Here is a 115,343-nt window from a genome sequence, read left to right on the forward strand (position 1 = left end):
ACTGCCGGTCGAATCGTAATCACTGATGTTTCGTCCCTTCCTGCTGTCTTTTTTGTCTTATCTTAGAAAAATGTCTATTTTAGTCACTTTCCGTCTTTTCGTATTCAGAAAGCAATGCTAAAAAGGCGTAGCCATACTTATCCAACTTGTTTTGGCCAACTCCTTTGATCTGTAAAAACTCGATCGGCGTTTTTGGCTGAACTTCCGCCAATTCTCGTAGTGTTTTATCAGAAAAAACCACATATGGCGGCAAATTTTGTTCTTGTGCGAGATTCAATCGTAAGGTGCGCAGTTGATCGAATAGCTCATCATCCACCACTAACTGTTTGACTTTGGTTTGTTTTCTATAAACTTTTGCTTTTCCAAGCAACACATCAATCCCCGCATTGGTCACACTTAACAAAGGGTATTGCCCTTCAGACGGCAAAAGATACCCTGATGCTGTTAAATAATCGATCAGCTGATTGACTTCCTTTTGGGACCAATCTTTCATTAATCCATAAGTTGGTAACTTTTCAAAGCCCCACTGTTTGACTTTTTGATCGCCAGAGCCAGTTAGCACTTTCCCCACCAAGGCTTTCCCAAAGCGTTCGCCCATTCGTTTCACACATGACAACACTTTTTGTGTATCCACTGTGATATCCACTTGTTCTCTTTCATCAAGGCAATTGCTGCAACGACCGCAATCGGGTCCATCTTCTCCGAAATAACGCAAAATATAGCGCTGCAAACACAGTTGGGTATGTCCGTATTGGCTCATCTCCCGCAACTTCAAGTATTCGTTTTGGCGATAAAGAATGTCTGATTCGGATTGATCGATAAAGAATTGCTGGATCTGCATGTCTTGCGGAGCATAGAGTAAGATCGCATCACTGGGTTCGCCGTCTCGTCCGGCACGCCCGGCTTCCTGATAATAAGACTCCAAGTTTCCAGGTATCTGGGCATGGATCACGAAACGGACATTGCTTTTGTTGATTCCCATCCCGAATGCATTAGTGGCTACCATCACTTGCAGGCGATCATAGAGAAATTCTTCTTGGAAAAAGGAGCGCTCTTCTTCTGAAAGCCCGCCATGGTAATACCCGACTGACACGTGTTCATGCTTCAACAGGTGATAGATTCGTTCCACTTCTTTGCGGGTGCTGGCGTAAATAATACCTGATTGTCCTTGGTTCATTTTCAAATATGTCGTTATGTAGGTATCTTTTTGATCCTTGACGACTTGAAAAGCCAAATTTTCCCGCGCAAAGCCGGTCTTGACTTGATTTTCAGCTGGAATCGAAAGTAAGTTTTCGATATCTTCGGCAACTTTGGGCGTAGCTGTCGCGGTAAGGGCTACGATCGTTGGCTTTTGTTCCCAATTGTCGATCGTTTCGGCGAGCCGCAGATAGCTGGGGCGAAAATCATGCCCCCATTGGGAAATGCAGTGGGCCTCATCAACGGCTAACAAAGCGATCGGCATCTGCCGTAGCGAATAGCGAAAAGCTTCTGAGTCCAGACGTTCTGGAGAAACGTACAGCAGCTTGATTCGTCCTTGACGAGCTTCTTGCAAGCGTTGATTGATCTGTGCTCCTGTCAAGGAAGAATTGATGTAGGCAGCTGGAATCCCCATATCAACGAGGCTGTCTACTTGATCTTTCATTAATGAAATCAAAGGGGAGATGACCAAGGTCACTCCATCCAGCAAAAGCGCTGGCAATTGATAACAAATGGATTTCCCTCCACCTGTGGGCATGATCCCCAAAACATTTTGTTGTGTTAAAATAGATTGAATAATCGTCTCTTGACCTTCACGAAACTGTGAATAGCCAAAATGTTCTTTTAAGACTGTTTGAATAGTTTGCATAATACCCTCTTTTCCATTTCCTTATTATACGCAATTAAGTACGCAAAGAAAACGGCATTAAGAGAACTTTCGCTTTTTATTCGCTTTTCATTGAAATCAACCAAAGGAGTCTTCTACTATGAAAAAAGTTGTGATTATCGGCGGTGGGATCATCGGTTTGACCCTCGCCAATTATCTTGATAAAACCAAATTTGACGTGACTGTCATTGATTCCCTTATCGGGCAAGCAACGTCTGCTAGCGCTGGCATCATTTCCCCTTGGCTCTCCAAACGCCGCAATAAAAAATGGTACCAGTTAGCACAAGACGGTGCCGCGTTTTTTCCACAATTGGTGCGGGATTTTGCTTTGGATGAATCCATCTATGCCCCCTGTGGCACTTTGGTGGTGCGACCAGAAAAGGCGCTTCAAGAACTGGCAGAATTAGCTGAAAATCGACGTAAAGCGGCACCAGAAATCGGTGAAATCGACTTACTGACGGGCCCACAAACCAAAGAGGTATTGCCATTACTTAAAGAAATGCCCTCTTTACGGATTTCAGGCGGTGGTCGCTTAGATGGCCAAGCTTATCTTGCCCACTTAAAAGCAACGGCTCAGCAGCAGCAAGTTGCTTTTATTGAAGAAAAAGCTGAGATCGTCAGAAACGACAACCATTGGCAAATCAAAACAAAGAATCAACTCCTTGAGGCGGAGATTCTTTGCCTGACAGCTGGACCGGGATTGCTAGACTTGTTATCACCTTTAGGGTATCAGGTTGATATCCGTCCGCAAAAAGGCCAGTTGCTCTCTTTTGCCACCAGCCTGCCGACAAACAGTTGGCCGGTCGCCATGCTAGAGGGCGAGGGTGACTTGATTCCCTTCTCTGATGGGCAAATTTTATTAGGAGCCACCCATGAAAACGATGCGGGTTGGGATTTAACACCAACGGAAGCAGCCCAGCAGCAATTAATGACAGGAATCGGTGCTTTTCTTAAAGACCCCGAAGCACTCTTTGCATCGCCTATGACCATGCGCGTTGGCACGCGTGCCTACACTTCTGATTTTGCCCCGTTCTTTGGGGAAGTGCCTGATGAAACGAATTTGTTCGCCGCCAGTGGACTTGGTTCTTCTGGGTTAACGACCGGGCCTTATATCGGTTATCTCCTAGCCAATCGGATCAATGATGGAGGGTCTCAACCCAAAAACTTCTCGAGCTACACAAAACCGATGACAGAATATATCAAGAAGCGTCTTTGACAGAAGACTAAAAAACCACCAGACCCTAGCGGTTCTGGTGGTTGTCATTGATAGTCTTGCAGAGTTACGATACAGTCTTCTAGCTGATCGCTAAACATATTCTCCTGTTTCCCAATAATCGAGTAACACTTCATTGATGATCTCGCGATCCAGTGGTTCTCGGAAATCGTCATCAAAGGCATCTTCAATTGGAACATCGCCAACAGCTTTGATACAAACTGGAACGACGGGATCTGGGTGATCTTCTGTGGTCAACACTTTTTCAATTTTGATCTTATGTGTCCAATCTGCCCCCATATCATAAATGTAGGTCATGGACTTGCAATACTGAAAATCTTGGTCAATACCGGAAGCATCCGTTGGTACGGAATTGCCTAAGCCGATCGATTTCGAACCGGCAATAAACAAGTACAAATGTTGATTCATCCACTCAAAGGCAATCTGAATCAACATATGCAGCTGCTCATAGGTCAGCCCTGCAGGAATGATCAAACGACGCCAAATTGGCGGACGGTATCCTTCTAAATCAATACGGATCTGATAGGCGACTGGTGTATTCGCCGTTTCATCAAAGGCCGTATGTTTCGTTGGAAATGGGACGATTTTTGGCGAGATTGCAGCAATACGCGGGTCATCAACAGGCAATAGTTCATGTTCTTCAGGATCGGTGTCTTGAATCATCGCTAACATCGCTTCTTTCTTTTCAGCTGACCAAAACTGGGGTTTGGACATCCGTGCGAAAAAGATAGGTTGTTTTTCAGCCAATACAAAGGCGATTTCTTGGTATTGTGATTTGGTGATATGCTTTTCTTTATACATGCAGTAATAAAAGTCTTCAATGGCTGTTTTGGCAAACGGAAGAAAATTTAAACTGTACGGTACTTCTTGAGGCAGCATTTCGGTGTACACCGATTCGACAAAGACTTTGTCTTTTAATTTAGTCATGCCACCATCTGTTTCCGCGCAAAAGATCAAGTAAAAAACAGGATCTAAGTAGTGTTCAAGATCGTCGTCACTAACCACACTTGGTCCGCCATACAAATCAACGTGATCCATCATGCGGTCAATCACTTTCGCTAATTTCTTCAATGTTTTTTCCAAAAAAATTCTCGCTCCTTCCTATCAAGTTTACTTTGACGAAAAGAGCGAGGATTGTCAATCTTTTTTTTTAATGGGAAAGCATTTCCTGTGCAATTTCTAATCCACTCATCCCAGTTGGGTAATAGGTAGGCCAATGATCCATTTCTTCTAATAAGGCTTCATGACTATCATTGCCGAAGTAGATATGGAAATGATGGGACGCACTTGGTGCGATCATATGGTCGCTGAATTGAATGTATTTGAATGCCGCATCTTCGTCAGTGCTTTCAAACAAGAAACGTACGCCACGATTACCAGCGGAATAGTTCAAAATCTCTTTGCCAGTATACACATAATTGGCTTCTTTCTCTGTGCCATCATCGAAGATAAACGTCATTGTATTGTCTGTGATCTTAATCTGAGCAACATCTGTTTGATAACCGGTCGTATAATACTCTTTGTATTCGTCAGCCGTCATTTTCTTGTCCATTTTTGCTTTATAATTAAACACTTGGTCTAATGTTCCGTCTTGTAAAAATGGATACACGGATTGCCATTCTCCTGCCCAATCAGATAATGGACGATCTTGTACATCTGCATCCTCGAAATAGCCGTTATAAACCGTTTTTTCTTTTTCGGCTTCCGCTATTTCTTTGTCATTTGCTACATCGGTCGTTTTTCTCAAGGCATCACGGTTTTGTTCCATAATCGAAATATAGTCTTCCCCATTATCCATTTGTTCTTGGGTCAAGCCTTCTAATGGGTTCAAAACAGCCAATTCGACTCCTGCTTCTGATGCTAACGTCCGGGCAATGCTGTCTTTGGCATTTTCTTCAAAGTAAATCGTTTGAATGCCTGTTTCTTGAACGAACTCTTTTAATTCTGCGATTCGTGAAGCGGAAGGTTCCTCGCTTGGTGAAAGACCAGAGATCGGTACTTGGGTCAACCCGTATTCCAACGCCAAGTAACCAAAAGCTGCGTGCTGGGTCACGAAGTGATTTTGCGCTGGATTGCTAAACGCTTCTTCATAAGATGCATGAAGCTCTTGTAATTTTGCTAAATAATTCGCAGCATTTTCAGCAAAGGCTGTCGCTTTCGCAGGATACGCCTCACTTAGTTGGTCACGGATCGCTTCTACTTGTTTCATGGCTAAGCTTGGTGCTAACCAAACATGGGGATCCAATTCATGGGAATGACCATCATCGCCATGATCGTGGTCATGATCATGATCCTCGTCTCCCGGAAGTAAGACCATTCCTTCTGTGGCTTTGACCACGGTCACATCTCCATCATTTAACGTAGCTTCAATCGAAGGAACCCACATTTCCATGTTTTCATTGTTGTAGACAAAGACATCCGCATCTTGGATCTTTGCCATGTCCTTTGCAGAAGGTTCGTAGTCGTGGGAATCAGTGCCTGCGGGCATCAATAATTCGACCTGCCCTTCCTCCCCTACGACTTGGCGTGTAAAATCATACATCGGATAAAACGTGGCCATGACCTGAATTTGTTCATTCTCAGAAGAGTCGTTTCCTGACTGCTCCGTAGCGTCAGATCCCCCTTGACCACAGGCAGCCAAAGCGAGGGCTACTGCTGATAACATCGTTATTTTAAAAAACTTCTTCATTTTCTAACTACACTCCTTTTATTTTTCCTCTTTTTCTTTCCCTTGGTAAAATACTGATAAATCAATTACGATTTATAAAAACAAAACGTAACGTTTACGTTTTACCATCGGTTTTATACTTTACACAACTATTTGCAACCTGTCAACCGCTTTTTCACTTGTTTTTTTATATGTAAAAACCTTCATATGTACCACCACAGATATCAGCGAAGAAATTTCCTTGAAAGACTTGCTCTGCTGATTTCTTTCAATCGTCGAACATCTCTTTTTATTGTCCTTTGCTGGGTCCTGTGCTACACTCGAGGGGTAATTGAATAGAAGATTATCCACTAGGGGCGCTTTATGCTGAGATAGACGTAAGTCTGGTCCCTTAGAACCTGATTTGGTTAGTACCAACGTAGGGAAGTGGCAGCGCATGATTTTTCGCGTTCCCATTTTTTCTGTCTACGTGTGGATAGAAAAAGGAGGAACGCTTTTTTTGTAGACAGAAAAACCATCGAGAGGAGAAGAGAAAATGACAAATGAACCAATCGCCTGTACCGCAGGCGGGATCGATATCACTGGGTGCCGAGTAAGTTTGTACCCCATGAAAGACCACTTTGCGCAACAAATCGTAACGAGCATTGAGCGGACGGATACAACAGCTGTTTGGCAGCAAACCGATCTGTTCAGCACCCTTTTCCGAGGGGAAGCCCCAAGTGTTGTCGATGCGGCAGCTGGGCTATTTATCAACGCTTACGAATCCAAGACACACCTCGTGGGTGAGTTTACTTTTTCCAAGGGCTGTCCTGGCGATTCTGCAGGTGACGCGTTTTTGAATGGAGAACAGGCACAACCCAATAAAGCAAGCAATCTTGTAAATGGTACGTTTGACGTGGATTGCAAATATTCGTTTTATGTATTTGGGGAAAACAATTATATGGAAGAAATCGCCACCATCGTCCAACTGGCAGAAACCTATGGTCTGGCGCCTCGCTCCGCCCATTATGTCACGATGCTGACGGGAACGGCCAACCAACTCTTTGGGTATTTTGAAGCGGCATTAGCGTATGCCCATGACCATCTTCCCCATTATGTGTTAGAAGCAACGGTCTCAGTCAACAGTCCTTCCAAAAAGAAGGCGGTGTCGCATGACTAAATGGGTCTTAAAAGATGTCATTATGGTGGGGATCGCTTCGTTGATTTTTGGCGTGATCTATTTGGGCGCTGTTCATTTTGGGCTGTTGTTAGGTACGCTTTTAACCCCCTTTGGTTTGTCTGTTTTAGCAAATGAGTTTATTTTCGGGGTTTGGTTCATGGCAGCGGCTTTTGCTGGCTATGTGCTGCGCAAACCGGGCGCAGCGACGATCACTGAGATGATCGCCGCACTTTTAGAAGTGTTTATGGGGAATTTTTATGGACCGATTATTTTTATCAGTGGGTTTGTACAAGGGATTGGAACAGAAGCTGGCTTTGCATTGGGTGGCTACCGTCGCTATGGCTGGTTCCCTTTGCTCACTGGTGCCATTGGCGCCACGATCACGAGTTTTCTTTGGGGGATCATTCGGTCAAATTTCGTTGACTTGCAATGGCAGTTGTTGGTGGTGATTTTTATTATTCGCTTGCTTTCTTCTTTATTCTTTTCCGCCTTTTTGGTGAAGATCGTCTGTGACCATCTGACACGCATGGGCGTTCTCAACAGTTACCCGATTGCTGAAGACCAAACCATTAGCGCCAAACGAGAAGCGGCATGAGTCTGCTCGTGAAAAACGGCTGCTTTTTCGTGGATCAAAAACGGCTTGATCTGACACTGTCTTTAGCCCCCGGAGAAACAAAAGGAATCTATGGTGCTTCAGGAACAGGAAAAAGCACTCTTTTCCACCTCTTAGCGGGGCTTAACGAGAAAGGGTTTGAGGAAGGAACCTATACGATCGATGACCGAACGCTAAACCAGCTTTCCATTCGAGAAAGAAGCACGTCGATCAGCTTACTGTTTCAAAATCCTGATATGCAATTTTGTATGGCTACTCCTCGAGAAGAACTACTGTTTTGTCTTGAAAATCAATGTACTCCCCAAGCCGACATGCCAATAAAAGTAGCGGAAGCCTTGACGTTTTGCGAGATCAGCCATCTTGCCGATCAGCCCTTTACGACTCTGTCTGGCGGTGAAAAACAGTTAGTAGCATTGGCTTGTTGTCTGATTTTAAAGAGTCGCTACTTGCTTTTGGATGAACCATTTGCCAATTTGGACGCCGACACAAGTCAAAAAGTCATTCGAAAACTGCGACAGCTCCAAAAGCAACATGCCATTGGCATCTTACTGATCGACCATCAAATCAAAGAAACTGCTGACTGGGTAGCTGAGTGGCTGCTGATTGAAGAAGGGTTCAGATCCGTCGATCAAGAAAAGATGCGCACACTCGATCAGGAGCTGCGCAGGTCACTACCGCCTGTTGAGATTAAGAAACTTTCTGCAAAAGAGCGGCTATCTTTTCAAGATTTTCGCCTGCCGATCCGTAACCAAGCGATTGTTTTTCCGAATCTTACCTTTGATAGTGGGGCAATGATTGGGCTTACCGGACGTAGCGGCAGCGGCAAATCTTCTTTTTTAAAAGCGATCTTGCAGCAGCAGGCGTACTCAGGAACCATTCGCCTGTGCGGGGATCCGATCAAGAAGCATCCCTCCCCTTTTCGGTCCATCAGCTGGATCATGCAAAATCCGCAGGATCAGTTTTTGGCTGCTACAGTGGCACAGGAGCTTAGCCAAGGACGTGCAGCGACCGAGAGTGACAAATTGCTGGAAAAATTGCGACTGCAAAACAAGAGCACTCAGTCCCCTTTTCTACTCAGCCAAGGCCAGCAAAGACGCTTGGCAGTAGCAGCTTTATTGCAGCGACCAGTCAAATTACTGTTGGTGGATGAACCGACCTATGGCCAAGATGTCAAGCAAGCTTGGCAGGTCATGCAGCTGTTAGCCGAAAAAGCCGCAAGTGGCACCTTAGTGTTGATCGTCAGTCACGATGTCTTATTATTGGAAGCATTTTGTTCACAAATCATTGATTTTAATCATTATGAAAAGGAGGACATAGATGCGCACCCTCAACCCGACAGTCAAGTTATTCGCCATTTTAGGACTCGCCTTACTGGTTTCTTTTCAAAATAATTTCAGATTGAATCTGCTACTCTGTGTCCTGTTCTTTGCTGTTTCTGTAAACGAACGCTCTTTGAAAAAAAGCCTTTTGCTTGTTTCTGCATTGACCTTGGCAGCTGTGGGGGTCTTTTTCACCGGACTCCTTTACTACCAGGACAACCAAGGTGGCTCCTCCTCAGCAGCAGCTATGCGCTATGGACTTGACATGGCGAGCCGTATCTATTGCTTTGGTATGTTGGGCAGTTCTTTCAGTGTATCGACCACGATCAATGAGCTGATTTATTCGCTTCAGCAACAGCTGCGACTCCCCGCCGTTTTTGCCTATGGTCTGCTCGCTGCGTTTCAAATTGCGCCCATCATTCCAGCCGAGTATCAGAATATCCGTAATAGCATGCGTTCTAGAGGAATCCCTGTCAATCCATTTTCATTCAAGATGCTGATCCCTTTACTGGTCAAATCGATTCGTTGGTCTGAGCTCTTGGCGACTGCGATGCTTTCAAGAGGATTTGACAGCGAGGCAAAGCGAACCTACGCCAAGTCATTTCGCATCACTTTCGCCGATATGCTCTTTCTATCTTTTTGTCTGATAATCGGCCTCGCTGGAACCCTGATCTTATGAAGGGGAAAAAGAGAAAAAGCCAAAGAAACACTGCCGTTTCTTTGGCTTTTTCCTTCTTATGGCTAAGAGATGATTGATTTTTTTATGGATCCAGATTTGATTTGATAGAGCGTTACAAACAAGGTGGTCACTAAAATATACATTGCGAAAAGGAAATACATGTTTTTAAAAAGCTGGATCGTCGTTTGATTGAACCAAGCCCCTACTTTAGGGATATAAAAAATGGGTTGCCCAATCAATTGGCTTTTTTGGATTTCTTTTGGTTCCATCTGGCTTTGGTTATCACCGATCGCATAAAGCACCGATTGGTTTTCTCCCACTGCAACGATTCGCCGTGTGCGCATCTGTCTGCCGTGATCGACATAATAGGTCACTTCATTGCCAACGACCAAATTGTCTTCTGAAGCCTTTTTAACAAAAAGTAATGTCCCTTCGGAATAGGTAGGTTCCATTGCATCGCTGTTAACGATGGCCATTGTGAAACCAAACGCATGAGGAATCACGACCGCTAAAACAGAAATCAGCATAAACAGCAGTACAAAAAGCGAGAGCATGATACTTTGTTTTGGCAAAAGTTTCATTTTTTTTTCTCCTTCTAAGCCTCAGTTTCTTTTTCGATTCTATAACATAATTAATTTTTTTTCAAATATTTAAAAACGATTCATTGAATTTTTATGCGTATTTTTTCTGATTATTATTTGACATTATTTTACTATTTATATTATGCTAAAGGCGATTAAAAAACATAGGAGAAAAAGTATGCTTTTTTTAAATAACAAGTTCTTTTTAAAACGTTGGATTCCTTTTATCCTACTCGTTCTATTTTTGCTAGGAAGCATCGGTTTTTTTCTTATACTCTTCTTATCTCCTACTTCTGATAACCATACCGTGGAGAAGAAGGAAGATTGGATTTTTTATGCGGAAGACAATCCTGATTCTACTTTTATTAGCCGTTATGTGAAATATTTACCTAGCGTAAAAGCCAATGATCGATTTGTCATGCAGCGAAAAATGACCAATGAATACAAATATCCAACGATGCTACTGATTGGCGATCATCAACACATGACCGTCTATTTGGATGATCAAGAAATTTATACCAATGAAGCTGCCGAACATTCATTGACCTTCAACCATCCCGGAAAAACCTTATCTTTTATCACATTGCCAGAGGATTACGTTGGAAAAACGTTGAAGATCTACGTGACTAGTCCTTTCGACACCTATTCTGGCTTTCCAGCCGAAGTCTTTTTCGGTCCTGCCAATGCATTGATCGGTTATGTTTTTAGTCTTTCAATTTTGAATATCTATATCCTCTTATTTACCGGATTTATTTGTATCCTTAATTTATTTTATCTCTTCGTTTCTTTTATCAACCAAAGAAAGCTGAAAGTATCTTCCATTTTATTCAGTGGCTTTGCCTTAAGTGCAGGTTTAGAAGCCGGCTTCGGGGATCTGCTAGGCGGACTGCTTTTTTCTCCCATCGTGAATTCATTTATGTTAAATTTTCTTTCGATTATTACGCCCATGTTTTTGATTGGGTTTTACTACACAAACATGCACTTCGTACGTAAGTATTATCAGAAATGGTTGTTTGTTCACTACTCCTTCGGGATCTTTGCCATGTTTCTGGCACTTTTTCAAAAACAAAGTTTGCCTGTCGTCATGAACTATCTGTTTTTATTAAATATCACCAGCACCTTTGTGACTTCGTTTGCGGCGATTTATGAGGCGTTAAAAAAGAATCAATTTTATGTCCTTTGTGCACCTTGGATCGTTGTCGCGGCAATCGGTCATGGGTTCTTGTATATCCAGGATATTTTAGTCCTCCCGCAATCTGACATCAATTGGCGCTCGATCATCTTTTTCTTACTGATACTTATTTTTACTTGTTATGGGTTCCTCGAACTCTTTTTTGCCAGTGAAGGCAAAAATAAGCAGATCGACACGGCAGACATCAAAGTGCGATTGTATGAAAATCAGCAAGCGATCGGTCCAGATCAAACGGCACAATGGCAGCAAGTTTTACAAACCATCTAAAAGAGAACCCATACCGTTAAGGACATGTTAGAAGATGAACAACTAGCGGCTGCGTATGAAGGTCTTTGCGAGATTGAAGAAGAAATCAAGCAGCAGCTAACGATCCCTGCGGTTGAAAAAGAATCGATCACGACGATGCTGCTTGCTGATTATCAACACACCGCCGCTCAAAAAAGGATCACGCTTACCTGCGATGACCTCACGGAACCACTGGAACGATTGGAAGAAAATGATCGTCTGTCCTTGATCGCCCATTGCTTAGAGTACGCCATCCGCTACACCTGTTCGGTCACAGATCCTCAAAATCGCAGGCTTTCGTTGAAAGTGACTGACACAAAAGAACAGCTGCATATCGACTGTCAAATGCCGCTTTTAACAGAGGATGAGGCAGAAAAACTGCAAACTGACGAAGCAAAACGACAGGCGATCCATACCGATGTGCAAATGCTGGAACAAATTTGTCTTGTCTATCAAGGAAGTCTGCGTATCGAGGATTCAGATGGTTTTCATTTTTTGCGTTTGACACTTGCCGCTAAAGCGGATCTGCTGTCTTTTGACTGACTGCCTTTTCTCCGATACGTTAAACGGTCTATTTTAAGAAAAAGCGAAAAAACTCTTGCTTTTTTCGCTTTTTCGCTTTAGCATGATAAAGAACAGCAACAAGCATTGGAATAGTAATTTTATGATGGTCTTAGAGAGTCGATGGTAGCTGAAAAATCGACACCCGCTGATAAAATGAACCTACCCAATGGCAATGACCGCAAAACGGTCGGTGGAAAGGCCTTATCCTTTACGAGTTGGATTATCCCTATTGATAATCAACAAAGGTGGTACCGCGAAATCCAAGCATTTCGTCCTTTTTTAGGACGAGATGCTTTTTTATTTTTTTAAGGAGGAAAAACAATGACACAAAAAAATGATTTTACAGAATGGTATATCCAAACGATCCAAAAAGCCGAATTAATGGCTTACTCCCCAGTGAAAGGTTCCATTATTTTCCGTCCTGACGGTTTCGAACTTTGGGAACATATTCAAGAGGAGTTCAATCGTTTCTTGAAAAAAGAAGGCATTCGCAATGCATACTTCCCAATGCTGATTCCGCAAAATTTCTTTATGAAGGAAGCGGATCATATCGAAGGCTTTGCCCCTGAATTACCTTGGGTCACAGAAGTCGGCAACGAAAAACTGGAAGAACCTTTGGCCTTGCGTCCAACCTCAGAAACCATGATCGGCTCTGCCTTTTCTGATTGGATCAACTCCTACCGTGACCTGCCTTATGAAATCAATCAATGGGCAAACGTCTTTCGTTGGGAAAAGAAAACACTGCCTTTCTTGCGTACCTCAGAGTTTTTATGGCAAGAAGGTCATACCGCTCACGAAAATGAAGAAGATGCTCGTCAACGCACCATGAAAGTCTTAGATGAATATGCCCGCCTTTGCGAAGAATTTCTAGCGATCCCTGTTTATCGTGGACAAAAAACCCCATCTGAGCGCTTTGCGGGGGCAGTAGATACGTATTCGATCGAAGCGATGATGAAAGACGGCAAAGCAGTCCAAGCAGGAACCAGCCACTACATGGGGACAAAATTTGCTGAAGCATTTGATATTACGTATTTAACGAAAGAAAACAAGCATACCCATGCCCACACAACCTCTTGGGGTGTCTCTACCCGCTTGTTAGGTGCCTTGATCATGACCCATGGCGATGAAAATGGTTTAGTTTTCCCACCAACCATTGCACCAACCCAAGTTGTGTTGTTACCAGTCGGTCCTTGGAAAAAGAATCCAGCCATCTTAGAAAAATTAGAAGAACTGTATGCCAACTTTAAAGCCAAGGGCATTCGTGTTCGTTTGGATGATTCTGATAACTCACCTGGCTATAAATTCAATGAATGGGAACTAAAAGGCGCTTGCTTGCGAATCGAATGTGGCCCAAGAGATTTAGAAGCTGGCAAAGTCATGGTCAAAGTCCGTGACCTACCTGACAAGCAAACGGTGGCGCTTGAGGAATTAGAAGCGTTTGTTGACCAAGAATTACAAGCAATGACTCCACGTTTATTAGCAGCTGCGAAGGAACGAAACAAAGAAAATGAGTATACCAACATCGATACATTGGATGAACTAAAAGCCCATATCGAAACGTGCAAACAAGAAGACAAAGTGACTGGTTTTGTTTTGATCGGTTGGGACGGCTCGGAAGAAACCGAAGCCAAAATCAAAGAAGAAACTGGCTTTACTACCCGAAACATTCCGTTTGAAGCGCCAATGGAAAAAACGGTCGATATCGTCAGCGGGAAACCTGCCAAACACACCGTTTGGATCGCCCGCGCATACTAATAAAAAACGAAGCAGCCAGATGGAAAAGGCTGCTTCGTTTTTTATTTAATAAATCAATGAAAGAAAATCTTCAGTCGTGATGTTGCCAAAATATTTTTTGACATCAATGTTGACAATGACTTGTGCCAAATCTTCTTTGGCATAACGAGTACCGATCAGTGCTTGTTCTACATCTGCAATGTCCCCTAGGCCGAAAAAGTCGCCAAAGATTTTGGCATCTGTGATTTTTCCTTCTGCCACATTTAAACGAACTTCGATGGAGCCGATCGGGAATCGATGACGACGTTCTATATCAAAGGCTGGTGATTTGCCGTAATTCCAATCCCAGTTACGATAATACTTATCGGAAATCTCATTGATCTTGACCCAATCCTCTTCTGTTAGTTCATAGGTTTTGACGTCTTCCACGGAATCGACACCAAAAATCTTCAATAAGATTTCTTGACGGAACTCTTCAGTCGTCATGTCTTGCTTCTCTTTTGGCAAGAATGGTTTGATGTTGGTCACTCTTGAACGGATCGATTTGATGCCTTTTGATTCGATTTTGTCTTTACGGACTTTCAAGGCGTTGACTACTTCATTGATGTCACTGTCAAACATGATCGTGCCATGAGCAAACATCCGACCATTTGTTGCGTACATCGCATTCCCAGAAAACTTCATGTCATTGATCACAAGGTCGTTGCGGCCTTTTAGTTGCGCCCCTTCAACCCCCATCTCATGTAAAGCTTGGACGATTGGTTTGGTCAGTTTTTCAAAATCTCTGAAAGAATTCCCATCGTCAGGCATAATAAAGCTGAAATTCAAGTTTCCGAAATCATGATAGACTGCACCGCCGCCGCTGAAACGACGAACGACATGGATCCCATGTTCATCCACATATTCCTTATTGATCTCTTCGATCGTATTTTGATTGCGTCCAATGATAATCGATGGTTCATTAATGTAAAAAAGTAAGATTGGTTCATCCACTTTCATTTCTTGAAGAAGAAAAATCTCGATGGCTAAATTGATGCGTGGGTCATTCAGTTCGTTCGGTACAAAAAGCATACTATTCGTTCCTCCTAATTAGATGATTTCAATTATTTTTTGAACAGCCGCCAATTCAACGGGGATCCCATTGGCAGCTAGTGCAGCCTCTTCTCGTAACTGTTCTAAATCACCGTGTTGCGGCAAATGCGTCAACATTAATTTTTTTACCTGCGCCGCATGGGCAATCTCCCCTGCTTCTTTTGACGTAAAATGAGCCTTGTGCCGCTCATTGCCTGCAAAAAGATAGGTATCTGCCAAAAACAGGTCAGCTCCTTGTGCAAACGGAACAAAAGATTCTAAGTAGCCAGAATCGCCTGTAAAAACAAAAACCTTGCCTGTGCTTTTCTCAACAAATCGCATGGCATAGCAAGTGACTGGATGGATCGTTTTCATAAAGGTAATGGTAAACGGGCCCAATTCCAATGACTCCGTTTGGAGGTAATCAATTCCTTGTGTCACTCCAGGCATCGTCAGGCTTTCAAAATGAACAGTGTCCTCCCCATGTCCGTAGATCGGCAAAACCTGGCGTTCTTCGTTTCCTGGATATAATTGCCAATAGTATTGCAATACGCCTAGATCCGCAATATGATCGTGATGGTAATGCGTCAGAATCACTGCATCTAAGTCTAAGGGATCAAGGATTTTTTCTAGTTGGACCAAGGTGGTGCTTCCCGCATCAAGCAGCAAATGAAAGCCTTCCGACTCAACTAAATAGCCAGTAGTCCCTTCACCATTATACGGATAGGCACCTAAACAACCTAAGACAGTTATTTTCACTTGTGTTTCCTCCTCTTTGGCTCAAGCTGGTTTTCTACTTCTTTTATGCTATCACATCTCAGCTGATTTGACTAAAATCCGACCATTTTTTTGCAAAAAAAGAGCGAGAAAACGAGAAAAAAACGACGTCTATTGGTAGAACCCTATGAATGAGTTTTTTACTCTATCTGCAGGGAGCCAGACCAATGGGCCATCGTCTTTTTTGTTTATCTGATCAGCGCTCGTTGTTCATTGATCAATTCCTCATAAAATACTGCATTAACTGCATAAGCGTAGGCGTTTGCCCATAGCATACCGATCATCAGTGCCAAAAAGCCGAGAATAAACCAACCAATCAATGATAGCTGTAGCCAAATGTATTGACCCAGATGTGGACGCAAGAGCGCAAAGGCCACTTTAATTGACTGAAGAACCCCTAATTCCGGTTGATCATAGCGCAGATAGATCGCTAATTGGATCACACCAGTAACGACTTGTGACAAAAAGAAGAACAAAATGATGGCGAGAAAAGTCCCGAGTACAAAAGCTAGGGAGCCATTAAACATCGCCAAATCAATAGAGATTCCCCGATTAAAATTGAATACCAAGTCCAAATATTGATTAAGGCCTGATAAGACAAATTGCGGCAAGAAAATCGCAAAGCTTAAAAGATAGTTTAAGAAGGTACTCACCAAATTTAATAGCAAAAACGGCACATAGAATCGTTTATCAAATACGAGAAAAATATCCGCCACCTTGATTCCTCTGCCACGAACCAGATAGAGTGCCATGATACTCAATGCTACTGAAAACGCAAAGAAGACAAAATTGTCCAAAATAAAATCAAGCCAATTTCCTGCGTTGGTTGTCCCTACGGAAGAGCCTAAACTACTGAACAGTGAATTGACGACCGCTTGTACAGCAACCGTCGCTAAAATACTTAAGACGAACGTTCCCCAGAATCCGCGCAAGGAGTTTTTAGCTGTCTCTCGAATCATTGTATTTGATCTCATAGACTCACCTTAATAGCTACGCAATGCTTTAACGGTCTTATCGTCTAAGCGGCGAACCACTTCCGTTACAAGCTTGACTGTATTGAAGTAATCATCCTCATGAATGACAGAAGTATGAGAATGCAGGTAACGAACTGGCACGGTAATAGCGATCGAAGGGACCCCATCACGAGTCAAATGCATTTGACCAGCATCGGTTCCTCCACCAGTGATTACGGTATATTGGAAAGGAATTTCCATCTCTTCTGCGACATCGATCACAAAATTCAATAATTTCTTGTGAGGAATCATGGAAGCATCGAAAATCAGGACTTGTGGGCCTTTGCCTAACACAGAATCCGCTTCTTTTGGTGTCATTCCAGGTGTGTCCCCAGCGGTACCAGTATCTAGTGCGATCGCGATATCGGGATTCACTAAGTGAGTGCTTGTTCGCGCCCCTCTTAGGCCAACTTCTTCCATCACGTCACTGCCAGCAAACAAGCAGTTGGGATGTCCTTCTGCTGCCAAGGTTTCTAATACCCGCAGTGATACCGCCGTACCGATGCGATTGTCCCATGCTTTGGCTAATAAAAATTTGCTGTCGTTCATCCGTTTGTATTGGATATAAGGGGTGATCATATCTCCCGGACGGATCCCCCAGCCTTTGGCTTCTTCTTCACTTGAAGCGCCGATATCAATGAACATATCTTTGATATCATACGGTTTATTTCGAGTCTCTGGACTCAAAACATGGGGTGGTTTTGAACCGACGACACCGTGGATCAATTTGCCTTCATTGGTTTTGATCTCGACTTGCTGTGCCAGCATCACTTGCCCCCACCAACCACCAAGGGTCTGGAATTCAATAAAGCCTTTTTCTGTGATTTTAGTTACCATAAAGCCGACTTCATCCATATGTCCCGATATAAAAATTTTCGGTCCACCGCCATCACCAACATGTTTGGCAATGACACTTCCTAAACCATCAAAAAAGATATCTTCAGCAAAGTCTTTGGCATATTCTTTAAAGACTTCACGCACTTCCTCCTCATTCCCAGGAACCCCACGTGCAGTCGTTAGGTCTATTAAAAGCTGTTCTTCTTTTTTCTCCATCTTGCTTCCTCCTTTGTCTCATTGATTATGATTATACCATTCTCTTAATCTGGTGCCAGAGGGAAATACAAAAAGATTGGTTAAATGAAAAAACGATCCTCGTTTTGTAGTGATCCTCAAGATTAGATTTTTTGGTCTAACTTGTAAGGTTCGCTTCAATTCTAAGGATCGTTTTATCAAGAATTCAATCAAGTTTCAATTATTCGCAGACACAGCTTGACGGTAATCAAATAGGCAAATAGATAGACGACTGCTGCAACTGCCGCAAACAAATGAGCGACCCAATACCCAGGACTGTCGATGATTTGGGTGAAGGTATTGATGGCAAAGACGGCATGCAAGATCGCCAGTAGCGTACCTGGCATAAAAATCCAGATGTTTTGCCAGTAAACGAGTTTGCGTACTTCTTTTCGGGTGTAACCTAGTTTGGTCAATAATCGGTAATTGTGTTTCTCCCGCTCGGTATTTGAAAATTGCCGAACGATCAAACTGCTGGATGTCGTGATCAAAACGATCACACCTACAAATAATGACACAAACAAAACGATTCCTGCTTGCCGCCGCACGCCGCGCATCGTTGTAAAACGATTCGCTAAGGTCAGTCGATATGCGGTCATCTGGTTATTCTCACTGGTGGAATCTCGGGCAGTCTCTGGATAAAAACGCACGCTTTTTTGGTCATCGCTAAACTCATAGGTCAAAGGATGCGTCCACTCAATCGGCAGCTCTTCATCTAGCAGCTGAGTCAAGCTCTCCGTTTGCACCTTGTCTGTTTGTAAATAAGCAACGCTATAGGTGAAGCCCTCAACTTGCTGGTACGCATCATCTTGGATGACAAGGACATTCGGCAAGGAATAGCGCAAGGCAGAATCCCCAAAATAATCCTGTTCTGCTTGAATGAGTTTGAACGTATGTTGACTGCCGATTTTGACCTCATCGCGATAGGTGATAAACGAACGAGTCACATCGTATTGACTGTCAAAAAGCACCGCTTGTTTATCGGTACTCAGTTGAATCTCCGGGGCATCGGGAACCAGTTTTCGCAGACGCTGATAATCAGAAAAAGCGACCAGATTCACCATGATATTTTCAATATTTTCGTCTTGCAACTCTCCAAGGTAACGGGTTTGAACCGTCATATTGGTCATTTTATAGGGAATCGATTGTTCGGCAATAATCGGTGTATCGGCTTTTTCTAAAAGGTCCCGCAAGGTATCTGCCTGCTCTTCTGACACTTGAAAGGACGTTGGATAAATGCGGTTCGTTGCTTGATAGTTTAATGAGATGACCCCCATCGTTCCCCCGATCAGGGAGATTGCGATCGCTGTGATGATCGTCAAAAGCGCATAGCTTTTCCACGTTCTTTGCAAGTAAGCCCGCACGTTATTGTAAGCAATCAGTTTCGCCCCTTTGATAAGACGTTTTTTCGGCTTGCTCAAAAAATATAACAGTGCCGGTAACGAGCAATCAAAAAAAAGATAGGTTGCCGTCACACAACAAAACAGAATCAATAAAGGAATCCATAAAATTGCTGAAAAATCTTGTGTGTACGTGATATAGTTGGTCCAAGTTTCCCGCAGGGTCAAAGACAAATAGTAGCCTACCCCCAGTAGAATCAGACCTAGAACCCCCATTAATGAACGAAACGGGGTCATTTTCATTTTCTTGATCGGTAAGCGGTATTCAGTCTTAATCAGCTCACTCATTGGGGTACGCCATACAAAAAGGATCACTTGAATACTCAAAATAATCATCGCCGCGATAAAGACAAAAACCGTTGAAAAAATCGATTGGGGCGAATTAAAGAAATGACTCGTTAAATTCAAGCCCATCGCTCGAATCAAAATCATAGAAAAAAATTTCGAAAAAATAATCCCCATAAAGATGCCGGTCACTAAAGAGAAAAAGTTCAATAGAAACGTTTCCCGCAGCAACAGCCAAGCCAGACGACCTTGCCGCAGCCCCAAAAGCTGGTAAACACTGATTTCTTTTTGCCGCTGACTAAGAAAAAAATGATTGGCACTCAGCATAAAAAACAAGACGACAAAGGCAACCACACTGCTGCCGAATCCTAAAACCCCTTCAATGCGGATATCTTGCTGGACCCGTTGATTCAGCAGACGATCATTCATCAGGGCGTTAAAGGAATAAAAAATCATCACAGCGGTCATCATACAAATAAAGTACACCATATAGTTGCGAAACTGCCGCAAAAAACTCCGCCAGCCGATTTTAAACAACATGGCGCGGACCGCCTCCAATCGTTGCCTGCATATCGATGATTTTTTCAAAAAATTCCTGACGCCCGCCTTTTTTGACGACTTCTGCAAAGAAGACACCGTCTCGGATGAATAAAATTCGGTTGCAGTAGCTGGCGGTGAAAGGATCATGCGTGACCATCAAGATCGTCGTTTTTTCTTGTTGATTGATTTGCGCTAGATACCGTAACAATTCTGTTGCCGCTTTTGAATCAAGGGCTCCCGTGGGTTCATCAGCAAAAAGGACCGCCGGACGACTGATGATCGCCCGAGCAGCAGCGACCCTTTGTTTTTGCCCTACAGACAATTCTTCTGGGTAGCGATCTAACAAGTGCTCGATTCCTAACAAATTGGCCGTTTGTTCAATGCGCTCTTGGGTTTCACTTACGGGCAAACGATCAATGGCAAGGGGAAGCAAGATATTGTCTCTGGCAGTCAACGTCTCTAAAAGATTAAAGTCTTGAAAGATAAAACCGATCTGCTGACGACGAAAATCACTGAGGGCTTTTTCCGACATTCGGGTAATGTCTTTGCCATCGATATAGATCGAGCCTAAGCTAGGTCGCATGATTGAAGACAACAGATTCATCAAGGTCGTTTTCCCAGCGCCGCTGGGCCCCATGACCCCGACAAATTCTCCTTGATCCACTGCAAAAGAAAGGTTATCTAATACTTTGGTTTGATTGAAACGAGTGCCGTAACTTTTGGTCAGATGTTTCACATCAATCATATTTTTCACATAGAACCCTCCTTTAATAAAATTCTCTCCTTATGGTAGCATACTTTTTCATTGAATACTTCTGCTTCAAAACAGAGAAAAAATAAATTTAAAAAAGTTTTTTATTCATTATGTGAAACATGGAACAACCAAATCCTTAATCTTATCAGTTTTCTCAGAAAACACCCCAATGAATATACACCATATATTGTGCATATCCAATTTACCAACCCTTATTCACCACTATATATAGTTGCTCATTTCTACAATTTGTTTTATTATATTGAGGAAGATAAGGAGTGGTAGAAATGATGAACATTAAGAGAAATCCTGAGCAAGGGTTGGAAAGACAGTCCGCTTTGCGTCAGTTAAAAATCGTAAAACGTGATGGACGGCTTGTCGATTTTGATGATCAAAAAATTTACGATGCGTTAGTGAAAGCCCTAAGAAAAATCAACGGCGAGCTTTCTCCCATCGACCACGAAAAAATCACCGAGATCGTTGACAGTGTCGATCACGAGATCGCGGAACGTTTTCGTACGAATGTAAAAATCTATGAGATCCAAAATATCGTCGAGCATATCTTATTAGCAAAAAACGAGTATGCCTTGGCTGAAGAATATATCAACTATCGGACCCGTCGTGATTTCGAGCGCAGCAAAGCCACAGACATCAACTTTACGATCAACAAATTGATGAATAAAGATCAATCGGTCGTCAATGAGAATGCCAATAAAGATAGCAATGTGTTCAATACACAACGTGATTTGACCGCTGGGATCGTAGGAAAATCGATCGGTTTGAAAATGCTCCCTCCTCACGTGGCAAATGCTCACCAAAAAGGCGACATTCATTACCATGACTTGGATTATCATCCTTACACCCCAATGACCAACTGCTGCTTGATCGATTTTAAAGGCATGCTGAATAATGGGTTTAAAATTGGGAACGCCGAAGTGGAATCGCCAAAATCGATCCAAACGGCCACCGCTCAAATCTCACAAATCATTGCAAACGTAGCATCGAGTCAATATGGCGGCTGTTCTGCTGATCGAACAGATGAATTATTGGCTCCTTTTGCTGAGTTGAATTATCAAAAGCATCTAAAAGATGCCGAAGAATGGATCGAGGCACCTGAACGTCGAGAAGCTTACGCGAAGAGCAAAACACGCAAAGATATCTACGACGCAATGCAAAGTCTAGAATACGAAATCAATACGTTATTCACCTCGAACGGGCAAACGCCGTTTACTTCCCTTGGCTTTGGTTTAGGAACCAACTGGTTCGAACGGGAGATCCAACGAGCGATTCTCCAAATTCGCATCAACGGGTTAGGCAGTGAAAAGCGTACCGCTATTTTTCCAAAATTGATCTTTAGTATTCGCCGTGGCGTCAACTTGGCCCCTACCGATCCGAACTATGATATTAAAGAACTGGCTTTAGAGTGTGCCACCAAACGGATGTATCCTGATATTTTGAATTATGATAAATTGGTTGAATTGACCGGCAGCTTTAAAGTGCCGATGGGCTGTCGTTCTTTCTTGCAAGGCTGGAAAAACGAACGTGGTGAAGAAATCAATGTCGGTCGGATGAATCTAGGTGTCGTGACATTAAATATTCCCCGGATCGCCTTAGAAGCAAATGGTGATCAAGAAAAATTCTGGACGCTGCTGGAAGATCGTCTGCAAATCGTCAAGGATGCTCTTGTCTATCGGGTGGAGCGCTGTAAAGAAGCCAGCCCTGCGAATGCGCCGATCCTCTACATGTACGGAGCCTTTGGTGAACGTTTAGATCGCAAAGACAATGTAAATGAACTATTCAAAAACAAACGTGCTACTGTTTCTCTTGGATATATCGGTTTGTATGAAGCTGCTTCGGCTTTTTATGGTGGAACATGGGAACAAGATCCAGAAGCAAAAGCCTTTACCCTAGCGATCGTGAAAGAATTGAAAGCTCATGCTGATGCCTGGGGCGATGAATACGGCTATCATTTCAGCGTGTACTCAACGCCTAGTGAAAGCCTGACTGATCGTTTCTGCCGCTTGGATACCGAAAAATTCGGTGAAGTTGAAAACATTACCGACAAAGAATACTACACCAATAGCTTCCACTATGATGTGCGGAAAAATCCGACACCATTTGAAAAACTTGATTTTGAAAAAGAGTATCCAAAATACTGTTCTGGCGGGTTTATTCATTACTGCGAATACCCAGTCTTGCAGCAAAATCCAAAAGCGTTAGAAGCGGTTTGGGATTACGCTTATGATCGGGTCGCCTATCTTGGAACAAATACCCCTATCGACCACTGTTACGAGTGTGGGTATGAAGGAGACTTCAACCCAACCGAACGGGGCTTTGAATGTCCACAATGTGGCAATCATGACCCAAAAAGTTGTGACGTCGTCAAAAGAACCTGTGGGTATCTTGGAAATCCTCAAGCTCGTCCAATGGTCAATGGACGGCACAAAGAAATTTCTGCCCGGGTCAAACATTTGCAAGAATAAACGAAAAAGGAGTGCTAGAATTCTTCTACACTCCTTTTCTTGAAGACCAATCCCTGTAATTCATGATAGAAAGAAGTTTTCCTATGAGAAATCCGAAACCTAAAGAATGGCAAGCCAAAGAATATAGCCAAAATTATATTGCTGATTACAAAGCCTTCAACTTTGTTGATGGTGAAGGCATTCGAAATAGTTTATACGTGAGCGGCTGTCTCTTTGCTTGCGAAGGCTGTTTCAACAAAGCAGTCCAAAACTTTCGCTATGGCACACCTTTTACGCAAGAACTAGAGGATCGAATCATCGAAGATCTGCGACATGAGTATGTCCAAGGACTGACCCTCCTAGGCGGCGAACCTTTCCTGAACACGACAGTCTGTCTGAAAGTCGTTGATCGGGTTCGTGCTGAATTTGGGCACAGCAAAGATATTTGGAGCTGGTCAGGCTACACCTATGAAGAATTGCTTTTGGAAACACCCGATAAATTGGAACTTTTATCCAAAATCGATATTTTAGTCGACGGTCGTTTTGAACTGAGCAAACGAAATTTAAACTTGCAGTTTCGCGGCAGCAGCAATCAACGAATCATTGATCTTGCTGCATCTCGGGAACAAGGAAAAGCGGTTATCTGGGCAAAGTGCAAAGATGCTGAAGCAAGCTACGAACAAATCAAAAAACAAATTTAAAAACTAAAAACACCGTGCATCTTGAGGTGACCCCAAAAGTTAGACCAAAAAATCGAACTTTTGGCGGTCACCTCCTCTTCCTTCAAAGATGATGCACGGTGTTTTTTTATGTTATCTCAACTCAGTGACCAAGCTTTTTACAGGTACTTACTTGCTTCACGAATCGTCAAAGGCGCCAGACTTGTTTGATAGCGAAGCAGAAAGTCTTGGACCCACTGAGGATTCGTCTTGCCATAATCTCGTAAGCTCCAGCCAATGGCTTTGTTGATAAAGAATTCAGAACTCCCCAAATTATTGACGAGGACCTCTTCAAGCAGTGGTCGATCCATCTGTTCTTTTTGCAGCAGTTGATGGAGTATTGCCACTCGCCGCAGCCAAAGATTTTCCTCAAGACTCCAGCGAAGCATTTCAGCTTTTAACGCTGGCAGTCGGCGAACTAGTTTTCTGACAACCTCACTTAGGGCGTCCACGCTATCCCACCAAGCTTTTGTTATGACTAGCTGTTCAATTTTTGCCAGATCGATGGCTGCTAGAAACGGCTCCATCACCACTAAATAATCAATCGCAAGGTATTGGTGTTCCCGATAGCTGCTTTGCCAACAATGATCGATAAAGTCCCAATCAACCGTTTTCGTTTGTTTTGCTGCTTTGAAGGTCGCTTTCTCCTGCTGGCGGCGCAACGGCGTAGGAATGCCTAAAAAATCAAACTGATGCCGCATGTAGGCGGCCATTTTTTCACTTCGCTCCTGATTAGCCAATCCTGTCATCGTGTCATATACTTGATAGAGTGTCATTTTGCTCCTCCTCTTCAGCCTACTGCTCGTCAGATAGTTGCCATAAGGGCAGTACGATATTTTCATAGGTCAGTGGATCAAGATTTGTGACGGTGATCCCCAAAAGACGGATGCCTTTTTCCAGACCTAAAATTTCTTCCCAAATCAGACTTGCTTCGGAAAATAACTGTTCTTTTTTATGAACATAGGTTGGCAAGGTCACTCGCTTGGTGATCGTAGAGTAATCACTGTAACGAACTTTCAACACGACCGTCTTGCCATGTTTTTGTGTGCGCTTCAGTGATCTTTCGACTTCTTCTGCGATAGCCCGTAACTGGCTCAATACTTGTTCTTCACTGGTTAATGGATTGCCGTATGTATGCTCTTTTCCAACTGATTTCCGTTCTCTCGTCACACTAACTGGGGAATCATGGATACCTCTAACTTTCCGATACAAGGAATACCCCATTTTGCCAAATTCACGAATCAGCGCCATCTCACTCCAGCCATACAGATCAGCTCCTGTAAAAATACCTAACTCATGCATCCGCGGAACAGTTTTCTTCCCGATCCCGTGAAATTTATCAATGGGTAATTGTTGCAAAAATGCCACTGCCTCATCTGGCATCACCACCGTCAATCCTCGTGGTTTATGATAATCCGAAGACAGTTTTGCCAAGAATTTGTTGTAACTGACTCCTGCCGAACAGGTCAGATGAGTCTCTTGCCAGATGTCTCGTTGAATCAAACGAGCGATCTTAATTGCTGAAGGACAATTGATCTTGTTGACTGTGACATCTAGATACGCTTCATCAATAGAAACTGGTTCGATGATGTCGGTGTACCGATGAAAAATTTCTCTGACTTGCTGGGACACTTCACGATACTTTTGATGATTTCCCGGTTTAAAAATCGCTTGCGGACAAAGCTCATAGGCTTTTTGCGCACTCATTGCCGAGTGGATGCCATATTGTCGTGCCAGATAATTGGCGGTCGTGACCACTCCTCGGCCGCCAGTATCACTTGGGTGACGGGCAATGACGAGGGGATGCTTGGCAAGCTCTGGATCATCCCGTTCTTCCACCGAAGCAAAAAAAGCATCCATATCAATATGAATAATTTTGCGGCTCGTATCATTTTTTAAGGGAAATTGCAGTTCCGACATCGTTGTTCACCTCACTTCTTATTATAAACGAACAGAGGTTCCCTATCAAGCAAGGAATCGAGGGAAGCACGCAAAAAGGACCAACCTTCATTGGTCCTTCCTTCTACATTCACTGCTTTTGCGGCCCTCTTCATGGTCCAAGAAGTTCTACTATAAGGCAGCTTCCCCTCGTTCATTAGTGCGAATCCGAATCGCTTCTTCCAACGGGTAGACGAATATTTTGCCGTCACCGACTTCATCTGTCCGACAGATCGATACAATCAGCTCAATCACCTCATCGACTTTTTCATCTGCTAAAACAAAACGGACATTTACTTTTGGTAAAAGAGTTGTGATCACTTCTTGGCCACGAATAAACTCTTTGAGCCCTTTTTGATTGCCGCAGCCCAGTACTTGACTGACTGTCATGCCGCTGATTAAATCAGACTGGTCCAAAGCGGCCTTTAGTTCTTCTAATTTTTCTTGGCGAATAATCGCTTCAACTTTTTTCATGACTGCTCCTCCACTCTTAAGAGTCTAACCCCATAAAGGTAGGATAGGCCGTTTCGTCATGTTCGATCCGATCCATCCCCACTGCTTCTTCTTGTTGCGATACGCGAATCGGCATTACCCATTTGATCAAAGTGATAATGACAAAGGATAAGATACCTGCAAATAGAATCGTAAATACGATACTTTCGGCTTGTGCGAGAAAAAGATCAACGCCGCCATAGAGCAATCCTGACCGTCCACCCACTGCTGGATCCGCAAAGATCCCCGTCATCAAACCACCGAAGATCCCGCCTACCCCATGGCAGCCAAAGGCATCCAGCGCATCATCTAAGCCTAATCGATGTTTGATGACAGAAATAAAGAAGTAGCAAAACGGACTGACTAAAGCGCCAATGATAAAGGAAGACCAAAGCGAGACAAATCCCGCACCTGGTGTGATGGCAACTAAGCCCACGACGGCTCCAGTACACGCACCAACGACCGTCGGTTTGCCCAACACGATTTTTTCGATCAGCATCCAAGAAAGCATCGCACTGGCTGCTGCCGTATTCGTGGTCATTAGGGCGTGGATCGCTAGACCATCAGCTGCTAACGCAGAGCCAGCATTAAAGCCAAACCAGCCAAACCATAAAAGGCCAGCACCTAGTACAACAAAGGGAATATTATGAGGACGATATTCGGTTTGATGAAATTCTCGCCGCTTACCGACAACGATCGCTAAGACTAACCCACTGATACCCGAACTGATATGAACGACATTGCCTCCTGCAAAATCGATCGAGCCGATCGCATCTAAAAAACCGCCGCCCCATACCATATGTGCCATTGGAAAATACACGAGAACTAGCCAGAAGCCGATAAATAGGAAAATAGCTGAGAAACGCATTCTGCCCACGACAGATCCAGTAATGATCGCCGTTGTGATCAAGGCAAACATCATTTGAAAGGCCGCAAATAACCCTTCAGGAATCCCTTCTCCTTCTGTCATCGAGACATGATTGAAAAAGACTTTATCTAAATTCCCAATAAATGAGCCTGTGCCGCTAAAAGATAAGGTATACCCTAAAGCGACCCATAGCACAGACGCCAAGCCCATCGTACAAATCACCATCATCATGGTATTGAGGATGTTTTTGCGACGTTCCAATCCTCCGTAAAAAAATGCCAATGCTGGAGTCATAAGAAAAACCATGCCGCTACAAATTAAAATAAATGCAATATTCCCTGTGTTCATTTTTGACGCCTCCTTTTCTTTATGTTAGCTATCCTAACATCATATTTTCAAATAATCTAGATTTTTCTGAGAAAATCGTGAATTTTCTGAAAATAGCTAACTGTCGATGTCAGATAATTTAACACAAGTCCGAAAAAAGACAAAAAAATACCGAGAGAATTCTCGGTATGATTACGTTTCTAATTGATGGTAGGCTTGATAAACAAGCTGTTTCTTCACTTGATTGCGTTTAGCCACTTCTTTGATGGCTTCTTTTGAGGACAAGTCTGCCTCTTTCATCAAGGCTGCCACCTGTTCAGCATAGCTTCCTTCATAAACGACTTCAGGGATTTCAGAAGCGCCTTCCACTAATAGACAGCATTCCCCTTTGATTGGTTGTTGGTCGAGGTATTCAATCAATTCTGAAAAGGTCCCTCGCAAGTATTCTTCGTGGATTTTCGTCAATTCACGGCAGATAACTGCTTGACGTTCTCCCAATACCTCTTTCATCGTTTCGATCGTCGCTGCGATTCGATACGGTGACTCATAAAAAATCATCGTAGCTTCTTGGCTTGCCAATTCACTTAACGCTTGCTTTTGTTCTTTTTTCTTACGAGGTAAAAAGCCATAAAAAAGATTCGGCTGCGGTGATAAGCCAGAAGCGATCAGCGCGGTCAAACCAGCCGTAGGTCCTGGGAGCGCAATCACTGCGATTCCTTCGACCAAGCACGCCTTGACTAATTCATGACCTGGATCACTAATGGAGGGCATACCAGCATCACTGCATTGGGCAATAGTCTTGCCCATTTGCAGCTGTTCTATCAGCTGTGGCACCCGTTCTTTATAATTGTGTTCATGTAAGCTTTTTTGCGGTGTCGCAATCTCAAAATGATTTAACAATTTCTGGGTATTTCGAGTATCTTCACTTGCGATCAGGTCCGCTTCTTTTAAAATTTTGACACATCGGAACGTCATATCTTCCAAGTTACCGATCGGTGTTGGAACAAGATACAGTTTTCCAGTGTCATGTTTATAACTTTGCTGCTTTTGCATGTACTGCTCCTTTCGAAAAAAAGACCAGCAGAAACTGATCTTTTTTCTAACGAACCGCTTCGTCTGTCAGCTATTTGCCGCTTTCACGATAGATCACTTCTAGACAAAACGCACAAGGTTCGTCATGTTCTCTGCGAGAACCGTATAAGTCATAACAAACATGAAATCCTTCTTCGTAAATCTTTTCTAAATTCATCCGTGATTTAGAAAGCTCTTGTTTGACCGATTCAGCGGGTGCATCTGCCACTTGGTTCAACTCACGAATGTGTTCACGTAAGCGTTGATTTTCCAATTCTAATGTCGTATTTTTTTCGACGATTTCTTGCAAAGACTGCTTCATTTCCGCTAGATTATTCAAGGAATTTTGCAACTCCACTTCTAACTGATTCAATCCGTCATATATTGATCGTTTGTCCATGCTCATTATGGTCACCTACTTATTTTGTCACTAGTTCTTCATAATCATACTCGATTGGTGTTTGCCGATCATGCAAACGGACTTTGATCACTCGGCTCAACAGATCCAGCCCAACCACACGTCCTTTGCCATCTGGCGTTTCAACTTCCTTGCCGCGATCCGGCAATTCTTTTTTTGCACGCTCATACTCTTCACTTTCGTACTTAAGACAACACATCAAACGACCACATAACCCTGAAATTTTTGCAGGATTTAAGGAGAGTCCTTGATCCTTAGCCATCTTGATGGACACTGGGATAAAATCGCCTAAAAACGTCGCACAGCATAGTTTGCGACCGCAGGGTCCAACTCCGCCTAGCGCCTTTGCTTCATCCCTGACACCAATTTGGCGCAGTTCGATCCGTGTATGAAATTCACTTGCCAAGTCTTTGACCAACTCACGAAAATCAACGCGGCTTTCTGCCGTGAACGAAAAAATCAGTTTTGTGCGCTCAAAGGTATATGCCACCCGAATCAGCTTCATTGGCAGCTGGTGTGCTCGGATTTTTTCTTTCCCAATTTTCAACGCTTCGTCTGCTGCTTTTTGATTGGCGGCAGCTTGCTCCAAATCTTTTTTCGTCGCTCGACGCAGGATCGGTTTGACTGCTTGAGGCAAATCGCTCTCATTCATTTTTCTGCTTTTGGTAACCACCGTGGCAAGACATTTGGCATCTTGTGATTCCACGATGACTTGTTCATTTATGGTATAGGTCTGTTTTTTTGGTGTGTAAAAATAAATCTGGCCTACGTCATGATAACGCACTCCGACAACTTCGATCATCTCTGGTCTCCTTTTCCGGCTGCTGCGTTTTATCCATAGATGATTTTCACGGAAAATTGTTCTGCCACTCCTTGGAAAGACACATTGGCTTGCAATTTTTTTTGTGCTTGCAATGCGGCTTCAATGGCACGATTGATCTCTTTTCCCCATAAACCTTGTGCCAACAATCGATCTCGTTCCTCTTGAAAGTAAAATAACAAGAGCAAAAAGATTTCTGATTGCTGATTTTTTTCTTTTGCTAGACCCAATAATTTTTTCTGAACAAAAATAAATGCTTGCGGGTCTTTCTTCAAAAGGTAATTCACCCAACGCTTAACAGCATCCTTAGTTTCATTAAACCATTCATCCTGCGAGATTTCAACTGCTTTATGATAACTATTAGTCAAGTGGCTCAGAAGTCGACTCGTCTCTTTGGAAAGTCCTTCTTCTTGCAGCTTCTCCTGTAGTTTTTCTTTTGACAGCGGCGAAAAATGAATGATCTGACAGCGAGACTGAATCGTCGGCAAAATACGTCCTAAACTCTCGGTTTCTAAAATCGCCAAAAAGTTTCCCACCGGTTCTTCTAAAAACTTTAATAGGCTGTTGGCAGCGCTGTTGTTCATTTTGTCTGCTTGAGACAAAATAAAGATTTTCAGACGACTTTCAAAGCCGCTTTTTGAGAACTCCTCTTGCAGCTGCCGAATCTGGTCGACTTTGATCATCTGCCCATCCGGCTCGATTTGGATGACGTCAGGATGCTCTCCTTGGGCGATCCGCAGACAATTGCTGCATGTGCCGCACGGGGCTTCTTCTTGCACATTGGTACAAAAAAGGCGTTTTGCGAGCCACAGACTTAATTCGTGCTTGCCAGTCCCCTTGTCCCCTTCAAAAAGATAAGCATGAGCAATGCGCCCATGCTTGATACTTTTTTTTAGTTGGGCAAAAACAAGAGGCTGATATTCTTGTAGAAATAACTCCTCCATGAAAAGCTCCTTTTTTAATATTGATGGAATCCGTCAACCGGTAGCACGAACACAGTTGCTCCGCCGACTTCGACTTCGACTGGATAAGGAACTTGACCGTCTAAGGAAATGTCTAAAGACATCGGTGTCGAGACATATTGTTTTCTTGATTGACAGGTTTTTTTGATCAATTCTAATGCATCTTGTACCCGATCGTCTTCAATACCAATGATAAACGTACTGTTGCCAGCCTTTAAAAACCCACCCGTTGAGGACAATTTTGTAGCACGGATATTGGCATCAATAAACTCATTTGCCAAACGATTACTGTCTTTGTCTTGTACGATTGCCATAATTAATTTCATGGGACCATCTCCTTTGTGTTATCCAACCTACTCTAGATTGACTTGAAGTAAGCAGGATACGATTCAACGATTGCTGAATAGCTGGATTCAACAACTTCTTGTAACCCCATTCTAGCATCAATCTTATGAATGCGTACAGGATTTTCTTCCGCCAGCTTAAGATACGCATGACGAACCCGTTGGTGAAACTCCAATCCTTCCGAATCTAAGCGGTCATATTGATGTGCGCGGTTTTCTTGGATGCGACGCAAGCCAGTATCAGAGTCAACATCTAGATACAAGGTAAAATCAGGCGTCGTTCCTTCCGTCGCAAACTCGTTGATCCGTGCGATCTCAGGAATCCCGATGCGGCGTCCAGCTCCTTGATAGGCAAGCGAACTGTCAACAAAGCGGTCACAAATCACGATGTGTCCAGCATTTAATGCCGGCAGGACAACCTCAATCAAGTGTTGGCGGCGGGCCGCTGCATAAAGTAAGGCTTCCGTCCGCTCATCCATTTCTTCATTTCGCGGATCTAAAATAATTTTACGAATCTTTTCAGCGATTTTAACTCCGCCAGGTTCTCTTGTTTTCACGATTTTTCTTGTTGCTTCAAGCTGTAACCGAGGATACAACTCTTCGATCACACTGGTTTTTCCAGCACCATCCGGTCCTTCGATGGTTATAAACAATCCATTCACCCTAATTGCCTCCAATATCTTTATAATTCTCGGCGACCTTCTACTGCTTTTAGCAAGGTCACTTCATCCGCGTATTCAATATCGCTGCCCACAGATAAGCCATGAGCCAAACGCGTGACTTTAATACCAGCAGGCTTGATCAAACGTGACATATACATCGCCGTTGCTTCACCTTCCGTGGTCGCATTGGTCGCAATAATCACTTCTTTGACCTGATCATCATGCAGCCGCTGTATCAGCGATGCAATGTTGATATCTTCTGGACCTGTCCCTTCCATCGGGGATAACACGCCATGCAGCACATGATAAAGTCCATGATACTCCCGGACTTTTTCTAGTGCCATGACATCTTTAGGCTCTTCAACCACTAAAATCGTTTCTTTGTCTCTTGTTGGATCACTACAGATCTCACAAGGATCTTCTTCAGTTATATTTCCGCAAATACTGCAAAAGTGCAAATCTCGTTTGACACTAAGCAACGATTTGGCAAACTCATTGACGACTTCTTCTTTCATATCGATCGTATAAAATGCCAAACGTGTCGCGGTTTTTTGTCCGATTCCCGGCAGTTTCATGTAACTGTCGATCAATCGGGCGATCGGTTCAGGATATTGCACCGTCATTTCTCCTTTTATAGACCCGGAATGTTTCTTGTGTATTTGCCCATCGTTTGTTCCGATTCTTTTTCAATTTTCTTCAATCCGTCATTGACAGCTAAAATGATCATATCTTGCAGCATTTCCACATCGTCAGCATCAACGATCGCTTCATTGATAGTAATGTCTTGTAACGTCTTATCGCCAGTAAAGGTCGCTTTGACATAGCCATTTGTCGATTCGCCGATAAATTGTTTGCTGTTCAGCGCTTCTTGTTCTTTCATCATTTCTTTTTGCATTTTTTGCATTTGTTTCATCATGCCTTGCATATTTCCCATGCCTCGCATCATTATCAATCACTCCATTTTCATTAATTTTCTTCAATGCTGGTTAATTCACCAAATAACTCTTGCGCTTTTGTTACTAAGTCGTCATTTTCAGGTTCGACAGGAGCGGCTTCGGTCTCTTCTTGGTCTACTTCAATTTCCGTATCTGCCGTTGCTTGACCGCCGGCCAAAAACTCTTGCCGTAGTGCTGGCCAACTTTCTTTTGTGATAAAGACAGCCTGGGGGGCGTAGTCTTTGATCATGCGAGACAATTGATTATGGATCATCAATTGAAACTCTTGGTCGTTACTTGCTCGCTGGCATAAGATCTCATAGTCAAAAGCGATCACGACGCCCGATTCGCTGGCAGCTTTTGCTTCACTGGAATGCAGCATCGCTCTTTGCGTCACGGAAAGAGACATCAAAAGATCGTCCCAAACATTGCGAACGTTTGCCAAGTCTTTCTTCGTTGCACTTTTCAGTACTTGGAACACGCGTTCCTTTGGTAAACGGAACGTAGTGGTCGCCTTGGCTTTCTTCACTGGCGCAGTGGTTTCCGCAACGGCACCTGCCGGTCGATTCTCCTGCAGTCGTTGCACCTCTGCCTGAAGTTTTTGCAATGCTTGCCGTAACTGCGCCACTTCTTGACTATTATCAGCTGAATTGCTAGCAACAGCAGCACTTTCTGGATCATTGGCTAATTTGACCACAGCCACTTCCAAATAAATCGTAGGATTGTTCGTAAATCGTACTTCATTTTGCGTATCGTTTAAGACCGTGATCCAGTGATAGATTTTTGCTGGCGGGGTATTTTTTGCCAGTGTTTGAAACGCTTCAGTCAACTGCAGCGACTTTTCAGATAGCAGCTGCGGCGCTTGTTGATACATCAGCAAGTCTCGACAATAAACCAACAAGTTTTCCAATAAACGTCGGGCTTCTTTACCAGAGTCTAATAACTCCCGCAAGGTCGCTAACGCATCGGCAACTTCTTTTTCCCCGCAAGCCTGCATCAGACGGTCCATCATTTCATAGGACAAGCTGCCCGTCACTTCAAGAGCATCTTGGGTCGTTACGGTTCCATCACTAAAAGCGATCGCCTGGTCGGTGATACTCAAGGCATCCCGCATACCGCCTTCTGCGGCTCGCGCAATGATCTGTAAAGCTTCTGCTTCATAATTGATCTCACTAGTAGTAAGGACCGTTTCTAAATGACCCACGATATCTTGCGTATTGATCCGTTTGAAATCAAAGCGTTGGGTTCGGGAAATGATCGTTGCTGGAATCTTATGGGGCTCTGTTGTTGCCAAAATAAAGACAACATTTTTCCGTGGTTCTTCCAATGTTTTTAGTAAAGCGTTGAATGCGCCTGTTGACAACATGTGCACTTCATCAATGATATAAACTTTGTATTCAGCTTGAGTCGGTGCATAGTTCGCACGATCACGAATAAAGCGAATTTCTTCTACACCGTTGTTGCTTGCCGCATCGATTTCGATCACGTCTTCTTGCGTCCCTGCTGTGATTGAGCGACACATGTCGCACTCATTGCAAGGCTCACCGTTGACCTGGTTCGGACAATTGATGGCTTTGGCAAAAATTTTCGCTGCACTTGTTTTCCCGGTTCCTCGAGGACCCGTAAATAAATAGGCATGCGAGATCTGGTTTTGATCGATTGCATTTTTTAAGGTTTGGGTAATTGCTTTTTGTCCGACAACATCATCAAAACGCTGAGAACGCCAAACACGATATAATGCTTGATAAGCCATAGTTTTCCACACTCATTTCAAAATTCGCTACCTTCTATTATACGTAATATCAGCCAAAAAAACCACCGTTTGCGTGGGGGAATCTCAAAAGAAATGGAAATTTAATCCGCAACCTCCAATTTGTCTCTTTTATTCAAATCCACCTGCGAACGAACCGTTTATTGATGGATTTTGCGAAAAACTCCTCTCCAACTTTAGACTGATAACGTAAATCTCACCTCCTATGGTATAATGAATCTATGTTCATCTATTGTGATGAAAACAATTTAAAGGAGGACTGAAAATGGGTATTATCAAAGCGGCAACAAGCGCAATTGGCGGCGGATTAGCAGATCAATGGCTAGAGGTGATCGAGCCTGACAATATGAGCGATTCGACAGTAATGACAAAAGGTGTCAAAGTGCGGCGTAATGACAAACGCGGTTCCAACAGAAAAGGCACGGAAGATGTCATCACTGATGGCTCAGTGATCCATGTCTATCCGAATATGATGATGTTATTGGTTGATGGCGGGCGAATCATCGATTATACCGCCGAAGAAGGCTACTATACAGTGAAAAACGAATTAGCGCCTTCAATGTTAAACGGTTCATTGAAAGATGCGATTTCTGAAACGTTTGACCGCTTTAAGTTTGGTGGCGTTACACCGCAAAAACAACAAGTTTTTTATATCAATCTACAAGAAATCAAAGGGATTCGCTTCGGTACTTCCTCGCCTTTGAATTATTTTGACAACTTTTACAACGCAGAACTTTTCTTGCGGGCGCACGGAAACTATTCCTTACGAATTACCGATCCAATTTTGTTCTATACGAATGCGATCCCAAAAAACAAAAGTCAAGTCGATATCAACGACATCAACGAGCAGTACTTAGCTGAATTTTTGACCGCCCTACAAACAGCGATCAACAAAATGTCCGCTGATGGCGAACGAATTTCTTACGTTCCATCTAAGAGCATGGAATTAAGCAAATATATGGGAACAGTTCTTGATGACAGCTGGCGAGAACTCCGAGGAATGGAAATCGTTTCGGTTGCCGTCGCAAGCATCTCTTATACGGATGATTCCGTAAAATTGATCAACATGCGGAACCAAGGGGCAATGTTAGGCGACCCTTCGATTCGTGAAGGCTATGTTCAAGGTTCGGTTGCTCGTGGTATGGAATCTGCCGGTAGCAATGCCGCTGGCGCTACGACTGGGTTTGTTGGCATGGGCATGGGGATGAATGCTGGTGGCGGTTATTTGAACCAAGCGTCACAAAACAACCAGCAGCAGATGCAGCAGCAACAGGCACCCGCACAAAACAACGCCGATCATTGGGACTGCCCACAATGCGGCACCTCCAATACTGGTAAATTCTGCAGCAATTGCGGCACGCCAAAACCAACGAGCGATGGACCAAGCCTGAAAATGAAATGCAGCGATTGTGGTGAAGTGATCGATTTAGCCAACGGCATTCCAAAATTCTGTCCGAATTGCGGCAAACCTTTCAAAGGTGTCCCAGTAGACTAATTGAGGAGGATTGCTGATGGATGTTATCACACATAAGTGCCCCAATTGCGGGGGCGCTTTAACTTTTGATCCTGGCGATCAAAAATTTCATTGTCCATTTTGTCTGAGTATTTTTACTGAAGACGAAGTCACTGCCTTTGAAGAAAAGCAAAAAGAAGCGCAAATGGCCGCTGATTCTTCTGTAGATGCCACGGCTGCCTCAGTGACGGAGCCGAGCCTTGAAGAAGAAGTGCAGCAACAAGCCAATGCACAAGCGGGACAGATGGACCTTTTCACCTGCCCCAGCTGCGGTGCTGAAATCGTGACGGATGCAACTACAGCTGCAACCTATTGCTACTTTTGCCATAACCCGGTCGTTTTATCTGGACGGCTTTCGGGAGAATTTTTGCCAAACAAAGTCCTTCCCTTTGCGATCGAAAAAGAAGAAGCAACGCAAAAGTTTTTAGAATGGGCGCAAAAGAAAAAATTCGTCCCACGGGATTTCTTCGACCAAGCACAAGTAGAGAAATTGACTGGCGTATACTTCCCTTATTGGGTCGTCGATGCCGAGATGAACGGCTCCCTTTCAGGAATGGGTACCTCCTTGCGAATTTGGCGAGTGGGTGACATTGAATATACCGAGCATAAACAATACGACGTCTTGCGACGAGGCAAAATCAAAATAAACGAATTACTCAAGCATGCGTTGTCAAAAAATGTTCAGCAAAAAATGGTGACTGGCGTTCAGCCGTTTCCCCTTGAAAAAGCTGTTAATTTTCGCAGTCAGTATTTAGCCGGCTTCCAAGCAGAAAAAAGAGACATTGAATACATTGATCTTTCCGACGAAGTCAAAAACGAATTATCGGGGTATGCTGAAAATCTGCTAGCAGGTACCGTCAATGGCTATACTAGTTTTAAACGCAACAATCGATCCATCAATCTAACAAAAGAAGAAAACAATTACGTTTTGCTTCCTGTATGGCTAGTGACCTATCGAGCCGATGATGAAAACAAGAGTGCCTTTTATTATGCGATGAATGGGCAAACAGGAAAAGTCAGCGGTGTTTTACCGATCAGTTACAAACGCTTGGGAATCGTCAGTGGCGCAATTTTCGCGGCAACGACCATCCTCGCATTGATTGGAGCGTATTTCTTATGAAAAAACTATCTTATTTGTTGCTTCTGCTGGTTGGCTTTTTCTTCACCACCCTGCCCGCCTTTGCAGCCGAAGAGACAGTCGCAGACCACGCTGGACTTTTTACCGAACAAGAGATCCAGAAGTTAAATGAAGAAGCAGAAGCGCTGAATGCGAAGATCAAAGGCGAAGTGTTTATTCAAACAACGAACAGCAACACGGGAGATATCGAGTTGTATACTGATCGGTATCTTTCACGACGGATCGGCAACGACAACAACGGATCCGCTTTGGTGATCGATATGTCGCAACGTAAATTTCACGTTTCGACTTCTGGAAACATGATCGATTACCTCACCGATTCACGTCTAGACAAGCTACTTGATGCGGTATTTGATCAGATGGCAGAGGGAAATTATTATCAAGCGGCATTGGTCTATCTGCAAAAAGCAGAAGGTTTTGTGGAAGCGGGTGTTCCTGCCGATCATTATCGTATCGATCGTGATACCGGAAAAATTACTTATTACAAAGTGATGACGCCACTAGAAATTGCTATTTGCTTAGCGATCGCGGCAGTGATCAGTATCGCCTTTTTCATCATTGTTAAATCCCGTTACCAATTAAAGATGGGTGGCTACAAATTTAACTATCTAGAAAAATCAAGTATTGATCTAACCCAAAAAGAAGATCGCTTAGTCAACTCCTTTGTCACAACCAGACGAATCCCCCGTCCTTCGAATAATGGTGGAGGCGGCGGTGGCGGCGGTTTTTCTGGCGGTGGCGGCGGCAGTACGACCCACTCTTCTGGCGGCGGTACTTTCGGCGGCGGCGGACGCAGTTTCTAATCGTTGAATAGTTGTTTTGAATGTAAAAAAGAGTTCCTTCAAACGGGAACTCTTTTTTTTTACTGCTATTCATACCATGAATCGACAAGATCCTTTAGCTATCGTCACAATGATTTTGACCCTATCGAAGGTAAAGATATAGAGATCCTTTTGATAATTTCAAATGCACCTCATCGATTTTACTTGAGTATGCTTTTTATTCAAATCATTTCCTTAAACACAGAGAAATCAATATTGCCGCCGGAGACCAAAGCCACAGTTTTCTTTCCTCGAAGTAAATGATCGATCTGTCCGCTTAAAATCGCCGCTGTACTTAATGCACCAGCACCTTCTGCAATGACTTTTTCCTTCAAAGCCAAGTAATGGATCGCTTGTTCGATGTCGGATTCTTCAACTAAGACCGTTTCATCGATACGGGTCTTTAAAACATCATAGGTCAGCTCCCCTGCTAAAGCAACATCACAGCCATCGGCAATCGTTCTACTGCGACGATTGGCTACCAGCTTTTGCTGCCAGATCGATGCGATCATACCATAAACGCCATAGGATTGAACGCCGATGATTTTGACTTCTGGACGAAGTTCTTTTAAGGCTAAAGCCATCCCAGCGATCAACCCACCACCGCCGATGGGAATAATGACATTATCAACATCTGGAAGATCCTCTAACAGTTCGATCGCAATCGTTCCTTGCCCCTCCATTACTGCACGATCATCAAAGGGAGAGACAAAAACTTCGCCACTGTCTTTCATGGCGTCTACTGTCAGTTGTTTGGTTTCATCAAACGTCTCTCCTGCTAAAACGACTTGTGCGCCATAGCTTCTTGTCGCCTCTATTTTTGTTTTAGCAGCCGTTAATGGCATAAAGATTCGGACATTGATCCCCAGTAACGATCCGGCCAGAGCAACACCTTGCGCATGATTCCCTGCAGAACAGGCGATGACACCGCGAAGTTTTTCTGCATCAGTCAATGAAGCGAGCTTGTTATACGCCCCCCGTGCTTTAAAGGAGCCGGTACGCTGTAGATTTTCTAATTTCAAAAATATCGCGCCCTCTTTTTCTTTGCCTAAAATATTACTTGGTGCAAGTGGTGTATGGATCATGATTGGTTTCAATCGTCGATACGCAGCAGCGATCCCCAGACTGTCCGTCAACACTTCCTCAATCACAAACGTTCCCCCTTTTTTGTTTTTTTATACTCTCATTGAAGCACAGAACTTATAGAAAAACAAACTGGGGAACTCGTACAAGCAAATAGCACTTCCCTATCCTTTACACGTCAATGTCACCAACTATTCTTACAGAAGAATTTTCAGAAAATAATGACATTTCTTTTCTGAAGTGCTATACTTAGAAAAATTAAAAAAGGGTGTGAACGAATGACAATCGATTGGTCAAATTTAGGGTTTTCTTATATCAAGACGCCATGGCGTTTTTTGGCAACATGGAAAGACGGTTCTTGGAATGAAGGCGAACTTACCGAGGATAATTATCTGCATATCCACGAGGGATCAACCGCTCTTCATTATGGACAGCAATGTTTTGAAGGACTAAAAGCCTACCGAAGAAAAGATGGCGGCATCAATTTGTTCCGTCCAGACGAAAATAGCAAACGGATGAATCGCAGTGCCTATCGCCTGCGCATGCCAGAGGTTCCTGAGGACTTTTTCTTAGATGCGGTAAAACAAGTAGTAAAAGCAAATCAGGAATATGTTCCGCCTTATGGCAGCGGCGCCACCTTGTATATTCGTCCTCTATTGATTGGGGTCGGAGAAAACATCGGTGTCAGTCCAGCACCAGAGTATATTTTTACGGTTTTTTGTATGCCTGTCGGTCCTTACTTTAAGGGCGGATTGACACCGACCAATTTCATTGTTTCTGATTATGATCGCGCTGCACCAAATGGTACTGGCGCAGCCAAAGTTGGTGGAAATTATGCTGCGAGTCTGTTGCCTGGATACGAAGCCCATCAGCGGAAATTTTCCGACTGCATCTATCTGGATCCAGAAACGCATACCAAAATCGAAGAAGTCGGTTCTGCTAACTTTTTCGGAATCACGGCTGACAATGAATTTGTGACACCAAAATCTCCTTCTATTTTGCCAAGTATCACAAAATATTCATTGCTGCATCTAGCGCAACACTCATTAGGATTGACCCCTGTTGAAGGCGATGTTTATCTTAATGAGCTGGATCGGTTTGTCGAAGCGGGTGCCTGCGGAACAGCTGCTGTTATCTCCCCAATCGGCGGGATCCAAAACGGTGAGGATTTTCATGTGTTCTATAGTGAAACGGAAGTTGGTCCACAAACAAAAGCATTGTATGATCAATTGACCGGCATTCAATTTGGAGATATTGCGGCCCCAACAGGTTGGATCTTTGATGTCCCATTGAAATAGCCACACCCATAGACCATCATAAAACGAACGGTCCACTGTGATCGTTCGTTTTATTCTCTTTCCGCCAACCAATTCCTTTCCATCAGGAGAGAATTGATTGCCACAACTCTTTCGACTTGTTACAATCATAGCAAAGGGAGGCGTAATGATGGGTAAACGACTCGGCTATTCTTTGCTTGCAACAGCATTGTATTTGGTGGTTTCCAATATCGGTAATCTCGTTTTTGGTATCAACCGCAGCTTTAGCTGGACCACAACATTGTGGGAAGCATTTTTCTTTTTTATTTTTGTGTTTCTATTCCAACAATTCCGAAAAAAATAAGCAGTGATCCTCGCTAGTAAGAAACGGGGATCGCTGCTTATTCCTTTTGCAGGAATTTCATGTACTAAAAAAAAAGCGCCAAATCCCTTCATACAAAAGGATTTGACACTAAGAAAAATTATTTAACTGTTACTGAAGCGCCAACTTCTTCTAAAGCTGCTTTCAATGCTTCAGCTTCGTCTTTAGAGATGCCTTCTTTAACTGCTGAAGGAGCTCCGTCAACGACTGCTTTCGCTTCTTTCAAGCCTAAGCCAGTTGCTTCACGAACTGCTTTGATAACTTTAACTTTTTGATCGCCAGCTGCAGTCAATTCTACAGTGAATTCAGTTTGTTCTTCAGCAGCACCAGCATCGCCAGCTCCACCAGCTACAGCTACAGGAGCTGCAGCAGATACGCCAAATTCTTCTTCGATAGCTTTAATTAAATCGTTTAATTCTAAGATTGTCGCGCCTTTTAGCTCTTCGACAATGTTTTCAATGTTCAATGCCATTTTGTTTTCCTCCATTTAAGTAAGTAGTTTAGTTTTTTAATACTGAAAAATCATGCGGCAATTATGCTGCATCTTCTTCTTTTTCTGCCACTGCTTTGACAGCGTAAGCCACGTTGCGGATAGGTGCTTGTAGCACAGATAGCAACATAGAAAGAAGTCCTTCGCGGTTTGGCAATTTCGCCAATGCAGTAATTTCTTCCAATGAAGAAACTTTGCCTTCGATGATACCACCTTTGATTTCTAAAGCTTTTGCGTCTTTTGCGAAATCGTTAATGATTTTTGCAGGTGCAACAACGTCTTCGTTACTGAATGCTACGGCAGTAGGACCAGTGAATACTTCACCTAAACCTTCTAGACCAGCTTTTTCAGCAGCACGAGAAAGAATTGAGTTTTTGATAACTTTCATCTCAACGTTTGCATCACGCAATTGTTTACGTAAGCGAGTTACTTCATCAACAGTTAGTCCACGGTAGTCAACAACGACTACAGATGCGGCTGCAGAGAATTTTTCACTCACTTCATCAACGATCGCGGATTTTTTAGCGATAGCTGCTTCACTCATTTATATTTCACCTCCTGATTTTGATGGAAGAGTTTCTTCGAAACGAACGGTTCCTATGTCTTAAAAAAAGACAATAAAAAACTCTATGCCACCGTAGACATAGAGGGACTATTGAAGGTTCTCAATAAACGTCCTCGGTAGGAAATTAAGGCAAATGCCACCTACTGTCTTCGGTACAGTTAAACTTTTAACCTTGACTACCTTACCATAGATAAGGCAGTCAAGTCAATAAAAGTTTTAAATTTTTGTATTAAATTAGAAAGAAGCTTGTTCTACATGGATCCCAGGTCCAAATGTTGTTGTAACTGAGATATTTTTCATGTATTGACCTTTTGCTGCTGAAGGTTTAGCTTTCAACAATGTTTCATGGATTGTTTTGAAGTTTTCGATTAATTTGTCATCTTCAAATGAAACTTTTCCGATTGGTACGTGGATGTTTCCAGCTTTGTCAACACGGTAAGTTACTTTACCAGCTTTAACTTCGTTAACTGCTTTTGTTACGTCCATTGTTACTGTACCAGTTTTAGGGTTAGGCATCAAACCTTTAGGGCCTAACACACGACCTAATTTACCAACAGTAGCCATCATGTCAGGCGTTGCAACAACAACGTCAAAATCGAACCAGCCACCTTGGATTTTTTGAACCATATCGTCGTCACCAACGAAATCAGCACCAGCTGCTTCTGCTTCTTTGGCTTTATCGCCTTTAGCAAAAACTAAAACTGTTTGTGTTTTACCAGTACCGTTTGGTAATACAACCGCGCCACGGATTTGTTGATCCGCTTTTTTAGGGTCTACGTTTAATTTGTAAGCAACTTCAACCGTTGCGTCGAATTTTGCAATATTTGTTTCTTTTGCCAAAGCTACTGCTTCTTCAACTGAATAAGCTTTTGTAGCATCAACTTTTTTCAATGCTTCTTGCATTTTTTTGCTTTTTTTAGCCATTTTGTTTCCTCCTTGATGTGGTTATAACGGTAGAACCTCCCACGTGTCCCATATTTTTCAATATGAAGCCGACTGAGAAGCTACTTCCTTAGGGCTGTAATTATTCTACAGTGATCCCCATGCTTCGTGCAGTTCCTTCAACCATGCGCATTGCTGCTTCAACGTCAGCTGCGTTTAGGTCTTCCATTTTCAATTCAGCGATTTCTTTTACTTGATCGCGTGAAACTTTTGCAACTTTTGTTTTGTTTGGTTCGCCTGAACCTTTTTCAACGTTTGCTGCTTTTTTCAACAATACTGCTGCTGGTGGTGTTTTTGTAACGAAAGTAAATGAGCGGTCTTCGTATACAGAGATCACTACTGGAATGATCAAACCTGCTTGATCAGCTGTACGAGCATTGAATTCTTTAGTGAATCCCATGATGTTGATACCCGCTTGACCTAGCGCAGGACCTACCGGTGGAGCTGGTGTTGCTTTACCTGCAGGAATTTGCAATTTAACGATTTTTTCTACTTTTTTTGCCACGAGACATACCTCCTTGAGTCCGTGATGTGGTTAATTGGAGATCCAAATTTCTCCTCCCACTTTGGTGATTCATGTGCACACACAAAAAACGTGTGACGAAAGCACACTGGAATATTATAGCATCTTTAAGGAATAATTCAAGGTTTTTCAGCTGATTTTTTTGAAAAAATACTCACCATCGCTTTTCGTCATTCCTTTGATAAAAAAATAAATAAAAATCCCTTGCTTTTGGTCTGCTTTTTTCATTCTCTCATTTTTTTATGCTACACTACTACTGGAATTCTTCCCTATTCGTTTACTACTATCGAGGTGAAAAAAATGGAACAATTAAAATACCGCAGTGTATTTGATATAATCGGTCCCATCATGGTGGGTCCCAGCAGTTCTCATACAGCCGGTGCGGCTCGGATCGGAAAAATCGTTCGCAGTATTTTTGGCGAACAGCCAGACAGTGTTGATATCCTTTTGTATGAATCGTTTGCCAAAACCTATCGCGGTCATGGAACCGATATTGCGTTAGTTGGCGGTCTTTTAGGCATGGAGCCAGATGATGCTCGCCTAGCAGACTCTTTAAAAATCGCTTATGAGAAAGGGATCGAAGTCCTATTCGTTCCTAAAAAAGAAAAAGCGGAACATCCAAATATGGTCAAGATGATTTTGACAAAAGGTAGCCACAAACTTTCTGTCACTGGTATCTCGATCGGTGGTGGTAATATTCAAATTTCAGAGCTTAACGGCTTCAAAATTTCTCTGACGCTGGGTACGCCAACTTATGTGATCGTTCATCAAGATGTTCCAGGAATGATTGCAAAAGTAACCAATTTACTATCAGAGGCTCAAATCAATATCGGTACGATGACCGTAACAAGAGAAGCTGTCGGTGATAAAGCAATCATGATCATCGAAGTCGATCAGCGCAATGATCAGCTGGCGCAACAAATCAAAGTTTTGCCACACGTTTACAGCGCTGCGTATTTTGATTAAAGGAGAAAAGGCACATGTTCTATACAATAGAAGAATTAGTAACAGAGAGTAAAAATTATCCTTCCGTTGCAGAGATGATGATTGCGATCGAAGCTGAAAATACTGGCCGTAGTCGCGAACAGATCCTTGCAATCATGGAAAAGAATTTAGTTGTTATGGAACAATCAGTCGCTGAAGGTGTCGCTGGTGTAAAATCGGTGACGGGATTGACCGGCGGCGATGCGACACGCATGAACGACTACCTTGCTGCCGGTGATTTTTTAAGCGGAGAAACCATTCTACAAGCGGTCCAAAATGCCATTGCAGTCAACGAAGTCAATGCGAAAATGGGCTTGATCTGTGCAACACCGACCGCCGGTAGTGCGGGTGTTGTTTCTGGTGTCTTGATGGCCGTACGTGAACGTTTGGCACTGACTCGAGCGCAACAAGTCGACTTTTTGTTTACAGCCGGCGCCTTTGGTCTAGTGATTGCCAACAATGCCTCGATTTCTGGAGCCGAAGGCGGTTGTCAAGCGGAGATCGGTTCTGCTAGCGCAATGGCAGCGGCAGCTTTGGTTTGTGCAAAAGGTGGCACCCCTCACCAAGCGGCTCAAGCGGTGGCGATCACCCTCAAAAATATGATGGGCTTGATTTGTGACCCTGTCGCGGGCTTAGTCGAAGTCCCATGCGTGAAGCGCAATGCCCTGGGATCTTCCCAAGCCTTTATCTCTGCCGACATGGCACTGGCAGGAATCGAAAGTGTTATCCCACCTGATGAAGTGGTCTTAGCGATGTATCAAGTCGGTCGCCAAATGCCTAGCATTTTCAAGGAAACGGCTGAAGGCGGTCTAGCCATGACACCGACTGCCCAACGCTTGCAGGCAGAAATCTTAGAAGCCAATCGTTGATTTTTTTAGAAACGAACACGAATAAAAACCAACCAAGAACAACCAATCGTTGCTTGTTCTTGGTTGGTTTTCATTTTCCCATGATTTCCAGCGACGAAAAGACAAGTAATCCACACTTGTTAAACAAGTAACAAACGACATTGGCGGTTTTTCTACTCCCACTCGCCTAACCTATAGTGTTTCTTTTGGGCAACGGGTTTTAATACCTTCACAGGCTCGGAAAATTTAGGTTTCCCTTCTGTTTGATCCAACGTGACCAATGGCTGCTCGCTTTCTTGTGCTTTCAAGTCCATTTGTGGTTTTTCTTCCTGGGTAGCTTGTGCCTGATCGGCTGATTTTTGCCAGAGCTGTTTGCTGAGATCCAATAAGGGAATGATCATCATGGCGACGAGCCCGCCAGAAAAACCATTGTTATACAGATTCAAACCTCCATGTAAGAAATCAATATTCAGTACCATTGAGGCGTGGACAAAACCGACCACCAAGCCGCCTTTCCAGCCATAGGCATTCGTTACTGCACAGAGCATCATCGCAAAAATCGCTGACGTGACTGTAACCGTCTCGTTGATGGTGTATACGCTCAATAGATTGGCGATCGTCACCCCTGCCAATAAAGGCAGCGAGTTAAACACATGAGAGCCACAAGCAGAAAAGCCGATGACACAAAAGATCGCACCGATAACTGGTCCATTTAAAACCGCTCCAATACTGACAACGTAAGCCACTAACAAGAATGTCATTAACCCCATATTGATCATCGTATTATAAACGCCAGTATCCCTTAAAATATCTCGCTCGATTTTGCCACTATGCGACCAAATCGCTCGCATATTCAATCGTTTTTTCTTGATCGCCATCAACAAGCCATAGCCGACGAATACCCCTCCTAAAACCAGCATCATAAAAATCAATCGAGGTTGCTGCTCTTGAGATACTAATGTTCTTAGCTCGATCGTCAAGCCAAACATTCGGCAGATGGCAGCGACCAGTGTACATAGCATCCCTGAAGTAAATCCCGCACTGTATAGACTGACGCTTTGAAACAGCGCTTGAAAGTATAAGGCCATAGGAACCATCAAAAAACCGGTGAAGATCCCAATGCCATACCCCATCACTAGACTAAAGTATGGTGGTAAGGAATCATTGAAAGCAAAATAGCTGACGATTGGGGAAACCGATGACCCATAGAGGGCGATCAACAGAAATTTTTTCAATGGTTCGTTCATAAAATACGAATACAGTCGAACGCCTAAAAATATTGGGATAAAATTAAGGAGATTTTTTCCAAAAAAACCATAGCCAGTCACCATGAAGATCGCAGAGACTGCACCGCCCGTGATCGGTACCCGATAGTGATAGCAAATCGAGATCGCTACAAAGGTCATCAGACTGCTATTTAACAAAGCCGTCCCTACCGAGGTCATGGCAATATAATCGGTGACTAAATGACTTTCCGAAAACAAAATCAACTTGAGCTCTTCGATTGCCACCATTGGATCAAAAAACAACATAGCAAAGAAAAATAGCAGCAAATTGAAAAGAAATAACAAGCTATATCCATTATGTACAGAGATCATCCCTTTACCATGGGGATGAAAATCATTGTGAAACTTTACTCTAAAAAAAGTGACTAGTTTTGACATAGGACCCCTTCCTCTTATAAAGCGCTTACTTATTTTGAGAAAAAAAGTGGGCCAACGAATTGGTCCACTTTATTCTCATTACTGTTATTTTACCGTAAAAGAGTCATTCTTGCTAGTGAATCCAGTAGTTAAATCTTATCTACTTGCTCAAAATCAAGTTCTGTACTCGTTTCACGACCGAACATATCGATGTTCACTTTTAGTTTTTGTTTTTCTTCATCGATTTCTGCTACTTGTCCTTCTAGACCAGAAAACGCACCTTCGATGATTTTGACGGTTTCGCCAATTTCTACTTCCAGTTCAACTGTCCGAGTGCTCATACCGATCGAACGTAAAATTGAATTGATTTCTTCTTGTAATAAAGGCGCTGGCTTGCTTCCTGCACCATGGGAACCAACGAAACCTGTTACCCCAGGAGTATTACGTACAACGTACCAAGATTCATCCGTCATGACCATTTCAACTAATACATAGCCAGGAAATGTTTTATGAACGATTTCTTTGGTTTTGCCGTTTTTTTCTTCTGTTTCTACTTCTTCGGGAACGACGACACGGAAAATATAATCACCCATACCCATGCTTTGTGCACGTGACTCTAGGTTCGCTTTTACTTTGTTTTCATAGCCAGAATACGTATGCAGTACATACCAATTTTTTTCAAAAGATTCCATTTTTTTCGGACTCCCCATCTTTTTGTAAAATAAAAAAACCTCAGCTGCACCGAAGTTTTTCCTCAAAGCGATTATAGCATGATTTGCGATAAATGACTAGCGCTATCAGTAAGAAGTCTTACTTTAGGATCCAATTGAAGACTGTTTGAATCAGTGTGTCCATCACAAAGAACATCAATGCAAAAATAATGGTTGTTTGAATCACCACAAAGGTATCTTTACGTAATTGCTTTTTCGATGGCCAAGAAACGTTTTTCATTTCTTCAACAACATTTTTCAAAAATTTCATTTGATTCCCTCCTTACTTCGTTTCACGATGCAACGTATATTGATTACAATACTTGCAAAATTTGTTGATTTCAAGGCGTTCGCCTTTTTTACCTTCACTGACTGATTTTGAATAGTTGCGGGATCCGCAGACAGAACAAGCCAAAGCAGCTTTTTTTGTTGCCATCTTAGTGTCCTCCCCCTTTTTATAAAGTTTTCCAACACTAAAAATACCATTTATTTAAGAATGTGTCAATTTTTGATTTTCTGTCGTAAAAATATAGTTTCTTCTAATTTTGTGGTATGATAATGGTGTTAAATGGGTATTTGGGAGGGAAAATTATGTTATTAAAAACAATGGTTTACAAAAAACGCGATTTAACAACGGTAAAAGAAACAGCTACTTTAGAAGAAGCGCTGGCAATTTTGGAAGAATCTGGTTATCGTTGTGTGCCTATCCTAGATGAATCAGGCAAGATTTTCAGAGGAAATATTTATAAAATGCACATTTATCGCCACAAAGCAAACGGCGGCGACATGACTTTGCCAGTCACTTATCTACTAAAAAATGCGACCAAATTTATTTATGTCAATTCTTCTTTCTTTAACGTTTTCTTCACGATCAAAGAATTGCCTTATATTGCTGTATTAGATGAAAACAATCAATTTTATGGCATCTTGACACACAGTTCTTTGTTGAACATGTTGTCACAGTCATGGAGTGTTGAGCAAGGAAGCTATGTGTTGACGATCGCATCAACTGGTCAACAAGGCGACTTAGCAGTCATCGCAAAAATAATCGCAAAATACAGCAGTATTGCCAGCTGTATCACACTGGATATCGGTAAAGATGAATTTATCCGTCGTACGATGATCACTTTACCAGCGAACACATCAAAAGAATTATGCGACAAGATCGTTTCTCAACTGGAAGCAAAAAATTTCAAAGTTGTGGAGATCGAAGACCTAAAAGCAGAATAAAATAAAAGATCATTCCTAAGAAAGAAAGGAATGATCTTTTTTCTTGTTTTTTGAGAACCATCAAAGCAAAAAACAAGATTTTTTTTAAACGCGCTTATCGAAACGAACGGCACGATTGATGATATACATCACAGGTGCAGTGATCGTCATCACGATAAATTCACTCAATGCCGTTGTTGCAAAGGTTGGCCAGAAAGGTAATGCTAAGGTGATGTTTAGCATAATCGCAATCAGGAACATGCTTAATGAAAAAACAATTGTATTAAATGCGAGTCTTAAGAAAACATTTGGAATCTTCTTATGTACCAAGGCAGTTGCTCCTAAGGCTAAAAAGCTTCCGAAACCGCCGAATACGACATCCAAGATCCCCATTCCAAAGAACAAGTTATACATAACGACCCCACCGACGACACCCCACATCAATTTTCTGTTGAAAACGACTAAGTGATTCAACCCTTCAGATATTCTGAATTGAATCGCTCCTGAGGCGACTGGTGCGACCAGAACCGTTACAGCAACATAAAGTGCCATAATGATCCCATTGGCTGCGACGACACGCAAACGTTGATTGGTTAGATTTGTTGATTTTTCCATTTGATCCCTACTTTCTCCGAGTTTTGATTACGCGGGATGGTTGATGAACCGCGGTGCGCTTCGCACAAGTACTTATTATACACATTAATAGCCATATATCAATGTTAAACCAGCCAAATCCTTTTCTAAATCACCTTAAAAGCTTTTTCTAAGTCAAGTTTCTCACCGATTGCCATTCATTCAGTGCTTCTTTATTCTACTTAAACAAGCTAGTCACGGCTCATGGGGTAGCTTTTCTTTTCGGCTTCCAATAAAAGCATACTTTTGGAAAGCAAACTCAATGAGAAATACTCTTGCAAAGCCTACGCTTACTAATAAAAAAGTACCGCTAGTCATGCTGATCTTTCAGATAGCAAAACTAAAAAAAGAAGGGAGAGAAGCACTTGTAATCGATGTCGCAAATCACGTGATGGATAATCATATTTTTTTACTTTAACGAGGTACGCAATAAATATGTTACAATATACTCAAATAAACAAAAATAAAAAGGTGAAAAGTTGTAATAATGAAAAAATAGCGATCAGCTTAATAACTCTCCTTCTGATGGTCATAGCTGTTGGTTGTGGAAATGGTAATGGTAATGAAAATATCACAAAAGAAGACTTACAAAAAAATGACTGGCTTATTGAGATAGATGATGATGATGGTGAGTATGCAGTGATGACAGCCACATTTAGTGAAACGAATCTTACTATTGGTACCGATAATAGCTCGCTACAATCAGAAGAAGATGATGAACTGGAAGAGCTTGGAGTAGCTTTTGATGGGGTAGTCTGGGAAGAATTCGAGTATACCTACAACTATACCCTTGAAGACAATCAGCTAGTGATGCAAGATCCAGAATATGAAACTGAGATGTCCTACTTCTTCCTTGAAAGAGATGGTAAAAATATTATTTTTACATTTATTGAAGGAATGAACGATGAAGATGGTAGCTTTGTGCTGAAACCTCGCTAAAAAAAGGATCAGCCTATAAAGCGGGCAGCCAGTAAACTTACTTTGTGAATCCTCATATCTAGCAAAAAATACTATGGAATAAAAAACTCCTTTCCCGCTGAGGTGAAGGAATTGTTTATAGTGATCGAACCAGTTTCAAGTGCCCGATTGTGTACACATTGACTGAGTCTTTCTCTATTTAGCTGGTCGAAAGCCCGCTTTGTAAGCTTCCACCTCTGTCTTGAACATACGAATCGGACTGGTCGTTTTCTTATAGTATTGACTGCCCGGCAGGTGATAAATCTTTTGTTTTGACCCTTTGATCAACCCTTTGCCCCGTTTATCTACATATTTTTTTCGTCCATCTCGAAAGCCATTATTCGTCGTTCCAGGTGCTTTCCCACCTTTTTTTACCAGCTTAATCTGAATTGCTTCCAATTGAAAGCCAAAGCCAGAAGTTCCTGAGGACTGCCCGTTTTTTGCCCAGCCCATCCAGCCAAATTGTTGTGCATTGACTCGATAATAGACATCATAATATTTAGCGATCTCACCGGTAAGTTTGATTTGGATCGCTTCCAAACGTTGCCCCTTACCGCTTGTACCAGATAGCGCACCATTTTTTCTAAAAGATTTTTCTCATCCTTGTTTCTGAATGGATGTTTTATATTCAATACTTCCTTTATATTTTTCGTTTGTAATTTTTATTTTGATTGCTTCAAGTCGCTTCCCTTTTCCTGTAGTCCCTGACGTCTGAGCGTTTGTTTTCCATGATTGCCACCCTTGAGACTGGACATTCGTTTGATAGCTCACGCTCGGTGAAGAAGCAGCGAAAACTGTCACTGGAAAAACAACAAAACCAAGTAAGAAAACAAGTAATACAGAAACTTTTTTCATTTTATCCCATCCTTATTTTTGATTATCTCAATATAATATCTAAAAAACAAACTTTTTATAAACAATAAGTAGTTTTTTATCAAAACAACTTATATAAATGATAACAGGACTGAAAAATCAAAAGAAGGATCACTCATGGAAATGGAAAGGAGCTTTAAACGAGGAATGCGAAAATCAATTCATTTTAAGTTAGGTTTACTTATTGTATTCCTTTCAATACTCAAAGTTGATAAGTGCATAGGATAAAACTAGCTTTTCGACTACTGGTAGAATTTACCTCTCAACGCACGATGAAAGAATCGTTGTTCATTTTTCTGAAAATCTAAAATATGAGTGCTTGCGATATGGTATAATCTATTTCGTTGAAATTGTTTTGAGAGGATGGCATGATTGAAATTATTTGGATTGACCTTTGGCTTAAGAAATGTAAAAACTGGCATTAGTGTATTTCTATGTATTTTGATTAGTTTTCTTTTGAATCGTGAAACGTATGTTGTATCGACGATCACAGCTGTTTTCACATTACGAGAAGACCATGAAAACACTGTCAAATACGGGAAACATCGGATTGCCGGCAACAGCTTTGGCGCAATCGCTTCCGTGTTTTGTATTGCGATATTTAACTTTTTCGGACATTCGTCCGTTATACAAATCATTGCGATCCCTTTAGTGATCATGTTGATGATCGCTTTATTGGTCAAATTTGATTACTCCGAGGGAACAGTTGGCGCCTGTGCCACACTATTGACGATTTTATTTATGATTCCTCAAACTGAATCATACTTGTATGCCTTTAATCGGATTATTGACAGCTTCATAGGCATGACGATCGCCATACTGGTGAATCGCTTTTTCCCATTTCCCAATAAACGCACTGCACAAACGAAGGCAACACCGAGTCAGAGCGATTCGGTTTGAAACAAAGCAGAAAAAGAACCCCATCTCAAAACGGCATTGAGATGGGGTTTTAAAAATGGATCAGTTACTGAAAAATACTTGTTGGTCTTCAACTAATGGATAAGAAATCGGTACATTGCCTCCCAAATCTTCTTTATTCATATCGACTGCAACGATTTGACTATTTTCATACGTACGATAGTAATAGATCCCTTTATCTGTATTGCAGCAAGAAGTATAAATCGTGTATTCATAGTTTTCATTTCCAATATCACATAGTCCTTTTTGCTGTTCGACAGAACCTAGAATATGGAAAAACTGACTAATGCTTTCGGATTCAGATTCTCCAGAAACGGAATTCAATCGGGTAAATGCCGCTTTGACAAAACGAGACATCGAAGAAAGATCTCCTGGAAGACCTAAGCCCCCCATTCCACGACTGTACTCATCAAAATCCAGCTTGTCAGAAAAATGCGTTTCTGGTGTTTTCGATGATAACACACGGTAGTTATTCAAATTGAATAACTGGTAGTCAAATGGCGGATTATTCGTTAAGACCCCGACCGAATTTTCATGAATATGAAGACCATCACTCATACTCTCAACAACGATGGCGCTCTTTTTATCAGCAATCATCCAATGCAATGGCGATAATGGTAGTTCTTCACTAAAATTGATCTTTACCAGATTAACCTTCGCCAACAGGGCTTTTGCCTCTTCCACGGTAGCGCATTGTCCTAGTATCCATGGGATGAATTCAAAAGGCGTGACATTTTCTTTCCCCTCTTGAAACTCATTGTATACAGCATTTTCTGGAAAATTCAAACCAGCGATACCTAAGCCTTTTTCGTTGACCGCATCATAATAGAGTGGGTATTCAGCGACTCCAGCAGCAATCCCGATCATCGCATAATGGTGATCTATTTCACTTACTTTGCGAAATTTCAATTGATAATTTCTCGGAGTAATGGTCACCACTTCTTTATAAGAAACATCGTAATCAAAATTTCTGCCAAAATAATGATCCTTCGTTACATACGTTAGCGCAGTACACATCCTAATTCCTCCTAAAATAAGTTTTTACACCTTTAATTTACTCCTATCGCATTTTTTTAACAAGTAAAACGGAAGAAATATTAATAAAAAGATAATTAGACATTTTATAATTATTTTAATATGAACTAAAATTCAAAAAAAAATTTCAGCTTAAATGCCTGCCTTCTCACAGCTTGCTCACTTCGGGAACACTTGGACGACAGCTTCCGAGTTTGGTGCGAAAAGAGGAAGTTGCTACTATTTTTACCTTTCCTTTAGAAAGTTTAAAATTCTCTAAAATGCACAAAGTAAACATTGTAAGCGATTGCTAAAATAGGAAAACCTGCTATACTGTAAGTGTAAGGAGCAAGGATTCCCAGTAAAGCAGACGAAGCAGGTTCTGCAAGAAAAGAATTGTTGTCAACTTAGAATAAAAGACAAAGGATGTGGGAATTTGAGTTACTCCTTACTAATTGAATAGGATTCGGCGATGGGCATCGTTACCTGAGGATCAAAGTGGACATAAGAACCTTTGAGAACCTAGAAAGCACAATCGTCGAATCTATTTTTTTGCTCTTTTTTTCAGGCATCGTCCCCCCTCCTTCTGTCGAAACATGCTATAATTAATCGCATTGAACGAAAAAACGATATGGAGCTATTCATAAAATGAACTATTATTATCACTTCCTCGTGAACCCTGTCTCAGGCAGTGGACGAGGAAAAAAAGCGGTGGAACGTGTGCAAAAAATCGTAAAAAAACATCGTTTCCCCCATCAAGTCTATTTAACAAAGTCTCCAGGTGATGAACGAACGATTACACGAAAACTCTTAAAAGAGCGCCTCATTCCTTGGGATGAGGTCTATTTAGAAAACGGCGAGATGCTTTATCCATTATTGGTGGTTATCGGCGGTGATGGAACGTTGCACCAAGTAGTTTCAGAGTTACAACTTGAACAACAACAAATCCCCGTTGCCTATATCCCTGCTGGTTCAGGAAATGATTTTGCTCGGAGTATCGAGTTGCCGCGGGAACCAGAAAAAGCATTTTGGAAAATTGCTGGTACTACTAAGCCTCAAGAATTGACCATTATCCGTTATGAGGAGCAGATCCAAGAAGAAAATGGCATTGCTCTTAATAATGTCGGAATTGGTCTTGATGCGGCAATCGTCTATACCACCAATCACTCTGTGGCAAAAAGCAATCTAAATAAGTTTAATCTTGGCTCCTTTTCCTATATCGCTGCGATTATTCGGGTTTTGTTTCGCCAAAAAGGCTTCCCGATCTTAGTTGAGTGCAATGGGCAGCAGTTCAGTTACAAAAAAGCTTTTTTATGTACCACGACCAATCATCCTTACTTTGGCGGCGGTGTGGCGATTGCTCCAACCGCTTCAGTCAAAGAGAAAAAGTTTGATTTCGTTCTTGTCGAACGTGTGTCGCTTTTTAAGATTTTTTGGCTGATCGGCTTACTGATGCGAAAGAAACACATGAATTCACGTTACTTTCACCATCTTTCCACTTCGAAGCTGAGAATCATCTCCCCCGTTCCTCAACATGGACAAGAAGATGGCGAGGAAATGGGGCAACGCCCCTTTGATATTACCTTTACCACGGCTTCACAATTATTCTGGTGCCCATAAAAAAACGATACAAATCGCTGCTGATTTGTATCGTTTTTCTATCCGTTCGATCATTAATTTTTCGCCGAATGGTATTGCCAACGACGGCTTCCTTCTCTTCCCAAAATAAATTGGAGCATTGAAAATACGGCAGCAAAAGCAACTAGTACGAAGCCATTGAACCAAAAAGATTCTGTGAACGCTTGATTATAAGTGAGGGTTTCACTGATCAATGTATTGTTTTGTACAAACCAATAGGTTGGCGTAAACGCTGCAATTTTATTGACGATATCTGGCAGGAAATTCGCGGATACAAAGACACCACCGACAAAACAACTTCCTGTTATGAAGATATTGCTGATCCCACCGATTGCTTCTGAGTTTTTCACCAGGGAAGTGACACAAGCTGAAAAGCTGATAACTGGCAATAAAAACAAGAACGTATTCAAAATGTGGTACCAGGCTGCTGTATCCCAAGACGTGCGAATCACTAATAACACCATCAGTAGTAGAAAGCCGAAGGTCAAGAGTAGCGAGTAGCTGATCAAACTTAGAAGGATTTTCCGCTGCAATACACGCTTCGGAAGTGGTGCACTCTGGTTTCGCTTGCTGATTTCTTTGCGATTGAATGCCAAGTTGATCACACCAAACCCGCTAAATACCGAGAGAAAGAGCCCATAAGACAATAAGTTAAAGGTCATGCCAGTCAACAGTTTTTTCATTCGCTGCCCATACTCTGCACTCAGCTTCACATCCCCTGTGACCGCTAGTGCAGATTGCGCTTGTTCTATCGCCGCTGCGACGGTTTTGCCTTCCTCCTGAAACAAAAGGACTGTTTGTAAAAAAGTGTTCACTTGCTGAGTGACGACTGTTTTAGAAAAGGCATCGGGTCGACTTTGAATCTCGATCGTCGGCATCTTGCCTGCCTCAACTTGATAAGTGAAATCTGCTGGCACATGCAAGACAATGTTTACACGATTAAAATAAAGCGCATCATCAATTTCTTTTTGCGAGGTGCCATCCAACGTGACCAAGGTTTGCTTTTCTTTTAAATAGGCTCGGAGACCATCCACGACAGGCGACTCCTCCTCACTGATCAAAGCAATTTTTGCCTCTTGCAAAGAGGTGTTTTCGACATCGATGCTTTGTGCATAAAAGAATGTGACAACAACAGTGATCAATACCCCAATCAGTAAGTTCGACTTATTTGCTTTAAGCAAAGTCCAAATCGTTTTATAAAGCGTCATAGCGCACCCCTCTTTCGATCCAAGCATTCCCGATGGCAAATAGGACGATAAAGCCAGTCAGCCATAGAAGATTGGTATAAAAGCTAGTCAAATCTGTATAGTAGTACAATTGATACAGGCTTTCACTGATCAAATTGACGAGATTCACTTGCCCCAACAGTGGCACATGCAGATCAAGCCAATACTTGATTTGTTCCGAGCCCATCATCCCGGCAAAAAAGCTCATTGCCATCGTCACGGAGACCAAAATTCCGTCCTTTTGCACCAAATTCATTTTTGGTGTCAGATTCCCAATCAATGTCCCTAGCAAAATCGCACACAATGATCCTAATGCGGCAACCAGCAGTAACCACTGCCAACGTTCGCCGAAGTCTACTTGATAGACAAAACGAAAGACGGCTAAGATAAGATAGATTTCGACTAACACAATCGTAAAACTTGCCGCTAAATTCGCACTTGAAACCAATGTCCGTTTCCTTGGTATCAAGGAAAGCCGAATACCATTCGCGGATTGATTGGCTTGCTGATCCTGGACATTGCGGACACCCCACATCGTCCCGTAGAGGATCGCCATCCCGATCAACGTAAAGAAATAGAAACTTTTGAAACTCATGTCACGATCAGCATTCACTTCTTGAAAAGTCGCTTCCTGCTCAAAAGCCGATAGAATTGGTGCCAGATCAAGGCTCTCAAGTTCTGCCGCTTTACTAGCAATGATTGCTGTGCGTTGTAAAAATTGATCCATTACATTTTTCATCAACGACTGGCTCATGCCCGCTTGGCCCACATGCAGAGAAATGGTTTCATCATCAATCAGATAATACCCAGCTAAATCACCGGCAGTCAGCTTCTCAGCTGCCTCTGCCTCTTGTAATTCCTCGAGTTCAAATAATGGTTTTTCATTGATTTTTACTTGTTCAAGGACGGTGGAAAAATTTTCCGAAAGCGCTGATTGATCTCCAGTCTTTACGATCCCCGTTGTGATCGTTTCTAGATTGCCCGCTTGATCGATCTCCCAGAAGGCAGCCATAAACATTAGACCTAAGAGGATAGGAAACGCCAACGTCCAAAACAGCATGGATTTATTTCGCAGCAACACTTTTGTGCGGTATTTATAAAAATGCCAAAACATTGTGATTCCCTCCTTTAGTCTCTCAATTCCTTGCCCGTGATCTCTAAAAAGACATCATTCAAGGTGGCTTCTTTGGTTGCAATTTTTCCATAAGTGATATGCTCTGCTTGTAAGAGCGTCAGAATCGGTAATAAAACTGTATTCAGCTCCGTCGTTGTTACTTCAAGCTGACCGTTTTTATAGGCGATCCCATCAGAAGCAATGGTTTGCTGAATCGTTGTCAATACAGGCTCAGGCAGTAAGGGGATATCGATGGTCAAACGATCCGCTGTCCGTACCATATCTTTTAGAGATTCTTTGGTTCCTTTAGCAATCACCTGTCCTTGATCCATAATCACGATCTGGTCACAAAGAATCTCCACCTCTTCCATGTAATGGGTCGTATAAACAATCGTCGCTCCTTGACGATTCAGTTCTTTGATACTTTCTAAAATTTTGTTCCGACTTTGAGGATCGACCGCTACCGTGGGTTCATCTAAAAAGATCAAGCGCGGCTTATGAGCGATCCCGCAGGCGATATTCAATCGTCGCTTCAACCCACCGCTGAGCTCGCCTGGGTGAAACGTCACAAAATTTTCCAATCCCACTAATTGAATCACTTCTTCGATCAAGGCTTGGCGTTTCTGTTTGTCAGCAACATATAAACCGCAAAAGTAATCGATATTTTCTTGCACACTAAGTTCTTCAAAGACGGCAACATCTTGAGGAACGACGCCAATCATTGCCTTGACGGCATAATTTTCCGGCGTCATGATTGATCCAAACAGTTTAATGATCCCTTTGTCATAATTTAACAAAGAGAGCATACAGTTGATGGCGGTGGATTTTCCGCTCCCGTTTGGTCCCAATAATCCTAAAACTTCTCCTTCTTGAACTTGCAGATCAAAATGGTTCAATGCCACAAAATCACCATAGCGTTTTACTAATTTATCAATTTCGATAATCATGATGAAAAACTCCTTCCAAATTTCTTGTTAATCTGACTATAATAAAGTTCAAGGAAAGAAACTAGTGACGATTGGCTAAACCAACCATGACATTTGTCACAATGAAGGAGTCTCCTATGACGAACTATCGACCACTCACCGAAGCGGGCTTTTTCCTCGCTATCTCATTGTTCTTATTGGTAAACCAAGGATTTGTTGCTGTGCAAGTCATCTATCTGCTGATCGCTGTTTTATTTACTGGCGTCAGTTATTTGCTGCCTAAGAAACCAAGCTGGTTTTTTCAAGTTATTCTGTTGCTGCTATGTGCCTTTTGGCCAGCGCTTGCCCTCTTTTTGCCCGCAATGATGCGGGTGATCGCTCCAAAAGAAAGACAAGATGATGGTTTATTCCTATTAGGTTTTTTGTTGATTTCGACGGTTGGCAACCATTCACCCACTGAGCTCGCCTTTATCATCCTGCTACTGCTTTTCGCTTTTTATTTACGAAAAAAAGAGCAGCGAATGATCGATCTTGAGAAAAAATATATTGCTTCAAAAGATACCCATTGGGAAAAGCAGCAGCAGTTATCGGAACAAAACAAAGCATTAGCCCTGTCACAAGAGACAAAATTAGCCTTACAAATCGCGGAAGAACGAAATCGAATCGCGCGAGATATCCATGACAATGTCGGCCATCTACTTTCGAGTGCCATTTTACAAATTGGTGCGCTTGAAATGATCAATCAAGAGCCGAAATTAAATGTGCCGTTAGCAAATTTGAGTGCAACGGTTCACACTGGGATGGATCGCATTCGGCAAAGCGTTCATGATCTCCATGAAACCTCGATTTCTTTTCCGCAGGCCATAGAGTTTCTGATTGCTGATTTCCCCTCTTCCGTAACGATTGAAGGAAACTTGTTTGAAGGATTGAGCGAAGCACAGCAAAACTGTTTCTTAATGGTCATCAAAGAAGCCTTGACCAACAGCATCAAACACAGTCATGCCAAAACCGTTGTCGTGCATTTTCGCACGTTGCCCGCCTTTTACCGTTTGCAGATCACCAACGAGGACGTCAATTCACCCCAAACTGCAAACAGCGGAATCGGTCTAAAAACGATGCGTCAACGGGTCCAGGAGCTACAAGGTCAAGTTCATATTTTGCAAGAAAACCAACGCTTTCAGTTGACGATCATTTTACCAAAGGAGGAACACCAATGATTACTGTAGTCATTATTGATGATGACCCGTTCGTGACGACCTCGTTACAAACCATTCTTGAAAGCACAGAAGAGATTCAGGTATTGGATATCGGTCATTGTGCCAAAGACGCCATTGCTCTTTACGAAGCCCATCGTCCTGACGTTTTGTTGACCGACATCCGTATGCCGGAACAAACTGGGATCGCTGCTGCCAAAGAAATACTGGCTAAATTTCCCCAAGCGATCCTCTTGCTTTTGACCACCTTCAAAGATCAAGAATACATTCGTGAAGCCTTTTCTATCGGTGTCAAAGGATATTTGATCAAACAGAACCTGCAAGCGATCATCCCTTCTGTCAAAGCCGCATACAATGGGCAAGTCGTGTTTGGGAATGAGATCGTCGAGACCTTCACGCAAATGATGAAGAACCAACCAGCGATAGATAATCAAGCATCTTTTAGCGAACGTGAACTTGCGATCATCAAAGAAGTAGCAGCGGGTAAAAATAATAAAGAAATCGCTGATGCCTTGTATTTGAGTGATGGAACCATTCGTAATTACATCAGTCAATTACTAGAAAAGCTGGAGTTGCGGGATCGCACGCAATTAGCGATCTATTATTATCAGCATTTAAAGTAAACCTCATCGATTGCAAAAAAGCCTGAAGAATGCGAAGCTGCATTCTTCAGGCTTTTTGTTTTCTACTCGATTATCCGACTGTCATAGTATTTTTGTGGACAAGCTATGGATTTCCAGGACTGCCAGGATTCGTTGGGTTATTCGGTGTGTTAGGCGGAAAAATCGGCGCCTTATCTAACGTTTTTTCTAACCCTGATTCTTCCCGATCGCCTCGTTCTGACTCAGGACTTTCATCCAATTTGAATTCTTTTTCCATCTCATCTAATTTTTTAAAGTCGTTGCCAGATTCTTTTGCTAATTTTGCTAATTTATCTTCGGTTTCTTTCGCCATAACGTAACGCCTCCTTTTGATTTTAGCTTAGCATAAGAAGCTAAAAAACCAAAAGAAAGCGCTCACTAACGACCCTTTTTTAGTATTTTCTCATCTTTGAATCAACCATTTTTTGCGGGCATAAAGTCGTATGGAGAACAATCCTTCATGCCAATCATTGGATCCACTAAATGCTTTTTGACCATCGTTAAGGTCAATACACCATCGTTTGGCGTTTCTTCGATGAGTGCTTCTTCCCCCGTAGTCCCTTCACTTAGAACCTTATCCCCTGAAAGAGGCTTTGCCATTTCTGTCTGATTTGATGCTGACGGTTCCGTCTCGGCAAAAGCAAACAAATCAAGCCCACTATCTGAGGTCTTTTCTACCGCTTGCTTGTTAGCACTAACTTCAGTGCTGGATTGCTCCTTTATCTTCGTCGAAGACGTTTTTACTTTCGTGTCAACAGAGGAATCCTCATAAAATGGATCATCCGCTTCTTCAAATTGGGCCAATTTTGCTCGTTGTAACGGCGTCATTTTTTCTGTGCCATTGATGCGTTCTTTCAGCGTCGTTAAACGAGTCGCAGATTCGTGGTTGACACAAGTTTGGTACGCTTGTGGTTCACCAAGTAAAATCAGCATCTCTTTGCTACGGGTCACAGCAGTATATAGCAAATTGCGCTGCAGCATGCGTTGGTATTGATGAACCATCGGCAAAATAACCATTTGAAATTCACTGCCTTGAGATTTATGGATCGAACAACAGTAGGATAACGTGATCTTGTTCCATTCATTCCGCTTATAGGTCACTTCGTTGGCATCAAATTGAATGACCAGCTCGTCGACCTTGTCTTCCGACTGTTTGGCTAGAGTGATCCCAACGATTTGGCCCATATCGCCATTAAACACGTTATCTTCAGGAGAGTTTACCAACTGCAAGACCTTATCTCCGATACGATACACCGTATCATTGAAGGTCACCTCTTTTTTGGTCCCATCATTGGGGTTAAAGATCTCTTGCATCATTTTATTAAGGGCATCGATCCCGGCTGCCCCACGATACATCGGTGCCAACACTTGAATATCTTGCGGCGTGTAGCCTTTGTCTTTTGCCCGTTTCACGATCTGAGCGATCAACGGTTCGATTTTGTAAGCATCACACGCAAAGAAAGAACGATCTTTTTGGTTTTGTGTAAAATCTGCAGGCAGCTGCCCGTTTTTTATGGCATGGGCGAGTGGAATAATACTTGACCCATCGCCTTGGCGGTAGATCTCCGTCAATTCTTGTTTCGGGATCGCATCGATCGCTAGCAAGTCATGAAGAACTTGTCCTGGCCCCACAGAAGGAAGCTGATCTTTATCCCCCACAAAAATCACTTGCATGTTCGTAGGAATCGACTTAAAGAGGGTATTCGCCAGCCATGTATCCACCATAGACATCTCATCGACGATCAGTAAGCCGCCTTCTAATTCTTTTGGACTGATCGATGGCGCTTTTTCACGTCCGTTCAAGCCTAACAAACGATGGATCGTACCACTTGGCAAGCCAGTCGTTTCGTTCATTCGTTTGGCGGCTCGACCAGTCGGTGCTGCCAAGAGAATCGGAAAGGTTTCGTCGCTGTATTTTGATGGCTCTAAGTCCAAATCGTTCAACTCAGCAAACAATTGTACGATCCCATTGATCACCGTCGTTTTCCCAGTACCAGGTCCTCCTGTCAAAATAAACAATGGCGAACGAATGGCTTCTTTGATTGCTTCTTCTTGCGAAGACCCATAGGTGATTCCTAAATGCTTCTCAATTTTTCGCAGCGTTTTGCTGATTGTTTTCTCAGGATACACGATCTCTTTTTTGCGAGAAAGCAAGCGTTCGATGGAACTAGCGATTCCCCACTCAGAAAAGTACAAACTGTTTTCATATAAACGAGTTTCTTCTTGCTGGATTTTTCCTTCTTCCACTAATTGAATGATCGTTGATGCCAGGTCGTCTGGCGCGATCTCAATAGGTCGACTCGTCTCTAATAAACGCAGTGTCTGCTCTAACAAGTCCTGGGCGTGGATAAAGGTATTACCCGTCTGCAAGGACTGGGCAAAGATCTGATGCAAGACCGCCGCTCGAAACCGTTGCGGTGACGATGCTTCGATCCCTAGTTGCTCAGCGATGCCATCTGCACGTTTAAAGCCAATGCCTTCAATGTCTTCCACCAGCTGATAAGGATTTTCTTCGATAATTGCTAATGCTTCATTTTTGTAGGCTTGGTAGATTGCAAAAGAAAGCTGACTACCAAAACCATAACGGCTCAAGCCAACGATCACTTGATCCATCCCATGGTTTTGCCGAACGGTATCTAAAATCATTTTTTGCTTACTTTCATTCAATCCTGGAATCTGCTCCAACAATGTTGGTTCTTCCAGCATCCGGTCGATCGCTTCTTCTCCTAAAAGATCAACGATTTTTTCAGCGGTCTTCTTGCCGATCCCAGGAAATTTTTCTCCAGAAAGATAGGCGATCAACCCTTGTTCAGAGGTTGGTTGTTCTTGTTGGTAGCTTTCGGCCTTCAACTGGACGCCATACTTGGGATGATTGACCAGCTCACCAAAAAACCGATACTTTTCCTCTTCTTGGATTTCGCCGAAACTACCAGTAACGACGATCTCCGAGTCTTTGTAGTCGGCATTATTCTCAGTGACTTTAACTAATAGTACTTTATAAAAATTGCTGGGATTCTGGAAAAAGATGGCGGCAACATGGCCGACAAAAAACGTTCTTTCTGGAATCATGGTGCCGCTCCTTTCATGGTTTACAATAAAGCGTCTAATCCTGCCTGATTGCTTAAAAAGCTTGCTTCATTCCAAAGTTTTAGTTTAAAAGGCAATACTTTTTGTTCATTCGTCTCTAATAAGCTAACGCTGTTATTGACTAATCCACCTTGCTCTCTTAATTCGGCTAATGGTTTGCCTGCAAGCCACTGTATAGCAGCCGTAAAGGATGCTCCATGACCGACGAACAATAATGGGCCTTCATGCTGCATCACCGCATCCATGACGACGGTCTCGATTCGGCTCAATGTTTCTTGGATCGGCTCACCTTTAAAGGCACTGGGATCGTATCTATCCAAGTGATTACGCAAATCATTCAGTTGTTGGGGATACTTCTCATGCATTTCATCGATGGACCGACCTTCCAATTCACCGAGTCCGATTTCTCGCAGGTTCTCATTATAAATGATTTCAACAGGGTGTTGGAGTCTTGCTTGGATCTCTTGGGCAGTCACTTTTGCTCGCAAAGATGTACTTGAGTAAATCTTCTCAAAAGGAATAGCTGCCAGATAATCACCGAGTAATTTGATCTCGTCATAACTTTCTGGCAATAACGGCGAATCCCCCAGCATTCCTTGAAAGCGGCGTGCTTGGTTCCACTCTGTTTTTCCGTGACGGGTAAAGTATAATTGCATCGAAAAAGCCTCGCTTCTTAGTCTAATTTGTCGTTCTCGTAATGATGCGTCAATTCCAACTCTGGGAAGCCTTGCTGCCGCAAAACTTCATAAATGATCAAGGCCGCCGTATTTGAAAGATTAAGGGAACGAACGTGCTCATCATTCATCGGAATCCGCAAGCATTTTTCGGCATGCTCTCGCATAAAGCTTTCTGGAAGCCCCGTCGTTTCTTTCCCAAAAATGAAGAACTGATCGTCATCTGCGGTGTAATCGACATCAGAATACACACGATTGGCAAATTTCGAGATCAGGTACAATGTACGCGCTCCTAAAAAGTCCATAAAAGCAGCTAAATCTTTATGATAGGTAATATTGACATCATGCCAATAATCAAGCCCAGCACGCTTCAATTGCTTGTCATCCGTTGAAAAGCCTAAAGGCTCGATTAAGTGTAAATGAGTATTTGTTGCTGCACACGTCCGTGCAATATTCCCCGTATTGGCTGGGATCTGAGGTTCAAAAAGAACGATGTGATTCATAGATAAAAACTCCTTTCGATCGGTTACTGCCGATCGGTTCTCGCATTGATTTGTGTCGTTAAACGTTACGTTTTCCATTGCATGCTCAGTAACTACTTCAATAACTTCTATAGTACCATATTTTGGCACGCTTGTTTTTCTAGAAGCAACATTTTTTGGGCGCTTTTTTGGGCATAAAAAAAACGTACCAACTCGGTGTCGATCACTGCGAGTCGTTACGTTAGTGAAGCTCTTTTCACTAACTTTTATCAGAACAGGAACCTGATAAAAACCAATGAAAAATGACTTGAGAACAATATATCACTCCCATGGCATGATTGCAAGAGTAAATAACAAAAAAGTTCAAAATATTTTCAGGAAATTTTCGCAATCAACACCTCAACATCAACCGTAATCTGTGTCAAAGGGGTTTGTCGCAGCTTTTCTTTGCGTTCCTCCGAAGCCCCCCACTCTAACGGGGACATGGCAAGTAAATCTTGACGATTTTCTTCAGGGATCGCAAAAACATGCGTCACTCTTTGACGGGATGCGTTGGGATAGTGTTCAAAAAATTTGCTAACGACCCGTTCATTCGAATACTGCTGTTTTGTTTCGTTATCAGGATAAAAAGCGGCTCGTAGCTCTTTTAAATAGTCCGCCGCAGGAACCACTTTGATCAGCTGTCCGCCTTTTCTTAGAATGCGGTTAAACTCCCCATAATTTGACGGCGAAAATAGATTGAAAATCGTATCAAAGCTCGCTTCAGCAAACGGCAGGTTGGTCAGATCCGCCACACACCAAAAAGCTGGTACGTTTTGATTGGTTGCTAGATAGACTCCGTCCTTGGCAATATCAAAGCCGACAGCCGCCTGAGTCTTTTCATTGACCAGCTGAGCCAGAAAACTGCCTTCCCCGCAGCCAACATCTAAAAGATGCTTAGCATCTCCCAAAGCTGCTTTGATGGTCTCAAGGACTGGTGCATACATGCCGCTAGCGATCATTCGTTGACGCGGCAAAAACAGTGCTTGATCATAATCTGCTTTGACTTGATGATCCAAAAAGAAAAGTGTGCCTTTCTTTGATAAGTCAAATCGATGACGATTTGGACAAACCAAGCCATTTTCGGTCGGGAAAAATGCTTGGCGGCACAATGGACATTCAAACAAGTGATAATGGGCGTTTAAAAATAGGCGCCCGCGATCGATTTTTTTTAACATTCAACTTCCCTCATCTCTGCTCTACTTTAGCATATTCTTGTGGTAGAATGCTAGTGGATAGAATAACAAATCAATTGAACACCCATCAAATGGAGGTAAATCATGTTAAAAGAATTTTGTGCAGAAAACTATACCAATATTCCCTTAGCAATCGCCCGAGGTGCAAAGCGCATCGAACTCTGTGATAATTTAGCAGTCGGCGGAACAACACCAAGTACCGGCGTGCAAGAAGAAGTTCTGCAATATGCTGGCGAAAAAGGAATACCCGTTATGACGATCATTCGACCTCGGGGCGGTGATTTTGTTTACAATGATACAGAATTGAAAATCATGCATACCGACTTGATCGAAGCAAAAAAATTAGGAACAGACGGCGTTGTTCTAGGTTGCTTAACTCCTAGCGGCTGGTTGGACGAAGAAGCATTGGAGCTACTGTTAGAAACCGCAGAAGGCTTGCAGGTTACTTTTCACATGGCATTCGACGCGATTCCTGTAGCGCGCCAATTCAAGGCGATCGATTGGTTAGCTGAGCATGGGGTACAGCGGATTTTGACCCATGGTGGTGCTGCAGGCACTCCAATCGAAGCAAATTTCGATCGTCTGAAAGAATTGATCGCCTATGCTGGTGAGCGTTTAACGATTTTACCTGGCGGTGGCATTTCCTTTGAAAATGCCCAAGAAGTTGCCGATACACTAGGTGTAAAAGAAGTTCATGGAACCAGAATCGTTGACCTTAACGATTGAGCTTGAAGGACACAAAGAAATCCCCACAAACGATGCGTTTCTATCGTTTGTGGGGATTCTTTTAGATCGCTTGCAATAAGTCGTATTGTGATTGATACAAATGGTGATACAAGCCTTTTTGTGCCATTAGCTGATCATGGTTACCCGATTCAGCGATTGTCCCCCCTGCCACGTAAAAGATTCGATCAGAATTTTTGATCGTGGACAGTCGGTGAGCGATGATAAATGAGGTTCTGCCTTCTAACAGCTTCAACAATCCTTCTTGCAGCAATTCTTCTGTCTTCGTATCGATACTTGAGGTCGCTTCATCTAAGATCAAAATTTTTGGATCAGCCAACAACGCTCGGGCAAAGGAAATCAGTTGGCGTTGCCCTGCAGATAAAGTACTTCCTCGTTCTTCGACGACGGTTTGATAGCCATCTTTCAACTCCGTGATAAAGTCGTGGGCACGGACGATCTTCGCTGCTTCGATGATCTCTTCTTCTGTCGCATCTAATTTTCCATAGCGAATATTCTCTATGATCGTTCCTGAGAAAATAAAGGTATCTTGCAGCATGACACCCATTTGTGAGCGCAGCGATTCCAGCGTCACGTCACGAACGTCCATCCCATCCACTTTAACACTGCCTTCATTGACATCATAAAAGCGGCTCAGCAAGTTGATGATCGTGGTCTTCCCTGCACCAGTAGGACCAACCAAAGCAATACTTTCCCCAGGTTCAATGTGGAAGTTAACATCAGAAAGAATGTTTTTGCCTTCTTCGTATCGGAAGGTCACGTGTTCAAAATCAACGGTCCCTTTCATCGTTGGCAATACGTTTGCATCTGGTTTGTCTTCGATATCTGGGACTTCATCCATCGTTTCAAAAATTCGTTCAAGATAGGCTGTTGCTGTAATCAAAGAATTATAAAAATTCCCGATATTGATGACTGGATTCCAGAAATTATTGATATAACTGATAAAAGCGATCAGAGTACCTGTGCTGACATCGACACCGATCTGACGAATGCCGACAAAATAAATCAAACAAGTCGTAATGACTGAAATGTTTTGCACCCCTGGCCACATCAGAAACTGAATTTTGACAGCTTTCATCCATGAAGTTCGGTAATCATTGCTGACTTCTTGGAAGATCTCAGCATTTTCTTCTTCTCGCGCAAAGGATTGAGTAATCTTGATACCAGCAATACTTTCATGAATGTAAGCATTTAGATTGGATTGTTTATTACTCAACACCTGATAGGCTTTGCGCTGGTTATTCTTGATCACCATCACCATGATGAACAAAATTGGCAGCAACGCAAGGGAATACAAGGTCAATTTGAAGTCGATCGCAAACATAAAGATCAAGGTGATGATGACGTTGAAAACATCCGAGATCAAATTGATCAGGCCGTTGCTCAATAGGTCACTCAGTGTATTGATATAGTTTACGATGCGAATCAAGATCTTGCCGTGGGGCCTTGTATCAAAATAAGAAAAAGGCAGTCGCTGCAGATGTTCAAAAATATCAAAGCGCATATCCTTCAATACGTCTTGACCAATATTCGTGATATGGTAGATACGGTAACGCATGCAGACGCCGATAACGATCAAGGTCACTAGAAAGGCAGCTCCTAGAAGCAGCAATTGGTTGACATTTTTCTCAGGAATCGATGAATCGATCGCGATCTTTGTGAACACGGGCGCCAGCATTCCTGCTAAGTTTGCCAGAATGATCGTAAATAGGACTTTCGCAATACTTCTTTTATAAGGAACGACATATTGTGACAAGCGTTTGAAATCCTTCCAACTAAATTCCTGGTCTAATTCCTCATCCACATCAAATTTATTTCTCGCCATCGTCTTCACCTCCTGACAAGCCTAATTGTTTTTGATACACTTCGTAGTATTTGCCCCGCAGACTGACAAGTTCTTCATGGGTCCCTTGTTCAACGACTCGTCCTTTTTCCATCATCAGAATCTGATCGGCTTCTCGAACAGAGGAGATCCGATGCGCAATGATAAACGTCGTTTTCTCTCCTGTTAATTTTGTCAGCTCCTGTTGGATCTTCGATTCTGTCTCCATATCGACGGCAGACGTCGTATCATCCAAAATCAAGATCGATGGATCTTTGGCTAAGGCCCGTGCTAGGGAGATCCGTTGTTTTTGTCCGCCAGAAAGCCCTACACCTCGCTCGCCCACGATCGTTTCATAGCCTTGAGGCATCCGAGAAATAAAGGTATCTGCATCAGCGACTACCGCCATTTGCCGAATAAAGCCTTCATCAGCTAAAGGATTTCCAAAAGCAATGTTGTCGGAGATGGTATTGGAAAACAAGAAGACATCTTGCATCACCATTGAAATGTTTTCCCGCATTTGACGCACGGGATACTCTTTGGCGTTTTTTCCATCAATCAATACTTCCCCTTCAGTCGGATCATAAAAGCGTCCAACTAAATTCACTAACGTCGTTTTCCCTGAACCGGTTTCCCCTAAGATCCCTAACGTTTGGCCAGGGCCAATTTTGAAGTTGATGTTTTCCAACACATTTTGATTCGGATCATCCGAAAAGTGGAAGGAAACATCTTTAAACTCTACAAATCCTTTGATTGGCTCTAATTTTTCTTGTTGATGAACAGGAATTTTCGATTCTTGCGCCAACATTTGCCGAATTTTGATACAGGCTGCAGAAAATCGCTGAACATCGTTGATCAACCAACCACTCATGCGCATAGGATTATTCAACATCCAAAGATAGCCATTAAACGCAACAAGATCTCCTAAGGTCATGTCCCCATTGATTACGAAAATTCCGCCTAAGACTAAGGCAATGACTGACAAGCTTCCTGCTAAGCCGTCAAGCCATGGCAGATAGGTACGGGAAACTTTGGCAGATGCCATGTTGCGGGTCTTAAAATCTTCGTTGTAGGAGCGAAATTTTTCAATCTCAAAATTTTCACGAGCGAAGGCTTTTACGACCCGATTGCCGCCGATATTTTCTTCCACCATTGAATTCAAGCGCGAAAAGCTCTCACGAATGTCAAAAAACAACGGGTGTGCTTTCTTAGACATGCGATTGGTCAACAGAAATATGATCGGTGTGACAGCCACCAGCGCCAACATCAATTTCCAATCAATAAAGCTCATAACCACCACCGCTGAAAAGAACCACAAGATACATTCAGCGATATTGTAGGTCACCCAAGAAACAAAGTGGCGAATGGCATCGGTATCACCAGTCATCCGTGCCATAATATCTCCCACACGAGTATGATTGAAAAAGTCGAAATCCAATTCTTGCAGCTTCTGATACAAATCTTCCCGTAAATCGTATAGCGTATTTTGCCCGACCCGTTCAAATAAAATTTGATAACTGTAGCGGACAATGGTACGAATGACGGTCGTTGCGATCATGATCAACAATAATGGAATCAATAAGTGCGTTTTTTGCTGATTGATGACATCATCGATCACCATTCCTCCCAAGTACGGATTAACAATGATCAGCGCTGCATTGATCACTAAAAACAGGACTGCCAATATGATTTTTCCCCGGTTCTTTTTGGCATAGCGCCAGATCCATTGTGTATTACTCATCTAATTCCCCCTCTCGTTGTTAAGCTTAGCGTTTTGAAAAGCGATTTGAATGGTTTTTCTTACTCATTTTGATGTAAAATATTAGTAAGAAGCACCATTCCCTTTTTTTACAGGAAATAAGCACCCAATTGGAGTGAATCAGCCATGAATTTAGTTAACCCTCGCACGTTTAATCCAGAAATCATCTATCTCTTTGACCCATGGACGCAATCAGAAAGTCATGGAGAAATGCACCATCATGACTTTTTAGAAATCAGCGTCTTATTAGAAGGAGAAAGTACCTATTATTTTGAAAAAGAACCAGCGAAAAAAATCCGTGCTGGCAGCGTCATGCTTTTCAATCCTGGCGTCGATCACTGCGAATTGCAGCCTAAGGGCACTCGCTCCCATCAGCTGCATATTGGTTTAAAAAATATTTCTTTGGAAGGGTTTAAACGGAATTTTTTCCCTAACAAACACCCCTTGTTGGAGCTAGGCAAATACCATCATCAAGTTTTGGAAAAAGCCTGGCAGTTGGTGAGAGAAAGCAGTGAAGAGCGGGATGAGTTTCAATTGATGCAAAAGGCTGTTTTGATGGAGATGCTCGTCTACATTTTACGTGGACTAAATGAAGACCATATCAATGTCGTGCCTTACCTTTCCAAAAGCCAACGACGACAACAACAGATCGTCAACTATACGGTCTATTACTTGGAAAATCATTACAAAGAAGAAATCACGTTAGAGAAGCTCGCACAGGATCAATTTCTCAGCCCGACGTACCTTTCAAAGATTTTTAAAGAGGCGACGGGTGTCAGTCCCATCAACTACTTGATTGAGATTCGCTTAAAGCGTGCCAAAGACATGTTAAAAAATGAAAACCTCACGATCAAAGAAGTCGCCTCTGCTGTGGGCTATCAGGATGCTTATCACTTTAGCAAGTCTTTTAAAAAACTTTATGGTGTCTCTCCTTCTGGGGTATTGCCAAAACCAAAAAATTAAAGAGCAAGCCGATGACCTTCCTTCGAATGAAGAATCATCGGCTTGCTCTTTTTTATTCATTGAATAAAATAGTTCATAAAAAGACTGGCAATGTTGAAGTAGATCAAAACACTAGTCAAATCGCTAAGGGTCGTGATAAACGGACCACTTGCCACTGCTGGATCAAAACCCAGCTTGTCCATCAGCATCGGGATCAAACTTCCCGCTAAGTTGGCTACTGTGATGGCACACATCATCGCCATCCCAATCACAAACCCTAGAATCGGATTTTGTTTCCAGACAGCTACGATAGCAAAAATCGTCAACCCCGTGATGGCACCTGTGAACAGTCCTGTCAGCACTTCACCGACCACCGTCTTCATAAAGCTGTTTTCTTTGTCGTCATTGATCGCCAGACGACGAACGGCTACGGCTAAGGATTGGGTACCAGCATTACCGGCAGTTCCGGTGATCAGTGAGATAAAGACGGCGAGAATACTTGCTTCGCTGACCAACTCTTCATAATGACTGATCAGACTGGCGGTTGCCATTCCGAGAAAGAGTAAGGTGATAAGCCAAGGCAAGCGTCTCGAAGATGCTTTGATTGGGTTCTCACTGACTTCTTCCACATTGACCCCTGCCAAACCAGAGTAGTCACTGGCTGCTTCATCATCGATAACGTCGATGATATCATCGACGGTCACGATCCCTAATAGGTGATCGTCATAATCGGTGACTGGCAATGCGAGAAAGTCATAATCTCGGAAGGTCTGAGCGACATCCTCTTGGTCATCTCCAACATGGACCGACATCACCCGCTCGTTCAAAATATCCGCGATCATGGTATCTTCATCATTGATGATCAAGTCTCTTAAAGAAATAACGCCCACAAGCTTATTATCAGTATCCACGACGTAAATATAGTAAATCGTCTCGGCAACATCTGCGGCATTTTTTAAGACATACATCGCTGAACGAACCGTTTGGTTGGCAACAATGGAAACAAACTCGGTAGTCATCAGCGATCCAGCAGTTTCATCTTCATAATGCAGCAGCTCTTTGATTTCGCTAGCAGCTTCAGCGGTCATCAAACTCAAATATTTTGCTGTTTGTTTTTTATCCAAAGTATTCAGCAGGTCAACCGCATTATCGGTATACATTTGCGCCAACATATCAGCCGCATAGGCGGGGCGCATCTCTGAAAGATAGTCTACCATGTGTTCATCATCTTCTTCAATGACGTCAAACATGTCTGCCAATTCTTTCGGGGAAAGATACGTATAGACGATTTGTCGATCGGCTGCTTCTAGAGATTGGTAGAACTGACCCTGCTCGTAGATATGCAGATCCAAGAACGCCTCACGAAATCCCTGGATATCATTGTCTTTTAATGCTTGATTCAGTTGATCAAACCGTTCAGTTAATTCTTGATTTTCATCCAATCTCTTCACCTCATTTGTTATTGCCTATCCATGGCTGAGCAAACAGCGGCCATGTCTGCTGGTAAGGGCAGCTTAAAAGCCAACGGTTCATTCGTAAAGGGATGCTGAAATTGCAGCTGACAGCAGTGTAATGCTTGTCGTTTGATCCCAAGAGCCATTGTACCGCCATACATCTCGTCTCCTAATAAGGGACAACCGATTGCAGAAAAATGGACCCTTATTTGATGTGTCCTGCCTGTGTGTAACTGAATATCAACTAAAGCGCAATCTGAATTGCGTTGTTTTAGCCAATACTCCGTCCGTGCTTCTTTTCCTTCGTCACTGACCTTGCGTTTCAATAGTGACGTCAGGTCCCTAGCAATCGGCAGCTCAATCTCACCATGGGCAGAAAGTGCGGGCAGTTCACCAGCAACGAGGGCTTGATATTTTTTTACGACCTGCTTCTTTCGCAACTGGCTATCCAGCTTCGCATGGGCAAACCCATGTTTTGCAAAAAGCATCAGTCCTGATGTGTCACGGTCTAACCGCGTGACTACATGAATCACTTGATCTTCATAGTGCTGCGCTTGATAGTAGGCCTTGACGCGATTGGCCATCGTGCCAGTCGGATGATATTGCGCAGGGATCGATGAGATGCCTGCTGGCTTATTCACGACTAACAGATGGGCATCTTCATACACGACCTCAATCGGTGTCGGGTCAGCCAGCATCGTCTCATGTTCCCCTTCAGGAGGAATTACAATAGTTACCCTATCATTTTGCGCCAAAGAAAACAAGACGTTTTGCTCGTGATCGTTGACAAATATCTTTCCGCCTTGAAATTTGATTTTTGCTAACAGTCCTTTGGACACCCCTTGTTCCTTCAAAAAGTATTTGACTTGCTGTCCTTGTCCAGTATAGTGATACGTAAATTCCATGGGTTTATTCTTCTCCAATAAAGGAATCTTTGACCCGATTCCAAAAATGCATATGCCGATAAGACGCAAAATGAATCCGTTCATCGGCAATACGGTAATAGATAGCATCGATTTCTTCTTGTTCGATGGTAAACTGATCGATCGTCACTAAATAGTCGGTGCTTTGCTGCAGTTGTACTTTGACCCATTCATGGTGACCCACGACGATCGGCGAACCAAGGGTCCGAAAGACACGATTGTTCAACGAAGCAATCTCTGCCAATTGAAAGGCATTGATACTTGGGTGCAAGACTGCCCCACCAACACTCTTGTTATAAGCAGTGGAGCCGGTGGGCGTTGAGATCGATAAGCCATCGCCGCGAAACTTTTCAAAGAGGTCTTCTTTAATAGAAATATCGGCAACCATCGTTCGATTGCCGCGCTTGATCGTTGATTCATTCAATGCTAGGAAATGCTTGTCTGATTTTCCATTCGCATACGTGATACGGACATCTAATAACGGATAGCTGACGCTTTTTTGATGGTCATTGCATAATGACTCGACTAGTTCTTCCAATTCATAATCTCGCCAGTCCGTGTAAAAGCCGAGATGACCCGTATGGACGCCTAAAAACTGTACTTGATCCAACTTATGATTGTACAAGTGAAAAGCAGAAAGGAGCGTGCCGTCTCCCCCAACAGAAATCACTAATTCAGGATTGTCTTGATCGATCTTATTTTCTGATTGTTCTAAAAGCGTAGTTAAACGCTTTGTCACTTCTACCGACTTGCTTTCTTGATTATGGACGATTGCCACGCGGATACCTTTCATTCCGTTTCCCCCTTTGGCAACGGGTTCTGATCATGTCCGCCTCGCTTGCCTTTCCCATGTGAAAATAACCGTTGTGCCTCTTGGATCTCTTCACGGATATTGGACATTTCTTCGTCTAGCTGATAGGCGGCTTCTGCCGACCGACGTAGCCGTTCACTGATTTCAGCGGGAAATTCCCCTTGGTATTTGTAGTTTAATGAATGTTCGATCGTTGCCCAAAAATTCATCGCTAGTGTCCGAATTTGAATCTCAGCCAAAATAATTTTTTCCCCGTCGATCAGTTGAACGGGATATTCGATCACTAGATGGTACGAACGGTAACCACTGGCTTTTTTATTGGTGATATAGTCCCGTTCAATGATCACTTTCATGTCTTTACGTGTACGCAACAGTTCAACGACTTGGTGAATGTCTTCCACAAATTGACACATGATTCGCAAGCCAGCGATATCAGACATCTCTTCTTCTAGCCGATCCAAAGCAATCCCACGTAATTTACTTTTCGTTAAAATGCTATCCACTGGCTTGACCCGCCCAGTGACAAATTCAATGGGAACATGCTTGTTTTGTTCCCGATATTGTTTTCGTATGCCTCTTAATTTTACTTTTAATTCTGAAACCGCCTGTTCATAAGGCGCTAAGAATTCTTCCCAATCTCGAATCATTCTTCTCCCTCGATTCTGTTCATAACATACCTCTTATTCTACCATACTCTTGGACTAAAACTGAATGAACAGAAGAGCAGAAACAAAAGATTTTTTGTCTCTCCCCCAACGTCTCAGCTTTTCTTTGTTTGGTTTCTTTGACGGAATAGCTGAAACAGCGTACACTATGGTTGCAATAGAAAGAGAGTGAGAAACGATGGTCGAACAAGTAGAGATTGAATATAAAACAATGTTGACGGAAAAAGAATACCACCAGCTGCTTGCTTATTACAATTTGTCAGAAGAAGCATTTAAGATACAAACCAACTACTATTTTGATACGGTAGATCATAAGCTGCAGGAAAAGCAGTTCGGCTTGCGTATTCGCACGACTGCTACCAATGCGGAATTAACGCTAAAAACCCCCATTGAGCACGGTCTGCTAGAAACGACTGATCCTTTGACAATCGAAACCGCAGCGTCATTGATCGCGTCAGAAAAAATTTTAAAAACAGGTGTGGTTGCTCAACGTTTAAAAGCAGCGGATATCGAACCTGATTCATTACACATGATCGCAGCATTAAAAACGAAACGGGCGGAATTTCCAATCAATGAAGGATTACTTGCTTTGGATGAAAGCTGGTATGGTCAACAGCATGATTATGAGTTGGAGTTAGAAGTCAACGAGCCGATTAAAGGAAAAGATGCCTTTCACTCCTTGTTACGTCTCTTTGGCGTTCCTTACCGACCAGCGAAAAACAAGATCATCCGAGCCGTTGAAGAAAAATCATAGTAAGCTGTCCTTTTGCTTACTTTTTTCGCGTTTTTTTGCTATATTTAATAAAACATACTTATTTTGTTTTTCAAGGTACAAAAGAATCTTAATTGGGGAGAGATTCAAATGATCGAACTGTTTTTATTTATTAATCCGATTGGGCCTATTTGTTATGATATCGAAAAAGAGATTCTCAATAAATTAAACACCAGCCGCAAAAAAATCCATTTGCAGATCCTACCTTTCGTTAACTTGTTTTCCGTAGGTGTCTCAATGGACTATTTGTCCATGAATAAGACGGATTTGGTCTTGCGAAATGAACAGACCAACCAAATCTATGCTGCATCACTGGACTATAAGGCCGCTCAGTTGCAAGGGAAAAAAATTGCGCGGGATTTCTTGTTGAAACTGCAACAACGGATAGGGATCGAAAGACAAGAATATAGCGATGCCTTAGTGAAAGAATTATTTTCTGAAACGAATGGTGATTTAGAGATGTTCCTAGAAGATCGATCCTCTGAGCTAGTGAAAAAGAACTTTGCCACCGATCAGCGTGTAGCCAAAGATATGGGCATCACGATCACACCCTCTGCTGTGGTGTATGATTTTTCAAGTGAAGAAGAATATGGGGTCCTTTTAGAAGGATCAGAGGAACTGAGAAGTCTTCCGCTCGTCTGTGGTACAGCAACAGAACTCGATACATTCTTGCAAAAAGCTCAGTCTTTGAAAGCACCAAAACTTTCCACTATTCATGAAATTGATCGCGGGTTGATTCTTTTATGAAACCCTATTCAATAGCGACGCTGCGCAGCGAGCCAAACGATGATCTTGTGTTTGGCTCGCTGCGCAGCGTTTTTTATTGTGGACAAACAAAAAAACAAACCAATCCTTTACGGATTGGTTCGCTTTTCAATTATGCTTCAATTTCTTTGACGAGTTCTTCCAATTCATTCAAGCGTTGCTCAAATACTTTCATCGCGTCTTCAATATAATCTGCTTTTGTCATATCGACGCCCGCTTTTTTCATGACTTCGATTGGATAATCACTGCGTCCAGCTTTCAAATAGTTCAAATAGTTGGTTAAGGCATCTGGTTCACCTGCTAAGATTTTCTTCGCTAAAGCAGAAGCTGCCGAAAATCCGGTTGAATACTGGTAAACATAGTAATTGTAATAGAAATGCGGAATGCGTGACCACTCAAGACGAATCTCAGGATCTTTTTCAACAGAAGGTCCGTAGTATTTTGCATTTAACTCGGCATAGTTCTCGCTTAAGAACTCACTGGTCAATGGCGTTCCTTTCGCATCTTCCACGTGCATGAAGTGTTCAAACTCGGCAAATTGCGTTTGACGGAAAATCGTTCCTTTGAAGCCATCGAGAAAATGATTCAAGACATAAGCTTTGACCCGTGGATCTGTTTCAGTCTGCAGCATATACTCTGTCAAAATATTTTCATTGGTGGTTGAAGCGATTTCCGCTAAAAAGATCGAATAATCCCCATAGGCGTAAGGCTGGTTATTACGTGTAAAGTAACTATGCACACTGTGTCCCATTTCATGAACAAGAGTAAAGAGTTGATCCAATCGATCATTCCAGTTCATCAGGATATATGGCAGCGTATCATAGGCACCAGAAGAATACGCGCCACTGCGTTTGCCTTTGTTTTCAACGACATCGATCCACCGATTGCTGAAGGCTTCTTCAACCACTGCAAGGTATTCTTCACCTAATGGTTTTAACGCTTCTTTCGCTTTTTCGACCGCTTCTTCATAGGTATAACGAATAGGCGCTTCCCCTAAAATTGGCGTATAAACATCATACATATGCAACGTATCGACAGCCAATAGGCGTTTTCTTAATGCCATATAACGATGCAACAATGGCAGGTGCTGATTGACGACGTCCACTAATGTATCGTAGACACTTTCAGGAATATGGTTGGCACTCAAAGCGGCTTGCCGTGCCGAATCAAATTTGCGGGCTTTTGCTTTAAAGTTATGAGCTTTGATATTGGTGCTTAATGTTTGGGCAAAGGTATTGCGGAATTGCTCATAGACACCATAAAGACCTTTAAAGGCTGCTTCACGGACAGATCGATCCGTGCTTTCCATCAACTCACCGTATACACCATGAGATAACTGTACTTTTTCCCCGTTTTCGTCTTCAACTACTGGAAAATCCAAATCAGCATTGTTTAAAACAGAAAAAATGTTGCCAGGTGCCCCAAAAATTTCGCCAGCACCAGCTAATAACGCTTCTTGCTCCGCTGGCAAGACATGTGGACGCTCGTTGATGGTTTTTTCGATCATATGACGATAAACAGCTAGTTTCGGCTCTTGATCGAAATAGCCCCAAATCGTTTCATCAGACATTGTCAATAGCTCAGGATCAAACCAAGCAACGGCTTCACTTACTTGCGCAACCAAGTTACTTGCTTTTGCATACAAGCCTTGATACGTCGTATTGGCAGTATCTTGGTCGTTTTTCAAATGACTGTATACATAGAGTTTCTCTAAACGACGAGAAAGCGCTAAAACAAATTCTAATGCGGATAAGAAGGCTTGCGGCCCATCGGCTAAAGTGCCTTGGTAACGACTTGCTTCTTTGACTTGTGCTTGGATCTCTTGAAATTCTATGTCAAAAGCCGCATCATCGGCATAGATTTTCGTTAAGTCCCACGTTTTTTCGACTGGAATCGATTCACGTGCTGGTAATTGTTTTGTTTCTGACATTCCCTTCACTCCTTGTTCATTGGTTAAAATTATCTTATCATACTTTTCAGTGAAACCAAATCATTGGCTTAAAAAGAAACCGAATTTTCTAAATATTGGCATTCTTGAAAGAGTCCGCGCAAAATTTCCCGTTGATCCAGTAACGGGAATTGCCATTGCCAATCCAGCTGCCGCAGCCGTGCCACCCATTGATCAAAACGAAGTGGACAGTCACTTAAATAAAGAAAGCGAAAAACCAATATTCGATGCTCAAATAAAATGCCAAAGCTGCTTGCACAATAGCACCACATAGGCAGCTGGGAGACATTGCCTTTTAACGGATACAATATTTCTTGGATCATACGGATTTTTGGCAGGTTCTTTCGCAGTTTTTGTATCAACCAGACCTGATAGTCTGCAGCAAGCCACTCAGGAGGACGGTGATGGTTTGATCTTTGTCCTTTGCACAAAGGGCGAAGTGTTTCTTTATGGTAAGGCGCCCCTTTTCGAGCATCGCTTTGTTGACTGCTGACTCCTTCTTGATAGTGCCAGTTGATTTGTTCTAACTTCATTAAGGATTGATTTTGCGTATCAATCAGCCACAAACAAAAACCAGTTGCCTGATAACTACAGCAGGCTCTTGTCAAAAGTGACCATTGGCGTTTCGGATGCAATTTCTCCCCTAAGATCCACCATGGTCGATAGCCGTTTGCTAAATACGTGCTGGTTCTTTCAAGAAATCGTGAAAACTTTAGGGAAGAACACTGTACTTCAATGGCGATATTCTTATAACAAAGGTCAGGACGCTGTTGGAGTTTAGGCAAAAAAGCTTCGATCTCAATCCCTGTATCTTGAAACCATTCAAACAATAGTTGTTTGGCTTCCAAGTGTTCCTTCGTCTCCCCTTCGCTGTAAGTCTGACAATCAGCAGTTGCTTGATGGGCAAAGTGGGGCTGTCGCTTGGTTCCTTGCCGCAAAGTCACTTCTTGGTGACACCCTGGGCAATAAAAAGGACCTGATGCTTTCTTTCTCCCTTTCGCTGCAATGACTTCTTTTCTTTGGTTCAATGCTTTCAGCATCTAACTCACCTCAATAAAAGATACGCCATTTTCATCAAACACAATTGAAAAAGCCAAGAACATTAGCAACATGTTCTTGGCTGGAAATGAATTTCATTCATTAATCATTCTTGAAGTAGAAACGAGTCAATTCAAGTGCATCGTTTTCCATGATCAACTGACCATATTCAGATAAAACCTCTGGCGTCACTGATGTCCGTTGGGCAAATTCCATCAAATAAGAAAGTGCGTTCTCCACTTCAATATCAGTAACCTCTGCATCCATGAATCGAATTTCAATATAATAATGGTTACCCATTTGGTAAAGATTGGTTGCAACGGAATCCAAATATACTTCGGATGCCAATTGAATCATATCTTCGAATCGCAACAACTCGAATACAAAACGATTGCCGATGTCTTCTGCTTGCTCCGACTCTTGTAATTGAGCCGCCACATGCTTTTTCAACATGTCGGTAATGTCTTCATTCGCTTCATCGTTCATCTCATCAAAATTTTCCATTCCTTCTGGTGGAAGATTTTTGCTAATAAACAATTCTAACCCATCGCCTTTAGGCAAGACTTGGAAAGTTACAGCTTCACTGCCCTTAAATTCTTCGTCAATATCAACTTCTTCAAGAATACTGTAAAAGAAGTTTTCAATTTCATTGTGATTTCCTAGAAGGTCAAGAAAAGTGATGCCTCTCGCAGCTAAGTCTTCACTTTTGATCAATACACGAATGGTGTTCTCATTGATATGTTCCATTTCCATATTAGCTACACCTCACTTTTGCTACTCACTATAGGTTCATTGTATCGAAACCTGATAAAAAGTAAAGAGAAAACGAATATCCTCTTAAGAAAAACGTAAAAACTCAAAAAAAGACTCACTTTCAAAGAGAAAGCGAGTCGATGAAGTCAAATTTATAATCCTGCCATTAATTGCGCTTGTCTTAGTTCCAGTTGGCGAACATCCCTAGGTAAGAACCGACGAATTTCATCTTCGTTGAACCCAACTTGCAATCGTTTTTCATCAATCATGATCGGACGACGCAATAATCCTGGGTTTTCTTGAACAAGTGTCAATAAATCTTTTAGGGGCAGGTCATCTAGATCCATATTCAACTTTTGGAATACTTTGGATCTGGTGGAAATAATTTCTTCTGTGCCATCTTCTGTCATTTGTAGAATTGCCTTAAGCTCAGAAATATTTAACGGTTCTGAAAAAATATTTCTTTCAACAAAAGGGATTTCGTGCTCTTGTAACCACGCACGAGCTTTGCGACAAGATGTGCAACTTGGGGAAGTGTATAGTGTCAACAACGTGCATCTCTCCTTTTTAATTTTCAATCAAGCAAGTCCTGTTCCCTCGCTTGATTTCAATTATACAGGTTTAACTAAAAAAAATCTAGTCTAAATCTCATATTTTTTAATAAAACTCGAAAGTTATATTAAAAGCGAAACCTTTAAGGCAAAAGGTTTCCTTCAAAAAGTTTATTTTTAAATGAGAAAACTCAAATTTTTTTTTAATATTACTCCTTTTATACAACAGTGTGTCAAAGGTGTATCAAAAAGATGTCAGAATATTAAAATATTCTTTTGACAGAAGGCAACGTTTTTTAATTTTCCTCCGAAAATTACAGATGTAATCAAAAACTGAGCGAAAAACCAAGGCAGTCGCTCAATCGTTTTCAAAAGAACTTTTTCACGATCCTTCCTTTGCCGAGAAACGATCGCGCTACAAGGAAAATGATTGTTATTTTTTTGTGCTAGTAATCGCAATCACTCTCTTTCTTCTTGGTTTTATTGTATCACATTCCTTTTTAATCAGAAAACCATAGAAGCATTTCTGTCATAATCTGCTATAAAACAGCAGCAGAAATGAACATCTGCTTATAAATGAAAAGGGTTTCTCACAAAAAACTCAGTAAAAAACGATCAATCCAAGAAGCCAGCCAATTTGTTACTTGGTCACTGACAAAGCATAATAGACTGTACTATTCTTGAACTGATCGTTTACCATGTCTTTCTTCTAAGCGAGTGTTGGTTCTCGGTCACGAGCGAATTGAGCATCATGCAATGCACGATAATGCCCTCTTCTCGCCATCAACTCTTCATGGGTTCCTTCTTCTAAGATGCCCTTCTCACTAACGACAATGATTCGTGTCGCATGTTTGATCGTTGCGAGGCGATGGGCAATGATCAAGGTTGTACGCCCATCTGCCAAAGAATTCAATGATTCTTGGATCACTTGTTCCGTTTCGGTATCTAACGCTGAAGTTGCTTCATCTAAAATCAGAATCGGCGGATTTTTCAAGAACATCCGAGCAATCGCTACTCGCTGCTTTTGGCCACCGGATAATTTGACGCCTCGTTCACCGATGACCGTATCCAAGCCATCCGTCATTTGATCAATGACTTTTTCTAAGTGTGCCAATTTGACTGCCTTTAAAATCTCCTCTTCTGTTGCATCAAGTTTGCCATAAGCAATATTTTCTCGAATCGTTCCTGGGAAAAGAAAAACATCTTGCTGCACCGTACCAATCTGCTGACGTAAAGATGCCAAGGTCATCTCCTGAATATTGATGCCATCAATCGTAATGGCGCCTTCCGTGACTTCATAAAACCGCGGCAACAAGTTGCATAACGTTGTTTTCCCTGAACCACTTTGCCCAACGAAGGCGATCGTCTCACCCGCTTTGATCGACAAGTCGATGTGATTCAAGACTTTCGTCGCATCCGCATAGGAAAAAGAAACATCATGGTACACGATGTCTCCCTTTAAGGAAGTTACTGCCCGTGCGCCTGGCTTGTCTTTGATCGTCGGTTCTTTATCCAACTCTTCGGTCAAGCGTTTGAAGCCAGCGATGCCTTTCGGATAGCTTTCGATCATCGTATTAACCTTCTCGATTGGTCTAACAAAGACATTTGACAATAAAATAAACCCTACGAACTGACCGTTCGTCAGTTCACCACGAATCACGTAGTAGGCACCAAAGATCAGAGCAAACAAGTTGATCAACCGAATCAAGAAATAATTGTACGCTGAACTGATTGCCATTACCTTATAAAAAAGGATTTTAGACTGCCGATAAATCTCACTTAACCCGTCAAAACGTTTATGTTCAAACGTTTCATTGGCAAATGATTGTGTCACTCGAATGCCACTGACAGATGCTTCCACTCCGGCGTTGAACTCACCGAGATTATCATAGATCTGTGTGTTGACTTTGGTCATTTTCTTATTGAAAAAAACCAAGGCGATCGTAATCAAGGGAATCAACGCAAATGTTGCCACAGCTAATTGAACATGCATATTTAACATCAATAGGAATGAACCGACCAAAGTCATAATGGTAATAAAAACATCCTCTGGACCATGGTGAGCGACTTCAGAAATCTCAAAGAGATCCGTAGTCAATCGACTGATCAGCTTGCCAGTCTTTTGATTATCATAATATTCAAAAGATTGCGTTTGCAGATGTCGAAATAACTCTTGACGCATATCAGTTTCAATATTGACCCCAAGTTTATGACCATAAAAAACCACGATATATTGCAACACAGTATTGATCACATAAAACAAGAACAAGCCTAAGCATGCCAACAGTATTAGGCGAAAGTTGTTCTGAGGCATGATCTTATCGATTACTTGGTTGACGGCAACTGGAAAGGCTAGTTCCAATAAACCAGCAAATACCGCACAAGTAAAGTCGAGTATAAATAGTGACCGATACGGTCGATAATAACGAAAAAACCTTTTTAACACATTTCCCCCTCCTCAATAGCTTTCATTATAAGCAACTCTCAGTAGAAATGCAAAATGAGAAACATGTGAAAATGGGTAAAATTCACTATAATTTTGAAAACCTATGAAGACGCGGATTTCTAAAAACAGTAAATAAAACCTTTATTTTGCAGGGATTTTCCTCTTTTTTTTACAGAAATAATGGCTTATGATTGATTCGAAAACAAACTGAAAATTTTCACTAACTCTGAAAGGCGTGTCTTTTTTGATCACTAGTATTCTTTTTGATGTCGATGATACCTTATATGACCAGCAACAACCATTTCGTAATGCCGTAACCTCATGTTTCCCACAAATAGCCCACAAAGATTTAACTGCTCTTTACTTACGGTTTCGGGTGCACAGTGATGAGCAGTTTGGACGGGTATTGGCAAATGAATGGACGCTAGATCATTTTCGTTATTTTCGACTGACCCATTCATTAACGGATTTAGGGTACTTACCTATTACAATAGAAGAAAGCTGTAAGTTTCAGCTGTGTTATGAACAAGAACTAGATGCCATCACACTGCATCCTGAAGTTGAGTCAACTTTGAACTATTTGTCCACATTGCCAGTCAAACTAGGAATTATTACCAATGGTCCCACTGACCACCAGCAAAAAAAATTGGATCAGTTGCAACTGACTCGATGGATCAAACCAGAGCATATGATCATTTCACAAGCAACTGGTTATCAAAAGCCGCAACTAGAAATTTTCCAATTGGCAGAAACCGCCTTTGCTCTTGATCCGGAAACCACACTGTACGTTGGTGATAATTTTGATAATGACGTGGTTGGCTGTAAGAAAGCCGGTTGGCAAGCTTTGTGGTTCAATCATCGTCTCCGTCAAGCGCCTAGTGGATTGGAAGACTTACCAGATGCATCGATCACTGCTTTTTCACAGCTGCAAGACAGTATTGACACACTGATGCAAGTGCCTGCATACATGTATAACTAAAAAAAGATGGACCTTCGCTCCTGCGGCAGGTCCATCTTTTTGATTGGCTAACTTTCTTCGCCGATACTCAATATCAAGCGAATATCTTCTTCTGTCATTTGTTGAAGCTGTGTTTCATTGCCTTGGATCACTTTTTGGAAAAGCTCACGTTTTTCTTGTTGCAACGCATCCATTCGTTCTTCAATGGTTCCTTCAGCAATCATTCGCCAGACTTCGACAACATTTTTTTGACCGATCCGATGGGCTCGTCCAGCGGCTTGTTCTTCCACCGCCGGGTTCCACCACAAATCGTATAAGATCACGGTGTCTGCGCCGGTCAGATTCAGTCCTGTTCCTCCTGCTTTTAACGAGATCAAGAAGACGTCCTTTTCTCCACTATTGAAGGCATCAACCATCGTCAAACGATCTTGCGGCGGTGTGCTGCCTCGCAAGTAAAAGGACTCAAACCCTTCTTGTGCTAGCTCTTCTTCAATGATCGAAAGCATGCTAGTAAACTGAGAAAATAACAGCACACGACGCCCATTTTCTTTGGCTGCTAAGAGTAAATCTTTGACCTGTTCAAGTTTCCCAGAAGACCCTTCATAATCCTCCACGAATAATCGTGGGTCACAACAGATTTGCCGCAGTCGAGTCAAACCAGCTAAGATACTGATTCGATTTTTACGAAAAGACGTAGAATCCATTTGCGCGATTTCTTCCCGCATTTGCCGCAAGTACGCCAAATAGATTTTCTTTTGTTCTTCTGTTAAAACACTGTAATAATTTGTTTCCAATTTTTGCGGCAAATCATGCAGCACGGATTTTTTGTCTCTTCGCAAAATAAAGGGTTTGATCATTTTCGCAATTTCTTGTGTAGACAGTTCTTTAAATTTCTGCTTGTTCGGGAAAAATCCTGGCATGATCATTTGGAACAAGGACCACAATTCTTCTAAATTATTCTCGATCGGTGTGCCGCTGAGGGCGAATCGCTGTGGAACTTCCAAGGAGCGCAAGGCCTGTGCCGTTTTGGTCGCACTGTTTTTGACCATTTGCGCTTCATCTAAAATCAAACAAGTCAGATCTAGTGCTTGATAAGCATCAATGTCTTGCCGCAAGCTTGCATAAGAAGTGATGCGGACGTCCGCTGGCTGCGCCATCTGCCCTTCGCGCTCTTCTTTCGTTCCGCTGATGACAGACGCAGAAATCGTTGGCGCAAACCGTTTGATTTCTTGTTGCCAGTTGAATGTTAGACTCGCCGGTGCCACGATCAATACATTCAATTTTTGTTTCTCTTGTTTTTCTGAAAGTAAGTAGCTGATCGTCTGAACGGTCTTCCCTAACCCCATTTCATCGGCAAGGATACCGCCAAATTGATAGTGGCTCAACATTTTTAGCCAACGGAACCCAACTTCTTGGTATTGCCGCAACTCAGCATGCAAGTTTTCTGGCAGCTGCGCCTCAAAGTTTTCTGGATGGATCAAGTCTTCCGTCATTTGTTGAAAACCGGCACTAAAGCTGGCTTGATCAGCAAACTGCTCTTGCAGGAGCAGCCCTTGATTCAAAGGAACTTGGATCGCCCCATCCTTCGCTTCTAGTGAAAGACGCAATTTTTTCAGGGCAGCACTTGCTTCTTGAAACTCTTCCGATTCCAATGAAAGGACTTGCCCATTTTCTGTGGTATAAAATTGTGCAGACTGTAACAGGCTGCGCAAGACCTCATTGATCTCTGACTCTTGAATGCCGCTGACATCAAACTTGATATCCAACCAAGAACCATTTTCTTCGATAACGATTTCTGGTCGATGGTGTTGGGCGTCAAGGTAAAGTTCCCGCAGCTTCTTGCCGATACGGACTTCACCTAATTGCCTTAAAACAGGGATCTCCCTTGTAAAAAAGGTATAAAGTTGTTCCCCCGCAGGTAAGCTTTTTTGCCAATTTTTAGTGCTCGCTTGATAGCCAAAGGTTTCAATAATCGCTTCAATTCGTGCTTCTTGTTGAAAATCACGTAAAATCTCGGGATGATTTTCTGGCATATAGTGATGTTTTTCATCACTTGAAAAAACGACTTCTCCATAAGTGAAGTCTACTTGTAAATCGACTTGTCCTTTGATTTTCCGTAACGAAAAGACAGCTTTCAATTCAGACTCTTCGATTTCATTTTGAACTTCAGGTGCTACTTGGACACGCCCGATTTTTCGCAAATAAGGCAATACTTTCATAAAAAGATTCGCTAGTTCTTCTTTCGGATAGTCGATGACTGGCTGTTCAAATCGTTTAAACAACTGTTGCATCGTGACATAGATTTCCTTTTGTTCGACAGTCAGTTCATAAAAGGTTCCATCCAGCAGACCCCAATTATAATAGCTAAGTAAATGGTCAAAATCTTTCACGAATTCCAGCGGAAAATGATCCTCTTGTTTTGTGACTGAAAACGACAAAGGTTCACCGATTTGAAAATCGGCTTCATTGACTTTTGTTTCACCAATGGTTATTTGCGTATAGACTTCGTTTAACTGTAACAACAATTCTTTGCCGAACTCAACTGGTAGCAGCAAATACTTTTTGTCAAGTTTACCACTGATCTGAATGCCTGCTTGCCCGATTAACTGTTGCGTTTGCGCGATTCCTGCCAATCGATTCAACAAGGCTCGATTTTTCTCATCAAAGGCATCCGCAGATAGAAAGAAGGTCTGCTGCTTATTCGCTGCGTACTGCTTGTTTTCTTGGTACATCTGCAAAAATTTATAAATGTTTTTAACGACATAGGTCCGTGCGGTGCCACGATGGCCGACTTTGAGGGAAATCCCTAAGATATCCATTTCTTGATGGTAAGGATTGGTGGCGATGGTATCTATCCGAAATTCAACCTGTAAGGGTTGGCTCGTTTCTTTTTCGCTCCCTAAGCGGGCAAAGCCGTTGGAAAACATCTCTGAAGCAGAAAAGGCTTTTTTGATGGGGGTTTGCTCATTGATTTTTCGTGTTTTCCCTTGTTTGCGTAGATAAAGTTCGACTGCCACCGTGTGTTTGCAATAATGATGCTCTTCCCAGTACGGACATTGGCAATAATCTACCTCTTTGGCTGTAGCATCTAAGGTCACTAAATACAATTCTGTCCCCAATACTTCTGCGTGCCACACATTTTTTTCTTTGTCTGGTGTGACAGATAAGACGCGATCTTCGTTGACATACGTTCTGCCACGCTCAATTACTTTTTCTGGAATACTCCACTTCATAAGAGCCCTCCTCTCCTTATTCTTTTATTCGGATCCGGCTTTGCCCGCTGCCGTTAGTTTCTACGAAAACTTGCTGCAGGATTCTTGCCCGCAGTTCTCGAACATGACTGATGATCCCAATCATGCGCCCTTCATTTTCGATCATTTCTAATGCTTCCATCGCCATTTCCAATGATTCTTCATCAAGCGATCCAAAGCCCTCATCAATAAAGAGGGCTTCGATCTCGATCCCACCAGCTCGTTGCTGGATCACATCCGCCAAAGAGATCGCCAACGCTAAGGCAGCAATAAAGCTTTCGCCGCCTGAAAGTGTATGAGCTCTTCTGACTTGTCCCGCATTATCGTCATATATGTCAATTTCTAAGCCTGTTGAGCTTCGATAGCTCCCGACTTTATCCGCTAATTCAAATTGATAGCGGCCACGAGTCAACCGAGCCAAGCGTTCATTGGCGACTTCTAAGATCTCTGTCAGAAATTGCTGCAGTACATACCGTTCCAAGCTGGTTTTTTTGACGTTTTCGCCGTTGATGGTTTCTGCCAACTGCTGAAGTTGGCCTAATTGGGCCAGTTCTTCGACATTTTGCTGATAAATGACCTGCAGCTCGTCAAACAACCGTTGATTGACGTTGACTTTCTCCTGTTTGCGAACTGTTTCTTGCTGTAGTTCCTCCATCACGGTCTGCAACTGAAGGTAGTCAGCTTCCAAATGGTTTAAATCTATCGCAGCTTGCTCTTTTAACTGTGCATCTAACAATGCTAGCCGTTGCTGAACAAACACCGTTTCTTGCTCATAGGTTTTGATTTCTTCTGAGAGAACGGTTGTTTGAGCGGCTTGGGCAATCAATTCCCGCATCGTTTCTTCCGTCATACCAGCTTCTTGGAGTCGCTGCGTCAGTCGTTGTTCTGCTTTTGTCTTAGCCGCTTGCTTTTCTGCAAAAAATTGCTGCAGATTTTTCAGCTTCTCTGAAAGAATCGCTTGCTGCTCGTTTAGCTGCGCTTCTTGTCGGGCATCAGCCTCAATTTGTTGCGTATATTCCCTCAGTAAACCATTGGTTTTTGTTAAATCGGCTTGTAATTGTTCATACGTTGCGCCTGCAAGTTGTTCCTGTAAAGAAGCCAATTTCCCCTCCGCAAGCTGACGCGCTTCTTGGGCTTTTTTCGCTTGCTCACTGACTTGCTGAAAGGACTCATTTAACGTTGCTAATTTCTCATTTACTGCCTGATGTTTCTTCTGTGCGTCTTCATAAGAAGCGGCTTTTTGTTGATTGAAAGATTGCCGTTTCTTTAGTTCCGCTACCGTCGTTTCCTCGGTAATCGTCTCTTGGTTTTCTATCGGCTGCAAGGCAGCAAATGCCTGTTGAACTGCAGTCCAAGCGAATGCCACTTGCTTCTGCGCAGCAACACTGGTGGCTTGCCATTCGCTGATTCGCAATGTGGCTTGCTCCTGCAGCGTTTGATTTGCCGATACTTGCTGCTGGATCTTCGTCAATTTTTCTTGTGTTTGCTCAAGTCTTTGTTCACTGGCAATGATGTCTTCGATGCGATAGGTCGTGTGCTCCTGTGTATTCGGATGATCCAATGATCCGCAAACCGGACAGGGTTCATTTTCTTCCAGTAATAGACGAAGCCGAGCAATTTGCATTCGAGCATTTTGACTGGTTTCTTGTTTTAACGTTTTTTGCAGCTCCAGCAAGGATGCTGCTAATTGCTGTTGTTCAAGAACTAACTCCGAATGAATTTGTTGCTGTTCCCCTGCTTTTTGCTCGGCTTCACGAAACTGCGCTTTTGCTTGCTGCCATTTTTCGACCAGAGCCTGCGTTTCTACCAATTTCACCGCTTCTGTTTGAAACCCTCGCAAGGTTTCGATTTCTTCTACCAGATGCTGCGCTTGCGCTTTGGCACTTGCTTGCGCTTGGTTTATCTTCGTTAATTCGGTGGTCTGTTGCTGTGCGGCTTTTTCAAGTTGCGCCACTTCTTCTTGCTGCGCTTGTGTACGCTGTGCTAGCGGGATCTGCTGCTGGATTCGTTGAACTTTTTGACTAGCAGCTTCCTGTTTTTTCTTGATGCCGTCAATCAACGCTCGTTGGTCTTGCCAGCTTACTTGTTGCTGCTGAATTTCTTGCAACTGCTGCTTTGTTTCGTTGATTTGCTGAGCAGCTTGCTGTGCTTCTTTCACTCGTTCTTCTTTTTGCTGCATGATTTCTTGATGTTCAAGCGCCCACACCAACTGGTTCAACTGTGCTTTTTTCTGAGCAATCTCGGTTTTTTTAGCATGCAGCTCTCGGGCTTTTTCTTGTAGACCTTGCCATTCGATCCGTGCATTTTCAATTTCTTTTGCACGGTAAAAAGCATCTTGCGCAGCTTTCATTTCTTGGATCGCTTGGTCTTTTTTGTGCAATAATTGCTGAAGCTGCGCTTGTTGTTTTTCTAAATCCTGCGCCCACAAAGTCAGACCTTCCGCAACCGTTAAAACCTCCTGCGCTTCTTCCCATTCAAAGCGCTCCATGATTTGCGAGGCGAGCAGCTGCTGATGCTCAAGCTTTTTACTTTGTGCTTTGACTTGCTCTTTCAACCATTCATTAAATTGTTGATACATTTCCGTGCCAAATAAATTCCGTAAAACGCGTTCTTTCTCATTGCTGCTGGCAATCAGAAAATTACGAAATTCTCCTTGCGGCAACATCATGATTTGAAAAAACTGTTTGGCATCCAGCTGCAGCAGATCCTTGATAAATGCATCAACTTCTGTGCGTTTACTGATCTGCTTTTTCTCTTTGCCTTCGGCGTCAAAAATCGTCAGCTGGACTTTTGCCGTTTGGTTGGTGACCCCGTCACCACGTTTTTTTGCTAAGGTCTGTTCCGGTTTCCGTTGGATCTGGTAGGTAAAACGCTGATGTTCAAAAGTAAAGGTGACGCTGGTCTCTTCGGTTGGTGAAGCAAACATCGAGCGCATTTCTTTGCCTGAGCGCAGATTCCCCGATGTTTCACCGAACAAGGCAAACGTCATGCCATCGAAAATCGTCGTTTTTCCTGCACCCGTTTTGCCGCTGATCAAAAACAAACCGCCAGCTTGCAGCTGACTAAAATCCAATTTTTCATCAATGAATGGACCAAAATTTTTCATTTGTAAAGACTTCGGTTGCATGACTATTCCCTCTTTTCCACGACAAATGCTTCATTTAATCCTTGTTCGATCCACTTGGTTTGTGCATCGAGCAATGAATCTCCCGTCATTTCTTGAAAAAAATGACTGATCAAGGTCTGCGGGTCGGTTTCTCGTGTGGTTAGCTGTCTTTTTTTCGTCTGTTCTCGTCCATTCAACCGTTCGACAGACAAAATAAATGGATAGATTTTTCGCAACTGATTCATCATATTTGGAATCACAGCACGATCCGTCAGCAGAAAATGCCAAAACGCCTCACGATTTAGATCACGGTAAAAAACCGGATCGATCAACTCCTCAAAGGAAGCCGTCAGTTGCTGGATATCCCTTTTTGGTGTGAGGGGAATAAATTCATTGGTGTCTTTTACAGTATCCACAAGATAGACCCCTTTTTGGTTCGTCCGTTCAGAAAGGGAAAATTTCAGCGGAGAGCCACTGTACCCGATTTTCGGATGTTTCAGGGCGGTATTGGCATGTAAATGCCCCAAAACGACTCGATCAAATGGCGCAAAAGCGGTGGTCGGTACGCTGTCCAATCCGCCAACTTGAATTTTTGTTTCTGAATCTGTTTGGCTAGAACCCGCCACAAAAAAATGGGTCACTAGCACTTGCTTTTTGGACGAGTCAAAGTTCTTGGTCATCTCCTCAATGACTCTTTGGACACTATCAGAAATCTTCATTAATGGTTCATCAAAAAACAAGCGCGCCTCGATCGGTTCAAAATAAGGCAGTAAAAAGAACTGTGTATCGTCAAACTCAACCGGGTGCAAACTTTGTTCGATGCTGGTGGACAGGTAAAAGCGTGTTTGTTGAAACCACTGACTACCGGTTTCTAGCCGCGTTGGGCTATCATGGTTTCCTGAGATAGCCAATAAAGGCAGTTCATTCGTTAGATTGATTTCTGCGATTTTTTCATTCAATAATTTGACTGCATCGACAGCGGGAACGGAACGATCATACAGATCACCTGCAATGACGATGGCAGCGACTTTTTCTTCTAAAGCGATCGCAATGATTTGATCGATAATTGCTCGCTGGTCCTCCAGCAAATCATAGCCATGTAGTTTTTTTCCGATGTGCCAATCAGCTGTATGTATAAAGCGCATTTCTTCACCTTCTTAAAAAATATCCTTCCAACCATTATACCACTTTCCCTGATCGTTAGACATCTCTCTGCCAGCGAAATTTCACTTACCACTCATTTTTGATAAAAAGAGCGAACACCTGACATCATTATGTTGAAATGTTTTTTCAATTATAAATTTATATCTTGAAATATAATTACACTTCATTTACAATGAGTGTGAAATCGAATTCAACAATCGCTTTCATCACTATTCTAAAAGAAAGGAGAAACGATATGCTTGCAATAGGACTCATGTCAGGAACCAGTTTGGATGGGATCGACGCTGCTTTAGTAAAAATCAATGGCAGCGGCACCGAAACTGACGTAAAGCTGATGGAAATGATCACGCTGCCCATTGGTGAAGAATTGAAGGAGCGAATAAAAACCGCTTGTGATCCGGTGGAATCAAATGTTCCCCTCATCTGCCAATTAAATACTGAATTAGGGTATGAATTTTTGAAAGCGTGTCAAATCCTCTGCCAAAAAGCTGGTATTGAAGAAAAAAGCATTGATTTTGTTGCCAGCCACGGACAAACGATCTGGCACTCCCCCGATGCTGAACCAGCGAAAAACAGCACCTTGCAAATTGGCGAACCTTCAATTATCGCTTATGGCTTACAAACGAAAGTCGTCGCCGATTTTCGAGTGATGGATATGGCTGCTGGCGGTCAAGGCGCCCCTCTTGTTCCTTATACAGACTATCTGCTCTATCAATCAGACACCAAAAATCGTTTGCTGCAAAATATTGGCGGCATCGGCAATGTTACTGTACTACCAAAAAGTGGCAGCTTAAACGAGCTGTATGCCTTTGATACAGGTCCAGGAAACATGGTCATCGATGAATTAATGGTTCAGCTATTCGGTCAGCCTTATGATGCGTTTGGTGAAACAGCCCGTGCGGGAGCAATTATACCAGCCTTGCAAAAGGAATTAAGAACTCATTTTTATTTGTCCCAGCAACCGCCGAAAAGCACCGGGCGTGAGCTTTTTGGAAAACAATTCGTGCAGCAGTTATTGACCCAGTATCCCGAAGCAGCACCTGAAGACTTGGTGAGGACTTTAACCGATTTTACCGCTTTTTCCATTGCTGACAGTTACCAACGGTTCATTTTTCCTCAGTTGGGAACAAACGATATGGAAGTGATTCTCTCGGGCGGCGGTGCCCACAATCATCTGCTGATTGAGATGATCCAAGGCTATTTACCAGAATCAGTAGCCGTTGGAACACAAGATGACATTGGCGGTTCCAACGATGCCAAAGAAGCGGTGGCTTTTGCCATCTTAGGAAATGAAACCCTTCACAGCCGTGTCAACAATGCCCCTGCAGCAACCGGGGCATCCCAAGGCGTGATCTTAGGGAAAATCATTCCGAATCCATGGGAAGCAAAAATGTAAAACACCTTAGGAGGATAAACCATGTTAGATAAATTCACTCAATTCATCGAGCGCCATTTGGCAGGACCGATGGAAAAACTTGGCAGCCAGCGTCACTTGCGGGCGGTTCGTGACGGGATCGTCTCAACCTTGCCATTGATCATCGTCAGTTCGTTCTTTATGATTTTAGCCTTTCCACCGCTGCCTCAAAGTTGGGGCATCTATCAATTCTTGTCTAGTAATGCCACAACGATCTTATTGCCTTATCGAATGACGATGTACATTATGAGCTTGTATGCGGCATTCGGGATTGGATACAGTCTTTCTCGCTCTTATAAGCTTGATGGTCTTTCTGGCGGGATCCTAGCTACGACCGCCTTTTTACTGACCTTCACCCCGGTCAATATCCCAGCAGAAGCCTTGGATGCTGCTGGAACGGTCGGCTTTGTCTTGCCAATGGCCAACTTAGGGAGTGCTGGTATGTTCGTGGCGATCATCACCTCGATTCTTGCCGTTGAAATCTATCGGTTAACGGACAAATCGAAATTTAAAATCACGATGCCAGAACAAGTCCCACCTGCAGTCGCTCGCTCTTTCGAAGCCTTGACCCCTACCTTAGTCATTATTTTAGGAATGGGCGCGATCACTTACTATATCGGCTTTGACTGGCACACGATCGTGGCAAAAGTCGTCGATCCTTTAGTCAGTGCCGCAGACACCTTGCCAAGTGTGCTATTGATCACCTTCTTGACGACCTTCTTCTGGTCATTCGGGATCCATGGTGCTTCTATCGTTGGATCATTGGCTCGACCATTATGGTTGCAGTTGTTAGAAGGGAATACAACTGCGCTTGCTTCAGGAGATATGATTCCCAATATCGCAGCCGAACCATTTTATCAATGGTTTATCTGGATTGGTGGGGCTGGTTCAACGATTGGTTTGGCGATTTTGCTAGCGTTTCGCACCAAATCAGAATTCGGTTCAAAACTAGGAAAAACAGCCTTAATTCCAGCAATTTTCAACATCAATGAACCACTGATTTTCGGTACACCGATCGTCTTGAATCCAATCTTGATCCCACCATTCATCATTGCGCCTTTAATCAATGGTGTCATTGCATGGGTCGCCACCTCAGCAGGTTTAGTCAATGCCGTCACGGTCAATGCCCCTTGGACATTGCCTGGACCAATTGGTGCTTTCTTAGCGACTGGCGGCGATTGGCGTGCCATCGTGCTGAATGTTCTTTTGATTCTTTTATCGATTCTGATCTATTACCCATTCGTAAAAATCTATGACAAAAACGAATTAGAAAAAGAAAATCAACCAGTCGCACAATAATGTGTAAATAATGGTCGTACGAAGTACCCATCAAGACAACAGAAGAAGCCTTCCTCAGCAGCTTTTTCAATGCCAAGAGGTGCTTCGTGCGGTTTTTTAGAAAGAAGGAAAACCATTGAAACGAGAAATTGGCCTTTCGATTTACCCCGACCATAGCGATCCTTTACTGGATCAAGACTATTTAAAAAAAGCTGCTGCCCTTGGTTATTCGCGCTTATTTATGAGTATGCTGGAAGTCAGTGAAGGCAAAGAGCCCGTCAGAAAAAAATTCTCTTCGATTATCGGGTTTGCCAAGAACCTTGGCTTTGAAACGATATTAGATATTTCGCCAGCTGTTTTTAGTGATTTGGCGATCTCTTATGACGATCTGAGCTTCTTTGCAGAATTAGGTGCGGACGGTATCCGCTTGGATCAAGGATTTGATGGCAATAAAGAAGCCCAGCTGACCTTTAATCCATTTGGCTTGGCGATTGAATTGAATATGAGTAATGATGTGAACTATTTAGAAAATATCCTTTCTTATCAAGCAAATGAACCTTTTTTATATGGCTGCCACAATTTTTACCCCCAACGAGGCACAGGCTTAACGGAGGCTTTTTTCCGCAGCTGCAGTCAACGTTTTAAAAAATATGGGTTGAAAACAGCCGCCTTTATCACTAGTCAATCAGCCAAAATTGGCCCTTGGGAAGTCAATGATGGCTTACCGACCTTAGAATCTTGTCGAGATTTACCATTGGCGCTGCAAGGGAAGCTGCTTTTTGCTTCTGGGTTGATCGATACGGTGATTATTGGCAATGCCTATGCGTCGGATGCAGAACTGAAAGCTCTGGCGGCGATCGATCGCTACAAACTGACATTTGGCGTTTCCGTAGAAGCAGAAGCCAGCGAAATCGAACGGAGGATATTAGCTGAAACCAATCATTTTCGTCGCGGTGATAGTAATGCGTTAGTTGCTCGTTCCACACAGTCACGGGTGAAGTACCGTCCCGTCGAAAACCTCCCTCATACAAACCAAGAACCGTTTGCTTACGGGGACATCGTTATCGGCAATGATACCTTTGGTCAGTACAAAAACGAATTGCAGATCGTTTTGACCCCTCACCAAGACGTGCGAAAAAACAAAGTCGGCACTATCCCCAAAGAGGAGTTGCCTTTGTTGGAATATTTGAAACCATGGACCAAATTTGCTTTCGAATTATTGGATTAACTCTTTAGAAAAAAGCCGCTGATCACAAAAGGATCAGCGGCTTTTCTTAGGTATTAATCTTCTCTTTTGGACTCATCGATTTGATAAACAAATGACGGATCAATCGCTTGATCCAGTGTGTCAAATGCACCCTGGATGCGCCGTTCGACTTCCGCCAAGCCCTCTTTGTCCATCTTTTTGATGTCACTGATATCGATTGGCTCCCCAAAGCGGACGGTTACTCGCTTGCGTTTAAATAAATCCTTTAATGTCAGCGGTCCTTGATAAACAGAGGGAACGATCTTGACCTTAGCCATTTTTGCGATCAACGCCATGCCGCCTTTTAAAGCCGTTGCGTGTCTCGTACCACTTGGAAACATGATCAAGCTAAGATCGGTTTCCTTCAAAATTTTGACTGGCGTCTTTACCGCACTCGGTCCTGGTTTGTCCCGTTTGACTGGAAAAGCATTGGCATGAATCAAAATGAACCGTAAAATCGGGTTTTTGAACAGCTCTTCTTTCGCCATAAAACTAAATTTCTTTGGCCGAGCAGCCACTGCTAGGTACAATGGATCCCACCAGGTTCGGTGAGGAGCCACTAAAATATAGTTTTCATTTTTAGGTAAAACCTCTTTGTTTTGATAACGAGCATTGCCGTTGATCAAAAATAATACTACGCGAACCACACCGCGCATAAAGCGAAAAAACATACTCATTTTCCTTTCTATTTCTCTCCTATTCAAGTATGCAAAAAAACGGTTTAAATGACAAGCATTTTTTAGCGTTTCCCATTATTCTTAATCGTAGTATAATACATTGAAATGAATTTAGAACAGGAGTATGCTTCATGTTGCAACCGAACGAACGCATCGACCAATTGTATGCCGATGACATCAAGATCATTCAAAGTTCCGAAGTTTTTTCTTTTTCATTAGATGCTGTCTTATTAGCCAATTACGCTAGAGTGCCAAAAAGAGGTGTGGTCGTTGACCTTTGTGCAGGGAATGGTGCAGTCGGTTTATTTATCAGCAGAAAAACGACCGCTCATATTTATCAGGTCGAATTGCAGGAACGTCTAGCGGATATGGCGCAACGCAGTATCGAATTAAACGACTTGCAAGACCAGCTGACGGTCTATCCTATGGACTTGAAGAACCTCTTTCAAAAAATCAAACCTGATTCCGTCGATCTTTTGGTCTGCAATCCGCCTTATTTTAAAAATGTACCGACGGCGATCAAAAACCCGAATCCCTATTTAGCGATCGCCCGTCACGAGATCACCACAAATTTAGATGAAGTGATCCAAACCGCCAGTAAAGCGTTAAAAATGAACGGACGGTTTGCGATGGTTCATCGACCGGATCGCTTTCTCGATATTTTGGACCATATGCGTGCCCATCGAATCGCCCCAAAACGCGTCCGCTTCGTCTATCCGAAAGTAGGCAAAGAGGCAAATATTTTATTGATTGAAGGAATCAAGGATGGTAAGGCGGATGGCTTTAAAATTGATTCCCCTCTCATTACCTATGATGAAACAGGTGCCTATAGTTCAGAAGTGAAGGCGATGCTCTATGGCTGCTGAGAATCATTATTTTTATGTCTTGCGTTGCAACGATCAGTCCTTCTACGGTGGTTATACCACTGATTTGAGTCGCCGCTTATTAGAGCACAACAAAGGGATTGGGGCAAAATATACCCGTCCTGCTAGTCGCAGACCTTTGCAAATGATTCATGCAGAAAGCTTTTCCACTCGCAGTGAAGCCACTCAAGCAGAAGCCGCCTTCAAAAAATTGTCTCGCAAAAAGAAAGAGGACTACCTAATCAGTCATAGGAAAAGCAATGTTATCTGACTAAGCATACAAAAAAACTACCTGCGCACGGAAGATTCCCTCTTGAGAGAACTTTCTTTCGTTACTTAGGTAGTTTTCTTTTATGGTTATTCATTCCTATTCGGTAACGCCCATTGGGTTTGACTTTTCCCAAATTCTTGCGGGATCACAGAATCGACGGATTGATATTCGAGGGTTTCTTGAGTATTTGGAATCGTAATTGCCGTCAAATAGTTGTTGGTTTCGGAATAGAAGCCGATCGTTTCAAAGGAAGGATCAGTCAAATGGTATTGAACCCCCTGCAGTTTAGCGGTTGTTTCCTCTTCCACAAATGTCGGTTGATAGCGAGCATAGTAAACCTGGGCGCCCATTTTAAAATATACGGAGTTATGAGCAGATCCAAGAAATTCAATCGCCCGTTCCACTGGTACTGCTTGATAGATCCCTAAAGTTTCAATCGCTTCATTGCTTTGGATGCGCTGATAAACTGCTGTAGTATCAGATTCGTAATATTTATAGCCTAAAAACATTTTTTCGCGGTCACGGATATTCGGTGTGATCAGCGCATTATACGTTTTGAATTCACCATACACTTGATCTCCAATAAAAAAGCCTAGCAGACACGCAACGACTATGCCGCCAAGCAATAGCGTCACTTTTGGGTTGCGGTTTTCTCGATAAAGCAAAACCATCAGGAACCCTAATAACGCAATTAGACCAACCACCATGAGAATTGGTAGGATCACGTAATAAAAACGCTCACTTTGCAGCCATTTTTCGATCGTCATAAATGCAACCATTCTTTCTTCCCCTTCGATTCCTCACTACCTACTGTTTTTCCCTTGGTCAACCAGTAGAAGGATCGTCCTTTCATCCCTTTTCTTGCCATTGACTCTTCCGACGCTCAATTCACATGTAAATTCTTATGAAATTAATTTTACCATAAGTATGTATAAAAGATAAGTATTAGATGGACTGCTTTTCGCGACCAGCATCCATTGACAAAACGAGGGTTTTATCAGATAATATTGATGCTAATAGGGAATGAATGTCTCCCTCAGTTCTTACTGAAACCGCAATTTTGCTAATGACTTCTACCACTTTTTTAGTGTGTAGTAGTCATTTTTTATTTTCACTCGTTCGTCATAGTTGCAAGAGCATTATTCCTATATTTTTTAAAGGATCGTGATAGAAATGAAGAAACAAAAAACAACGTATTTTGAACTGACTACATTAGGTTTGCTCAGTCTGGTGATTGGGGTGCTTGCTGGAGCCGTTGACACTTTCTTTGGTAAAATTTTGCTGTTCTTAAGTGCCTTTCGTGAAAGTCATTTTTTGCCATTGATTCTCTTCTTACCAATTATCGGTATTTGCTTTACTTACCTTTTCCAAAAGTATGGCGATCGGAGTCCTCAAGGAATGAACTTAGTGTTTTTAGTCGGGCAGGAAGAAGAAAAAGATATTCCGCTGCGTTTGATTCCTTTTGTAATGGTGGGAACCTGGCTGACGCATTTATTTGGAGGAAGCGCCGGCAGAGAAGGAGTTGCGGTTCAGTTAGGTGCCACCATCGCCAATCGTTTAGGAAAATGGCTGCGAATAGAAAAGTACGCCAGCACCCTGATCATGATTGGGATGGCTGCGGGATTTGCTGGTTTATTTGAAACCCCCATCGCTGCGACGTTCTTTGCATTGGAAGTGCTTGTCATCGGTAAATTCAGTCATCATGCCCTCTTACCTGCTTTGCTGGCTGCTTTCACTGCTAGTACGACTTCTCAATGGTTAGGCTTAGAAAAATTTAGTCTTATGTTGCCTCAATCCGTCGATTTGACGATACCTGTTTTTCTGAAATTACTTGTGATTGGGTTGATTTTTGGTATGGTTGGCGGTAGCTTTGCGGGCTGTTTAGAAACGATGAAACGCATCATGAAGCGGCGCTTCCCGAATCCACTGTGGCGTATTGGGATTGGCGCATTGGCGTTAGTCTTGCTTTTTGTTTTGTTGTATCAAGGGCGTTATTCAGGCTTAGGAACAAATTTGATCAGCGCGAGTTTCACGAATCAACCGATCTATTCTTATGATTGGCTGCTTAAGTTGGTGTTGACCGTATTGACCATCAGCATTGGTTTTTTGGGTGGAGAAGTCACCCCTTTGTTTGCGATTGGCTCTTCTTTGGGGGTCGTGTTGGCGCCACTGTTCGGACTGCCTATCGAACTGGTAGCAGCACTAGGCTATGCCAGTGTTTTTGGCAGCGCCACTAGCACCTTATTTGCACCGATCTTTATTGGTGGAGAAGTCTTTGGCTTTCAAAATCTACCCTTCTTTGTGATCGTCTGCTCCGTCGCCTACTTTATCAGTAAACCTTATAGTATCTATCCTTTACAAAAAACATCGGCAATGGGACAATGAGCCACTTCTGAACACAACAAGAGCAAAGAAAAAACCGCGAACAAGTCGCGGTTTTTTGCTATTTTGCACGTTTTAAATAGGTACCTTCAGCTGTATTGATTTCTAGCATTTCGCCTTCTTCAACAAAGTCAGGAACATTGACAACTAAGCCCGTTTCCATCGTTGCTGGCTTACCAGAACCAGTCACAGTTGCCCCTTTGATCGATGGCTGTGTTTCAACAACTTTCAAGATTACGCTTGAAGGTAATTGCACGCCAATCACTTCGCTGCCGAAGAATTGGATTTTTACTTCCATGTTTTCTAGAATGAACTTCATTTCTTCTTCAACCACTTCAACTGGAATTTCATATTGTTCATAGGTTTCCAGATCCATAAAGAATGCGGTATCGTCCATTGTATATAGGTATTGTACAGCTTTCGTATCGATATGCGCTTTTTCAAATTTTTCTTCTGGACGGAAGGTTGTATCGTAAGTCGAACCAGTCCGAACGTCACGTAATTTCATACGCATAACCGTATTTCCTTTACCTGGTTTGTGGTGGCTGGCATCTAATACTTTGATAAGTTTGCCGTCTTGAACAAACGTCATTCCAGCTCTTAAGTCACTTGCATTGATCATAATTTTGAAATCTCCTTCACTATGTGATAATCCTTGTCTATTGTATCAAAAAAAACAGCTTTATTCTAGCTAAATCAGTGGGAAGGTCGCACAAGTTTGCGCCGCTTCTCCATGTAGTGAGGATCGTACTCATCCGTTTCAATATAAATATAGACTTTTTTATCTGCCATTTGATGTCGGATCTCGGCTTCGATCTCATTAATGATCTCATAGCCGACCTCTTCTTGTTTTGCGGCAATATCGACTTTCGCTGCAATCAAAATTTCTGCTGGCCCTAAATGGACTGTTTTCACATCGATCAAGCGATCAACATCGGGACGTTCAAACGCTTGTTTGATCACCGCTAAATCACGTTTGGTAACACTTTCCCCAATCAGTAGACTGTAAAATTCGCGGGCTAAGAAGATCGCTGCTACCATCAATAAAAGACCAATCAATAAGCCGCTGAAGGCATCAAAAAATGCGTTCCCGGTAATCATTGTTAAAACCGTTCCGATCAGTGCGATCATCAGACCGATCACCGCACAAAAGTCTTCTGTGAAAATGATCAAAATCTCACTATGCCGACTTTCTTTCAAAAAACGATAGATTGGTTGACGTTCGACGTTTAGCTCGCGGATCTCCTTGATTGCGATCCACAACGAACTTCCTTCAACGATCATCCCGAAAATCAAGATAGCGATCACTAACCAGGTATTGCCGACTTCATGGGCGGGATGCAGCAGCTTTTCCACTGCTTCCATCACGCCTAGTGCGCCCCCACCAAAGAAGAGCATCATCGCAACGATCGTGCTGAAAAAATATTTCGCCCGACCTTCACCAAACTGATGCAGTTCACTTTGTCCCTTTGTTGCCCGTTTATCACCGATCAATAAAAAGATCTGATTGCTGCAATCTACGACACTATGAATGCTTTCATTCAGCATGGCCGCACTACCGCTCAAGGCATAACCGACAAACTTACTGATCGCCACCAAAATGTTTGAGATCAGTGCAGCGATGACCGCCATCATGCCATTTGCTTTCTTTTCCACACCTAACGCTTCCTCTCATCAATAAACTCCCTGCTTATTATGCAACTATTCTTCACGAATGAATCAAGCTGCCTCTAGTTCCTCAATCAACAGGTGCTTGCTTTTTCAACTTCGCCTCTCTACGACTGATTTTTTTGGTCCAAAAACCACCCGAGATATACTTGGGTTCATAGCTGATGATAAACGCTCGCTCTTCCACCGCTTTGATCGTTTGATAGAGCTTTTTCTCACTTTTTCTTTGGGAAAGAATCTCTAAAATCAGTCGCGGGCCTTCCAATCCTTCACCAAAGCTTTGTGTCACACCATAGCCCTCTTGTCGCAAAATCTTCGGCAAACTCTTTTCTTCATCTGTATTACTAGGTAGGATCACTGTGACCATTGTATAGCCCAGAGCCAGCTTATCTTCGATTTTGATCCCGATACTGACTCCTGCAGCATAACCTAATGCATAGAACAAGAGATTCAGTGGGTTATCCAAACGATCCAATACCATAGATAAGCCTAAAATATAGATCGTGATTTCGATCATACTCACTAATGGGGCAATCACGCGATACCCTTTCATTGTCAATAAAAATCGCAGTGTGTTCAATGTAACATAGGCGAGATTGATAAAGAAAATCATCGCCAGCATTTGTAGATCAACTTCCATCTTTGATTCCCCCTTGTTCTTAGCATATCAAAACGCAAGCGAAAATTAAAATATTTGAGCAGGATTTAATTACTAAAATAACTAAATTAAATTTATTCTGCAGAAGGCAAAGTGCTTAGGTGATTTCGTTGATGACTACCGTGTCATGATTTTGCTCATCGATCCATTGCCTGTGGTTTCACTCACTTCTATTGATTGAAAAGCGTATCCACCAAAGTGGGAAAAGTAGTGTAAACCACTACTCGTTTGTTTCAGACAAAAAAAGAAGCCCAATGGCTGAAGCGACCCCCAAAAGTTAGACCAAAAAATCTAACTTTTGGGGGTCGTTATTTGTATGGCAAAATATCCTTTTGAATTAAAACTAAAAATCGTTAAAGAATATCTTAGTGGCGTGGGCGGATATCGGTATCTTGCCAACAAATACGGTATTTCAAGCAAGTCTCAAGTAAGTAATTGGGTGAATGCCTATCGTGAATACGGAGAGGAAGGTCTATTGAGAAAGCATCAAAATCAGAAATATTCTGTTCAATTTAAGTTAAATGCGCTAGAGTTATATCAAACAAGTGAGATGTCCTATCGAGAAGTTGCTAGCACTTTAGAAATGAACAACCCTGCGCTTATTGCCAATTGGATGCGTAATTTCAGAGAAGCAGGTATTGAGGGGCTCTCAAAAGAGAAAGGGCGACCACTTACTTTGACTAGAAAAAAAGAAAACAAAAAAGAAAATACAACAACTGAAGAACGCGAGCGTATCAAGGCATTAGAAAAGCAAGTCCGATCCCTTCAAATTGAGAATGCCTTTTTAAAAGAGTTGAGGAAGCTGCGAAAACAGGAAGCCCAGCAAAGACGCAAGAATCAATCGCACGAATCATCGCCAGCCTCCGAGGATCATTCAAACTAGTTGAGCTTCTTGAAACATTGAAATTTCCTAAAGCAACCTATATGTATTGGCAGAAACGGTTTGACAGACCAAACCCAGACCAAGAAATTGAAGAAAAAATGCTTGAAATTCGCAAAGAGCATAAAGACTATGGCTGTCTGCGACTAAAAAAAGAATTAGAGAATCAAGGGATTCATGTCAATAAAAAGAAGATTCAACGTCTGATAAAAAAACTAGGTATCGAAGTAAAGTCTTACACTAGAAAATCTCGACGGTACAATTCTTATCGTGGGAAGGTTGGTACTGTCGCCAAAAATCGTATTCATCGTCGGTTTTATACAAATATCTGTCACCAAAAAATTACAACTGATACCACAGAGTTTAAGTATTATGAAGTAGACACCACAGGTGTCGTTCGTCAGAAAAAGCTGTATTTAGATCCTTTCATGGATTTCTACAATAGTGAAATTCTATCTTATCGGATTTCTGAAAAACCAAACGCACTAGCCATAATGGAAGGATTAGAAGAAGCAATCCAGATGACAAATGATTGTCCATTTCGTAGAACCTTCCATTCAGATCAAGGATGGGCCTATCAAATGAATGCTTATAAGAATAAATTGAAGCAACATAAAATCTTCCAGAGTATGTCTCGTAAAGGGAATTGTTTAGATAACTCACCTATGGAAAACTTCTTTGGTTTATTAAAGCAAGAGATTTTTCATGGAGAAGTCTATCGGAGTTTAGATGAATTGAAAACAAAAATTGACCAATATATCTATTATTACAACCATAAACGCATCAAAAAGAAATTAAATTGGCGAAGTCCGGTTCAGTTTCGAGAAGCTGTAAAAACAGCTGTCTAACAGTTAATCTTATCGTACAAAAAAGGAGTGAATTTCTCCACTCCATAAAAGTCTAACTTTTTGGGGTCACTACAGGCAAATGGACTTCTTTTTGTCTGATCAACTTTTACAGTGTTCGATCATATTCACGATTGCAGAACATATTTACTTGTTTTCCAAGGGGTTATTCGTCAGCACCAGGTACGAAACTCAGCTCCCAATGGATGGTTCCTTGATAACTTGTTGCTTGTGGCCTCGCGCCAATAGGTATTTCCAGCTCGACACTTTTTTGCATGGTATGCTCGTTTCCATAGCGTTGAATCCAAGTTCCCGCCCCTTGCTTTTCATTGGCACGTGCAATCACTTGGTTCTGCGGTCCCAGCTCAATTGCTTCAAAGTAGTCTGGTGCTTCAGAGGGATTTTCTCTAGAGGTAACCATTTCAATATTATTCAAATGCACACTCGCTCCTTTTAAGTTGTGCTTAAACGCATCCGTGCTAACGAACCCTTCCTCAGATAAACGGGCACTCAAGGTCCAGCCATTTGGGAGAAATCGACGATCGGAAACCTGAATATAGTTTGGTCGTTCGGTTGATTCATAATCATCCACTGAAGAAATTCGTTGCGAACGCGCCGGATAGCGGCTTGTCGACGAGCGAATCGGTACTGTACCAAAATCGAATTGTGAAACAAAGTCTATGCTGACAAACCCGCGATTTTCTGGTATCAATGGTGGATTTTCAGGAAGAATCGGTTGATCAGGATCAAGGGGATCTTTTGGGTCAACGTCACCAATGGGTTCCACAGTGGTTGATGCTTCTGCCCATTTACCATCAAGAAATGCCTGTGCGGTGACCACCTCACCTTGTGTAAAATACTGGAAAGGTTCTAAATCAGATAGATCAAGTAAATAGTGCCCGTTTTCATCCGCTTGTGTGTGAAAATACCCGCTATTGCCAGCACTATCGACTGTCGTTTCAAGCGTCGGTTCTGGCATCAGCCCCTCTCTTTGAAATCGAAGGTAGCTACCAGGATTGGCAGTTCCCGAAATCGTATAGGCATTAGGTAAGGTTCTATCTTCTGTCAAAGGATCGATGGTCACCGTGATGTCTGGTATTCTCTCAAATAATAGACGTTGTGAACGAGAAGCAAACTGCGCGGCAACCCCTCGACTTGTGTCCTCATTCAGTGAAGATACATTGGTCACATTGGTATTGGTTCCTGAAATCGCCGCAGTCATGGACAGAATCGGTTGCCACTGAAAATCAGATGGGTCTCCTGTATTTCCATGCCGCCACTGGCGAATCGCCTGGTTCTTTGCAGTGATTCCTCCCCCTTCAATTAGACCATTTGTTGTGGTCGTTATTGGGCGGGTTCTTTGCAAATTGACACGCTTGGCATCGTCGATCGTCAATCTTGCGGGATTGTTGGCACCACTAAAGAAAAGTAGGCGTTGGACAGGTTGAGGGCTGTCCGAACGAATATCTAAGGTAGCATCTTTGCCAACATTGAGATTGCCAGTCGTGCCAGAGAAGTGGAAGATATTTGCGGTTGTATTTTGATTTGTTGCTTCAACCTCTAAGGTGCTGCTGTCTTCTAAGGTTACATGAGTATTGGCACTCAACCAGAAAATATGACTATACAATGTTCGGTTTGCAGCAGTAACCGACAAGCGACTTTTTTCCATTAAGCGAATATCATGAGGCGTGCCTGATGTGATGACTGCCGGACTGTTGTTTTGTGTATTTAATGCCAATTCCGCACCTTTTCCTAACTCAATGCGTCCATTGCCAGCGACAAACCGAATATTGGCACCACCTGCTTCACCAGCTGAACCGTTGGCATTTAATGAGAGTCGGGCATTATCCCCTAGTACGAGACGCGCATTCGTATTATAAAAATCAAGATTTCCTGAGCTGATCGTCGACATTTCGACGTTTGCTCCCTCACGAAGTTCTATTTGGTTGATTTCAAAATTCGCTTGGATGTTCGAGTGAATCATCCAAGAAGCATTGAAGTCTGATGTATATCTAGGCGTTTGGTGTGAAACCGAATGTCCAGAAAAGCTTGCTCGAGAGTGCAAACCGTAAAACAACTGATTGCCAGTATGGTTGAGATTGTGGTACCGAATGATTGAACGCTGCTGATTTGTCATGTTCAAATCATGGTATTCAATTGCCCCCCAAAAGTTTCCATGGTAGAGTTCCAAATTTTGCAAGGTAATGTCCCATGGGGAATCAGGATTGACACTCGAATCGCGGAAACAGATCGCAACGGCTCTAAGATCCATCTGATAGGTGTCGAGACCATCAATGATTAACGTTCTTGAAACTCTCGAGGCATTGATATAAACATAGGCTAATCCGCCATTAGGATTGGCGCTGCTGCTCCAGCCGTCAATTCCCGTAATACCTAAACGAGGATTATCGTTCGTTTGAAAACTGGCTGTCAAATAAATATAATTGACCGTCGGATCGACCATTGCAGCCATAAATTCGATCCAGTTAGCAACCCCTCTCTTTTTTACGTCGTCGCCTAAAAGATACAGATTGCCAGGATCAGAATCTGATGCCTCAGGAAGCTGGCTTTCTATTTCCTTCTCTTCTGCTACTTGATCCTCTTGATCCAATTGATCAGTGGAGTCACTCGAATCAGTTTGGTCATCCTCTTGTGTATCCGTAGGGTTTGTCTCCCGTGCTTCTTTTATCTCAAGTATTATCATTGATTCTGCTACCTCAAATGGAAACGACCCTGCTGTATCAACTACCACTGGAACCAAGAAATCACTTCTAGGGGTATCGGTCGTTAGTTTCCACCCATTCTCTTCAGTGGTTGGTGTAATTTTGACTCCCTTTGGCAACTCCTCTTCAGCAATAACCGCAGATTGCGGCAATCGGATCGCTATTTCATTAATGGGACGGTCCGTATGAAATGCGACTAGCAACATGTCTCCTACAGTCCCAGCTTTCGTTGATTCATCAAAATAAATGGCAACTCTTTCCTCGGCTTCTTTCTCTCGTATCGGTTCAAATGCTTCACTCGCAACCGTGTCTTCCTCCAGCTGAGCAGCAAAGAAAATGTTTGAAGAAAACACACTCATGGTTGAAAAAAAGTAGAGTCCTCCAAGTAAGCCAATAATGATAGTGAAATATACCTTTCTCTTTTTCTTGTTCATTTGTTGATGCCCCACCTTTCAGCGTATCTTTCCCTTGAAATCGATCATGGATCAGTCCTTCCCAAAGAGCAGCTTTAGCCATCAGGACGCTTGCTTCCCTTTTTCAATTACAGCTGATTAGAAAACCACAATCCTGTTACCGTTTGACCTGCCATCGATTTTAAATGACAAAAGAAATCGCCAATTAAAATAACAAACATTATAAATAACGATGGTTTTGATCGTTTCACTTTATTCTATAGCCCACGCTATCGCTTAGTAAAATCAGAATATTCCTCAGCCGGTGAAAAATGTAATTCGACTAAGCATTTTGTGAAATCGGCAGTTTCGGCACACAAAAAAAACAGCTAGATGTTAGCCATCTAGCTGAAATCATTCATCGTTATGATCAAAGGACCACTTCTATTAAGAGTAACTGTCACTACTATTTAGAACGAAAATAGCCATTTGAAGATTCTTCTTGTTGATCGTCTTCAATCATTCCTTTTAATGATCGATCTAAAACGGAACGTTTTTTCTCACCATTTTTTTTGTTATTGGCGCGAAACTCACTGCGCGTCATCCCAACAGAGGGATGGCGATTGAATTTTTTGACGGTTGGATCATTTTCTTCTTTGACTTGATAAGCTGCTGGTTCCGTATCAAACAACAAATAACTTTCTTGTTTTTTTGCCATTGCATCCATCAAATCGTTCGGCGTAATTTCAGGTTTTTGCTCATCTGGAATAATTGATGCAGGAATATATTTAGGTACGAAGTAAGAGCGCCCCGAATATTCTTTTTTCGAAGAAACAGGAACCTCAGCTTTTTCCTTCTTACTGGTCACTTGATAAGAAGAATGGTTCGCCTCTTTGCCAAAAAAATTGGTTTTTCCTGTTGGCATCTGTTCTTTCACCGGACGTTTTCCGTACTGAGGCAAGTTGGCACGGTGATTGGCAAGCTCTTCTTTTTGACGAACATTGTGCCCCCGATCGCGTTGGCTGGACTGCACTTTACGCTGCAAAGATTGATTTTCTTCCTTGTGAGAATGACTCACGGAATCTTTGATTTCGGTTAAAATCCAATCATCTGCTTTACTGAATGCGGGGCGATGCTCGGATTGCAGCTTCACACCATCTGTATCATCATAAGCAGGAAAACGGAAGTGTTTTCGTTTCACATCTAAATAATTTGCCACTGTACTCATCCTCTTACATGCATTTTTTTCATCATACCATAAATTAAGGAGAATTTCACGAAAGACTACACCATTTCAGATGAGGACACTTCAGCTAAATTCGGCTGGAGGCACCGTCTCAGTCAAGCTTGCTGCATTCGGTTCTTTGACATGGGCAAATAATGGATCGATCTGCCAAATATCTGCAGCATAATTTCGCACCGTTTCATCTGCCGAAAATTTGCCTGCATTCGCAATATTCATTAGGCTGACTTTACGCCAGCGCTGCGTATCCTGATAGGCACTATCTACCCGATGCTGCGCGTCACAATAGGCATGAAAATCCTTTAATAAAAAGTATTCATCATTGTATTTCAAAAGGGAATCAAAGATTTCTCGACCTTCTACTTGAATATTGGGGATCGTCCCATCAATAAAGGCATTGACCACCCGTTGCAAGACTGGATCTGACTCATAGTAGGTGTAAGCAGAATAATTATGCTGGGCGTAATACTGATACACTTCTTCTTCCGTCAACCCAAAGATCGCAATGTTTTCATCACCGATCGCATCTCGAATCTCAATATTGGCACCATCTAAAGTCGCAATCGTTACTGCCCCATTTAGCATCAACTTCATATTGCTTGTCCCTGACGCTTCCTTAGAGGCCAATGAGATTTGTTCACTGACATCCGCTGCTGGAATGATTTTTTCTGCTAATGAAACGTTGTAATTTTCTAAAAATACAACCTTGATTTTATCATTGATGGTTTCATCATGATTGATCAGATTCGCCACTTCATTGATTACTTTAATGATCGATTTTGCGTAGTGATAGCTTGGTGCGGCTTTGGCACCAAAAATAAAGACTCTTGGATGAAACGCTGCAGTCGGATCTTCTTTAACCTCAAAGTAGAGCTTCAAGATATGCATTAGATTCAGCAGTTGTCGTTTGTACGCATGCAGGCGTTTGATCTGCACATCAAAAATTGCCGTTGGATCTACTGTAATGCCCGTTGCTTTTTGAATGTACTTTGCCAGTGCACGCTTGTTACTCATTTTTGCGTCGGCAATTTGTTGCAGAACGGTTTCGTCCTCATAATAATTTTTGAGCAACTGCAGATCCAAGGGGTCATTGCGCCAACTCGTGCCGATCGACTGATCCAGCACTTTGGCTAATGGTTGATTGGCTAGCTGAAGCCAGCGCCGTTGTGCGATACCGTTGGTCTTATTGTTGAAACGGGCAGGATAAATGAGATAGAAGTCATGGAGTACCACTGATTTTAGTAAATCAGAATGGAGCTTGGCTACCCCATTGACACTATGGCTGCCGATGATGGCGAGATGTGCCATATGGACTTGATCATCAATAATGATTCGCGTCCGATCCAGTAAGGCTTGCGGATGGACCCCTTGCATTCCTTCGACAAAGCGCCGATCAATTTCTTTAATGATCTGATCCATTCTCGGCAAAACTTCTTCAATCATGCGAACTGGCCATTTTTCTAAGGCTTCCGCCATGATCGTATGGTTCGTATAACTCATGACTTTCACGGTGATCGCCCACGCTTGTTCCCAAGCAAGGCCTTCTTCATCAACTAAAATACGCATCAGTTCTGGGACACAAAGTGCTGGGTGCGTGTCGTTGATATGGATTGCTACTCGTTCACTGAGCATTGCTAAAGGCAGATTCGATTTTTTATAATAGCGAATGATACTTTGAATGCCTGCAGAAACAAAAAAGTATTCTTGCATCAATCGTGTGCGTTTGCCGATCTCGTTTGAGTCATCTGGATATAAAACAGCAGTCAAATTTTCTAAAGCTTGCCGTGATTCCAATGTCGCATAATGCGCCTCATCTTCAGCAGGTACTTCGACACTCCACAAGCGCAGTGTGTTGATGTGTTGATTCTGATAGCCAACCATCGCGGTGTCATACGGAACTGCCCGCCAGGTAAAGCCACCTTCATAGACCGGTGCTAGTTTTCCGTCCTCTCCCGTAACGAGATAGACCTGCCCACCAAATCGAATAGGCACCGCTTTGCTTTCTTTGCGGACTTCCCAGACATTCCCAGAGCGTAACCAATCATCTGGTAATTCTACTTGATGGCCGTCAATAAATTTTTGTTTAAATAATCCATAGCGATAGCGAATCCCGTTCCCATTTCCCGGCAAGCTTAATGAAGCCAGGGAATCCATAAAACAAGATGCCAAACGACCGAGGCCCCCGTTGCCTAAAGCCATGTCTTTTTCTGTATCCGCAACGTCATCAAGGGAAACGCCTAACTCTTCAAAAACGGCTTTGGCCTGCTCCAACAGCTGCATATTCAACAAATTGCTTTTTAACATTTTGCCAGGCAAAAATTCGATTGAAAAATAGTACGCTTGTTTTTGATCCTCCAACAAGAGATTTTTTCTGGTTTGACGCCAGTCTTCTGAATACATTTGCTTCACCACATTGGCTAGTGCTTGAAACAATTCCTGCGGTGAAGCTTCATCCATTTCAATCGCAAAGAGTTCATGAACACTGATTTCTAGCAGTTCACGCAATCGTTCTTTTGTCATAGGGTTACACTCCTTTTTGCATTCAATTTATAAAAAAGAAGAATCCTTGCCGCCAAAATTGCTAGTCATACAACTAGCAGTTCTGTTGCAGACAAGGATTCTTCTGTCTTAAAACAATCAAACTTTGATAGTATTATACAACTGGATATAAAGATCTGAACTTTGATTCCAGCTGAAATCTTTTTCCATTGCTTGCTTGACCAATACGGTCCACGTTTCCTGATCGGATTGATACAATTCGATCCCTTGTTTCAAAGCATTCATCAAGTAGAATGGTGAAAACTCTTGAAAGCCAAAGCCGGTACCTTGTTTCGTGATCGGATTATAGGAATCTACCGTATCTTTCAAGCCACCGATTTCGTGAACGACCGGTAATGTACCATAACGCATCGCGATCATCTGTGACAGTCCGCATGGTTCGAAGGCGGAAGGCATCAAGAAAAGATCCGCTGCTGCGTATAACTTTTGCGCCAATGCAATATCAAAAGAAATCGCAGCAGCACATTTATCAGGATATTTCTGAGCAAAATAGCGAAAACCTTCTTCAAAATCATGTTCGCCAGTCCCTAGTAAGATGAACTGAACATCAAATTGCAAGAGATTTTCCATTTCTTCAAGGACCAAATGGAACCCTTTTTGAGTGGTCAAACGGCTAACAACAGAAATCAATGGGACATCTTTACGGGTAGGCAAACCAAACTGTTCTTGTAGCGCTCGCTTGTTTTGCGCTTTACCAGACAAGTCCTCTTGATTGAAAGAGTAGTCCAAATGAGGATCGGTTTCTGGATCGTTCATTTCATAATCAATTCCGTTTAAGATGCCACTGAGTTTGCCGCTTTCCATGCGTAAAATGACTTCAAGCCCACAGCCGAACTCAGAGGTTTTGATTTCTTCACTATAGGAAGGACTGACCGTCGTGATACGGTCAGCATACAAGATTCCAGCTTTCATAAAGTTCAAACAATCGTTTAAACGTAGCGTGCCATCATCGTATCTCTCAGTCCCCATCCCAAAAAGATCTGGTAAAATATCGCGACTATACCACCCTTGAAACCCAATGTTATGGATCGTCAAAACGGTGCGTATGTTTTGATACGCTTGAATCCAATGATATTTCTCTTTGATCAAGAAGGGAATCATCGCCGTATGGTAATCATTGACATGCACGATGTCTGGAATAAATTCAATGCGTTCCATCATTTCGATCACGGCTAATTGGAAGAAAGCAAAGCGTTCCCCATCATCATAAAAATCATAGAGCCGTTCGCGACCAAAATAATAGAGATTGTCTATGAAATAATAGGTCACAGAGCCTAGAACTAATTTTTTGATCCCACAATATTGCTTGCGCCAGCCGACCGCTACTTCAAAGGAAAAACAATCTTCCATTTGCTCTTGGTATTCAGCAGGCATTTTCGTGAAATAGGGTAAGACGACCACTGTCTCGACGCCTTTTTTGACCAACTCTTTTGGCAATGCCCCTGCAACATCCCCTAATCCGCCTGTTTTAAAAAATGGGGCGCATTCCGCTGCTGTAAACAGAACCTTCATGCGCTTGCCCCTCCAATAACGTCTTGGGTGACATGAGAATTTTTCTTAATGACGATTGGCGTTTCTTTGGTTCCTTGCACTTTGACACCTTCTGCGATGGTCACATTTTTATCTAGGATCGCATAAGAGACTTCGGCACCTGCTTTGATCTCATTATTTCCGAAGATGATCGCTCCTTTGACTTTTGCTTCGGGATGGATCTTCGTGCGGCGGGCAACCAGTGACTGTTCGACCGTTCCTTCCACGATGCAGCCAGAAGCAAAGTGGCTATTTTTCACGTCAGATGTTTCCGAATAATACGTTGGCACTTCGTTTTTCAGTTTGGTATAGATCTTTTGATTCGAATAAAGCAACGACGTAAATTTATGCACATCGAGCATGTCCATATTTGTTTGATAATAAGAAGAGATATCATAAATGTTACTTAAGTAACCAGTGTATTCATATAGACCGGTATTTTCAACAGCGATCATTTCTCGTAAAAATTGACCGAGGTCTGCCGTTGCGCCAACTTTTTGCCCCTCTTTAAGAGCCGTGATCAGGCGATCTGTTTGAATGATAAAAATATCCGTACATAAGTTGACAAGGTCACTGACCTCACCTTTTTTCGCTTGGATCGCTTCTTCTAAGTGACCTTCACTGTCTACATTGAACAACAGATCACTTTCGCAAATATTGTCACTGCTGATGCGTTTGTACACAACGGTCATTTCATTGCCTTGTAGCTGATGGATTTTCAGCAAGGCACGTAAATCAATGTTGCATAAGACTTTGCTGCCCATAAATACGGTATGATCCGATTTGGATTTTTCCAAATAGTCGATGACATTATAGTAATACTCTTGTCCTTCTGCTTGCTTTTTCAATGAGTCTTGGAACAGGTGAATAAAGAAACGGTTTTGTACGCCGTCCAAGTTCCACTCTTTTCCGCCACCGATATGATCGAAGACCGACTGCGTTTCTCCTTCATTGAAAATCATATAGACTTGTTTGATATTGGCATTTTCGATACTTGAAAGATTGAAATCTAACAAGCGATACTTGCAGTCAAACAATAAGGTCGACAGCGGACGGTTTTCTGTTAATGGCATCAAGTCTTGGTATCGTTGCAGATTCCCTAAAATCGCACACATTTTATTAGTTCTCATCAATCGTCACCCCTAAAATTTCAGAATAGCCGACTACGGCAATTTCGTCTGTTCCATCGATCTCTGCGTCGTCACCGATCACTGCATTTTCCCCAACGATCACTCGGTTTAATTTAACATTTCTACCGATCACCGCTCCAGGCATGATCACGCTGTCCTTGATCGTCGATCCTTCTTTCACCTGTACGTTTTCTGATAAAATACTGTGCTCGATTTCCCCTGCAACATAACAGCCATCCATCACGAGAGAGTTTCTCGCAGCCCCAGTCTCAGTCACAAAATGTGGTGGTGCGATTGGGTTTTTAGAAAATACTTGCCAACTTTTATCCCGAATATTCAACTCCATTGCTGGATCAATAAATTCCATATTGGCTTCCCACAATGAATCGATCGTTCCTACGTCTTTCCAATAGCCAGAGAAGCGATAGGCAAAAACGTTGTCGCCGCTTTCGAGATAAGAAGGAATGACATGTTTCCCAAAATCGACCATTTCGCCGTCTTTTGTATAGTTACTCAACAGCATACTGCGCAGACGACTCCAATCGAAAATATAGATCCCCATTGAAGCGAGATTGCTCTTTGGTTCGGCTGGTTTTTCATCAAATTCGATGATACGGTCATTTTTATCGGTGTTCATGATTCCGAAACGCGAGGCATCTTTCATCGGTACTTCGAGAACTGCAACCGTCAATGAAGCATCATTTTCTTTGTGTTTTTCCAGCATTTCTTCATAATCCATTTTGTAGATATGGTCGCCTGATAAAATCAAGACATATTGCGGGTCCATCTCATCGATATAAGCGATGTTTTGATAGATCGCATGGGCAGTTCCTTCAAACCATTTTTCGCCTTCTGAATTTGAATATGGTTGTAAGATCGTCACACCGGTACTGATTCCATCCAATCCCCAGCTCGCACCATTTCCGATATGGTTGTTTAGTGCTAATGGCTGGTACTGAGTGACAACACCCACATTTTTGATTCCTGAATTGACACAATTACTCAACGTGAAATCGATGATCCGATATCTACCACCAAATGGAACCGCTGGTTTAGCAATATTCTTTGTTAATTTTCCTAATCGAGTCCCTTGTCCCCCTGCGAGGATCATTGCTAACATCTCTGTTTTCATTTTGTTTGGTGATCTACTCACCGTTCCCCCTCTACTCTTTTTTTTGTACTTTCTTTACTGCTTTTTTTCGAGTCATTTTGATTTTTTCTGGTTTGATGATTAAAGCCCCAAGTGCAGGCAAAATTGTTTTGATTTGATAGTCGTATTGCTTAAAAGGGGTATTACTGGTCTGACAGTCTGGGTTATTCGCCACCCAAGTTCCGCCAAATACATCCCGTTCCGTGTTTAAAATCTCGCGATACGTTCCTTCGTATGGCACGCCGATCGCAAAATCGTGACGCTCCACTGGTGTCAGATTGACAACCACGATCAAGAAGTCTTTTTTCGTTTTTCCTTGTCGTAAGAAAGTCAATGTCGTTTCATCTAAGTTGTCTGCATCGATCACCATCAATGAATCTTCTTGATCATCCAATTCCCAAAGGGCTCGTTCTTCTTTGTATAATTCATTCAAGGTCTGGGTGAAGAACTGCATTTTTGCATTGAATGCGTCGTTTAAATCGACCCATTCAAGACCATGATCATATTTCCATTCTAAAAACTGTCCCCATTCACTACCCATGAATAACAGTTTTTTCCCTGGATGCATCATCATGTACGTATAGAGATTTCGTAGTTGTGAAAACTGTTTGTAGCGGTCTCCCCACATTTTGTGCATCAAACTTTTTTTGCCATGAACCACTTCGTCATGGGAGAGTGGCAAGATATAATTTTCTTGCATCCGATACATGAAAGAAAAAGATAAAAGGCTTAGATGATCTTTACGGAAAATCGGGTCCATTTCGTAAAAACGCAGGACATCATTCATCCAGCCCATATTCCATTTGTAGTCAAACCCGAGAGCGCCTCCTTCGACCATTCCTGTTATTTTGGTCTCGGAAGTACTTTCCTCTGCAATCATGACAACTGCAGGATGGGCTAACTTGATGACTGAATTGAGCTTTTGTAAGAAATAGTACCCTTCAAAATTCCGATTGCCCCCTTCGTGATTCGGTTCCCATGGACCTTCATCATAATCGCGATAGATCATGTTGGAAACGGCATCTACCCGAATACCATCAATGTGGTAAAATTCGATCCAGAACAATGCACTTGAGATCAGAAAGCTTTGGACTTGCGGTTTGCCTAGATCAAAGTTGATCGCACCCCAGCGAACATTTTTCGCACGGTTTTCATCCATGTATTCAAATGTCGGCGTGCCATCATAATAGGCAAGACTGTCATCATTGACACAAAAATGTCCTGGCACCCA

106 protein-coding genes, 3 pseudogenes, 2 riboswitches and 2 other annotated features (2 of these 113 cut by a window edge) are annotated in these 115,343 nt (G+C 42.5%); of the genes and pseudogenes, 36 read left to right on the plus strand and 73 right to left on the minus strand.

Annotation, left to right across the window (positions count from 1 at the left end):
* Both IGJ44_RS09930 and recQ read right to left on the minus strand, forming a co-directional pair.
* A protein-coding gene (locus IGJ44_RS09930) for a GNAT family N-acetyltransferase (protein WP_142968219.1) crosses the window boundary here: on the minus strand, positions 1-23 show its beginning. 397 nt of this gene lie to the left of the window's left edge; only the first 23 of its 420 coding nucleotides appear in the window; it begins with the start codon at positions 21-23; the stop codon falls past the left edge of the window.
* Between the two features lie 56 nt (positions 24-79).
* On the minus strand, positions 80-1,846 hold the full coding sequence (gene recQ, locus IGJ44_RS09935; protein ID WP_142968220.1) for a DNA helicase RecQ: 1,767 nt from the start codon (positions 1,844-1,846) through the stop codon (positions 80-82).
* A 118-nt stretch (positions 1,847-1,964) separates the two neighbouring features.
* Between recQ and IGJ44_RS09940 the strand changes: the two genes are divergently transcribed.
* A complete protein-coding gene (locus tag IGJ44_RS09940; protein WP_074535189.1) occupies positions 1,965-3,080 on the plus strand; it encodes an NAD(P)/FAD-dependent oxidoreductase in 1,116 nt (371 codons plus the stop codon).
* 90 nt (positions 3,081-3,170) lie between these two features.
* On the opposite strand, the gene IGJ44_RS09945 is transcribed toward IGJ44_RS09940, so the two are convergent.
* Both IGJ44_RS09945 and IGJ44_RS09950 read right to left on the minus strand, forming a co-directional pair.
* Complete coding sequence (locus IGJ44_RS09945) at positions 3,171-4,181, minus strand: plasmid pRiA4b ORF-3 family protein (RefSeq protein WP_074535188.1); 1,011 nt, start codon at positions 4,179-4,181, stop codon at positions 3,171-3,173.
* A 67-nt stretch (positions 4,182-4,248) separates the two neighbouring features.
* Positions 4,249-5,787 carry a metal ABC transporter solute-binding protein, Zn/Mn family gene (locus IGJ44_RS09950; protein WP_430605682.1) on the minus strand — a complete coding sequence of 513 codons (1,539 nt, stop codon included), beginning with the start codon at positions 5,785-5,787 and terminating at the stop codon, positions 4,249-4,251.
* A 321-nt stretch (positions 5,788-6,108) separates the two neighbouring features.
* A riboswitch (TPP riboswitch) is annotated at positions 6,109-6,208 on the plus strand.
* A gap of 93 nt (positions 6,209-6,301) precedes the next feature.
* Here IGJ44_RS09950 and IGJ44_RS09955 point away from each other — a divergent pair.
* From IGJ44_RS09955 to IGJ44_RS09970, 4 genes are read left to right on the plus strand one after another with little or no spacing between them, the layout of a single operon-like run.
* Positions 6,302-6,925, plus strand: a complete 624-nt coding sequence (locus IGJ44_RS09955) for a YkoF family thiamine/hydroxymethylpyrimidine-binding protein (RefSeq protein WP_081116616.1) — start codon at positions 6,302-6,304, stop codon at positions 6,923-6,925.
* A complete protein-coding gene (locus IGJ44_RS09960) occupies positions 6,918-7,520 on the plus strand; it encodes an ECF transporter S component (protein WP_081116615.1) in 603 nt (200 codons plus the stop codon). Before IGJ44_RS09955 ends, IGJ44_RS09960 begins: the two co-directional genes overlap by 8 nt.
* Positions 7,517-8,929 (plus strand): ABC transporter ATP-binding protein, encoded by a 1,413-nt coding sequence (locus IGJ44_RS09965; RefSeq protein WP_142968224.1) that lies wholly within the window; start codon positions 7,517-7,519, stop codon positions 8,927-8,929. Before IGJ44_RS09960 ends, IGJ44_RS09965 begins: the two co-directional genes overlap by 4 nt.
* Positions 8,856-9,536 (plus strand): energy-coupling factor transporter transmembrane component T, encoded by a 681-nt coding sequence (locus IGJ44_RS09970; protein WP_081116613.1) that lies wholly within the window; start codon positions 8,856-8,858, stop codon positions 9,534-9,536. The genes IGJ44_RS09965 and IGJ44_RS09970 overlap by 74 nt, the downstream gene beginning before the upstream one ends.
* A gap of 62 nt (positions 9,537-9,598) precedes the next feature.
* Here the strand turns inward: IGJ44_RS09970 and IGJ44_RS09975 are convergent, their stop codons facing one another.
* On the minus strand, positions 9,599-10,117 hold the full coding sequence (locus IGJ44_RS09975; RefSeq protein ID WP_167827059.1) for a S24/S26 family peptidase: 519 nt from the start codon (positions 10,115-10,117) through the stop codon (positions 9,599-9,601).
* Positions 10,118-10,424: 307 nt separating this feature from the next.
* Between IGJ44_RS09975 and IGJ44_RS09980 the strand changes: the two genes are divergently transcribed.
* From IGJ44_RS09980 to proS, 3 genes are all read left to right on the plus strand, one after another.
* Positions 10,425-11,576, plus strand: coding sequence for a hypothetical protein (locus IGJ44_RS09980; RefSeq protein ID WP_430605683.1), 1,152 nt, complete (start codon positions 10,425-10,427; stop codon positions 11,574-11,576).
* A 24-nt stretch (positions 11,577-11,600) separates the two neighbouring features.
* Positions 11,601-12,137: a hypothetical protein gene (locus tag IGJ44_RS09985; protein ID WP_430605684.1), complete on the plus strand. Its 537-nt coding sequence runs from the start codon at positions 11,601-11,603 to the stop codon at positions 12,135-12,137.
* A gap of 96 nt (positions 12,138-12,233) precedes the next feature.
* Positions 12,234-12,438: a binding site (T-box leader), on the plus strand.
* A 41-nt stretch (positions 12,439-12,479) separates the two neighbouring features.
* Positions 12,480-13,913 carry a proline--tRNA ligase gene (gene proS, locus IGJ44_RS09990; protein WP_142968228.1) on the plus strand — a complete coding sequence of 478 codons (1,434 nt, stop codon included), beginning with the start codon at positions 12,480-12,482 and terminating at the stop codon, positions 13,911-13,913.
* Positions 13,914-13,958: 45 nt separating this feature from the next.
* On the opposite strand, the gene IGJ44_RS09995 is transcribed toward proS, so the two are convergent.
* The 6 genes from IGJ44_RS09995 to IGJ44_RS10020 form a co-directional block, all read right to left on the minus strand.
* Entirely contained in the window at positions 13,959-14,963 is a 1,005-nt protein-coding gene (locus IGJ44_RS09995) for a lipoate--protein ligase (protein ID WP_167827061.1), read from the minus strand.
* Positions 14,964-14,981: 18 nt separating this feature from the next.
* The gene (locus tag IGJ44_RS10000; RefSeq protein WP_060793059.1) at positions 14,982-15,722 is read right to left on the minus strand and encodes an MBL fold metallo-hydrolase; all 741 of its coding nucleotides are present in this window, start codon (positions 15,720-15,722) and stop codon (positions 14,982-14,984) included.
* Between the two features lie 206 nt (positions 15,723-15,928).
* Positions 15,929-16,714, minus strand: a complete 786-nt coding sequence (locus IGJ44_RS10005) for a DUF975 family protein (RefSeq protein WP_240934886.1) — start codon at positions 16,712-16,714, stop codon at positions 15,929-15,931.
* Between the two features lie 9 nt (positions 16,715-16,723).
* Positions 16,724-17,806 carry a M42 family metallopeptidase gene (locus tag IGJ44_RS10010; RefSeq protein WP_010749523.1) on the minus strand — a complete coding sequence of 361 codons (1,083 nt, stop codon included), beginning with the start codon at positions 17,804-17,806 and terminating at the stop codon, positions 16,724-16,726.
* A 188-nt stretch (positions 17,807-17,994) separates the two neighbouring features.
* The gene (locus IGJ44_RS10015; RefSeq protein ID WP_060793061.1) at positions 17,995-20,049 is read right to left on the minus strand and encodes an FtsX-like permease family protein; all 2,055 of its coding nucleotides are present in this window, start codon (positions 20,047-20,049) and stop codon (positions 17,995-17,997) included.
* Entirely contained in the window at positions 20,039-20,803 is a 765-nt protein-coding gene (locus IGJ44_RS10020; RefSeq protein WP_005229848.1) for an ABC transporter ATP-binding protein, read from the minus strand. The genes IGJ44_RS10015 and IGJ44_RS10020 overlap by 11 nt, the downstream gene beginning before the upstream one ends.
* A gap of 287 nt (positions 20,804-21,090) precedes the next feature.
* Here IGJ44_RS10020 and nrdD point away from each other — a divergent pair, with 287 nt between their 5' ends.
* Entirely contained in the window at positions 21,091-23,286 is a 2,196-nt protein-coding gene (gene nrdD, locus IGJ44_RS10025; RefSeq protein ID WP_081116412.1) for an anaerobic ribonucleoside-triphosphate reductase, read from the plus strand.
* Positions 23,287-23,369: 83 nt separating this feature from the next.
* Positions 23,370-23,966, plus strand: a complete 597-nt coding sequence (gene nrdG / locus IGJ44_RS10030; protein WP_074535177.1) for an anaerobic ribonucleoside-triphosphate reductase activating protein — start codon at positions 23,370-23,372, stop codon at positions 23,964-23,966.
* A gap of 137 nt (positions 23,967-24,103) precedes the next feature.
* Here nrdG and IGJ44_RS10035 read toward each other — a convergent pair whose 3' ends face one another.
* The 13 genes from IGJ44_RS10035 to dnaX all read right to left on the minus strand — a co-directional run bounded on the left by IGJ44_RS10035 (position 24,104) and on the right by dnaX (position 34,574).
* Positions 24,104-24,760: a DNA alkylation repair protein gene (locus tag IGJ44_RS10035; protein ID WP_074535176.1), complete on the minus strand. Its 657-nt coding sequence runs from the start codon at positions 24,758-24,760 to the stop codon at positions 24,104-24,106.
* A 19-nt stretch (positions 24,761-24,779) separates the two neighbouring features.
* Positions 24,780-25,904: a DNA polymerase IV gene (gene dinB, locus IGJ44_RS10040; RefSeq protein WP_005229832.1), complete on the minus strand. Its 1,125-nt coding sequence runs from the start codon at positions 25,902-25,904 to the stop codon at positions 24,780-24,782.
* A 150-nt stretch (positions 25,905-26,054) separates the two neighbouring features.
* Entirely contained in the window at positions 26,055-26,396 is a 342-nt protein-coding gene (locus tag IGJ44_RS10045; RefSeq protein WP_074535175.1) for a P-II family nitrogen regulator, read from the minus strand.
* Positions 26,397-26,412: 16 nt separating this feature from the next.
* Positions 26,413-27,630: an ammonium transporter gene (locus IGJ44_RS10050; protein ID WP_074535174.1), complete on the minus strand. Its 1,218-nt coding sequence runs from the start codon at positions 27,628-27,630 to the stop codon at positions 26,413-26,415.
* Positions 27,631-27,801: 171 nt separating this feature from the next.
* Positions 27,802-28,662 carry a 16S rRNA (cytidine(1402)-2'-O)-methyltransferase gene (gene rsmI, locus IGJ44_RS10055; RefSeq protein ID WP_005229825.1) on the minus strand — a complete coding sequence of 287 codons (861 nt, stop codon included), beginning with the start codon at positions 28,660-28,662 and terminating at the stop codon, positions 27,802-27,804.
* Positions 28,663-28,732: 70 nt separating this feature from the next.
* A complete protein-coding gene (locus IGJ44_RS10060) occupies positions 28,733-29,080 on the minus strand; it encodes a DNA replication initiation control protein YabA (protein ID WP_026008088.1) in 348 nt (115 codons plus the stop codon).
* Between the two features lie 19 nt (positions 29,081-29,099).
* Positions 29,100-29,900: a PSP1 domain-containing protein gene (locus IGJ44_RS10065; RefSeq protein WP_005229821.1), complete on the minus strand. Its 801-nt coding sequence runs from the start codon at positions 29,898-29,900 to the stop codon at positions 29,100-29,102.
* Positions 29,901-29,929: 29 nt separating this feature from the next.
* Positions 29,930-30,862: a DNA polymerase III subunit delta' gene (gene holB / locus IGJ44_RS10070; protein WP_005231923.1), complete on the minus strand. Its 933-nt coding sequence runs from the start codon at positions 30,860-30,862 to the stop codon at positions 29,930-29,932.
* 14 nt (positions 30,863-30,876) lie between these two features.
* Positions 30,877-31,206, minus strand: coding sequence for a cyclic-di-AMP receptor (locus IGJ44_RS10075; RefSeq protein ID WP_005229817.1), 330 nt, complete (start codon positions 31,204-31,206; stop codon positions 30,877-30,879).
* A gap of 32 nt (positions 31,207-31,238) precedes the next feature.
* Positions 31,239-31,886: a dTMP kinase gene (gene tmk / locus IGJ44_RS10080; protein WP_005229815.1), complete on the minus strand. Its 648-nt coding sequence runs from the start codon at positions 31,884-31,886 to the stop codon at positions 31,239-31,241.
* 20 nt (positions 31,887-31,906) lie between these two features.
* Positions 31,907-32,503, minus strand: a complete 597-nt coding sequence (gene recR, locus IGJ44_RS10085) for a recombination mediator RecR (protein WP_005229813.1) — start codon at positions 32,501-32,503, stop codon at positions 31,907-31,909.
* A 14-nt stretch (positions 32,504-32,517) separates the two neighbouring features.
* The gene (locus IGJ44_RS10090) at positions 32,518-32,832 is read right to left on the minus strand and encodes a YbaB/EbfC family nucleoid-associated protein (protein WP_005229811.1); all 315 of its coding nucleotides are present in this window, start codon (positions 32,830-32,832) and stop codon (positions 32,518-32,520) included.
* A 20-nt stretch (positions 32,833-32,852) separates the two neighbouring features.
* Positions 32,853-34,574, minus strand: a complete 1,722-nt coding sequence (gene dnaX, locus IGJ44_RS10095; RefSeq protein ID WP_074535173.1) for a DNA polymerase III subunit gamma/tau — start codon at positions 34,572-34,574, stop codon at positions 32,853-32,855.
* 283 nt (positions 34,575-34,857) lie between these two features.
* On the opposite strand from dnaX, the gene IGJ44_RS10100 reads away from it, so the two are divergent.
* Genes IGJ44_RS10100 through IGJ44_RS10110 form a run of 3 tightly spaced genes read left to right on the plus strand, consistent with a single transcriptional unit; the run spans position 34,858 to position 38,046 of the window.
* Positions 34,858-36,087 carry an SPFH domain-containing protein gene (locus IGJ44_RS10100; RefSeq protein WP_074535172.1) on the plus strand — a complete coding sequence of 410 codons (1,230 nt, stop codon included), beginning with the start codon at positions 34,858-34,860 and terminating at the stop codon, positions 36,085-36,087.
* Between the two features lie 16 nt (positions 36,088-36,103).
* Positions 36,104-37,225: an ATP-binding protein gene (locus IGJ44_RS10105; RefSeq protein WP_074535171.1), complete on the plus strand. Its 1,122-nt coding sequence runs from the start codon at positions 36,104-36,106 to the stop codon at positions 37,223-37,225.
* Positions 37,222-38,046 carry a TPM domain-containing protein gene (locus IGJ44_RS10110; protein ID WP_074535170.1) on the plus strand — a complete coding sequence of 275 codons (825 nt, stop codon included), beginning with the start codon at positions 37,222-37,224 and terminating at the stop codon, positions 38,044-38,046. Before IGJ44_RS10105 ends, IGJ44_RS10110 begins: the two co-directional genes overlap by 4 nt.
* Before the next feature lie 200 nt (positions 38,047-38,246).
* Here the strand turns inward: IGJ44_RS10110 and IGJ44_RS10115 are convergent, their stop codons facing one another.
* On the minus strand, positions 38,247-39,215 hold the full coding sequence (locus IGJ44_RS10115) for a pyridoxal-phosphate dependent enzyme (RefSeq protein ID WP_074535169.1): 969 nt from the start codon (positions 39,213-39,215) through the stop codon (positions 38,247-38,249).
* A gap of 210 nt (positions 39,216-39,425) precedes the next feature.
* Here IGJ44_RS10115 and IGJ44_RS10120 point away from each other — a divergent pair, with 210 nt between their 5' ends.
* Together IGJ44_RS10120 and IGJ44_RS10125 are read left to right on the plus strand one after the other, a co-directional pair.
* Positions 39,426-40,445 (plus strand): branched-chain amino acid aminotransferase, encoded by a 1,020-nt coding sequence (locus IGJ44_RS10120; protein ID WP_005229799.1) that lies wholly within the window; start codon positions 39,426-39,428, stop codon positions 40,443-40,445.
* Between the two features lie 148 nt (positions 40,446-40,593).
* Positions 40,594-40,767, plus strand: coding sequence for a hypothetical protein (locus IGJ44_RS10125; RefSeq protein ID WP_005231922.1), 174 nt, complete (start codon positions 40,594-40,596; stop codon positions 40,765-40,767).
* Between the two features lie 118 nt (positions 40,768-40,885).
* On the opposite strand, the gene rplL is transcribed toward IGJ44_RS10125, so the two are convergent.
* The 4 genes from rplL to rplK form a co-directional block, all read right to left on the minus strand.
* A complete protein-coding gene (gene rplL, locus IGJ44_RS10130; RefSeq protein ID WP_003127081.1) occupies positions 40,886-41,257 on the minus strand; it encodes a 50S ribosomal protein L7/L12 in 372 nt (123 codons plus the stop codon).
* A 61-nt stretch (positions 41,258-41,318) separates the two neighbouring features.
* A complete protein-coding gene (gene rplJ / locus IGJ44_RS10135) occupies positions 41,319-41,819 on the minus strand; it encodes a 50S ribosomal protein L10 (protein WP_016610861.1) in 501 nt (166 codons plus the stop codon).
* A gap of 65 nt (positions 41,820-41,884) precedes the next feature.
* Positions 41,885-42,011, minus strand: a sequence feature (ribosomal protein L10 leader region).
* A 63-nt stretch (positions 42,012-42,074) separates the two neighbouring features.
* Entirely contained in the window at positions 42,075-42,764 is a 690-nt protein-coding gene (rplA, locus tag IGJ44_RS10140) for a 50S ribosomal protein L1 (protein ID WP_005229790.1), read from the minus strand.
* A 100-nt stretch (positions 42,765-42,864) separates the two neighbouring features.
* Positions 42,865-43,287 (minus strand): 50S ribosomal protein L11, encoded by a 423-nt coding sequence (rplK, locus tag IGJ44_RS10145; protein ID WP_005229787.1) that lies wholly within the window; start codon positions 43,285-43,287, stop codon positions 42,865-42,867.
* 318 nt (positions 43,288-43,605) lie between these two features.
* On the opposite strand from rplK, the gene sdaAB reads away from it, so the two are divergent.
* Entirely contained in the window at positions 43,606-44,271 is a 666-nt protein-coding gene (gene sdaAB, locus IGJ44_RS10150; RefSeq protein WP_005229781.1) for an L-serine ammonia-lyase, iron-sulfur-dependent subunit beta, read from the plus strand.
* A gap of 14 nt (positions 44,272-44,285) precedes the next feature.
* Positions 44,286-45,158 carry an L-serine ammonia-lyase, iron-sulfur-dependent, subunit alpha gene (sdaAA, locus tag IGJ44_RS10155; protein WP_010749448.1) on the plus strand — a complete coding sequence of 291 codons (873 nt, stop codon included), beginning with the start codon at positions 44,286-44,288 and terminating at the stop codon, positions 45,156-45,158.
* A gap of 152 nt (positions 45,159-45,310) precedes the next feature.
* On the opposite strand, the gene IGJ44_RS10160 is transcribed toward sdaAA, so the two are convergent.
* From IGJ44_RS10160 to rpmG, 4 genes are all read right to left on the minus strand, one after another.
* The gene (locus tag IGJ44_RS10160; protein ID WP_015509956.1) at positions 45,311-46,801 is read right to left on the minus strand and encodes a DUF1576 domain-containing protein; all 1,491 of its coding nucleotides are present in this window, start codon (positions 46,799-46,801) and stop codon (positions 45,311-45,313) included.
* Positions 46,802-46,929: 128 nt separating this feature from the next.
* Positions 46,930-47,472 (minus strand): transcription termination/antitermination protein NusG, encoded by a 543-nt coding sequence (gene nusG, locus IGJ44_RS10165; protein WP_005229769.1) that lies wholly within the window; start codon positions 47,470-47,472, stop codon positions 46,930-46,932.
* 118 nt (positions 47,473-47,590) lie between these two features.
* Positions 47,591-47,761, minus strand: a complete 171-nt coding sequence (secE, locus tag IGJ44_RS10170; RefSeq protein ID WP_005229766.1) for a preprotein translocase subunit SecE — start codon at positions 47,759-47,761, stop codon at positions 47,591-47,593.
* 12 nt (positions 47,762-47,773) lie between these two features.
* A complete protein-coding gene (gene rpmG, locus IGJ44_RS10175; RefSeq protein ID WP_005229764.1) occupies positions 47,774-47,926 on the minus strand; it encodes a 50S ribosomal protein L33 in 153 nt (50 codons plus the stop codon).
* 155 nt (positions 47,927-48,081) lie between these two features.
* Between rpmG and cbpA the strand changes: the two genes are divergently transcribed.
* A complete protein-coding gene (gene cbpA / locus IGJ44_RS10180) occupies positions 48,082-48,720 on the plus strand; it encodes a cyclic di-AMP binding protein CbpA (protein ID WP_005229762.1) in 639 nt (212 codons plus the stop codon).
* An 84-nt stretch (positions 48,721-48,804) separates the two neighbouring features.
* On the opposite strand, the gene IGJ44_RS10185 is transcribed toward cbpA, so the two are convergent.
* Positions 48,805-49,314, minus strand: coding sequence for a QueT transporter family protein (locus IGJ44_RS10185; RefSeq protein ID WP_074535168.1), 510 nt, complete (start codon positions 49,312-49,314; stop codon positions 48,805-48,807).
* Between the two features lie 453 nt (positions 49,315-49,767).
* Here IGJ44_RS10185 and IGJ44_RS10190 point away from each other — a divergent pair, with 453 nt between their 5' ends.
* Positions 49,768-50,271 (plus strand): hypothetical protein, encoded by a 504-nt coding sequence (locus tag IGJ44_RS10190; RefSeq protein WP_074535167.1) that lies wholly within the window; start codon positions 49,768-49,770, stop codon positions 50,269-50,271.
* Between the two features lie 174 nt (positions 50,272-50,445).
* Here IGJ44_RS10190 and IGJ44_RS10195 read toward each other — a convergent pair whose 3' ends face one another.
* From IGJ44_RS10195 to IGJ44_RS10205, 3 genes and pseudogenes are all read right to left on the minus strand, one after another.
* Positions 50,446-50,829, minus strand: coding sequence for a hypothetical protein (locus IGJ44_RS10195; protein ID WP_081343849.1), 384 nt, complete (start codon positions 50,827-50,829; stop codon positions 50,446-50,448).
* Positions 50,809-50,865 (minus strand): annotated as a pseudogene (locus IGJ44_RS10200) (hypothetical protein); the annotation flags it as partial. The pseudogene IGJ44_RS10200 and the gene IGJ44_RS10195, both read right to left, overlap by 21 nt.
* A 21-nt stretch (positions 50,866-50,886) precedes the next feature.
* Positions 50,887-51,144 (minus strand): hypothetical protein, encoded by a 258-nt coding sequence (locus tag IGJ44_RS10205; RefSeq protein WP_074535166.1) that lies wholly within the window; start codon positions 51,142-51,144, stop codon positions 50,887-50,889.
* Between the two features lie 390 nt (positions 51,145-51,534).
* Between IGJ44_RS10205 and IGJ44_RS10210 the strand changes: the two genes are divergently transcribed.
* On the plus strand, positions 51,535-52,062 hold the full coding sequence (locus tag IGJ44_RS10210; RefSeq protein ID WP_074535165.1) for an FUSC family protein: 528 nt from the start codon (positions 51,535-51,537) through the stop codon (positions 52,060-52,062).
* A 60-nt stretch (positions 52,063-52,122) separates the two neighbouring features.
* Here IGJ44_RS10210 and bsh read toward each other — a convergent pair whose 3' ends face one another.
* Entirely contained in the window at positions 52,123-53,097 is a 975-nt protein-coding gene (gene bsh / locus IGJ44_RS10215) for a choloylglycine hydrolase (protein WP_060792253.1), read from the minus strand.
* Between the two features lie 645 nt (positions 53,098-53,742).
* Between bsh and IGJ44_RS10220 the strand changes: the two genes are divergently transcribed.
* On the plus strand, positions 53,743-54,714 hold the full coding sequence (locus IGJ44_RS10220) for a diacylglycerol/lipid kinase family protein (protein WP_060792252.1): 972 nt from the start codon (positions 53,743-53,745) through the stop codon (positions 54,712-54,714).
* A gap of 53 nt (positions 54,715-54,767) precedes the next feature.
* Here IGJ44_RS10220 and IGJ44_RS10225 read toward each other — a convergent pair whose 3' ends face one another.
* The 3 genes from IGJ44_RS10225 to IGJ44_RS10235 are packed head-to-tail and all read right to left on the minus strand — an operon-like array spanning position 54,768 to position 58,019.
* On the minus strand, positions 54,768-55,940 hold the full coding sequence (locus IGJ44_RS10225) for an ABC transporter permease (RefSeq protein WP_010749441.1): 1,173 nt from the start codon (positions 55,938-55,940) through the stop codon (positions 54,768-54,770).
* Positions 55,927-57,072, minus strand: a complete 1,146-nt coding sequence (locus IGJ44_RS10230; RefSeq protein ID WP_060792251.1) for an ABC transporter permease — start codon at positions 57,070-57,072, stop codon at positions 55,927-55,929. Before IGJ44_RS10230 ends, IGJ44_RS10225 begins: the two co-directional genes overlap by 14 nt.
* A gap of 14 nt (positions 57,073-57,086) precedes the next feature.
* Complete coding sequence (locus IGJ44_RS10235; protein ID WP_060792250.1) at positions 57,087-58,019, minus strand: ABC transporter ATP-binding protein; 933 nt, start codon at positions 58,017-58,019, stop codon at positions 57,087-57,089.
* A gap of 86 nt (positions 58,020-58,105) precedes the next feature.
* Here IGJ44_RS10235 and IGJ44_RS10240 point away from each other — a divergent pair, with 86 nt between their 5' ends.
* Entirely contained in the window at positions 58,106-59,215 is a 1,110-nt protein-coding gene (locus IGJ44_RS10240) for a sensor histidine kinase (protein WP_370447897.1), read from the plus strand.
* Positions 59,212-59,835, plus strand: a complete 624-nt coding sequence (locus tag IGJ44_RS10245) for a response regulator transcription factor (RefSeq protein ID WP_060792249.1) — start codon at positions 59,212-59,214, stop codon at positions 59,833-59,835. The genes IGJ44_RS10240 and IGJ44_RS10245 overlap by 4 nt, the downstream gene beginning before the upstream one ends.
* Before the next feature lie 103 nt (positions 59,836-59,938).
* On the opposite strand, the gene IGJ44_RS10250 is transcribed toward IGJ44_RS10245, so the two are convergent.
* The 5 genes from IGJ44_RS10250 to IGJ44_RS10270 all read right to left on the minus strand — a co-directional run bounded on the left by IGJ44_RS10250 (position 59,939) and on the right by IGJ44_RS10270 (position 65,313).
* Positions 59,939-60,166 (minus strand): hypothetical protein, encoded by a 228-nt coding sequence (locus IGJ44_RS10250; RefSeq protein WP_005229738.1) that lies wholly within the window; start codon positions 60,164-60,166, stop codon positions 59,939-59,941.
* A 101-nt stretch (positions 60,167-60,267) separates the two neighbouring features.
* Positions 60,268-62,922 carry an SF1B family DNA helicase RecD2 gene (gene recD2, locus IGJ44_RS10255; protein ID WP_074535164.1) on the minus strand — a complete coding sequence of 885 codons (2,655 nt, stop codon included), beginning with the start codon at positions 62,920-62,922 and terminating at the stop codon, positions 60,268-60,270.
* A 20-nt stretch (positions 62,923-62,942) separates the two neighbouring features.
* Positions 62,943-63,596 carry a histidine phosphatase family protein gene (locus tag IGJ44_RS10260; protein WP_074535163.1) on the minus strand — a complete coding sequence of 218 codons (654 nt, stop codon included), beginning with the start codon at positions 63,594-63,596 and terminating at the stop codon, positions 62,943-62,945.
* A gap of 17 nt (positions 63,597-63,613) precedes the next feature.
* Complete coding sequence (trmL, locus tag IGJ44_RS10265) at positions 63,614-64,117, minus strand: tRNA (uridine(34)/cytosine(34)/5-carboxymethylaminomethyluridine(34)-2'-O)-methyltransferase TrmL (RefSeq protein ID WP_430605687.1); 504 nt, start codon at positions 64,115-64,117, stop codon at positions 63,614-63,616.
* A gap of 353 nt (positions 64,118-64,470) precedes the next feature.
* Positions 64,471-65,313, minus strand: a complete 843-nt coding sequence (locus IGJ44_RS10270) for a methyltransferase domain-containing protein (protein ID WP_005229724.1) — start codon at positions 65,311-65,313, stop codon at positions 64,471-64,473.
* Between the two features lie 102 nt (positions 65,314-65,415).
* On the opposite strand from IGJ44_RS10270, the gene IGJ44_RS10275 reads away from it, so the two are divergent.
* A complete protein-coding gene (locus IGJ44_RS10275; RefSeq protein WP_005229722.1) occupies positions 65,416-66,057 on the plus strand; it encodes a copper homeostasis protein CutC in 642 nt (213 codons plus the stop codon).
* A 61-nt stretch (positions 66,058-66,118) separates the two neighbouring features.
* Here IGJ44_RS10275 and IGJ44_RS10280 read toward each other — a convergent pair whose 3' ends face one another.
* Both IGJ44_RS10280 and IGJ44_RS10285 read right to left on the minus strand, forming a co-directional pair.
* Positions 66,119-67,900: an ABC transporter ATP-binding protein gene (locus IGJ44_RS10280; RefSeq protein ID WP_060792246.1), complete on the minus strand. Its 1,782-nt coding sequence runs from the start codon at positions 67,898-67,900 to the stop codon at positions 66,119-66,121.
* Positions 67,887-69,638 (minus strand): ABC transporter ATP-binding protein, encoded by a 1,752-nt coding sequence (locus IGJ44_RS10285; RefSeq protein WP_060792245.1) that lies wholly within the window; start codon positions 69,636-69,638, stop codon positions 67,887-67,889. The genes IGJ44_RS10280 and IGJ44_RS10285 overlap by 14 nt, the downstream gene beginning before the upstream one ends.
* Positions 69,639-69,782: 144 nt before the next feature.
* Here IGJ44_RS10285 and IGJ44_RS10290 point away from each other — a divergent pair, with 144 nt between their 5' ends.
* Positions 69,783-70,619, plus strand: coding sequence for an AraC family transcriptional regulator (locus IGJ44_RS10290; RefSeq protein ID WP_010749431.1), 837 nt, complete (start codon positions 69,783-69,785; stop codon positions 70,617-70,619).
* 56 nt (positions 70,620-70,675) lie between these two features.
* Here IGJ44_RS10290 and mgtE read toward each other — a convergent pair whose 3' ends face one another.
* Genes mgtE through IGJ44_RS10310 form a run of 4 tightly spaced genes read right to left on the minus strand, consistent with a single transcriptional unit; the run spans position 70,676 to position 74,433 of the window.
* Positions 70,676-72,040: a magnesium transporter gene (mgtE, locus tag IGJ44_RS10295; protein WP_010749430.1), complete on the minus strand. Its 1,365-nt coding sequence runs from the start codon at positions 72,038-72,040 to the stop codon at positions 70,676-70,678.
* Positions 72,041-72,057: 17 nt separating this feature from the next.
* Positions 72,058-72,957, minus strand: coding sequence for an RluA family pseudouridine synthase (locus tag IGJ44_RS10300; RefSeq protein ID WP_060792244.1), 900 nt, complete (start codon positions 72,955-72,957; stop codon positions 72,058-72,060).
* 4 nt (positions 72,958-72,961) lie between these two features.
* Positions 72,962-73,759 (minus strand): NAD kinase, encoded by a 798-nt coding sequence (locus IGJ44_RS10305; protein ID WP_026008090.1) that lies wholly within the window; start codon positions 73,757-73,759, stop codon positions 72,962-72,964.
* 5 nt (positions 73,760-73,764) lie between these two features.
* A complete protein-coding gene (locus IGJ44_RS10310; protein ID WP_005229708.1) occupies positions 73,765-74,433 on the minus strand; it encodes a GTP pyrophosphokinase in 669 nt (222 codons plus the stop codon).
* A gap of 196 nt (positions 74,434-74,629) precedes the next feature.
* Between IGJ44_RS10310 and IGJ44_RS10315 the strand changes: the two genes are divergently transcribed.
* Both IGJ44_RS10315 and IGJ44_RS10320 read left to right on the plus strand, forming a co-directional pair.
* A complete protein-coding gene (locus IGJ44_RS10315; protein ID WP_060792243.1) occupies positions 74,630-75,205 on the plus strand; it encodes a CYTH domain-containing protein in 576 nt (191 codons plus the stop codon).
* Between the two features lie 108 nt (positions 75,206-75,313).
* The gene (locus tag IGJ44_RS10320) at positions 75,314-75,970 is read left to right on the plus strand and encodes a ClpXP adapter SpxH family protein (RefSeq protein ID WP_005229705.1); all 657 of its coding nucleotides are present in this window, start codon (positions 75,314-75,316) and stop codon (positions 75,968-75,970) included.
* Positions 75,971-76,100: 130 nt separating this feature from the next.
* On the opposite strand, the gene pepF is transcribed toward IGJ44_RS10320, so the two are convergent.
* The 5 genes from pepF to IGJ44_RS10345 form a co-directional block, all read right to left on the minus strand.
* Positions 76,101-77,918, minus strand: a complete 1,818-nt coding sequence (gene pepF / locus IGJ44_RS10325; RefSeq protein WP_016610833.1) for an oligoendopeptidase F — start codon at positions 77,916-77,918, stop codon at positions 76,101-76,103.
* 68 nt (positions 77,919-77,986) lie between these two features.
* The gene (locus IGJ44_RS10330; RefSeq protein ID WP_074535161.1) at positions 77,987-78,976 is read right to left on the minus strand and encodes a competence protein CoiA; all 990 of its coding nucleotides are present in this window, start codon (positions 78,974-78,976) and stop codon (positions 77,987-77,989) included.
* A 100-nt stretch (positions 78,977-79,076) separates the two neighbouring features.
* On the minus strand, positions 79,077-79,727 hold the full coding sequence (locus tag IGJ44_RS10335; RefSeq protein ID WP_005229698.1) for an adaptor protein MecA: 651 nt from the start codon (positions 79,725-79,727) through the stop codon (positions 79,077-79,079).
* A gap of 152 nt (positions 79,728-79,879) precedes the next feature.
* On the minus strand, positions 79,880-80,278 hold the full coding sequence (gene spxA, locus IGJ44_RS10340) for a transcriptional regulator SpxA (RefSeq protein ID WP_003127030.1): 399 nt from the start codon (positions 80,276-80,278) through the stop codon (positions 79,880-79,882).
* Positions 80,279-80,987: 709 nt separating this feature from the next.
* Positions 80,988-82,724: an ABC transporter ATP-binding protein gene (locus IGJ44_RS10345; protein WP_074535160.1), complete on the minus strand. Its 1,737-nt coding sequence runs from the start codon at positions 82,722-82,724 to the stop codon at positions 80,988-80,990.
* 244 nt (positions 82,725-82,968) lie between these two features.
* On the opposite strand from IGJ44_RS10345, the gene IGJ44_RS10350 reads away from it, so the two are divergent.
* Positions 82,969-83,703, plus strand: coding sequence for an HAD family hydrolase (locus tag IGJ44_RS10350; RefSeq protein ID WP_060792241.1), 735 nt, complete (start codon positions 82,969-82,971; stop codon positions 83,701-83,703).
* A gap of 47 nt (positions 83,704-83,750) precedes the next feature.
* On the opposite strand, the gene IGJ44_RS10355 is transcribed toward IGJ44_RS10350, so the two are convergent.
* From IGJ44_RS10355 to IGJ44_RS10370, 4 genes and pseudogenes are all read right to left on the minus strand, one after another.
* On the minus strand, positions 83,751-86,915 hold the full coding sequence (locus IGJ44_RS10355) for a DEAD/DEAH box helicase (RefSeq protein ID WP_060792240.1): 3,165 nt from the start codon (positions 86,913-86,915) through the stop codon (positions 83,751-83,753).
* A gap of 16 nt (positions 86,916-86,931) precedes the next feature.
* A pseudogene (locus tag IGJ44_RS10360) lies at positions 86,932-87,474 on the minus strand (SbcC/MukB-like Walker B domain-containing protein); the annotation flags it as partial.
* Between the two features lie 1,800 nt (positions 87,475-89,274).
* Positions 89,275-90,060 (minus strand): annotated as a pseudogene (locus IGJ44_RS10365) (AAA family ATPase); the annotation flags it as partial.
* 2 nt (positions 90,061-90,062) lie between these two features.
* Positions 90,063-91,184, minus strand: a complete 1,122-nt coding sequence (locus IGJ44_RS10370; RefSeq protein WP_060792238.1) for an exonuclease SbcCD subunit D — start codon at positions 91,182-91,184, stop codon at positions 90,063-90,065.
* Between the two features lie 254 nt (positions 91,185-91,438).
* On the opposite strand from IGJ44_RS10370, the gene anmK reads away from it, so the two are divergent.
* From anmK to IGJ44_RS10385, 3 genes are all read left to right on the plus strand, one after another.
* The gene (gene anmK, locus IGJ44_RS10375; RefSeq protein ID WP_167827070.1) at positions 91,439-92,599 is read left to right on the plus strand and encodes an anhydro-N-acetylmuramic acid kinase AnmK; all 1,161 of its coding nucleotides are present in this window, start codon (positions 91,439-91,441) and stop codon (positions 92,597-92,599) included.
* Between the two features lie 21 nt (positions 92,600-92,620).
* On the plus strand, positions 92,621-93,916 hold the full coding sequence (locus IGJ44_RS10380; RefSeq protein WP_005229683.1) for a PTS sugar transporter subunit IIC: 1,296 nt from the start codon (positions 92,621-92,623) through the stop codon (positions 93,914-93,916).
* A gap of 115 nt (positions 93,917-94,031) precedes the next feature.
* Entirely contained in the window at positions 94,032-95,123 is a 1,092-nt protein-coding gene (locus IGJ44_RS10385; protein ID WP_060792236.1) for a DUF871 domain-containing protein, read from the plus strand.
* 53 nt (positions 95,124-95,176) lie between these two features.
* Here the strand turns inward: IGJ44_RS10385 and IGJ44_RS10390 are convergent, their stop codons facing one another.
* A complete protein-coding gene (locus tag IGJ44_RS10390; protein WP_005229679.1) occupies positions 95,177-95,812 on the minus strand; it encodes a lysophospholipid acyltransferase family protein in 636 nt (211 codons plus the stop codon).
* Between the two features lie 137 nt (positions 95,813-95,949).
* Here IGJ44_RS10390 and IGJ44_RS10395 point away from each other — a divergent pair, with 137 nt between their 5' ends.
* Positions 95,950-96,684: a tRNA1(Val) (adenine(37)-N6)-methyltransferase gene (locus IGJ44_RS10395; RefSeq protein WP_060792235.1), complete on the plus strand. Its 735-nt coding sequence runs from the start codon at positions 95,950-95,952 to the stop codon at positions 96,682-96,684.
* A complete protein-coding gene (locus IGJ44_RS10400) occupies positions 96,674-96,952 on the plus strand; it encodes a GIY-YIG nuclease family protein (protein ID WP_060792234.1) in 279 nt (92 codons plus the stop codon). The genes IGJ44_RS10395 and IGJ44_RS10400 overlap by 11 nt, the downstream gene beginning before the upstream one ends.
* A gap of 86 nt (positions 96,953-97,038) precedes the next feature.
* Here the strand turns inward: IGJ44_RS10400 and IGJ44_RS10405 are convergent, their stop codons facing one another.
* A complete protein-coding gene (locus tag IGJ44_RS10405) occupies positions 97,039-97,731 on the minus strand; it encodes a hypothetical protein (protein WP_060792233.1) in 693 nt (230 codons plus the stop codon).
* Positions 97,732-97,962: 231 nt separating this feature from the next.
* Positions 97,963-98,035, plus strand: a riboswitch (Fluoride riboswitch).
* Between the two features lie 90 nt (positions 98,036-98,125).
* Here IGJ44_RS10405 and IGJ44_RS10410 point away from each other — a divergent pair.
* Positions 98,126-99,337, plus strand: a complete 1,212-nt coding sequence (locus tag IGJ44_RS10410) for a chloride channel protein (RefSeq protein ID WP_060792232.1) — start codon at positions 98,126-98,128, stop codon at positions 99,335-99,337.
* Positions 99,338-99,395: 58 nt separating this feature from the next.
* Here IGJ44_RS10410 and efp read toward each other — a convergent pair whose 3' ends face one another.
* The 3 genes from efp to IGJ44_RS10425 all read right to left on the minus strand — a co-directional run bounded on the left by efp (position 99,396) and on the right by IGJ44_RS10425 (position 101,642).
* Positions 99,396-99,956, minus strand: coding sequence for an elongation factor P (efp, locus tag IGJ44_RS10415; protein ID WP_005229668.1), 561 nt, complete (start codon positions 99,954-99,956; stop codon positions 99,396-99,398).
* Between the two features lie 74 nt (positions 99,957-100,030).
* Positions 100,031-100,969 carry a cation diffusion facilitator family transporter gene (locus IGJ44_RS10420; RefSeq protein WP_005229666.1) on the minus strand — a complete coding sequence of 313 codons (939 nt, stop codon included), beginning with the start codon at positions 100,967-100,969 and terminating at the stop codon, positions 100,031-100,033.
* 103 nt (positions 100,970-101,072) lie between these two features.
* On the minus strand, positions 101,073-101,642 hold the full coding sequence (locus IGJ44_RS10425) for a DUF2179 domain-containing protein (protein WP_005229664.1): 570 nt from the start codon (positions 101,640-101,642) through the stop codon (positions 101,073-101,075).
* A 334-nt stretch (positions 101,643-101,976) separates the two neighbouring features.
* Between IGJ44_RS10425 and IGJ44_RS10430 the strand changes: the two genes are divergently transcribed.
* Positions 101,977-102,543, plus strand: a complete 567-nt coding sequence (locus tag IGJ44_RS10430) for a helix-turn-helix domain-containing protein (RefSeq protein WP_016249831.1) — start codon at positions 101,977-101,979, stop codon at positions 102,541-102,543.
* Positions 102,513-103,388: an IS3 family transposase gene (locus tag IGJ44_RS10435; RefSeq protein ID WP_317726542.1), complete on the plus strand. Its 876-nt coding sequence runs from the start codon at positions 102,513-102,515 to the stop codon at positions 103,386-103,388. The genes IGJ44_RS10430 and IGJ44_RS10435 overlap by 31 nt, the downstream gene beginning before the upstream one ends.
* A 163-nt stretch (positions 103,389-103,551) precedes the next feature.
* On the opposite strand, the gene IGJ44_RS10440 is transcribed toward IGJ44_RS10435, so the two are convergent.
* The 7 genes from IGJ44_RS10440 to glgB form a co-directional block, all read right to left on the minus strand.
* A complete protein-coding gene (locus tag IGJ44_RS10440; protein ID WP_074535158.1) occupies positions 103,552-106,542 on the minus strand; it encodes a WxL domain-containing protein in 2,991 nt (996 codons plus the stop codon).
* A 424-nt stretch (positions 106,543-106,966) separates the two neighbouring features.
* Entirely contained in the window at positions 106,967-107,728 is a 762-nt protein-coding gene (locus IGJ44_RS10445; protein ID WP_005229660.1) for a hypothetical protein, read from the minus strand.
* 81 nt (positions 107,729-107,809) lie between these two features.
* Positions 107,810-110,263, minus strand: coding sequence for a glycogen/starch/alpha-glucan phosphorylase (locus IGJ44_RS10450; protein WP_074535157.1), 2,454 nt, complete (start codon positions 110,261-110,263; stop codon positions 107,810-107,812).
* A 117-nt stretch (positions 110,264-110,380) separates the two neighbouring features.
* Positions 110,381-111,814 carry a glycogen synthase GlgA gene (glgA, locus tag IGJ44_RS10455; RefSeq protein WP_060792229.1) on the minus strand — a complete coding sequence of 478 codons (1,434 nt, stop codon included), beginning with the start codon at positions 111,812-111,814 and terminating at the stop codon, positions 110,381-110,383.
* A complete protein-coding gene (glgD, locus tag IGJ44_RS10460) occupies positions 111,811-112,962 on the minus strand; it encodes a glucose-1-phosphate adenylyltransferase subunit GlgD (protein ID WP_060792228.1) in 1,152 nt (383 codons plus the stop codon). The genes glgA and glgD overlap by 4 nt, the downstream gene beginning before the upstream one ends.
* Positions 112,952-114,094, minus strand: a complete 1,143-nt coding sequence (locus tag IGJ44_RS10465; RefSeq protein ID WP_016610807.1) for a glucose-1-phosphate adenylyltransferase — start codon at positions 114,092-114,094, stop codon at positions 112,952-112,954. Before IGJ44_RS10465 ends, glgD begins: the two co-directional genes overlap by 11 nt.
* Positions 114,095-114,125: 31 nt before the next feature.
* Positions 114,126-115,343, minus strand: partial view of a 1,4-alpha-glucan branching protein GlgB gene (glgB, locus tag IGJ44_RS10470; protein ID WP_074535284.1) — the 3' portion only. The gene runs 729 nt beyond the window's last position; the window shows 1,218 of its 1,947 coding nt (coding positions 730-1,947); the start codon falls outside the window, past its right edge — the gene reads right to left on this strand; its stop codon occupies positions 114,126-114,128.

Source organism: Enterococcus sp. DIV1368d, assembly GCF_050542975.1.
Classification (GTDB): Bacteria; Bacillota; Bacilli; order Lactobacillales; family Enterococcaceae; genus Enterococcus_D; species Enterococcus_D casseliflavus.

Bases quoted from the DNA above. Each gene is read 5' to 3' on its own strand.
- recQ (WP_142968220.1), bottom strand. From the start codon at position 1,846: ATGCAAACTATTCAAACAGTCTTAAAAGAACATTTTGGCTATTCACAG.
- IGJ44_RS10450 (WP_074535157.1), bottom strand. From the start codon at position 110,263: ATGACAAAAGAACGATTGCGTGAACTGCTAGAAATCAGTGTTCATGAA.
- IGJ44_RS10190 (WP_074535167.1), top strand. From the start codon at position 49,768: ATGTTACAATATACTCAAATAAACAAAAATAAAAAGGTGAAAAGTTGT.
- sdaAA (WP_010749448.1), top strand. From the start codon at position 44,286: ATGTTCTATACAATAGAAGAATTAGTAACAGAGAGTAAAAATTATCCT.
- bsh (WP_060792253.1), bottom strand. From the start codon at position 53,097: ATGTGTACTGCGCTAACGTATGTAACGAAGGATCATTATTTTGGCAGA.
- IGJ44_RS10285 (WP_060792245.1), bottom strand. From the start codon at position 69,638: ATGAGTAATACACAATGGATCTGGCGCTATGCCAAAAAGAACCGGGGA.
- dnaX (WP_074535173.1), bottom strand. From the start codon at position 34,574: ATGGCTTATCAAGCATTATATCGTGTTTGGCGTTCTCAGCGTTTTGAT.
- IGJ44_RS09995 (WP_167827061.1), bottom strand. From the start codon at position 14,963: ATGCTTTTTGTACCGAACGAACTGAATGACCCACGCATCAATTTAGCC.
- rpmG (WP_005229764.1), bottom strand. From the start codon at position 47,926: ATGGCAACAAAAAAAGCTGCTTTGGCTTGTTCTGTCTGCGGATCCCGC.
- IGJ44_RS09940 (WP_074535189.1), top strand. From the start codon at position 1,965: ATGAAAAAAGTTGTGATTATCGGCGGTGGGATCATCGGTTTGACCCTC.
- IGJ44_RS10245 (WP_060792249.1), top strand. From the start codon at position 59,212: ATGATTACTGTAGTCATTATTGATGATGACCCGTTCGTGACGACCTCG.
- IGJ44_RS10235 (WP_060792250.1), bottom strand. From the start codon at position 58,019: ATGATTATCGAAATTGATAAATTAGTAAAACGCTATGGTGATTTTGTG.
- IGJ44_RS09955 (WP_081116616.1), top strand. From the start codon at position 6,302: ATGACAAATGAACCAATCGCCTGTACCGCAGGCGGGATCGATATCACT.
- IGJ44_RS10100 (WP_074535172.1), top strand. From the start codon at position 34,858: ATGGGTATTATCAAAGCGGCAACAAGCGCAATTGGCGGCGGATTAGCA.
- IGJ44_RS10410 (WP_060792232.1), top strand. From the start codon at position 98,126: ATGAAGAAACAAAAAACAACGTATTTTGAACTGACTACATTAGGTTTG.
- IGJ44_RS10160 (WP_015509956.1), bottom strand. From the start codon at position 46,801: ATGTCAAAACTAGTCACTTTTTTTAGAGTAAAGTTTCACAATGATTTT.
- IGJ44_RS10185 (WP_074535168.1), bottom strand. From the start codon at position 49,314: ATGGAAAAATCAACAAATCTAACCAATCAACGTTTGCGTGTCGTCGCA.
- IGJ44_RS10010 (WP_010749523.1), bottom strand. From the start codon at position 17,806: ATGGAGAAAAAAGAAGAACAGCTTTTAATAGACCTAACGACTGCACGT.
- efp (WP_005229668.1), bottom strand. From the start codon at position 99,956: ATGATCAATGCAAGTGACTTAAGAGCTGGAATGACGTTTGTTCAAGAC.
- IGJ44_RS10425 (WP_005229664.1), bottom strand. From the start codon at position 101,642: ATGGAAGTTGATCTACAAATGCTGGCGATGATTTTCTTTATCAATCTC.
- IGJ44_RS10430 (WP_016249831.1), top strand. From the start codon at position 101,977: ATGGCAAAATATCCTTTTGAATTAAAACTAAAAATCGTTAAAGAATAT.
- rplL (WP_003127081.1), bottom strand. From the start codon at position 41,257: ATGGCATTGAACATTGAAAACATTGTCGAAGAGCTAAAAGGCGCGACA.
- IGJ44_RS09975 (WP_167827059.1), bottom strand. From the start codon at position 10,117: ATGAAACTTTTGCCAAAACAAAGTATCATGCTCTCGCTTTTTGTACTG.
- IGJ44_RS09985 (WP_430605684.1), top strand. From the start codon at position 11,601: ATGTTAGAAGATGAACAACTAGCGGCTGCGTATGAAGGTCTTTGCGAG.
- IGJ44_RS10015 (WP_060793061.1), bottom strand. From the start codon at position 20,049: ATGTTGTTTAAAATCGGCTGGCGGAGTTTTTTGCGGCAGTTTCGCAAC.
- IGJ44_RS10065 (WP_005229821.1), bottom strand. From the start codon at position 29,900: ATGATCGAAGTTGTCGGAGTGCGTTATCATGACGTAGGCCAGATTTAT.
- dinB (WP_005229832.1), bottom strand. From the start codon at position 25,904: ATGTCGGAACTGCAATTTCCCTTAAAAAATGATACGAGCCGCAAAATT.
- IGJ44_RS10225 (WP_010749441.1), bottom strand. From the start codon at position 55,940: ATGACGCTTTATAAAACGATTTGGACTTTGCTTAAAGCAAATAAGTCG.
- recD2 (WP_074535164.1), bottom strand. From the start codon at position 62,922: ATGATTCCAGAAAGAACGTTTTTTGTCGGCCATGTTGCCGCCATCTTT.
- pepF (WP_016610833.1), bottom strand. From the start codon at position 77,918: ATGTCAGAAACAAAACAATTACCAGCACGTGAATCGATTCCAGTCGAA.
- IGJ44_RS10090 (WP_005229811.1), bottom strand. From the start codon at position 32,832: ATGATGCGAGGCATGGGAAATATGCAAGGCATGATGAAACAAATGCAA.
- IGJ44_RS10230 (WP_060792251.1), bottom strand. From the start codon at position 57,072: ATGTTTTGGCATTTTTATAAATACCGCACAAAAGTGTTGCTGCGAAAT.
- IGJ44_RS10280 (WP_060792246.1), bottom strand. From the start codon at position 67,900: ATGGCGAGAAATAAATTTGATGTGGATGAGGAATTAGACCAGGAATTT.
- IGJ44_RS10120 (WP_005229799.1), top strand. From the start codon at position 39,426: ATGACAATCGATTGGTCAAATTTAGGGTTTTCTTATATCAAGACGCCA.
- glgD (WP_060792228.1), bottom strand. From the start codon at position 112,962: ATGAGAACTAATAAAATGTGTGCGATTTTAGGGAATCTGCAACGATAC.
- glgA (WP_060792229.1), bottom strand. From the start codon at position 111,814: ATGAAGGTTCTGTTTACAGCAGCGGAATGCGCCCCATTTTTTAAAACA.
- IGJ44_RS10330 (WP_074535161.1), bottom strand. From the start codon at position 78,976: ATGCTGAAAGCATTGAACCAAAGAAAAGAAGTCATTGCAGCGAAAGGG.
- trmL (WP_430605687.1), bottom strand. From the start codon at position 64,117: ATGAATCACATCGTTCTTTTTGAACCTCAGATCCCAGCCAATACGGGG.
- IGJ44_RS09970 (WP_081116613.1), top strand. From the start codon at position 8,856: ATGCGCACCCTCAACCCGACAGTCAAGTTATTCGCCATTTTAGGACTC.
- IGJ44_RS10445 (WP_005229660.1), bottom strand. From the start codon at position 107,728: ATGAGTACAGTGGCAAATTATTTAGATGTGAAACGAAAACACTTCCGT.
- cbpA (WP_005229762.1), top strand. From the start codon at position 48,082: ATGTTATTAAAAACAATGGTTTACAAAAAACGCGATTTAACAACGGTA.
- IGJ44_RS10035 (WP_074535176.1), bottom strand. From the start codon at position 24,760: ATGACACTCTATCAAGTATATGACACGATGACAGGATTGGCTAATCAG.
- IGJ44_RS10465 (WP_016610807.1), bottom strand. From the start codon at position 114,094: ATGAAAACAGAGATGTTAGCAATGATCCTCGCAGGGGGACAAGGGACT.
- IGJ44_RS10320 (WP_005229705.1), top strand. From the start codon at position 75,314: ATGATCGAACTGTTTTTATTTATTAATCCGATTGGGCCTATTTGTTAT.
- sdaAB (WP_005229781.1), top strand. From the start codon at position 43,606: ATGGAACAATTAAAATACCGCAGTGTATTTGATATAATCGGTCCCATC.
- IGJ44_RS10045 (WP_074535175.1), bottom strand. From the start codon at position 26,396: ATGAAAAAAGTTGAAGCGATTATTCGCCAAGAAAAATTAGAAGAACTA.
- IGJ44_RS10250 (WP_005229738.1), bottom strand. From the start codon at position 60,166: ATGGCGAAAGAAACCGAAGATAAATTAGCAAAATTAGCAAAAGAATCT.
- IGJ44_RS10220 (WP_060792252.1), top strand. From the start codon at position 53,743: ATGAACTATTATTATCACTTCCTCGTGAACCCTGTCTCAGGCAGTGGA.
- IGJ44_RS10105 (WP_074535171.1), top strand. From the start codon at position 36,104: ATGGATGTTATCACACATAAGTGCCCCAATTGCGGGGGCGCTTTAACT.
- rplJ (WP_016610861.1), bottom strand. From the start codon at position 41,819: ATGAGTGAAGCAGCTATCGCTAAAAAATCCGCGATCGTTGATGAAGTG.
- IGJ44_RS10290 (WP_010749431.1), top strand. From the start codon at position 69,783: ATGAATTTAGTTAACCCTCGCACGTTTAATCCAGAAATCATCTATCTC.
- nrdG (WP_074535177.1), top strand. From the start codon at position 23,370: ATGAGAAATCCGAAACCTAAAGAATGGCAAGCCAAAGAATATAGCCAA.
- rplA (WP_005229790.1), bottom strand. From the start codon at position 42,764: ATGGCTAAAAAAAGCAAAAAAATGCAAGAAGCATTGAAAAAAGTTGAT.
- IGJ44_RS10110 (WP_074535170.1), top strand. From the start codon at position 37,222: ATGAAAAAACTATCTTATTTGTTGCTTCTGCTGGTTGGCTTTTTCTTC.
- IGJ44_RS10005 (WP_240934886.1), bottom strand. From the start codon at position 16,714: ATGAGATCAAATACAATGATTCGAGAGACAGCTAAAAACTCCTTGCGC.
- secE (WP_005229766.1), bottom strand. From the start codon at position 47,761: ATGAAATTTTTGAAAAATGTTGTTGAAGAAATGAAAAACGTTTCTTGG.
- IGJ44_RS10125 (WP_005231922.1), top strand. From the start codon at position 40,594: ATGGGTAAACGACTCGGCTATTCTTTGCTTGCAACAGCATTGTATTTG.
- IGJ44_RS09965 (WP_142968224.1), top strand. From the start codon at position 7,517: ATGAGTCTGCTCGTGAAAAACGGCTGCTTTTTCGTGGATCAAAAACGG.
- IGJ44_RS10395 (WP_060792235.1), top strand. From the start codon at position 95,950: ATGTTGCAACCGAACGAACGCATCGACCAATTGTATGCCGATGACATC.
- IGJ44_RS10420 (WP_005229666.1), bottom strand. From the start codon at position 100,969: ATGATGGCGGTCATCGCTGCACTGATCTCAAACATTTTGGTGGCGATC.
- IGJ44_RS10440 (WP_074535158.1), bottom strand. From the start codon at position 106,542: ATGAACAAGAAAAAGAGAAAGGTATATTTCACTATCATTATTGGCTTA.
- IGJ44_RS10400 (WP_060792234.1), top strand. From the start codon at position 96,674: ATGGCTGCTGAGAATCATTATTTTTATGTCTTGCGTTGCAACGATCAG.
- IGJ44_RS09950 (WP_430605682.1), bottom strand. From the start codon at position 5,787: ATGAAGAAGTTTTTTAAAATAACGATGTTATCAGCAGTAGCCCTCGCT.
- IGJ44_RS09960 (WP_081116615.1), top strand. From the start codon at position 6,918: ATGACTAAATGGGTCTTAAAAGATGTCATTATGGTGGGGATCGCTTCG.
- nrdD (WP_081116412.1), top strand. From the start codon at position 21,091: ATGATGAACATTAAGAGAAATCCTGAGCAAGGGTTGGAAAGACAGTCC.
- IGJ44_RS10405 (WP_060792233.1), bottom strand. From the start codon at position 97,731: ATGGTTGCATTTATGACGATCGAAAAATGGCTGCAAAGTGAGCGTTTT.
- IGJ44_RS10275 (WP_005229722.1), top strand. From the start codon at position 65,416: ATGTTAAAAGAATTTTGTGCAGAAAACTATACCAATATTCCCTTAGCA.
- IGJ44_RS10380 (WP_005229683.1), top strand. From the start codon at position 92,621: ATGTTAGATAAATTCACTCAATTCATCGAGCGCCATTTGGCAGGACCG.
- IGJ44_RS10050 (WP_074535174.1), bottom strand. From the start codon at position 27,630: ATGAACACAGGGAATATTGCATTTATTTTAATTTGTAGCGGCATGGTT.
- IGJ44_RS10370 (WP_060792238.1), bottom strand. From the start codon at position 91,184: ATGCGCTTTATACATACAGCTGATTGGCACATCGGAAAAAAACTACAT.
- IGJ44_RS10355 (WP_060792240.1), bottom strand. From the start codon at position 86,915: ATGAAGTGGAGTATTCCAGAAAAAGTAATTGAGCGTGGCAGAACGTAT.
- IGJ44_RS10310 (WP_005229708.1), bottom strand. From the start codon at position 74,433: ATGATTCGAGATTGGGAAGAATTCTTAGCGCCTTATGAACAGGCGGTT.
- IGJ44_RS10270 (WP_005229724.1), bottom strand. From the start codon at position 65,313: ATGTTAAAAAAAATCGATCGCGGGCGCCTATTTTTAAACGCCCATTAT.
- proS (WP_142968228.1), top strand. From the start codon at position 12,480: ATGACACAAAAAAATGATTTTACAGAATGGTATATCCAAACGATCCAA.
- IGJ44_RS10300 (WP_060792244.1), bottom strand. From the start codon at position 72,957: ATGGAATTTACGTATCACTATACTGGACAAGGACAGCAAGTCAAATAC.
- anmK (WP_167827070.1), top strand. From the start codon at position 91,439: ATGCTTGCAATAGGACTCATGTCAGGAACCAGTTTGGATGGGATCGAC.
- IGJ44_RS10075 (WP_005229817.1), bottom strand. From the start codon at position 31,206: ATGAAATTAATTATGGCAATCGTACAAGACAAAGACAGTAATCGTTTG.
- IGJ44_RS10205 (WP_074535166.1), bottom strand. From the start codon at position 51,144: ATGAAAAAAGTTTCTGTATTACTTGTTTTCTTACTTGGTTTTGTTGTT.
- IGJ44_RS10390 (WP_005229679.1), bottom strand. From the start codon at position 95,812: ATGTTTTTTCGCTTTATGCGCGGTGTGGTTCGCGTAGTATTATTTTTG.
- IGJ44_RS10315 (WP_060792243.1), top strand. From the start codon at position 74,630: ATGGTCGAACAAGTAGAGATTGAATATAAAACAATGTTGACGGAAAAA.
- holB (WP_005231923.1), bottom strand. From the start codon at position 30,862: ATGGAGGAGTTATTTCTACAAGAATATCAGCCTCTTGTTTTTGCCCAA.
- nusG (WP_005229769.1), bottom strand. From the start codon at position 47,472: ATGGAATCTTTTGAAAAAAATTGGTATGTACTGCATACGTATTCTGGC.
- IGJ44_RS10060 (WP_026008088.1), bottom strand. From the start codon at position 29,080: ATGGACAAACGATCAATATATGACGGATTGAATCAGTTAGAAGTGGAG.
- IGJ44_RS10240 (WP_370447897.1), top strand. From the start codon at position 58,106: ATGACATTTGTCACAATGAAGGAGTCTCCTATGACGAACTATCGACCA.
- IGJ44_RS10335 (WP_005229698.1), bottom strand. From the start codon at position 79,727: ATGGAAATGGAACATATCAATGAGAACACCATTCGTGTATTGATCAAA.
- rsmI (WP_005229825.1), bottom strand. From the start codon at position 28,662: ATGCAAAAGCAGCAAAGTTATAAACATGACACTGGAAAACTGTATCTT.
- IGJ44_RS10260 (WP_074535163.1), bottom strand. From the start codon at position 63,596: ATGCAATTATACTTTACCCGTCACGGAAAAACAGAGTGGAACCAAGCA.